This window comes from Rosenbergiella sp. YN46, assembly GCF_036620675.1.
Classification (GTDB): domain Bacteria; phylum Pseudomonadota; class Gammaproteobacteria; order Enterobacterales; family Enterobacteriaceae; genus Jejubacter.
In genome coordinates this window covers 229,124-342,835 of the sequence record NZ_JAZHEE010000001.1, presented here as the reverse complement: position 1 = coordinate 342,835, position 113,712 = coordinate 229,124, and the positions used below count along the sequence as shown (strand labels likewise).

Sequence of the window (113,712 nt, the reverse complement as noted above, 5' to 3'; positions counted from 1 at the left end):
GTACACCAGCGGCACGCCGGTCGGGATGTTCAGCTCCAGAATCTCATCTTCGCTCAGGTTATCCAGGTACTTCACCAGCGCGCGCAGCGAGTTACCGTGAGCGGCGATGATAATACGCTCACCGCTCTTAAGACGCGGCAGAATGGTCTGTTCCCAGTAGGGAACCACGCGGTCGATGGTCAGCGCCAGGCTTTCGGTCAGCGGCAGCTCCTGCTCGCTCAGCTTCGCGTAGCGCGGGTCATGGCCCGGATAGCGCTCGTCGTCTTTGGTCAGTTCCGGCGGGGTGACCGCAAAGCCGCGGCGCCACTGTTTAACCTGCTCGTCGCCGTACTTCTCGGCGGTTTCTGCTTTGTTCAGACCCTGCAGGGCGCCGTAGTGACGCTCGTTCAGTTTCCAGGACTTCTCCACCGGCAGCCAGTCCTGATCCAGCTGATCCAGGATGCTCCACAGCGTGTGGATGGCACGTTTCAGCACAGAGGTATAAGCGAAGTCGAAGCTGTAGCCTTCCTTCTTCAGCAGCTCGCCAGCGGCTTTGGCTTCACCTTTGCCTTTCTCGGACAGATCCACGTCGTACCATCCGGTAAAGCGGTTTTCCTGGTTCCACTGACTTTCACCGTGACGAACCAGAACCAGCTTAGTAACAGCCATAGTTTTACTCCTTCGTAAACCTGGTAGATTCAGATTAATTGATAACAATTCTCATTATATTGCCAGCAGGGCAATAACAGCAATGCCTGCCTTTAACATAGCGAAACCCGGCCGTGAATGTAAGGCAGATGTGACGGAGGCGTTGGTTTTTTAGTTGAATTGGCGTAAAACCAGGCGGAAATGCCCCCCGGATGGAGGGCATACAGAAATCAGCAGGGACTGAATTGATAAACGGTCAGGCTGTGATAAGTCTGGCCCGGGCGCAGTATCACTTCCGGCTGCGGCCATTCCGGGTGGTTGGGGCTGTCCGGCAGGAACTCGCTTTCCAGCGCCACGCCCTGGTAGTTGGCGTACTCTCCCTGCTCGCGGGCAGGGGTGCCGGCCAGGAAGTTGCCGGTATAGAGCTGAAGCGCAGGCGCGCTGGTGTAGACCGTCATCTGTAGCCTGCCGTCGGAAGACCAGAGGTGCGCCGCGGGCTGTGTGGCATCGCCCCGGGCATTGAGCAGGAAGGCGTGATCGTAGCCGCCCACCTTTTGCTGATCCTCATCATTCAGGAAGTCCTGGCCAATGGCTTTGCGGCTGCGGAAGTCGAATCCGGTACCGGTTACCGCGTGCAGTGCCTGGCCCGGAATACCGGCCGCATTGACCGGCAGGTACTGGTCGGCCAGCAGTTGCAGCTCATGGTGGCGGATATCGTTCTGTTCGCCGTCGAGGTTGAAGTAGGCGTGGTTGGTCAGGTTTACCGGGCAGGGTTTATCCACCTCTGCGCGATAGGTGATCTCCAGTCGGTTATCCCCGGTGAGCTGATAGAGCACCGTGGCGCACAGTTTACCGGGGAATCCCTGGTCGCCGTCCGGCGACGTCAGGCTGTAGAGCACTTCATGCTCGTTCTGGCGCTCGATCATCCAGCGCTGCTTGTCGAAGCCCTGAGGCCCGCCATGGAGCTGGTGTTCACCCTGACTGGGCGTCAGACTGACTTCGCTGCCGTTAAGCACGAAACGGCTGTTAGCGATACGGTTAGCATAACGACCAATGCTGGCGCCCAGGAAGGCGCTCTGCTGCAGATAGTCTTCCGGGCTGGCGCAGCCCAGCAGGGTTTCACGCACGCTGCCGTCCGGCATCGGCACCCGGCAGGAGAGCAGCGTCGCGCCCCAGTCGGTGACGGTGACGACCATACCCGCGCTGTTACGCAGGGTGGAGATGCGCCAGGGCTGTCCGTCCGGCGCCAGTTGAGGGGTTTCCTTTAGCATAATCCTGCTCCTTCTGACGCTTTACAGACATAGAATGTCTCTTTGATGCCGGTACGGGCGTGATAGCTGTCGGCCACCGCCTTCTTAACTTCGGGAACCAGAGCCTCCGGCACCAGGGCCACCACGCAGCCGCCGAAGCCGCCGCCGGTCATACGCACGCCGCCGCGCTCGCCGATCGTCTGTTTGACTATCTCCACCAGGGTGTCGATTTGCGGTACGGTGATTTCAAAGTCGTCGCGCATCGAGGCGTGGGACTGCGCCATCAGCTCGCCCATGCGCTTAAGATCGCCACGCGCCAGCGCCTCGGCCGCCTCAAGGGTGCGGGCGTTTTCGGTCAGGACGTGACGTACCCGTTTGGCGACCAGCGGGTCCAGTTCGCTGGCCACCGCATTAAACTGCTCCAGCGAGACATCGCGCAGCGCCTTCTGCTGGAAGAAACGGGCGCCGGTTTCGCACTGTTCGCGGCGGGTGTTGTATTCGCTGCCCACCAGCGTGCGCTTAAAGTTACTGTTGATAATTACCACCGCTACGCCCTGGGGCATCGGCACCGCTTTGCTGCCAAGGGAACGGCAGTCGATCAGCAGTGCATGGTCTTTCTTACCCAGTGCTGAGATCAGCTGATCCATAATGCCGCAGTTACAGCCGACAAACTGGTTTTCCGCCTCCTGACCGTTCAGCGCCAGCTGGGCGCCATCCAGCGCCAGATGGTACAACTGCTGGAACACCTTGCCGACCGCCACTTCCAGCGACGCCGAAGAGCTCAGGCCCGCCCCCTGGGGGACGTTGCCGCTAATGACCAGATCGGCGCCGCCGAAGCTGGCGTCGCGTTTTTGAAGATGTTTCACCACGCCGCGCACGTAGTTAGACCACTGCTGGCTGTCGTGGGCGAGAATAGGGACGTCCAGCGAAAACTCATCGCGCTGGTTATCATAATCAGCGGCAATCACGCGCACCAGACGGTCGTCGCGCGGTGCGCAACCGATCACCGTCTGGTAATCGATGGCGCAGGGCAGTACGAAGCCGTCGTTGTAGTCGGTATGTTCGCCAATCAGGTTGACGCGGCCCGGAGCCTGGATGATATGGGTGGCCGGGTAGCCAAACTGTTCGGCAAACAGGGTACGGGTTTTCTCTTTCAGATCCATTATTGTTCTCCCGATTCACGGAAATGCACATCGCTGACCGCGCGCAGTTTTTCTGCGGCCTGTTCGGCGGTTAAATCACGCTGGGTTTCCGCCAGCATCTCGTAGCCCACCATAAACTTACGCACCGTGGCGGAGCGCAGCAGGGGCGGATAAAAATGGGCATGCAGCTGCCAGTGGACGTTCTCCTCGCCGTTAAAGGGGGCGCCGTGCCAGCCCATAGAGTAGGGGAACGAGCACTGGAACAGGTTATCGTAGCGGCTGGTTAACTTTTTCAGCGCCAGAGCAAGACTCTGGCGTTGGGCCAGCGTGAGGTCGGTTATGCGCCGGACGTGCGTCTTTGGCAGTAGCAGGGTTTCGAATGGCCAGGCCGCCCACCAGGGCACCACCGCCAGCCAGTGTTCGGTTTCGACCACCGTGCGTTTGCCGTCCGCCAGTTCGCGCCGGGCATAGTCGAGGAGCATCGGCGAGCCGTGTTCGGCGTAGTATGCGCGCTGGTTGTCATCTTCCCGGGCCGCCTCGTTAGGCAGGAAGCTGTTGGCCCATACCTGACCGTGGGGGTGCGGGTTAGAGCAGCCCATGGCCGCGCCTTTATTTTCAAAGACCTGCACCCAGGGGTAGCGCTGGCCCAGCTCGGCGGTCTGCGCCTGCCAGGTTTTTACCACCTCTTCCAGCGCCGCCAGCGGCAGTTCGGGCAGGGTTTTGCTGTGATCCGGTGAAAAGCAGATCACCCGGCTGGTGCCCCGGGCGCTCTGCAGGCGCATCAGAGGATCGCTGTCCGCCGGAGCGTCAGGCGTATCGGTCATCAGTGCCGCAAAGTCGTTAGTGAAAACGTAAGTCCCGGTGTAGTCTGGATTTTTGTCGCCGGTGACCCGCGTATTACCCGGGCACAGGTAACAGTCGGGATCGTGCTGCGGCAGCGTCTGGCTGGCGGGGGTTTCCTGCGCCCCCTGCCAGGGACGCTTAGCGCGATGGGGCGAAACCAGGATCCACTGCCCCGTCAGGGGGTTGTAGCGGCGATGTGGATGATCGACCGGGTTAAATTGCGGCATGATGATGTCCTTAGAGCCTACTCCAGTTAGGCGTTATTGTTGCAGTCAGTCTGGACACGGACAGCGCGCAGGAACTGAAGCGCACATGTAGTACGCGAGGATGATTCGCTACGCTCACCCCTTCGGGGCCGTGCCTTTCGGCACGTTAAAGGCTAACGCCTTTTTTCGGGCACTGCCCGGGGCCAGAATGGCAAATAAAATAGCCCTAATGGTATGGGCTCTTAGTCCGGGTAACCCTGAGGGTGGCGTGACTGCCAGCGCCAGGTGTCCTGCGCCATCTCGTCCAGAGAGCGAGTGACGCGCCAGTTGAGTTCTTTATCGGCTTTGGTGGCGTCGGCCCAGTAAGCGGGCAGATCGCCGTCGCGGCGCGGTGCGAAGTGATAGTTCACCGGTTTCCCGCAGGCGCTGCTGAAGGCGTTGACCACATCCAGTACGCTGCTGCCGACGCCGGCGCCGAGGTTATAGATATGGACCCCCGCTTTGCCTGCCAGTTTCTCCATAGCCGCGACGTGGCCGTCGGCCAGATCCATCACGTGGATGTAATCGCGTACGCCGGTACCGTCTTCGGTGGGGTAATCGTTACCGAAAATCGCCAGAGATTCGCGACGTCCTACCGCCACCTGAGCGATGTAGGGCATCAGGTTGTTGGGGATCCCCTGCGGATCTTCGCCCATATCGCCTGACGGATGGGCGCCGACCGGGTTGAAGTAACGCAGCAGGGCGACGCTCATTTCAGGAACGGCCTTCTGCACGTCGGTCAGAATCTGTTCGACCATCAGCTTGCTACGGCCGTACGGGCTGGCCGGATGGCCGGTGGGGAAGCTTTCCACGTAGGGGATCTTTGGCTGATCGCCGTAGACGGTGGCAGAGGAGCTGAAAATGAAGTTGGTGACGCCAGCGGCTCGCATGGCGCTGACCAGTTTCAGAGTGCCGGTAACATTGTTGTCGTAGTACTCCAGCGGCTTCTGGACCGATTCGCCCACCGCCTTCAGACCGGCGAAGTGGATGACGGAATCGATACTATGATCGCGAAAGACTGTGGTCAGCAACGCTTCGTCACGGATGTCGCCGTCGATAAACAGCGGCTTTTTTCCACCCAGGCGTTCGATGACCGGCAGTACGCTGCGTTTGCTGTTGCAGAGGTTATCCAGAATCACCACATCGTGACCCTGCAGCAGCAGCTGTACGCAGGTATGGCTGCCAATGTAACCGCTACCACCTGTTACCAGAACTCTCATTATTTGCTCCATTAGGCTTGGGTTATGAACTAACCATAGCATACCAGAAGGGGTAAAAGTGTGACATGGGCTAAATTAGTGGAATCGTTTACACCACGGATAACCCGTCGAAGACCAGAAAAAAAAGCATTATAAATCAATAGTGGGAAGCGGGGATTGCGGCAAGTCTTAAATGTTGCGAGCGGTGCAGCGGGGCGCGCCGCTCTGTAGCGGTTACAGCGCCTGAAGCTGATAGCGATAGCCGTCGCCGTCGGGCACAAAACTCAGGCGGTGGGTGATACAGGCCGGCGCGTCTTCGGCGTGATGCGAGACGAACAGCAGCTGGGTTTCCCCTTCGCCAATCAGAATATCGACAAAGCGGCGCACCAGCTGGCGGTTAAGGGGATCCAGCCCCTGTAGCGGCTCGTCCAGAATCAGCAGCGTGGGGTGTTTGACCAGGGCTCTTGCAATGAGCACCAGCCGTTGCTGGCCCCAGGAGAGGCTATGGAACGGCGCATTGGCCGTGTCGTTATCCATGCCCAGCAGGGCCAGCCACGCCCGGGCCAGTTTGTGCTGGCGATCCGATGCCGCCTGGTAAAGACCAATGGAATCATACCAGCCGGAAAGCACCACGGTCAGTACCGAAGCGCTGACCCGGTATTCCAGATGCAGGCTGCTGCTGACGTAGCCGATATGCTGTTTGATGTCCCAGATGGTTTCGCCGCTGCCGCGCCGGCGGCCGAACAGCGTCAGATCGTTACTGTAACCCTGGGGGTGATCGCCGGTAATCAGGCTAAGCAGCGTGGATTTTCCGGCGCCGTTCGGGCCGATGATTTGCCAGTGTTCACGCGGGTTCACCGTCCAGTCCAGGTGGTTGATAATCGGGCGATCGTTATATGACACCACCCCATCGCGCAGGACGATCCGCGGCGTATCATCAGAGAGGACGGGGCGATCGCCGGGATCGTCCATCTCCGGCAGTTGGGTCGCGCCCAGCTTCTCGCTCCAGGCCAGTTGGGCGATCAGCGCCTGTTCCAGCAATTGGGCCCGGGGGCCGACGTCGTTCAGGGTACAGTCGGCCAGTACCCCGGCGTGCTCCACGAACGGCGGAATATCGTCGAAACGATTGAGGATCAGTACCAGGGTGTAGCCATGGCTGTTTAGCTCGGCCAGCAGCTCTGCCAGTTGCTGACGCGAAGCGACATCCAGACCGTCGAACGGCTCATCGAACACCAGTAGATCCGGCTGAGCCATCAGCGCCCGGCACAGCAGGGTTTTGCGGGTTTCGCCGGTGGAAAGGTACTTAAAACGCCGGCCCAGCAGATGTTCGATTCCAAAGCGCCCGGCCAGCTCCCGGGCGCGGGCCTCGTCGTGAACCTCGTCCTGGATAATCTCCAGAGTTGTGCGGCCGGTATCGTCTTCGTCCGGCCCCAGCAGATCGGTGTTATTGCGCTGCCACTCATCGCTGACCAGCTTTTGCAGCTGTTCGAAAGAGAGACGCACGGTGCGGGTGAAATCCGACTGATAGCGGCCGGAAAGCAGCGGTAGTTCGCCGGAGAGCGCCCGGGCGAGGGAAGATTTGCCGCTACCGTTGGTGCCGACGAACGCCCAGCTTTCGCCAGCATGCAGGCGGAGATCGGCAATGGACAGGGTACGGGTATCGCTAAGGTGAAACGTGCCTTGCAAAATTTGCAACACAGACATCTTACATCCCATTTTTTGCAGTGATTAACGACAGGGATACGTGTTGCGGCGCTTAAAGTCAATGGTGCCGTTGGATTTCGTTAAGAGGACGGGGTATGCCGCTATCATTGGTAACCTGTGACACTCTTAAGCTCAGGCGACTTGTTATCTGGGAAATGACGCCAGAATGGATTATTTCATGACAATGAGTCATGAGCTTCAGGAGTCGTTATCTGATTATTAAAAAAGGGGATGGATTTTTCCTGCTGGTATAACGTGGATCGGCTTTTCAGACACCGGGTCTGTTATGGGTGAGGGGCGGACGCTACCGGGGGGGCAGTCCAATGTGCTAAAAACAGAGTGGATTTGTCCCTTATGAGCGATCAGCGGACGTCCGGATCAGAATACTAAGAAGCTGAACGCAGGTCTTCTGACGAGGCTCTGGTATCCTCCACCATTACTCGTCTGCTCATATATCTTACAGGCGTCCCGACAGATCGTGATTTCAGCCCTATTTAGCAAAACGGCAGAGCTGATAGGCTCTGCCGAACCGTCAGGGGCGGTGTTCTGAGCCTGTGGCTGGAGCCAATGACAAGACTGCATCTACAACCGGCCCTGACTTGTTATGTTTTACTGCATATGAATATCTTCATCAGTAAGTTCTATCCATCTTTAATAGCATTCAGACAATCCCTGATGGGTTTGAAATGCGTATCCGCCAGCCCTTGTCCGCACCCTGCTCCATAACCTGCGTGGCGATACCGTGCTCAACGCGTTGAGTGCCGTCATCTGAAGTCGTCGTCAGCGACCAGTCGATGAGAGCGAGAACGAGATCACCAGCAGAGATGAGAGTACGTATCTGGTTCCTGATAACCGGCCGTGATGCTGTGAGCGTGATTAAAGCCATCCGTAGTGCTTCAGGATTACTTTCAATGACAGCACCATCAGTCATTTTCATGGTGGCGCGGTTACTGAAAACAGACATTAAGTTATCAATTTTTCCCTCATTAAATGCTTCATCAAAGGCGGCGATGGTTTCACCAGGTGAGTGATAAACCGCGGCACTCTTTTCAATCGATGCAGCGAAGGCAGATATGCAACTGGCGATCTCACCGGGTGATTCAAGCGGTGAAAGGTGTCCCGTACCGGGAATAATATACATCGCTGCGTGAGGAATACGGGGTAGCAACTCTCTTTGCAAAGTTTGCGGGGTATCGACCCGGTCCAGTTCTCCTGAGATGACTCTGACCGGAACATTAATGGAGGCGACTTCCCGGGTGATGTCTTCGCTGATCGCTACACCGGGCCAGCCTGCTTTGGCTCCGGCTGACGCTCTTAAACTGTCCTCGATGACCTGCTCTCGAAGCGCGGGTCTGAGCGGCCGCGCCGTCAGGACATTGTCGATGACAAACCCGACTGATTCGCGGCTGTTATAGGCGCTGGATAGTCTGTCGCGCTCCTCTGAGGAAAGCAGCATGGGGGAAGGTGGGGAGGGTGCAATGAGAACCAGACCCTCAAGCCCTTCGGGCTGGCGCGATGCCATCAATTGGGCGACCTTTCCCCCCATCGAATGGCCTACCAGAATGTAGCGTTTAAGCTCAAGCGCCGAAATAACGCCTTCGGCATCCCGTGCAAGGTCTTCAATCCTGTATCCGGATTCGGGAGCATCTGACAAGCCCCAGCCACGATGATCGATGGCAACCGTGCGGTAGCGGTCTGGTAAATGACCTGTCACGCTCTCCCATGTACGGGATGAGCCGCCATAATAGTGTAAAAAAACCAGCGCAAGTTCACCGCTGCCCTGTAGCTGTACATTGATACCCGTATTGTTCACGTTAATTTTCATCGTTTCACACCTCCTGAGGAATGAAAACAATGTTAATTACAGCCTCAATTAATGATAATCCGTGAAATTATATCGATAGACGATACTCAAATTATCGAATGGCGGGATTTAATGGACAGATTTATCAGCATGCAGATTTTCATGGCGGCAGTGGAAGAGGGAAGTTTTGCGGCGGCCGCAAGACGTTTTAAGCTTTCAGCGGCAATGGCAGGAAAACATGTCAGTGCTATCGAATCCGATTTAAATGCCCGGCTTATTCAGCGTTCAACGCGCCGTCTGAGCCTGACGGATGTGGGGCAGCGATATTATGAACGTTGCAAAGTTATTCTTGAGGCTGTGGAAGATGCGAACAGAGAAGCGAGAGATGTCCAGGCGACACCGCGAGGGTTACTTCGCATTGCTGCGCCGGTCGCCTTCGGTGCAATGCATCTTGGAGCGATCGTGTCACGCTATCTGGAACAATTTCCGGAGGTCAGTCTGGATGTTGTGCTTGAAGATAAATTCGCAGACCTGCTTGAAAATCGAATTGATGTTGCCATCAGGGTTGGGAGACTTGACGATCCGTCGCTGGTTACCCGGCGGCTGGCGCCCTGCAAGATGGTTTTATGTGCATCACCAGAGTATCTGAAAAAACATGGCACACCAGAGACGCCGGAAGATATTTCCCACGCGCCGCGTCTGGCGTTCAGCCAGGCGGTTTCAGCGGGAGACTGGACAATTTGCGACCCTGCGGGCAGTTTGCACCGTATCGAAAGTGCATGCCGAATCACGTCCAATAATATTCAGTTGCTTCTGGAATCCGCCCTGGCCGGAACAGGCATAGCATATGGTCCCAGTTTTGTTTTTTGTGAGCATATAAAACAGGGCAGACTAATTGAGCTGCTGCCAGGGTACAAGACAACGGAACTTACCATTCAGGCAGTGTATCCCAGTGCGATCCGCATTCCTTTCAAGGTTCGTAGCTTTGTAGATTTCATTGCCGAAGCTTTAAGAGATACACAGCTGTAAAGAGAGAAAAAATGAAATATACGTTCAGTAATGTCAGCTATTGGCACAGAGCAGAACCCAGCCTTCCCCCAATTAATAGCGCTTTTAGCAGCCCGGCAAGCCAGCACCAGTATAAAGCGGTGCGCGCGCCGGGCTTCCCTGATACGCGTGCAGAGATTCAGCAGAGAGTGGCGATAATCACCTTATCGGCGTTAAAAAAGGCGGTGACCTCTTCTCCTTCCTGAAGCTGCTCCTGGGCCACCCGGTCGTTGGGCAGGGTGGCGCACAGCGTCTGGCCGTCGGGCAGGGCGATCAGCGCTTCGGTCTGCTGGGGGCCCTGTTCCATACTGGCCAGGGTGCCGGTCAGGCAGTTATCGGCAGAGGCTGCCTCCTGCGGGTGGCGGGTGACGTCGATCCACGGCGCTTTAATCAACACCAGCACCTCTTTGCCCGCTTCCAGCCCCAGCCGTTCGCCGCTGCGGTGAGTCACGGCGGCGTTGATGCGGGTTTTGCCATCGGCCAGCAGAATGGCGACATGCTGCTGAACCTGTTGATGGTCGCGGTGTAGCACGGTGCCGAACAGCTGGTTACGGGCGCTGGTTTGCAGTGAAAAACGTGAAATGGCGGCCAGCAGGCTGTCCAGCGGCAGGGCGTCGTCACGCAATGCGTCAAACGCTTTCTGCTGAATCTGGGCCAGTAGATCGTACAGCTGCAACAGGCGCTTTCCGCGGGAGGTCAGCAGCGCGCCGCCGCCTCCGCGCCCGCCGGTGGCGCGTTCAACCAGCAGCTCGTCGCTAAGCTGATTCATTTCGTTAATGGCATCCCAGGCGCTTTTGTAGCTGATACCGGCGAGTTTAGCCCCCTGGCTGATTGAACCGGTGTTGTCTATCTGCTTGAGCAACGCAATGCGCCGCGGGTCGGCGAACAGCCGCTGCTGGAGTTTCAGCGTTAACAGAATTTCAGCCTGCATAACCTCGATCCCGATAGGTAAAAGGCCATTGTCGCCGATTGCGCGCGGTGGGGCAATTCGCACAAAAGGCAATACCTTTTCGCTAAATGCCGTTAGAATGGCCCTTCACGATATGCTGGAGGCAACCATGTTTGAATTGATTAAAAGCCTGGCGTTCGCTGTTATCATGGTGCCCGTGGTGATGGCTGTCATTCTGGGTCTGATCTACGGTCTTGGCGAAGTGTTTAACATCCTTTCCGCCGTAGGGCACCGCGACGGCTCTTCAAAGCGCAACAACGCCTGATTTCCCTCAACGCCCGGCGCAGCCGGGCGTTTTGCCATCCAAAACTTATTCTTGCTCAAGTAAAGATGAAAAGCGCCGATAACTCCTCTATGAAAAGCATAGCGCTGTCGTTATATTGACTCCTACATAACGAAACAGTGGAGAATAGTATGTCAATTTCATGGGGACGTCTGGCGCTGGGCGCGGCATTAACTTTCAGCGTGGCAGGGCAGAGCGTGGCCGCTGAAAAAGTCACGGTCTTTGCGGCGGCGTCGCTGACTAACGCCCTGCAGGATATCGCCGCGCAGTATAAAAAAGAGAAGCAGGTGGATGTTGTCGCCTCTTTTGCCTCTTCTTCTACCCTGGCGCGCCAGATTGAAGCCGGGGCGCCGGCGGATCTCTTCATCTCCGCCGATCAGAAATGGATGGGCTATGCGGCAGACAAAGGCGCTATCGATACCGCAACCCGTAGTACGCTGCTCGGCAACAGCCTGGTGGTGGTGGCGCCGAAGGCGAGCCCCCAGACGTCATTTTCGGTGAATGAAAAGACCGACTGGATTAAGCTGCTGGATGGCGGTCGTCTGGCGACTGGTAATCCGGATCACGTACCGGCGGGTATTTACGCCAAAGAGGCGCTGACCAGACTGGGCGCCTGGAAGACTCTGGCGCCGAAGCTGGCCCCGGCCGAAGACGTGCGCGGCGCGCTGGCGCTGGTGGAACGCCGCGAAGCGCCGCTTGGTATCGTCTACGGCTCCGATGCGGTGGCCAGCAAAGGGGTTAAAGTGGTGGCGACTTTCCCGGAAGATAGCCATAAAAAGGTCGAGTACCCCATGGCCGACGTGAAGGGACACAAAAACGCCAGCGTTGAGGGCTTTCGCGAATACCTTAAGGGGCCCGAGGCATCGGCAATCTTTAAACGTTATGGATTTACGACGCGTTGATGATTTTAAGCGATCCCGAATGGCAGGCGCTGCTGTTAAGCCTGCGAGTTTCTTCTCTGGCGGTGCTATTCAGCCTCCCGTTCGGGATTCTGTTCGCCTGGGTTCTGGTGCGCTGCCGCTTTCCGGGCAAGGCGCTGCTCGACGGCATTATTCATCTGCCGCTGGTATTGCCGCCGGTCGTGGTGGGCTATCTGCTGCTGGTGGTGATGGGGCGCCATGGCCCGGTGGGCAGCTTTCTCTGGCAATGGTTCGGCATCAGCTTCGCCTTTAGCTGGCGCGGCGCCGTACTGGCCGCGGCGGTAATGTCGTTTCCGCTAATGGTGCGGGCTATCCGACTGGCGCTGGAAGGGGTGGATATACGTCTTGAACAGGCGGCGCGCACCCTGGGCGCCGGGCGCTGGCGGGTATTCTGCACCATTACGCTGCCGCTGACCCTGCCGGGCATTATCGTTGGCACCGTGCTGGCCTTCGCCCGCTCGCTGGGGGAGTTCGGCGCCACCATTACCTTCGTCTCCAATATTCCGGGGGAAACCCGAACTTTGCCCTCAGCCATGTATACCCTGATTCAGACTCCGGGCGGGGAGGGCGCCGCCGCGCGCCTGTGCGTGATTTCCATCGTGCTGGCGCTGGTTTCGCTGCTGGTTTCTGAATGGCTGGCGCGTCGCAGCCGACAGCGGATGGGAGGATAACCGTGCTGGAACTCGATTTTGTGCAAACCCTGGGCAGCCACCGGTTACAGGTGAAGGAAAGCCTGCCCGGAGAAGGGATTACCGCGGTTTTCGGGGTGTCCGGCGCTGGTAAAACGTCGCTTATTAATGCCATCAGCGGTCTGACGCGCCCCCAGCAGGGGCGCATCGTGCTGAATGGACGGGTACTGAGCGATAGTGATAGCGATACCTTCCTGGCGCCGGAAAAGCGGCGCATCGGCTACGTTTTTCAGGACGCCCGGCTGTTTCCCCACTACCGGGTGCGGGGCAATCTGCGCTATGGCATGGCGAAGAGTATGGCCGGACAGTTCGATAAACTGGTGGCGCTGTTGGGCATCGGGCCGCTGCTTGAACGCTTCCCCTGGTCGCTGTCGGGCGGCGAGAAACAGCGGGTCGCCATTGGGCGTGCGCTGCTGACGGCGCCGGAACTGCTGCTGCTGGATGAACCTCTGGCGTCGCTGGATCTTCCGCGTAAGCGTGAGCTATTGCCGTATTTGCAGCGCCTGGCCCGGGAGATCCATATTCCGATGCTCTATGTCAGCCATTCGCTGGAAGAGATTCTGCATCTGGCCGATAAGGTGCTGGTGCTGGATAACGGTGAAGTCAGGGCCTTCGGTACGCTGGAAGAGGTGTGGAGCAGCCCGGTGATGCACCCCTGGCTACCCAGAGAGCAGCAGAGCAGCGTGCTGAATGTGAAGGTGCTGGAACATCATGCGCATTACGCCATGACCGCGCTGGCGCTGGGCGATCGTCCGCTATGGGTAAATCGCCTGGATCTGCCGCCGGGCAGCCCGTTGCGCATTCGTATTAACGCTCAGGATGTATCGCTGGCGCTGCGTCATCCGGAAGCCAGCAGCATTCGTAACGTGCTGGCGGCGCGGGTGGAGGAGTGTTACGAAGAAGAGGGCCAGGTAGAGGTGATGCTGAGCGTTGGCACCCACCGTCTGTGGGCGCGCATCAGCCCCTGGGCCAGAGATGAGCTGGATATCCAGCCGGGGCTGTGGCTCCACGCTCAGATCAAGAGCGTTTCGATTACAGCAGGTGGCGGCGGATAGCGTCAGCGATGCTGTTCTCTTCATTAGTGCCGATAGTGATATCGGCACGTGCCTTAATGGCGTCATCGGCATTGCCCATGGCGAAGCCGATACCGGCAGGCTCAAGCATACTCAAATCGTTATAGTTATCCCCGAAGGCCACCACCTGGCTCATGGTCATTCCCTGTGATTCCACCCACTGCGCCAGACGCCTGCCTTTGCTGTTGCCTGACTGAGCGACGTCGACCTGATCGTGCCATGACCATTCGCAGGCAAGGTTCAGTTCGCCTTCCAGCAGCGCAGTGGTTTCCTGCAACCGGGAAATGCTCTCGCCGGTCAGGGCGAATTTCCAGATAGCCCGTGCAGAACGGGCGGCATCGCGCAGCGAATCTACCTGGCGAAAGGTGGGGCGCTGATCTTCCGGCAGCGACAGCGCCCAGTTGCGGGTGCGCTCCACGTGGCCGGTGGGGGTTTCATACAGCATCTCGTCGTCCACGTACATCAGGCCGTGGATCTGCCGGGACTCCAGCAGATCCAGGGTGGCCAGCGCCTGACTGGCGCTGAGTGGATCGGCAGCCAGCACCCGCTTAGCCGGGTAGTCGTACAGATAAGTGCCGTTGCAGCAGATGGCCGGAGTGGTCAACGCCAGCGCCCGGTAAAAGGGGTGAATGGCGACGTGGTGACGACCGGTGACGATCAGCACCTGATAACCCGCTTCCCGGGCCTGTTGCAGCGCTTCCAGCGAAGCGGGCAGAATGGTTTTTTGCGGCGTCAGTAGGGTGCCGTCAAGATCGAGCGCAATAACGCGATAAGTCATAGGAGTCCTGAAGTCTCGGTAACCAGAAGCCGCCAGTATGACATACCCTGGCGCCGCTGTGTTAGATGGCGCACTGACGGAAAAACGGGCCTGTATCTGCCATTCTTCAAGCGCCAGGAGATATCTACCCGCAACGCGAATTATTCAGGATAGCGACGTTTGTGGCAGCGCACCCCGCGTCAGGATATGCTAATTTGTTGATTTGCTATCGCGTAATTCCTGTAGAAGGTGCCCGTTATGAAACAAACTGTCTATATCGCCAGCCCTGAAAGCCATCAGATCCACGTCTGGCGCCTGGAGGAGGGCGGCAGTCTGAAACTGCTGCAGGTGGTGGATGCGCCGGGGCAGGTTCAGCCTATGGTGGTCAGCCCGGATAAAGGCTGGCTCTATGTCGGAGTACGTCCGGAGTTTCGGGTCGTCGCTTACCGAATTGCGCCGGATGACGGAACCCTGAATGAAGCCGGGGAAGCGCTGCTGCCGGGTAGTCCGACCCATCTTTCCACCGACCATGAAGGTCGATTCCTGTTCTGCGCCTCATACAATGCGGGCTGTGTCAGCGTCACGCCCCTGAAAGATGGCCGCCCTCAGCCGGTTATCGATAAAGTGGAAGGTCTGGACGGCTGCCATTCCGCCAATATTTCACCGGATAACCGCACCCTGTGGGCGCCGGCGCTGAAGCAGGATCGCATCTGCCTGTTTACCCTGAGTGATGATGGCTACCTGGCGCCCCAGGAGCCTGCCGAAGTCATGACAGTGGAAGGCGCCGGGCCGCGCCATATGGCATTCCACCCTAACCGTCAGTACGCTTACTGCGTAAACGAACTGAATGGTACTGTGGATGTGTGGGAATTACGCGATCCCCGTGGCGAGATCGCGTGCGTACAGAGCCTGGATATGATGCCGCCGGATTTCGCCGATACCCGCTGGGCGGCGGACATTCATATTACGCCGGATGGCCGCCATCTGTACGCCTGCGATCGTACCGCCAGTATCATCACGGTATTCAAAGTATCGGAAGACGGCAGCGTGCTGTCGGTTGCAGGCTATCAGCCCACCGAAACCCAGCCGCGCGGCTTTAATATCGATCACAGCGGCAAATATGTGATTGCCGCGGGTCAGAAGTCGCACCATATTGCCGTGTATGAAATCGAAGGCGAGCAGGGGCTGCTGAAAGAGAAGGGGCGCTATGCGGTAGGTCAGGGGCCGATGTGGGTCACGATTAACGCGTTTTAAGTGATGGCATGGTACGAGCATCGGATCGTACCATGCTTCTCAGCGGCAGGGTGGAGAATGTATTCACATAACAGAGATAAAGATGAGTTTGAACGTAAGAGCAACGAGCTGACAAGGCTTGCACTTGATGTAAAATCAAGACATCTTCTTTATTTGTCTTCTGATTTTATTCTGAAATTCAAAGAATGATAGATAGAGTGAAGCGCGATATTGAGATGAACTGCCTGACTTATAAAGGTGGGGTTGAGCTCATCATTATGAAAATAGAGCATTTAAAAGAGCAGGATTCGTTGCTTACTCTGGATAGAGTCAATGCTTATTTTATTGTAAAAAAGAATCGCAACAAAGAGCTATAAATCTTTCTCTGGCTCAGGCTGGCTTTGTTTCTGGTGGTCAGGCTGTTGGTGGCTGTTGCAACTCCTGGTATCGCATGTGCGGCATATGGTGTCCCAATGATGCTTCATGGAGCTAATAATACATATGAGAGTGGTTATTATCTTCTGTATCGTAAGAGCAAATCTGGAACTGTAAGAGATGCCTATCGCTATGCGGTAGCGCAACTGGGATACGGTAATAGAGAGGCCGACCTGGTTTATGGCACAGTTGATATGGCGTTAACAGGTTATGGTTCTTTTCGTAATGTGTTGCTGCCTAGGGAAAAGTCGTGGAGTTTATTTAGAAACATTAAGTCTGATTATATTCGTGGCTGGCAGGATGCGCCTAAAGTTTCTATTATCGTTGATGGGGCCAGTACCTTATTAACCGGATGGAAAATGTATTCTTTAGCTGGAGATAATCAGTAATGGAGTATAAAGATATTGTTATATCGCAGCCGATATGGCCTGAGTTATGGTATCACTTTTTTTTATAGTTGTATTTATCTTTCTGCCTGGTGGTCGAAAATTAGCTATGGCGATAATAGAAAAAAAGAAAAGCAGATTGATGCTGATTTTTTACACGCTGTTTGTTGTTTTTATTGCCGGCATACAGCTAGCGCTATTCGTCTATGGTGAGGCTTTTGCACGCAGTTTCTTGCATGTCAATTTTAACCCACATTCATATGACACTGTTTTTTATGGCTCTTTTATCTACTTTATTATTTACTCATTCACTATGCCTCGAAATATATTCGTTAAATATGTTTGATTATTCTAAAAAAAGGCGCCAAATCCGGCGCCTCTGCTATTTTAGCGATTACTCGCTACCTTCACCGATGTTCTGGTATTCCCACAGGCGGTTAAAGCCAGGATCGTTCAGATCGCGTTTGATATTGCCATCGTCGTCTTTACCGTCGCCGACGTTACCGGCATAGGCGCGGCCGGATTCGGCGGCGTCGCCCCAGGGCTGGTCGCGGTTAAAACCGGCATTGATGGTGCTGTTGCGGATAACCACCTGGCCGTTGGAGTGGCCGCCCAGATCCCAGGCGCGGCCCAGCTGCGCCACGCCTTCGCCATCGGCGGTGAGGCGGCTGTTTTCCACCAGGAAGCCGTAGTACATATTGGAAGCCGTCGCTGGCGCAAAGACCCACCCCTGCTTCTGGGTACGGGAGTTGACCAGCCGGAAATCGGTGTTATCGAACACCACCGCGCCGCGACCGGCGACCATATCGACATCCCCTTCAATATAGCTGTTGGTGACCAGAGTGCGGGTCAGTCGGTTATCCATCATCCGGTTATTCAGGTCGCTGTTGGTGACCAGCAAGGTATTCTGGCGACCAAGGATATTGACGTGGTCGATCTGCACCTTATCACCGTCGCTGCGCAGCGCCACTGCCCGGTGATCGCCTTCGCCCACGGCATCACCCAGGGTGTTCTGGATGGTCAGGTTTTTCAGCTGTAGCCCGCTATTCTGGGACCAGAATACGGCGGAACACATAATGCCGACATTGCCTTCACGGCGGTTCTGACAGTTATCAAACATATACCAGGCCGGTTTACCGGGCATATATTTGCCGCCGGGGTTAACGGCATGTCGCCAGGTGTTGGCGTCCACTTCAGAATCCAGTGCCATGCCTATCTTCACATCACCGGGGTTGTTGCCGGTACCGTAAAGAGTCAGGCTGTCGGAGCCCGCCGGAATATAGACGGTACCGCTGTATTCGCCGGGCTGAATGGCGATGTACTGACGGCGGCTGGAATGTTTCGCCATCGCGGCATCGACCGCAGCCTGAATGGTCGTATGGGTCACGCCTTCGCCGTTTGCCGGGCCGACCACAAAGTCAGGCGACTGGGGGACAGTAATGTCCGACGGGGACCAGGGGGCTGCATCAGGAGCGATATCAGAGAAGTAGCGCTGCTGGGTAAAGTTTTTGGCTTCACCGGCGGAAAGAATGGGGCGCGACTGGCTGCCTGGCGCTTCCTGGTCAGAACGGCTGCCGGAAGAGCTGCATGCGCTCAGCGTCACGCCAACGGCCAGTGCCAGGGCCAGGCGGGATAGCGAAAAAGTTTTCAAGGGTTGCTCCTTGGCTATAACGGATGACGAATAACAGTCCTGCCTGAGTATTTGGCCCGAAGCCCCATGAGCGGCAGGATTCATTATCAGAAACCTGCCTTTTTATACTAACTTGAGCGAAACGGGAAGCCGATTTTAACCCAGGCCTCCCGCGATGGCGTTAAATATACCAGGCGGTCAGACTGGCCTGGCCCAGCGAGTGGAAGTGAACGTTAAAGCCCACCATGGCGCCGCTGGCGTTCTCGTCCACCTCTATGGCCGGAACGTCCAGCGCGTGAACGGTAAAAATGTAGCGATGGCTTTCGCCCTGCGGCGGCGCGGCACCACCGTATCCGGCCGTGCCGAAGTCAGTACGGGTCTGGATGGCTCCCCCGGGCAGCGGCGCCGCGCCAGAACCCGCACCGGGCGGCAGTTCGCGAGTATCTTCAGGCAGATTCGCGACTACCCAGTGCCACCAGCCGGATCCGGTAGGGGCGTCGGGATCGAAGCAGGTCACCACAAAGCTTTTCGTACCGTCTGGCACCTCGTCCCACGCCAGGTGGGGGGAGAGGTTCTCGCCGCTGTAGCCCATACCATTGAATACCTGGCGTTCCGGCAGCTTTGCGCCGTCAGTGATATCTTCACTAAAGAGTTTCATTCTGACTCCTTGTTACTTTAGCGCTTTAATAATTTTAACAACTCTTGTGCGGCAACAACCGAAGAGGCCGGGTTCTGCCCGGTGACCAGATGGCCGTCGGTGATGGCGAAAGCCCCCCAGTCGTCGGTGCGTTCAAACAGGCCGCCTGCCTGTTTTAACGCATTTTCCACCAGGAAGGGAACCACCCGGGTCAGTCCGACTGCCTCTTCTTCACTGTTGGTAAAGCCGGTAACCCGCTTGCCAGCCACCAGCGGCGAGCCGTCAGGCTTGCGGGCCTTGTACAGCACGCCGGGAGCGTGGCAGACCGCGCCCACCGGTTTGCCCGCCGCCCAGAACTGCTCGATCAGAGCCAGGGAGTCGGGATCCTGCGCCAGATCCCAGAGCGGGCCGTGGCCGCCGGGGTAAAACAGGGCATCGTAGTCCCGGGAGCGGATGTCGCCAAGCTTGCGGGTCGCGGCCAGCGCCGCTTTCGCCTCCGGGTCGGCGCGGAAGCGGCGGGTATCTTCGGTCCTGGCGTCCGGCTGGTCGCTTTTGGGATCGAGCGGCGGCTGGCCGCCAGCGGGAGAGGCCAGGGTAATGGCCAGACCGGCGTCGAGAAAAACATAGAACGGGGCGGCGAACTCTTCGAGCCAGAAGCCGGTTTTTTTGCCGGTATCCCCCAGTTTATCGTGCGAGGTCAGCACCATAAGTATTTTCATCGTTTTCTCCCGGTTGAGGACGACTGCCTGAAGTGTAGTGCATCCACCGGGAGTGATGGTCTCAGCGCTGGAAAAGTGTCGGTTGACGCAGCGCGGCAGCAACGGCGCTGGTCAGCCGGTTTAGCTGCTCTGGCGTGATAACGTAGGGGGGCATCAGATAGATCAGGCGACCGAAGGGGCGGATCCAGACTCCGGCTTCGACGAAGAAGCGCTGGATAGCCGCCATATCTACCGGCGTATGGGTTTCCACTACGCCGATGGCGCCAAGCACCCTCACGTCGGCGACTTCCGGTTCATCGATTAGCGGCAGCAGGGTCTGACGCAGCTGGCTTTCAATGGCCGCCACCTGGCTCTGCCAGTCTTCCTGCTCCAGCAGCGCCAGACTTTCGCAGGCCACCGCGCAGGCCAGCGGGTTGCCCATAAAGGTGGGGCCGTGCATAAAGCAGCCCGCCTCGCCGTTACTGATCGTCTCCGCCACGTGGCGGGTGGTCAGGGTGGCGGAGAGCGTCATGGTACCGCCGGTCAGCGCCTTACCCAGACACAGAATATCCGCGCTGATATCGGCATGTTCACAGGCGAACAGCTTACCGGTACGCCCGAAGCCGGTGGCGATTTCGTCGGCAATCAGCAGTATTCCTTCGCGGTCACACAGGCGGCGAATCTGGCGCAGCAGCTCGGGATGCCACATCCGCATACCCCCCGCGCCCTGAACTACCGGCTCCAGAATCACTGCGGCAATCTCACGGCGATGGGCGGCCATCAGACGGGCGAAACCCACCAGGTCGCGCTCATCCCATTCGCCGTCAAAACGGCTTTGGGGCGCCGGGGCAAACAGATTTTCCGGCAGATAGCCGCGCCACAGGCTGTGCATTGAGTTATCAGGATCGCAAACCGACATCGCTCCAAAGGTGTCGCCGTGGTAGCCATTGCGCAGGGTGAGAAAACGCTGACGCGGTTCGCCCTTCGCCTGCCAGTACTGCAGCGCCATTTTCATCGCCACTTCCACCGCCACTGAACCGGAATCCGCCAGGAATACGCACTCCAGCGCGGCGGGCGTCATCGCTACCAGACGCCGACACAGTTCCACCGCCGCCGGGTGGGTAATGCCGCCGAACATCACGTGGGACATCTGCGCCATCTGGCGTGTGAGAGCGGCGTTGAGCTGCGGGTGATTGTAGCCGTGAATCGCGGCCCACCAGGAAGACATGCCGTCGACCAGCCGCTCGCCGCTGGAAAGCTCCAGCTCGCAGCCCCGGGCGGCGACAACGGGCCAGGTGGGCAGTGGCTGGCTCATGGAGGTGTAAGGATGCCAGATATGCTGGCGGTCGAATTCGAGATCGGCAGGGGTCATAAGCGAACTTGTAAACCATTTTAAAAAGATTTAGGTTTACAAGAATAACCAAAAACCGAAAGAAACAACACCCCCTGGAGAGGCTCATGACCCATCCCACTCGCTGGACAATGGAGCAGGTTAACGCCCTGTTCGAAAAACCGTTTCTGGATCTGCTGTTCGAAGCGCAGCAGGTGCACCGCCAGCATTTCGATCCGCGTCAGGTGCAGGTGAGCACGCTGCTGTCAATCAAGACCGGCGCCTGCCCTGAAGACTGCAAATATTGTCCCCAGAGCGCACGCTATAAGACGGGGCTTGAGGCGGAAAAGCTGATGGAGGTCGAACAGGTGCTGACTTCCGCCCGTCAGGCCCGGGATGCCGGATCGACCCGTTTTTGTATGGGGGCCGCCTGGAAGAACCCCAGCGACCGCGATATGCCTTACCTTGAGCAGATGGTTCAGGGGGTGAAGGCGCTGGGCCTTGAAACCTGTATGACCCTGGGGACGCTCAGCGACGAGCAGGCCCGGCGTCTGGCGGGTTCCGGCCTGGATTACTACAACCACAACCTGGATACCTCGCCGGAGTTCTACGGCAATATCATCACCACCCGCAGCTACCAGGAGCGGCTCGATACCCTTGACCGGGTGCGCGATGCCGGTATTAAGGTCTGCTCCGGCGGTATCGTTGGTCTGGGGGAGACGGTGAAAGACAGAGCCGGTCTGCTGCTACAGCTGGCGAATCTGCCCACCCCTCCGGAAAGCGTGCCGATCAACATGCTGGTGAAAGTGAAAGGGACGCCGCTGGCGGAAAATGACGATGTCGATCCTTTCGATTTCATCCGTACCATCGCCGTGGCGCGCATTATGATGCCGCGCTCTTATGTGCGCCTGTCCGCCGGGCGCGAGCAGATGAACGAACAGACCCAGGCCATGTGCTTTATGGCCGGGGCCAACTCGATTTTCTACGGCTGCAAGCTGCTGACCACGCCGAACCCGGAAGAGGACAAAGACCTGCAGCTGTTCCGTAAGCTGGGGCTGAATCCCCAGTCTCGCGCCGTCGAGGCGGGCGATAACGAACAGCAGGAACGACTGACCCGCCAGATCGAACGCGCCGATGCCAGCGCCCCCTGGTACGACGCGGCAGCGCTATGAGCTGGTCGCAGCGTATTGATGCGGCGCTGAACGAGCGACGCGCCACTGATGGTATGCGGGTTCGGCAGCCTCTGGCCTGCGGTAACGGCCGTCTGTTGCAGAGGGGCGATCGCCAGTGGCGCAACTTTTCCAGCAATGACTATCTGGGGCTGAGCCGCCATCCGCAGATTATTGCCGCCTGGCAGGATGGGGCGGCGCGCTACGGCGTGGGGAGCGGCGGCTCCGGCCATGTTACCGGCTACAGCGAAGCGCATCAGACGCTGGAGCAGAGCCTTGCCGACTGGCTGGGGTATCCGCGCGCGCTGCTGTTTATCTCTGGCTTTGCGGCCAATCAGGCGGTGATCCACGCGCTGGCCCGTAAGGGGGATCGGCTGGTGGCCGATCGTCTGAGCCACGCTTCGTTGCTGGAAGCGGCCAGTCTGAGCCCGGCGCAGCTGCGGCGCTTTCCCCACAACGATGTCGCGGCGTTAAGCCGTCTGCTGGCCGCCCCCTGCGAGGGCCAGCAGCTGGTGATAACCGAAGGTGTCTTTAGTATGGACGGCGATCGCGCGCCGCTGGCACAGGTCTCTGCCGCCACTCGCGCCGCCGGAGGCTGGCTGATGGTGGATGACGCCCACGGTATCGGCGTTACCGGTGAACAGGGGCGCGGCAGCTGCCACCGGGCCGGTATCCGGCCCGAGCTGCTGGTGGTGACCTTTGGTAAAGCCTTTGGCGTCAGCGGCGCGGCGGTGTTGTGCAGCGAACCGCTCGCCGATTATCTGCTGCAGTTCGCCCGCCACCTGATTTACAGCACCGCCATGCCGCCCGCTCAGGCCCGGGCGCTGTCGGCGGCGCTGGCGGTGATTCGCGCCCCCGAAGGCGAGGCGCTGCGCCAGCATTTACAGGGGCTGATCGCCCGTTTTCGGGGCGGGGCGGCACAGCTTCCGTTTCAGCTGGCGGAGTCGCAGACGGCCATTCAGCCGCTGATTGTCGGTGATAACCTTCGGGCATTGCGGCTGGCGGAGCGCTTGCTGGCGCGTGGACTCTGGTGCTGCGCCATTCGCCCGCCGACGGTGCCGGCCGGTAGCGCGCGGCTGCGGCTAACCCTGAGCGCGGCCCATCGGGAACAGGATATCGATGCACTACTGGAGGCGCTGCATGACTGCCGTGAATAAGCAGGCCGTGGCCGGCGCCTTCGGGCGGGCTGCCGCTACCTATGATCGTTTCGCCGAACTGCAGCGCATGAGCGGTCAGCGCCTGATGCAGCAGGCCGGAGACGGAGTACCGGACACTGTACTCGATGCTGGCTGCGGCACCGGCTTTTTCAGCCGCCTTTGGCGCCAGCGCGGCAGTCAGGTGATTGCTCTGGATCTGGCTCCGGCCATGCTGGAGCAGGTCAGGGACAGCCAGGCGGCTCACCACTGCGTGCAGGGCGATATTGAAGCGCTGCCGCTGGCGGACGACAGCGTCGCGCTCGCCTGGAGTAATCTGGCGGTACAGTGGTGCGGCTCTTTGTCCCGCGGGCTGGCGGAGCTCAAGCGCGTGGTTCGCCCTGGCGGTCGGGTGCTGTTCAGCACCCTGTGCGAGGGGTCGCTGCCGGAACTGCATCAGGCGTGGCGCGCGGTGGACAGCCAGCGCCACGCTAACCGGTTTTTGAGCGCAGAGCAGATTATGGCGGCGGCCGGTACCCAGGGTATGCGCGGGCACAGCGCAATGGTCACGCTCTGGTTCGACTCTCCGCTGAGCGCCATGCGTTCACTGAAGGGCATCGGCGCCACCCATCTGCACGACGGGCGCGCCGCCAGAACCCTGACCCGCGGCCAGCTTAACGCGCTGGCCCTGGCCTGGCCGCAACATGAGGGGAAGTTCCCCCTGAGCTATCAACTGTTTTATGGAGCGATTGAGAAGTGACTAAACGTTGGTTTGTAACCGGAACCGATACCGAAGTGGGAAAAACCGTCGCCAGTTGTGCACTGTTGCAGGCCGCCGCTCTGGCGGGCTGGCGTACCGCGGGCTATAAGCCGGTGGCCTCCGGCAGCGAGATGACCGATGAGGGCGTGCGTAATGGCGATGCCCTGGCGTTGCAGCGTCACAGCACCCAGGCGCTGGACTATGCCCAGGTGAATCCGCTGACGTTTCTGGAGCCAACGTCGCCGCACATTGTCAGCCGGGAAGAGGGCAGACCCATCACGTTCGGCGCGCTGTCCGCCGGGCTGCGCGACCTGGAGCGTCAGGCCGACTGGGTGCTGGTGGAAGGCGCTGGCGGCTGGTTTACACCGCTGTCCGACACGACCTTTTTTTCCGACTGGGTGGTGGAAGAGCAGCTACCGGTGATTCTGGTGGTGGGCGTTAAACTTGGCTGCATCAATCATGCGCTGCTGACCGCCGCCGCGGTGCAGAGCGCCGGGCTGCGGCTGGCGGGCTGGGTCGCCAATGATGTGCAGCCGCCCGGGCGCCGCCATGCGGAATATCTGGCTACGCTGCGTGCGCAGCTACCGGCGCCGATGCTCGGCGAGATCCCCTGGCTTGCGGAGCCCGCGGCACCCGGCGGCCAGTGGCTCGATTTAACGCAGCTCGACGGTTAAGGCGCCATCCAGCCCAGCAGCCGTTCATCCAGTTGACCTGGCCCACCCTGGGCCAGGTTACGTCCGCGGTGCAGTAAGCAGAAACGATCCGCCACTCTGCGGATTAGCGACAGGCTGCGTTCCGCCAGCAGAACCGTCATTCCGAACTCCTGAACCAGCCGTTTCACCAGCAGTGCCATCTCTTCGAGCGGCGTCTGAGGATGCGCGCGTAATGGTTCGTCCAGAATCAACAACCGGGGGCCGGTGACCAGCGCCAACGCCAGCGCCAGCGGCTGGCGTAGCTGTATGGGCAGTGCGCCTGCCGGCAGGTGACGGACGGCGTAGAGCGCCGGAAACAGGGCGTCTATTAGCGGCGGAATCGCCCGGGGAGTGGCGTTAACGGCCCGTAGAGCGATATGCAGATTCTGCTCCACCGAAAGCCGGGTAAACAGCCGCTGGCCCTGAGGCAGATAACCAATACCCAGCGCGGCTCTGCGCGCGACCGACATATTACGCAAATCTTCCGGCGGCCCGCCGGGCGTTTGCCAGAGCAGGGCACCGCTCTGCACCGGCAGGTGGCCGGTAATGCAGTTAGCCAGGGTTGTTTTTCCGGCTCCTGGCTCGCCCAGCAGGCAGGTACACTCTCCCGGCGCCAGTTCCAGATCCACATTCCATAATACGTGGCGATCGCCGTAAAACTGATTCACTGCGCGTACACTCAACATGGCTGCTCTCCTCTGCCAGGGCCTGGTCGCCGCATGCGCGGCTACCCGGAGGCGGTGCAAATCGCTTGCCAGCTATTCCAGTTAACAAAAAGCGCAACAACACGCTAAAAAAACGGACAAGACGCCACAATGCAGAGTTTTACGCTGTTCTATGGAGGGGATGGCTGCACTTCGACGGTGCTGACAGCTTCGCCTTTTTGGTGCAGATGCGGTTATTTATGGTGTCGGACTGGGATACGTCGCGAGCGCTTAAAGAGACAAAAAAAAGCATAAAACTTTTTTTTGCGGCCCGACACACACAAACCAGGGTTTTCGGGCAGGCGGCATGGTTTGTGGCCCCGGAGCAGTTATCCACTATTCCTGTGGATAACCTTGTGTATTAGAGTTAGAAAACGTGCGGTAAGCAAGAAAAGACGCGGGTCGCGCCTGAATTGGCGTCAAAGCCGCCTTTATTTAAATTTATATTTGTATCAATGAGTTAAATAAAATCAATCCTTGTCATAAAACCGCCATACTCAGAAATAAAACTTTCATCACCTGACTTGACAAATGTTAAATCTTACCTCCGTTCTGGGGATAACCAGAGGCGCAGGGGTGAAAAATCCAGCGCGGCGGCAAAACGGCGAATATTTGCCGGTGAATTCGCTTTACGGCACAAGGTTAAGCGATGAATTACTGTGTTTCCATCCAGCTATTGTGATTGGCAAAAACGCCCGCGGCGAGTAAAATTACTCTCCGGCTTGCACACTTCTTCACCATCAGGTAGCCCGCCATGAGCAAAGCGTTAAAACTCCACTCCGCCTTTCAACCTTCCGGCGATCAGCCCGAAGCGATTCGACGCCTCTGCGAGGGGCTGGACGACGGGCTGGCTCATCAGACCCTGCTGGGGGTGACCGGCTCGGGGAAAACCTTCACCATCGCCAACGTCATCGCGAATTTGCAGCGCCCCACCATGGTGCTGGCGCCTAATAAGACCCTGGCGGCTCAGCTATATGGCGAAATGAAGGAGTTCTTCCCGGAAAACGCGGTGGAGTATTTCGTCTCTTACTACGATTACTACCAGCCCGAAGCCTATGTTCCCAGCTCCGACACCTTTATCGAAAAAGACGCCTCGGTGAACGAGCATATCGAACAGATGCGGCTGTCGGCCACCAAGGCGCTGCTGGAGCGACGCGATGTGGTGGTGGTGGCGTCGGTTTCGGCCATCTACGGCCTGGGCGATCCCGATCTTTACCTGAAGATGATGCTGCACCTGACCGTTGGCATGCTGGTGGATCAGCGTTCGATTCTGCGCCGCCTGGCGGAGCTACAGTACACCCGTAACGACCAGGCGTTCCAGCGCGGTACCTTCCGGGTGCGCGGCGAGGTTATCGATATCTTCCCGGCGGAATCAGACGAGGTGGCGCTGCGGGTGGAGTTGTTCGACGACGAAGTGGAACGGCTGTCATTGTTCGATCCGCTGACCGGCCACGTGGAGTCTACGGTGCAGCGCTATACCATCTACCCAAAAACCCACTACGTGACGCCGCGCGAGCGCATCGTTCAGGCGATGGAAGAGATCAAAGAGGAGCTGGCGGAACGCCGCAGGGTACTGCTGGCCAATGACAAGCTGCTGGAAGAGCAGCGCCTGAGCCAGCGTACTCAGTTCGATCTGGAGATGATGAACGAACTGGGCTACTGCTCGGGCATCGAGAACTATTCGCGCTATCTTTCCGGGCGCGGCCCGGGCGAGCCGCCGCCGACCCTGTTCGACTACCTGCCCGCCGACGGGCTGCTGGTGGTGGATGAATCCCACGTGACCATTCCCCAGATAGGCGGCATGTTCCGCGGCGATCGGGCGCGCAAGGAGACTCTGGTGGAGTATGGCTTCCGGCTGCCTTCGGCGCTGGATAACCGCCCGCTGAAGTTCGAAGAGTTCGAAGCGCTGGCCCCACAGACCATCTACGTTTCTGCTACGCCGGGCAATTACGAGATGGAAAAATCCGGCGGCGATGTTATCGATCAGGTAGTGCGGCCAACCGGGCTGCTGGATCCGATGATCGAAGTCCGACCGGTGGCGACTCAGGTGGACGATCTGCTGTCGGAGATCCGTCAACGCGCCGCCCGCAACGAACGGGTGCTGGTGACCACCCTGACCAAACGTATGGCGGAAGACCTGACCGAATATCTGGAAGAGCACGGAGAGCGGGTACGCTATCTGCATTCGGATATCGATACCGTGGAGCGCATGGAGATTATTCGCGATTTGCGCCTTGGCGAGTTCGACGTGCTGGTGGGGATAAACCTGCTGCGAGAAGGGCTGGATATGCCGGAGGTGTCGCTGGTGGCGATTCTTGATGCCGATAAAGAGGGCTTCCTGCGTTCAGAGCGCTCCCTGATTCAGACCATCGGTCGCGCCGCGCGTAACGTTAACGGCCAGGCGATTCTGTACGGCGATAAGATCACGCCTTCTATGGCGAAGGCGATTGGCGAAACCGAACGCCGTCGCGAGAAGCAGCAGCGCTATAATGAAGAGCACGGCATTGTGCCTCAGGGACTTAACAAGAAGGTGGTGGATATTCTGGCGCTGGGCGAAGGGCTGGCTCGTACCAGGGCGAAGGGCCGCGGTCGCGGCCGGGCGGTAGCCGCAACGGCGGAAGCGGCAGAGATGACGCCGAAAGCGCTGCAGCAGAAAATTCAGCAGCTGGAAGAGCAGATGATGCAGCACGCCAGGGATCTGGAATTCGAACAGGCGGCGGCACTGCGCGATCAGATTCACCAGCTGCGCGAGCTGTTTATCGCGGCTTCCTGATGTTTCCCCGCAATAATTGAAGCCGCAGGCAGAGATGCCCCGCGGCTTGAGGTATGACGGGAAAGTTAGCCGAGGGCCTGGAGCGCTTTTTCCAGCGCCAGGCGCAGCAGATGGCGATCGTGGCGGTAGGGGATGTCGCTGGCTTCCAGCGGCTCTTCGATGATGGCCCGGTCGCCGCAGCCACGGATGCTGACGCCGGGGCGCGCTACCACCGCATCCACAAAGTGTTTCCCCACGTGGCGCTCCATCAGCGCCAGTCGCTGGCCGAGATCCAGATCGGCGGCGGGGCTATGTTCCGCCCCCAGGTTATCAATGAATACCACCGGCGCTGGCGTACGGCGCAGGGCCTGGGCCATATCTTCCAGCAGCAGAATCGGCATCAGGCTGGTGTAAAAGCTGCCGGGCCCCATAATAATCAGATCGGCATCGGCGATGGATTGCAGCGCTTCACGGGTGGCGTGGCCCTTCGGCGAAAGCATCAGATCGGCGGGGGGCGCGCTGAGCTGGTCGATGTCTACTTCGCCGTACACCATATTGCCTTCGCGGTCGGTGGCGGCAAGATCCAGCGGCTGTTCGGACATGGGGATCAGAAACGCGTCTACCTTCAGCAGATTGCGAATCAGGTTAATGGCCTCCAGCGGCCGCACGCTAAGATGATCCAGCGCCTTAAGCATCAGGTTTCCGAGGTTATGGCCCGCCAGTTCGCCGTTACCGCCAAAACGGTATTCAAACATCGCCGAGGCCACGCTGGGCTCGGTAATTAACTGATTCAGGCAGTTGCGGGTATCCCCCCAGGCGATCCCTCCTTCAGAGCGACGGATACGGCCGGTGGAGCCACCGTTATCAGTGGTGGTGACAATACCGGTCAGACGCGAACCCAGCGAAGAGAGGGCGGACATCACGCGCCCCAGACCGTGACCACCGCCCAGGGCAACCACCCGGTCAAGATCGGCAAAAGTGCGACTACGCATAGCGATTCCTTCAGGATAACGTTCCGCCCTTAAGGTAGCGCAAAGCGGCGGAAAAGACGAACAGCGCTGTGGGGGAGAGCGGCCAGACTGTAATGCCTTCTCTGAACACTTCTAAAATATCCTCTGAGTCTCCAGGTCGACTTTGAGTCCTCCCTGACGTTGTGACGACATGACAATGACTTTGGCCTCTTCTATTTTACCCGGATATCCATTGTTTTTTTATTCATCCGGGTTTATCTCCATCACACCTTTTCAGCGACAAGCTGCATATGAGTTTTATTCAGAATATTCTTAATTTATTGCTGTCATAGGACCTTTACTCTTGATATCTCAACAATATAGGAATTTACGCACGCGGAGAGACAGAATGACATTCCCGGCACAGTTCTCAAAAAACCTTCCGGATTACAGCTTTGCACGAAGTTTGGGTCTTGCCTCCGGCGGCGATATTGATTTTACGGCTCTTGCCAATCAGTTGGACTGCAGCCGAAACTTCAGTCAGGTCGGAATTATTTATTCAGACGGTGCACGTCAGTGGTTAGTAAGACCATCAAGGCGGATCGCGACACCAAATGAGAGTTCGGTAAGTCATGTAGTAGTAACAAAAGTCAACGCGTCATCTAATAATCCCGTTCAGGCAACGACTAATACGATTCAGTCGCCTTCACTGGCGACTGAAATTGGTTCGACGGCGATTTCATGTGGGGCCGCAATTCTCACAGTCGTGCTTGTAGCGGGCGCAGGTATGGCCATTCCTTTCTCTGGGGGGACCTCCACAGCAGTTGCCGCTGTGATTACCGCTGGTGGTGTAGCGACAGGGATTCAATGCGCAAATGGGCTTGGTCGGCTTTCATTAATTGCCATGAATCATGATAACTATGTTGCATGGTTGGATTCTCAGGAGTGGTATACGGCAACCAATACTGCTCTCGATATGATTTCTCTTGCCGGGGCTGCTGCGGGTTTAAAAAGTGCCGCATTAACCTACCGCCTGCTTAATCGTTCGACGACGGAAAGTTTACTCTCATTATTGCAAAAAATGGGCCGAGCCGACCGCGCACGATTGACAGAGGAAATTATTCGTATCCGAAATCCCGGTATCTCTAATTCAGGCATTAAAGCGGCAATGAAAGCTGGGGTCTACCCTAAGCGTTATCCTACGGAAGCATTGCAGTTACTCTTGCAACGTGAGTTGATGAATGCCGTTGCAAACTCTTCAGCATTTGTCGGTAGTGCAATTTCGGGTACCATCAGAAATCCTCAGAATATTGCGCAATCCGGAAAATACATTTTTGGTTTAATTCAGTCGTTCTCATTTACAGGAAGTCATTGACCCGGCGATGATCAAATATATTAGAAAGAGCCTTGCGTTAAGCTCTGTCACTACAAAGAAAATGGCGACTGATGATCCGCAACGACTTGAGTTGTTAAAAGATCGGTTAAAAAGCCGATTCGGCGTGCCTGTCGGCATACATATGACAGGAATTCCCTTAGCTATCAGCATGATACTTGCCATTTTTTGCTACGCTATGCCACAGGTTTCTGTCTGGATGATGCTGTTTCGCTGGTTAGGATTACCTGAATATAAAGTACTGATGGGGGTTTTCTTTGCGGCAGTCGTTTATTGTGTGATTATTATGACCACTATGCTACTGACTTCGCGTGGTTCTTTTACGGGATATAAATTACATCTTGTGGTTATTGTGCTGACAGGAATGATAGCCGGTATCTATTTTATCTCTTCCTGGTTTTCATTTTTATTCGGTGTTGTTGACAATTACACGCCGCAGATAACGTCTGTTTTAGGGCTGATATTTTTTGGTCTGAATATTATGTGGATGAATTCGTCGATGTTCTATCGGTCAATAGCCCTGATGTTGCATAACCGGGTATGGCGTAAGCAACTAAAAATAGAGGCACGGCATATGGCAGGGATCAGGCGTTAAATGCACTCATTGATGTTATTGACAGAGGCCATATGCCGGAGGCTCTCTAAATGTGAATGGCACGATTATACGGGATACTTACAGAAGTATGACTGTACTTATTCGGAAGCTGTTGAATTTATAGAAAACAATTGTGTAAACTTGTCATCTGTAAAATTACTGCAAGAGCTATATGATCGTTCCATGATTGGTTGCATTAATGGCACTAATGGTTATGCGCACTTTAAACATCGGACAAGTAAAAAAGATGCTCATGAGTATAGACTTGATCCTACAGGGCTAGTTATAGTGCATTCAGGAATAAGTATAAACCTGCGCAACCGGTAGCTTATAGTTTCCGATATCTTTACTGTAGGTTCAGACTGAATTAAGCCACTCATTGTTAGTTAATCCTGACTTTTAACAGGCTTAACTATAAAACTAGAGATATGCTGTATAGACCATACAGAAAAGAATGTAAGCGAGTACAAGCCAAATATACAAATGCCAATATTGAAAACAATCTTTTGAATATTTTAGTTCTTATTAGTTTATATGTAAATAATTTCGATATACGAACTTTTAGATGTCGTAATGTAATTTTAAACAAGTATTGCATTCATACTTTCTTTCATAAATGTAGGTACTCATAATGCCAGTAACGCCCACTCTTGGCACAAAGCAGCCATTGCACATAGCGGTAAAATAAAGCAGGCAAAGGAGTAGTGATTTCGTGAGTTTTTGTTCGGACTATATCTGACCTGTAGAGGGAGAGGCATAGCCACCTGGGGCAATGGCATGGGTGGCATAGCCGGTGACTAAAAACTGCTCGTCCGGGAAGAACGCTCTCTGCACACGCCAAACGCCGGTGGCACTTTGCGTTGACCGGGCGCTGCAGGAGATAATGATGTATATCAAGGCAAAAGCGTGATTTTGACGTATCCTGTCGTCAACGTGTTGAATATTAACGCTATATATAAAACTATATAGCGAAAGAGGCAGTTGGCGAAAAGCGAAAATTACCGCTACTATCGCTTCTGTAACGACACAGCATCCTCAATGAGGAACACACTCAAGCCTTTGCCGCCTAAGTCACAAGGATACGGCGCTCAGGCCGTGGCTCCGGGCCACCAGGGTGCAGGAAGAAATGACTGCATCTCCCGATATCTGGAAAGGTGTACATGGTCACTCAACTTACCGACGCGTTTGAGCGTAAATTTTACTATCTGCGCCTCTCAATTACCGATGTCTGCAACTTCCGCTGCACTTACTGCCTGCCGGACGGATATCGCCCCCATGGCGTCACCAATAAGGGCTTTCTGAGCCTCGACGAGATTCGCCGCGTCACCCGCGCTTTTGCCGCGCTGGGCACCGAAAAAGTACGCCTGACCGGCGGGGAGCCGACCCTGCGCCGCGACTTTACCGATATTGTGGCCGCCGTCGCGGAAAATCCGGCAGTGCGTCAGATAGCTGTTACCACCAACGGCTATCGCATGGCGCGCGACGTCTGCGCCTGGCGCGATGCGGGACTGACCGCCATCAACGTCAGCCTGGACAGCCTGGACGCCCGTCAGTTTCACGCCATTACCGGCCAGGATAAGTTCGACCAGGTGATGGCCGGTATCGATGCCGCCTTCGACGCGGGCTTCGAGCGGGTGAAGGTCAACACCGTACTGATGCGCGACGTTAATCATCATCAGCTCGACACCTTCCTGGACTGGATTCAGTCGCGGCCGATCCAACTGCGCTTTATTGAACTGATGGAAACCGGCGAAGGGGGGGAGCTGTTCCGCAAGCACCATATCTCCGGCTCGGTGCTGCGCGACGAACTGTTAAGACGCGGCTGGATCCATCAGATTCGCAGCCGCAGCGATGGCCCGGCCCAGGTCTTCTGCCACCCTGACTACGCCGGACAGATCGGCCTGATCATGCCCTACGAGAAGGACTTTTGCGCCAGCTGCAACCGGCTGCGCGTGTCATCCATCGGAAATCTGCATCTGTGCCTGTTCGGCGATGGCGGCATTGCGCTGCGCGATCTGCTGGCCGACGACCGCCATCAGGACGAGCTGCGCTCGCGTATCGAACGCGCGCTGGCCCATAAAAAGCAGACCCATTTCCTGCATGACGGTCATACCGGCATAACGAATAATCTTTCATATATCGGCGGCTGAACCGCGGGCAGTGTCGTACCGAACAGCCGGAGCCTGACGGGGCGGGCGTACAGCTCCGTAATTAAGGAGAATAAAAATGAGTAAGGTAAGCGCAGAGTTTATTGCGGCGCGCATCGCCGTATTAACCATTTCCAGCCGACGCGGCGAAGATGATGATACCTCCGGCCACTATCTGCGCGATGCGGCCCTGGAGGCCGGCCATCAGGTGGTGGCGAAAGCCATCGTTAAAGAGAACCGCTACGCCATTCGCGCTCAGGTGTCCGCCTGGATTGCCGACGAAAACATTCAGGTCGTGCTGATTAACGGCGGAACCGGTTTTACCGACGGCGATCAGGCGCCGGAAGCGCTGCTGCCGCTGTTCGACCGTGAAGTGACCGGGTTTGGCGAACTGTTCCGGATGCTCTCTTTTGAAGAGATCGGCACCGCGACGCTGCAGTCGCGCGCCATTGCCGGTATCGCCAACCGGACGCTTCTCTTCGCAATGCCGGGTTCGACCAGGGCCTGCCGCACCGCCTGGGAAAAAATTATCGCGGCCCAGCTTGATGCCCGTAACCGCCCCTGTAATTTCCATCCGCACCTTAAGAGCTAACGATGTCGCAACTGACCCATATTAATCAGTCCGGCGAAGCGCATATGGTGGACGTCTCCGCAAAGGCGGAAACCACCCGTGAAGCGCGCGCCGAAGCCTTTGTCACCATGCGCCCGGAAACCCTGGCGATGATAGTCGACGGACAGCACCATAAAGGCGACGTGTTCGCTACCGCGCGTATCGCCGGGATCCAGGCCGCCAAGCGTACCTGGGAGCTGATTCCGCTGTGCCACCCGCTGCTGCTGAGCAAAGTGGAAGTGGCTCTCTGCGCCGAACCGGAACATAACCGGGTACGTATCGAAGCCCTGTGTCGCCTGAGCGGCAAAACCGGCGTAGAGATGGAGGCTCTGACCGCCGCGTCGGTGGCGGCGCTGACCATCTACGATATGTGTAAAGCGGTGCAGAAAGATATGGTTATTGGCCCGGTGCGCCTGCTGGCCAAAAGCGGCGGAAAATCCGGTGATTTTAGGGTGGAACAACATGATTAACGTACTCTTTTTTGCCCAGGTGCGCGAACTGGTGAACTGCGACAGCCTGAATCTGGAGGGGGAGTTCGCCGATGTGGAATCCCTGCGTCGTGTCCTTGTCGAACGCGGCGACCGCTGGGCGCTGGCGCTGGAATCCGGCAAGCTGCTCTGCGCGGTTAACCAGACTCTGGTGCCTGTTACCCATCCGCTGCGCGACGGCGATGAAGTCGCCTTCTTTCCGCCGGTGACAGGGGGTTAAGGCGATGCAGAATACCCGAATTCGCGTGGGCCGCGACGGCTTCAACGTTGGCGAAGAGTATCAGTGGCTGGCGGGCTGCGACACCGATGGCGCCGTCGTGACCTTTACCGGCAAGGTGCGTAACCATAACCTGGGCGACAGCGTCAGCGCGCTGACCCTGGAGCATTACCCCGGAATGACCGAAAAGGCGCTGGCGGAGATCGTGGTTGAAGCGCGCGAACGCTGGCCGCTGCAGCGGGTGACGGTGATTCACCGCATCGGCGAACTGTGGCCCGGCGACGAGATAGTCTTTGTCGGCGTGACCGGCGCTCATCGCAGCCAGGCCTTTGAGGCCGCTGAATTTATTATGGATTACCTGAAAACCCGGGCGCCGTTCTGGAAACGGGAAGCCACGCCGGAAGGGGAGCGTTGGGTCGAAGCCAAAGGCAGCGACCAGCAGGCCGCCGAACGTTGGTGATCCTCTGCCTGGCGGATGTGTTAATCTTAAGATCCCAAGGGTAATTTTATAGAGTGAGGAACCATCATGGATCGATATCCACGTTCTGATTCGACCATCGTTCAACAGGGCAGCCGCCTGCAAACCTATATGGCGCAGGTCTATGGCTGGATGACCTGTGGCCTGCTGCTGACCGGCTTTGTCGCCTGGTATGCCGCTAATACGCCGGAACTGATGATGTATATCTTTTCCGGCAAGTTTATCTTCTTCGGGCTGATTATCGCTCAGCTGGCGCTGGTGTTTGTGCTTTCCGGGCTGGTGCATAAGCTCAGTCCCGGCGTCGCTACCGCTCTGTTTATGCTCTATTCGGCGCTTACCGGGCTGACCTTCTCCAGCATCTTCCTGGTCTACACTTATTCGTCCATCGCCAGTACCTTTATGGTGACCGGCGGTATGTTCGGCGCCATGAGCCTCTACGGTTACACCACCCAGCGCGATCTGAGCAAAATGGGCAGCCTGCTGTTTATGGGGCTGATTGGCCTGATTCTGGCGTCGCTGGTGAATCTGTGGCTTAAAAGCACGCCGCTGATGTGGGCCATTACCTATATCGGGGTGCTGATCTTCGTGGGGCTGACGGCCTATGATACCCAGAAGCTGAAGAACCTTGGCGAGCAGATCGATACCCGGGATAAGGCCCAGATGCGCAGATACTCCATTCTGGGGGCGCTGACCCTCTATCTGGACTTTATCAACCTGTTCCTGATGCTGCTGCGTATTTTCGGCAACCGTCGCTAACCGCGTATCATCGCGCCGGGCTTTGAGGTCTGGCGCGACTTTCCATCCACAGGTAGCCCAGGGTCGCCAGCAGCAGTGGAATAAAGAAGTAGAGCAGCCGGTATGTAAGCAGGGCGGCGAGCAGCGTGCCCTGATTCACGTGGCTGCCCGCCAGCAGTGCGATAAATACCCCCTCCAGTACGCCGATTCCCGCCGGAATATGCACGATCACCCCGGCGATACTGCTGACCAGCAACACCCCCAATACCAGCAGATAAGCCGGCTGAGTGCCCATCAGCACCCAGATAATCGCCGCCATGGTCAGCCAGTTAGCGCCGGACAGGAACAACTGAACCAGCGCAAACTTGCCGTCAGGCAGCACCAGCGTGATACCGCGCAGGGTAAAGCGGCGCCTTCGCAGGCGGACGCAGCACCACAGCCATCCCGCCACCAGCGCCAGCAGCAGCCCCCCCAGCCACTGGAGGGTACGCGGCGCGATATACCAGTGTTCCGGCAGGGGAACCGCCTTCAGGCTGAACAGCACGCCTCCCAGCAGCAGGTAGCCGAGCCAGTTGGTGGTCAGGCTGAGTGAAAAAATGCGGGTGATGGTAGCGCCGGACAGTCCCTGACGGGAATAGAGGCGATAGCGCATGGCGATGCCGCCGACCCAGGTGCTCAGCGTCAGATTAAAGGCGTAGCAGGTAGCCGCGATCGCCACCACCTTGCCTGCCCCCAGATGGTGTCCGCACCAGGCCCGGGCCAGCAGATCGTAGCCGCCGTACAGCAGATAGCTGAACGCTGCCAGCCCTGCGGCGGCCAGCAGCGACGAAGCAGGCAGCCTGAGAAATGCCTGCCACACTTCCGGCCAGTGAACCTGACGCGCCCACAAGACAAGCAGCGTCAGCACCCCCAGTACAAACAGCCAGTTCAGCAGACGGGTAACGCGCCGCCAGCGGGGATGAGCGGCGGCCATCAGGGTTTTACTTCCGGTCTGTCATTCTGAGCCGAAGATTTGCCGCTGCGGCGCGTTACCCGCATCACCCGCGGTAGGTGAGCCGGCAGCCAGCCCACCATAGCGGGGAAGTGGCGCAGGAAGTGAAAGGCCAGCACGCTGAAGGTCAGGTTCCACCAGTTTCGGCGCGGCAGCATATTCTCATCCACTCGCTTGCTCTGGTGTTCGATCAGGGCGTCCAGATTATCGCGCAGCCTCCGATTAAAATTGCTGTCGTGGATAACCAGGTTGGCCTCCAGGTTAAGCGAAAGGCTGAGCGGATCCAAATTACTGGAGCCGACGGTGGCCCAGCGTTGGTCCATCACGGCCACTTTGCCGTGCAGGGCCCGGGTCTGATATTCGAAGATTTGTACCCCAGCCTTGAGCAGGTAGCGATACAGCAGGCGCGACCCCACCTGGACGATGGGCATATCGGGCTGCCCCTGAACCAGCAGTCGCACCTGCACGCCGCGCCGGGCCGCGTTACGCATCGCATGCAGCAGGCGGTAGCCCGGGAAAAAGTAAGCGTTGGCGATGGTGACGTCGCGGCGGGCGGCGGCCAGCATTTTCAGGTAGTAGCGTTCGATATCGTCGCGATGCTGGCCGTTATCGCGCCAGATAAACAGCGCCTGCGCCTCGCCGGCATGAGGCTCGTGCGAAGGGCCGTGGCCATGCCAGCCGTAAAAGGGGCGTTCTGGCTCCGGCAGGGCGCTTTCCACATAGCTACGGATGTCCTCCACCACCGGGCCGGTGACCATAACGGCATAGTCCTGTTTGGCGTCAGTGCCGTAGCTGGCCATATGCTCGTCGCTGAAGTTAATTCCACCGACAAAGGCTATCTGTTCATCCACGACCACGGTTTTGCGGTGCATGCGGCGGAACATATTGGTTCGCATACCGAACAGCCTGGGGCGCGGATCGTAATAGCGAATGATGACGCCAGCGGTCACCAGGTCGTCGATAAAGTGTGCGGAAAGTTCCGGCGTACCGTAGCCATCCAGCAGGCATTCGACCCGAACGCCGCGTCTGGCGGCTTCCAGCAGGGCGTGGCGTAGCCGCCAGCCTACGCTGTCCTCGAACCAGATAAAGGTTTCCAGCAGCACCTGAGTGCGGGCGGCGGCGATGGCGTCGAACACCGCCGGAAAGAACGCTTCGCCGTTTTCCAGCAACTGAATGCGGTTTCCCTGGCGCCAGCGGTTTCTCACAGGTGAATCTCCACGGCCAGCGGTGCGTGATCGGAAAGATGACGCCAGTCGCGCAGCGTCAGCGCCCAGGGGGCGCTGGCGGCAGCGTATTTCACATAGATGCGATCCAGACGCAGCAGCGGGAAGCGCACCGGAAAGGTGCGCGCCGGGCGCCCTCTGGCGCGGGTAAAGACCTCGTCCAGCCCGGCCAGCTCCCGCAGCGGCCGGTTCGCTTTCTGGCGCCAGTCGTTAAAGTCCCCGGCCACCACCACCGGCTGTTCGGCGGGCAGGTCGTTAACCAGGCTCGCCAGCTGCCGCAGCTGAATGGCGCGATGGCTGTCGTGCAGTCCCAGGTGCACGCAGATAATATGGATATGCTGGCCGCTTTCCGGTAGCAGAATGCGGCAGCGCAGCAGGCCGCGCTTTTCGTGGCCGGGAATGGAGACATCGTGATTTTCAAACTGCTCGATAGGGAAACGGGAGAGAATGGCGTTGCCGTGGTGTCCCTCAGGATAGACGGCGTTGCGACCGTAGGCGTAGTCGCGCCACATGGTATCAGCCAGGAATTCATAGTGGGGCGCGTCCGGCCAGCCCGCCACCCTTAAGGCGTGGATCTCATGCTCCCCCAGCACTTCCTGCAGACAGACGATATCCGCCGAAACGCTGCGCACCGCTTCGCGCAGCTCCGGCAGGATAAAGCGCCGGTTCAGGGCGGTGAACCCTTTGTGGGTGTTGATGGTCAGCACCCGCAGCGAAAAATGCGCCGTGTTATCGGTCATGAGCCTCCCACAAATGCCTCTCCGTAGACGATAAAGTGTAGTCTTTGTCACAAAAAGTTGGCGGGATACGGAATTTTCCTTAAAGTACTGTACTCTGAAAGAACAGAAAAAAAGACTAAATGGAGACGAGCCATGAAGTGGCAACAACGTATTCGTGTGGCAACTGGCCTAAGTTGCCTGCAGATTATGCTGCATTTACTGGTAGTGGCCTTACTGGTGATGGGCTGGTTGAGCAATACGATGGTGCGCGTTGGGCTGGGGCTCTGCACGCTGTACGCGGTCACGCTGATGCTGATGCTGGTGTTCCAGCGCCACGCGGAAGGCTGGCGCCGGGAGTTTGCTGATTTGCTGGAAGAGCTGACCACCGCCTGGTACTTCGGGGCGGCGCTGATCGCCATCTGGCTGCTTTCCCGGGTAGTGCATAACAATTTGCTGCTGGCGATTGCCGGACTGGCGCTGCTGGCCGGGCCGGCGCTGGTTTCGCTACTGATTAAAGACCGTCGTCGCTCAGGCGATCTTCCGCCGAAACATAGCGTACGCCGCTAATCCCGTTGTGGCCGCTATCACCAGCAGCGGCCATAAACTCTGCCAGATAATGTGAAAGCTGGCGTCCTTCAGATAGATCTGTTTGGTGATGTCGGTAAAGTGACGGATGGGGTTTATCCAGGTCAGGTTTTGCAGCCAGACCGGCATATTCTCGACCGGAGAGACGTACCCCGACAGTAGAATCGCTGGCATCATAAAGACAAATACCCCGATAAACGCCTGCTGCTGAGTGGCGCACAGCGACGAAATTAGCAGCCCGAATCCCACCAGCGACAGTCCGTACACCACCATGGTGAAGTAGAACAGCAGTAGCGAACCGGCGAAGGGGATCTGATAGATAAGAATCCCGGCCAGCAGAACGATGGTGGCCTGGAAGATGGCGACGATAAGCGCCGGAATGGCTTTACCGGCAAAAATCTGCCAGGTGGTGAGCGGCGAGACCAGAAGCTGATCGAGGGTGCCCTGTTCGCGTTCGCGCGCCACGGAAAGCGAGGTGACTATCATAATCCCGACGGTGGTGATCATCGCCACCAGCGACGGTACCACGAACCAGTCATAGTCCAGATTGGGGTTGTACCAGTTGCGCACCACCAGCTCGCTGTTGCCGCTACGCGCCTGCCCCCGGGTCAGCTCCTTCTGGTAATCCATCACTATCTGTTGCAGATAGCGGGCCGCTATCTGCGCGCTGTTGGAGTTGCGTCCGTCGAGAATCAACTGAAGCTGAGTGGGACTGCTCTGGTCAAGATTCCGGGAAAAGCTCGCCGGAAAGCGAGCCACCAGCAGCGCCTTCTGGGTATCGATGGTCGGCTGGATTTCGTTGGGGCCGTGCAGGCGCAGCACGTGGCTGAAGGCGTTGGCCTGAGCAAAACGCTGGGTCAGTTCTACCGAGTGTTTCCCGCTGTCTTCGCTGTAGATGGCGATGGTGGCGTTGGTCACCTCCAGGGTCGCCGCCAGCGGGAACAGCACCACCTGGATAATCACCGGCAGCACCAGAATGGCGCGGGTCTGTGGCTCCCGCAGCAGCGCCTGGAGCTCTTTACGAATCAGTGTCCATAAGCGATGTAGCATCAGAGGCTTCCTTAATCGAGACGGCGTTTGGTGTTAAGCCAGGTCAGACCGATAAACATCACCGCCGAGCCAATCAAAAACAGCACGTTTATCAGCAGCACAATGGGGATATTGCCCGCCAGAAAAAGGCTTTGCAGGGTGCTGACGAAGTAACGCGCCGGGATTACCCAGGTCACCGCCCGGATGGCGGCAGGCATACTGTCTATCTGGAAAATAAAGCCGGATAGCATTACCGATGGCAGAAACGCGGCGTTCAGCGCCACCTGGGCGGCGTTAAACTGGTTGCGGGTCAGGGTGGAGATTAACAGCCCCATGCCGAGGGTGCTCAGTAAAAACAGGCTGGTAATGATAAACAGCAGCAGCAGAGAACCGCGGTACGGCACCCCCAACACAAAAACCGTCATCAGCATACAGATAAGCATCGCCAGCATGCCCAGAAAATAGTAGGGAATAAGCTTGCACAGCAGCAGCTCGGTGCGGGTTACCTCGGTGGAGAGCAGCGCCTCCATGGTGCCGCGCTCCCACTCGCGGGCCACCACCAGTGAGGTCAGAATGGCGCCGATCACCGTCATGATAATGGTGATGGCGCCGGGGATTATAAAGTGGCGGCTGATGGCGGCCGGATTAAACCAGTAGCGGCTCTGCACGTCGATCAGCGGCTGTAGACTTTCACCCCGGGCCAGCGCGCGCTGCTGCTGCCAGACCTGCCAGCTTCCCTGGACGTAGCCCTGCACGAAGTTGGCGGTATTGGGTTCGCTGCCGTCGGTTATTACCTGAATCGGTGCGCTGTCGCCGGGGCTTGCCTGGCGCTCGGCGAAATTCACCGGCAATACCACCAGCCCGCGAATCCGTCCGCCCTGCATCATTTCGATCAACTGCTGGCGATTATTGCTGACGGTCGCATCGATAAAGGGAGAGGCGCTCAGGGTACGGGTAAAGTCCACCGCCTCTTCGCTGCGCTGTTCCAGCAGAACCCCGACCCGTAACTGGCTGGAATCCAGGTTAATGCCGTAGCCGAAGATAAACAGCAGCAGCAGGGGAATGACCACCGCAATCAGCCAGCTACTGGGATCGCGCAGAATCTGGCGGGTCTCTTTCAGACACAGGGCGCGCACCCGACGCCCCGAGAAACGTTGATTATTGGCCATGGCTGTACTCCTTGTCCCACTGGTGAATCAGGGCGATAAAGGCCTGCTCCATGGTGGGATCCGGATGTTCGGCGTCTGCGGCCTGTTGTTTCAGGTCGTCCGGCGTACCGCTGGCGATGATTTTGCCGTGGTACACCAGCCCGATACGGTCGCAATATTCCGCCTCGTCCATAAAGTGGGTGGTCACCATAACGGTCACGCCGCGCTCTACCATGCTGTTGATATGCAACCAGAATTCGCGGCGGGTGAGGGGGTCGACGCCGGAGGTGGGTTCGTCAAGGAACAGAATATCCGGCTCGTGCATCAGCGAGCAGGCCAGCGCCAGGCGCTGCTTAAAGCCCAGCGGCAGAGAATCGGTGCTCTGGCGGGCGATGGGCGTCAGGTTAAAAGCCGTGCTCATCCGCTCAATGCGCTCTTGCTGGCGTTTCCCCTTCAGGCCGTAGATACCGGAGAAAAAGCGCAGGTTCTGATTAACCGTCAGGTTGCCGTACAGCGAAAACTTCTGGGCCATATAACCCAGGTGCTGGCGCGCCTGGCCGGAATTGGTCTTCAGATCCATATCCAGCACCAGCGCCTGACCCGAGGTGGGCGTCAGCAGGCCGCACATCATCTTGAAGGTGGTGGATTTACCCGCGCCGTTGGGGCCGAGCAGCCCGAATATCTCGCCGCGGGTCACTTTGAAGTCGACACTATCGGTGGCCGCGAAGTCGCCGAATTTTTTGGTCAGCTGGCGCGCTTCGATCACCGTTTCGCCTGGCTTGCCTTCCACATCGTGCAGAATGGCGCCCAGCGGCGATTCGACGGCGCTGGTGCCGCCCAGTAAATCGATAAAGGCATCCTCAAAGCGCGGCGCCGTCTCTTCGATGCGTTCGGGCGGCAGCGCCAGCGCCCGGCTCAGGTGGTCGATCTGAGCCTCTTTTTTCAGAATCACCCGCACCGATTTTCCCTGGATGACGCCGTCGCTGACCGTCGGCTGGCGCAGCGCTTGCTGTAACAGCTGACGGCTGTTGAGACGGGGGCTGGTCATCAGCCAACTGCGTCCGGTCATCTGGCGGGTCAGCGCTTTTGGTTCGCCCTGGTAGAGTATTTCCCCTTCGTTCATCAACAGGATAGTGCGGCACTGCTCGGCTTCGTCCAGATAAGAGGTGCTCCACAGAATCAGCATGCCTTCGTTTGATAGCGTGTGCACCATCTGCCACAGCTCGCGGCGCGAGATGGGATCGACGCCGACGCCCGGCTCATCCAGCAGCAGTACCTGAGGCTGACCCACCAGGGTGCAGGCCAGCCCGAGCTTCTGCTTCATTCCACCGGAAAGCTTGCCCGCCAGCCGCCCGGTGAAAGGGGCGAGGGCGGTAAAGGCCAGCAGCTTTTCGAAGGTCTGGCGGCGCTGTTCGCCGGTCACGCTGCGCAGGTCGGCATACAGATTCAGGTTTTCCTGGACCGTTAAATCTTCATAAAGACCGAACTTCTGGGGCATATAGCCCAACAGCGAGTGAAGCTCGCCGGAATCCTGGATGGGATCGAGTTCGGCCACCCGGACTTCGCCCTCGCTGGGGCGCAGCAGGCCCGCCAGCATGCGCATCAGCGTGGTTTTACCGGCGCCGTCCGGCCCTGCCAGGCCAATAACGCCGCCAGCGTTAAGCGTTACCGTCAGGCTGGCGACCGCCGGTTTTTCCATATCGGGGAAGCGTTTGACCACCCCGCGTAGTTCAATGGCGCGTTCAGCGTGGCTCATCGCTGCTTGCCTTCGCGTCGCTAAAGCGCAGGGTAACCGGCATTCCCTGGCGCAGGGTATCGTCCGGGTCGGTTACGATAATGCGCAGGCGATAGACCAGGTCGGTACGCAGATCCGGCGTTTCGACGCTTTTAGGCGTGAATTCGGCGGTCGGCGAGACAAAGCCTATCTTCCCGTGCCAGGGAGTGTTCGGGCGGCCATCCGTGTAAATCAGTACCTCACGACCCGGCCGGGCCTGGTTAAGGTTTGGCTCATCGATATAAGCGCGGATCCAGACCGGGCGGGTCAGCGACAGCGTCAGAACGTTGCTGCCGGCGCTGAGCATGGTGCCTGGCTCTATGGAGCGGGTCAGCAGGGTGCCGTCGGAAGGGGCGATAAGCGTGGCGTCCTGAAGATCCAGTTGCGCCTGGGCCAGTGCGGCCTGGGCCTGTTCCAGACTGGCTTTGGCCTCGGCGATTTCCTGCGGTCGGTTCCCGGTCTGGTACTGGGCCAGCTTATCGCGGGCCGCTTTCAGGTTGGCCGCGGCCTGATCGCGCGATGAACGGGCGTTGGACAACGCGTCGGCGGAGACGGAGCGACTGTTCCACAGCCCAAGCTGACGCTGATAAAACTTGTCCGCATATTCCCAGGAGGCGCGCGCCTGACGTTCGGCGGCGGCGGCCTGAGCTATCTCTTCGCTGCGGTAGCCGGCCATCATCAGAGAGTATTTGGCCTGGGCGGCGGCGACGTTGGCCTGTGATTGTCGCAGGGCGTTATCCAGAGGCGCTTTATCCAGTTCGCCCAGCACGTCGCCGCGCTTAATGGTATCCCCTTCATCCACGTTAAGGGTCGCCAGACGCCCTCCAACCCGGAAGCTGATATTCACCGTGCGGATATCCACGTTGCCATATAGCGTCAGGGGCTGGTTATGCTGGCTGCGATACCACCACCAGCCGCCGAGGGTGGCGGCCAGCAGCGCCACAACGATCAGCGCCGCCACAACAGACTTGCTACTTTTCATTTTCGTCGGCTCCTCGCTGGACGGAAAGTCCCTGTAGAATGAGATCGATATGTTGGGTTACCACCCAAATAATTTGCTGAACCCCCGCCGCATCGAAGTGCTGCCAACCGGCGCGCAGCAGTATGGTTTCGCGCCCTAACCGGAAGGCGAGTATCTCCCCCAGCAGGGCATGGGTATGGAGAATGGTTTCGGTATCTCCGGGGTCGCGCCCGCAGTAGCGGGCGATCAAACGGGTAAGAAGTTCATGCATCGGCGCGGTCACCCGTTGGTGAATTAACTGATAAGCCTCGGTTGGGGCCAACTGCTCGCGGGAGATAAACTTGCTGATATTCAGCGTTTCATCGGCGGTGAGCAGGGTGATAAGGTGACGGCTGGCTTCAACGATAAGCTGGCGCACGGCTTGTCGTTCAGCACCGCTTTTCAGCAGCTTTTCGGCGGTGGCGGCATGCTGCTGGAAGTTATTCTCTATAAAATCGGCAATCCAGTGCGCGCAGGCCAGATAAAGCGCCTCTTTTGATCCGAAGTAATAGGTAATGGCGGCGATATTCTGCTGCGCCTGGGCAGCGATATCGCGGGTGGTGGCATGCAGGCCGTATTCGCCAAACTGGGCGATGGCGGCGTGGATGAGTTGCTGTCTGGCCTGCTCCCCTCTGGCGGTAGGGGGTGTGGTTCGGTTGCTCATCAGGCAGGAGTTCCTGAAAAGTTAATCAATCGATTGATTAAGAGTAAGCAGGTTTTGCCATTGTGTCCAGAAACGTCAATTGGTTCTGCTAATGTTTCCGCCTGTGGAGAATTTATGCGCCAGGTCGCAAAAACTGATACACTCCGCCCCCTGTAACGGCACTGTGGTTTGTGCCTTTGAGTAACCGGCCGGTTCCCGGCTTGCACACTCCCCCTGGAAACGACACCGGTTGCCCGGTCAGGGCGGGTCTGGAGTAGTTATGTCTTTTGATTCTCTTGGGCTGAGCCCCGATATTCTGCGCGCCGTTGCCGAACAGGGCTATCGCGAACCCACCCCTATCCAGCGCCAGGCGATCCCCGTGGTGCTCAGCGGTCGCGATCTGATGGCCAGCGCCCAGACGGGCACCGGTAAAACCGCCGGCTTTACGCTGCCGCTGCTGGAGCTGTTGACGCAGCGCGAGCCGCACAGCAAAGGGCGCCGTCCGGTGCGCGCCCTGATTCTGACCCCAACCCGCGAACTGGCCGCGCAGATCGGCGAAAACGTGCGCGACTACAGCAAATACCTGAATATCCGTTCGCTGGTGGTGTTTGGCGGCGTGAGCATCAACCCGCAGATGATGAAGCTGCGCGGCGGGGTTGACGTACTGGTGGCGACGCCGGGCCGTTTGCTCGATCTGGAACATCAGAACGCGGTGAAGCTGGATCAGGTGGAAATTCTGGTACTGGACGAAGCCGACCGCATGCTGGATATGGGCTTTATCCACGATATCCGTCGGGTGCTGGCAAAACTGCCGCCGCGCCGCCAGAATCTGCTGTTTTCCGCGACTTTTTCTGACGAGATCAAGGGGCTGGCGGAAAAACTGCTGCATAACCCGGAAGAGGTGGAAGTGGCGCGCCGTAATACTGCCTCGGAGCAGGTGACCCAGCACGTTCACTTTGTGGATAAAAAGCGCAAGCGTGAACTGCTGTCGCTGCTGATTGGCAAGGGCGACTGGCGCCAGGTGCTGGTCTTTACCCGCACCAAGCACGGCGCCAACCATCTGGCGGAACAGCTGAATAAAGACGGCATCACCGCTGCCGCCATTCACGGCAATAAGAGCCAGGGCGCGCGTACCCGGGCGCTGGCCAACTTTAAGTCGGGCGATATTCGGGTGCTGGTGGCGACCGATATCGCCGCACGCGGTCTGGATATTGAAGAGCTGCCGCACGTGGTCAACTATGAGCTGCCCAACGTGCCGGAAGATTACGTGCACCGTATTGGCCGTACCGGTCGTGCCGCCGCCACCGGTGAAGCGCTGTCGCTGGTCTGCGTGGATGAGCATAAACTGCTGCGCGATATTGAACGCCTGCTGAAGCGCGAAATTCCGCGTATCGCCGAGCCGGGTTTCGAGCCGGACCCCTCTATTAAGGCAGAGCCGATTCAGAATGGGCGTCAGGGGCGTGGTAACGGAGGTGGCCGCGGCAATGGCGGTGGTCGGGGAAATGCTGGCGGTGGGCGCGGGCAGGGTCAGCCGCGTAAGCGCGCCGAAAGCGGCCAGGCGCCTAAGCCTGCCGGTGAAGGTTCCGGTCGCCGACGTCGTCGCGGTGGTCAGGGCGGCGGCGAAGGTAACCGCTAAGGTCTTTCTGTACCCCATGCCTTAAACATGGGAGAATAGTGGCGGTTTTTCGCAGTAAAACGGTTCTCCCATGGCATTGTCCGCGGCGCATAAGGCGCAAATCAGCGCCTGGTACAAGGCGCTTTCTCAGCAAATTCCGGACTTTATTCCCCGCGCTCCTCAGCGTCAGATGATCGCCGAAGTGGCGAAAACCCTGGCGGATGAAGAGGGGCGCCATCTCGCCATTGAAGCGCCGACCGGCGTCGGCAAGACGCTCTCCTACCTGATTCCCGGCATCGCGCTGGCCCGCGCCGAGCAGAAAACCCTGGTGATCAGCACCGCCAATGTGGCGCTGCAGGATCAGATCTTCAGTAAAGACCTGCCTTTGCTTGCCAAAATCATCCCCGGTTTAAAGTTTACCGCCGCCTTCGGGCGCGGGCGCTACGTTTGTCCGCGCAATCTTGCCATGCTGGCCAGTGATGAACCGCAGCAGCAGGGCGATTTGCTGGCGATGCTTGACGACGCCCTGACCGCCACCAGCAAGGAAGAGCGCAAGCTGTGTGTCGATCTGAAGCAAACCCTGGACAGCTACAGCTGGGACGGGGTGCGCGATCACAGTAAGAAAAACATTGCCGATGACCTGTGGCGGCGGCTGAGTACCGACAAAGTCGGCTGTCTGGGCACTAACTGTCAGTGGTATCGCGAATGCCCGTTTTTCGTGGCGCGCCGCGAGATAGCCGAAGCGGAAGTGGTGGTGGCCAATCACGCTCTGGTGATGGCGGCGCTGGAAAATGAAAGCGTGCTGCCGCCGGCGAAACATCTGCTGCTGGTGCTGGACGAAGGGCACCATCTGCCGGATGTGGCGCGCGATGCCCTGGAAACCAGTGCTGAAATCACCCCCGGCTGGCTGAGGCTGCAACTGGATCTGTTCAGCAAGCTTATCGCCACCAGTCTTGAACAGTTCCGCCCGAAAAGCGTTCCGCCGCTTGCGACTCCGGAACGCCTTAGCAACCACTGTGAAGAGCTGGACGAGCTGGCTATCACGCTTGCGGGGATCTTCAGTCTGTATCTGCCGGGAGAAAGCGAAGGTATATATCGGTTCGCCATGGGCGAACTGCCGGAAGAGGTGCTGCCGATGGTGCAGCGTATGGCGAAGCTTTCCGACGCGCTGCGCGGTCTGGCGGAAGCCTTCCTGAATGACCTGAGCGAACGTACCGGCCAACACGATATCGTGCGCCTGCATCGGCTGCTTTTGCAGATGAACCGCGCGCTGGGGCACTTTGAGGCCCAGAGTAAACTGTGGAAACTGGCGGCCATGGCTAACAGTTCGAACGCGCCGGTGTGCAAGTGGATAGCCCGGGAAGTGCGCGACGGGCAGCCGAAGCTGCTGCTGCACTGCGCGGCGATTCGGGTCAGCGATCAGCTGGAAAAGCTGCTGTGGCGCAGCGTGCCCCACGTGGTGGTGACCTCGGCGACCCTGCGTTCGCTGAACAGCTTCTCGCGACTTCAGGAGCTGAGCGGCCTTAAAGAAAAGGCCGGGGATCGATTTGTGGCGCTGGATTCCCCGTTCGATCACGCGCATCAGGGGCGACTGGTGATTCCGAGGATGCGCTACGCGCCGCTGATGGAACATGAACGGCTACATATCGCCGAGATGGCGGGCTTCTTTCGCGCTGAACTGGAAAAGGGCGAACACCGGGGGATGCTGGTACTGTTTGCAAGCTTAAGGGCCATGACCACTTTTCTGGAGTGCGTTCCCGATCTGCGTCTGCAACTGCTGGTACAGGGCGATCTGCCACGCTATCGGCTGGTGGAACTGCATCGTCAGCGGGTCGCGGAAGGCCAGACCAGCGTGCTGGTGGGGCTGCAATCGTTTGCCGAGGGGCTGGATTTAAAAGGCGAGCTGCTAAGCCAGGTGCACATTCATAAGATAGCCTTCCCGCCGGTGGACAGCCCGGTGGTGGAGACCGAAGGCGAATGGCTGAAGGCGCATAACCGCTATCCGTTCGAGGTGCAGAGCCTGCCCAGCGCCTCTTTTAATCTGATCCAGCAGGTTGGCCGGCTGATTCGCAGCCATGACTGCTGGGGTGACGTGGTCATTTACGATAAGCGCCTGCTGACCAAAAGTTACGGCCAGCGGCTGCTGGCGGCGTTACCGGTTTTTCCGGTGCTTCAGCCGCCCGCGCCGGAGCCAGACAGTAAGCTGCTGGAAAAACCGACAACTACCGGGGCCGGAGGGCGAAAGCGTCGCTCAGGGCGAAGCGGACGGGTTACACTTAATGGCATGACCCGAAAGAGGAGATAGTTGGTGGATTACCGCAAAATGATTAAAGAGATTGGGCGCGGTAAGAATCACGCCCGGGATCTCGACTTTGACAGCGCGCGCGGACTCTACAGCCATATGCTGGATGGCAAGGTGCCGGATCTGGAGTTGGGCGGCATACTGATGGCGCTGCGAATTAAAGGCGAAGGCGAGGCGGAACTGCGCGGCTTTTACGATGCGGTGCGCCAGCGAACCCTGACGCTGACCCCGCCTGCGGGAAAACCGATGCCGGTAGTGATTCCAACCTATAACGGCGCCCGGCGTCAGGCGAACCTGACGCCGCTGCTGGCGCTGTTACTGAGCCGGATGGGGTTTCCGGTGGTGGTGCATGGCGTCAGCGAAGATCCGACCCGGGTTATCTCGGCCACTATCTTTGCGCTGCTGGGTATGGCGCCGACGCTGCATGGCGGTCAGGCCCAGGCGAAGCTGGAATCCGGCGAACCCTTGTTTATGCCGGTGGATGCCCTGTGCCCGCCGCTGGCCCGGCAGCTCCAGCTACGCTGGCGGCTGGGGGTGCGCAGCAGCGCTCATACTCTGGCGAAGCTCATCTCGCCGTTCGGTGAAGATCACGCCTTGCGTTTGTCCAGCGTTTCGCATCCGGAATATGTTTCCCGGGTGGCGCAGTTCTTTAACCAGACCGGCGGTCGGGCGCTGCTGATGCACGGTACTGAAGGCGAAGTGTACGCGAATCCGCTGCGCTGCCCGCAAATCAGTCTGGTGGCGAATCAGCGGGTACAGGTGCTGTGCGAACGTCAGGATGAGGCGGTTAGCCAGCCGATCGCGCTGCCGGGCGATAAAGATGCGGAAATTACCGCCCGCTGGATCCAGCGCTGCGTGGCGGGCGAAGAGCCGGTACCAGCCTCGATTAAGCAGCAGCTGGCCTGCTGTCTGGTAGCCAGCGGCGAGCAGCCTGATATGACTGCGGCGCTGGCGCAGGTGAACCGGCTGTTTGGGTGAGAATTGTCCGTAATCTATTCGGTAATTTACCGGGTATGATGATGCGGAGGGCAGGGGAAAGCTCCCTCGTCCTTCAGGGAGAGGGCCAGGGCGAGGGGGACAGACAGCTCCGGCGCCCGGTTTCAGAATAAAAGCGGCGGAATATGATGATACGGCGAGTGTTCCGTTCACTTCAGGCAACTGCTTCTCTGTTAATCCACTGCGGGTGAACGGGCCAGGGAGCTCAGTCGCCGCTCCCCTGGCGACCCGGGCTCCCCGGCGGTAAAAAACGCCGCTGACGCGGGCCCCTTCGCTTATCACGCCGGGCTTTTCGGAACGGGCAAGAGTCGCCATCCATGGCGACCTTGCCCTGTCGCGACATCCTGTCGCTCCTCCGGCCCTGCGTGAACGCTGCGGCGTTTTTTAAGCCGGGTGACAAAACCCTTATCGCTTCAGTCTGTCTTTTCTAAATGACACCAGCAGCACCTTTCGGATGAGTTCAGGCTGAAGATTCAGGGCGGTGACACTCCCCGGCCTGAAAATCGCCGGAGTATTCCCGGCGGCCAGGGTCAGCCCGACAGGACGTCGGGCTGAGGGTGTGCGGCCCAAGGAGGTGCCGTCACGCCCGACCCGTCCGGCTGGCGGGAATACGCAGGGGCCCGCGACAGCGGCGATTTTCACGCCGGAAAGCCAGGTTGTCAGGAGGTGGCGTTTGAGCCTCCTGACCCGTTCACCGGTTCCGCAACCGACATATAAAAATACCCTTAAAGTGAACGGAACCTTCGCCAGCGTGACATATTCTCCCCAGAACACAGCATTGTCGCAGAAATAGCGCAACCGACATGACCACGTACAACACCGCTGCCCCGGCCTGCATCTGAAAGGCAACTGGGCAGAATATGATGATACGGCGGGCTGTTCCGCTCACTTTGCGTCACTGCTTCTCTGTTAATCCACAGCAGGTAGAACGGGCCAGGGGGCTCAGTCGCCGCCTCCCTGGTGACCCGTGCTCCCCGGCGGTAAAAAACGCCCTTCGGGGCCCCTTCGCTTATCACGCCGGGCTTTGCGGAACGGGCAAGAGTCGCCATCCATGGCGGCCTTACCCTGTCGCGACATCCTGTCGCTCCTCCGGCCCTGCGTGAACGCTATGGCGTTTTTTAAGCCGGGGCATAATCCCCCTCATCGATTCAGACGGAGTGCTCAAATACAACCAGCAATATCTTTACGGATAAGTTTGGGCTGAAGATTCAGGGCGGTGACACCCCGGCCTGAAAATCGCCGGAGTATTCCCGGTGGCCAGGGTCAGCCCGACAGGGCGTCAGGCTGAGGGCGTGCGGCATAGTCGCAAAAAAAAGCCCGCCAGTGGCCGGCGGGCAAGGGATAACATCAGGGTTTCCGTCATATTTCGACTTGCTGCTTTGTTGGCTGCAGTACCCGGCCCATCCCAGGGCTTCGCCCCTTTGGGGCCGGCAGATTTGTCACTCACCTCAGTCGCATCGTTATCTATGCTCCCGGGGATTCGCTCAGTAGCCGCCGCGATGCAACCCGAAATATTTAGGGGCAGAGCAAGGGGCCGGGAGAGGGATCCCGGCTGAGGGTTATTTGTAGATTACCGCGGTGCCGTGCAGCAGGTTTTCGCCAGAGGCAGAGGTGATTTTATAGGCGCTGGCGCCCTGGGCATCAGCTTTCGCCGCCAGCTGGTCTTCTAACTGGCTCAGCGTGTAGGCGCCGGAGGCGGAGATAACGCCAATCTTCTGGCCGTGCTGGTCATTATCGGTGACCTGCTGAGCGGCGAAGGCGCCAAAGGACAGGGTGGATAGCACAATTGCAGCAACAGTATATTTAATGTTTTTCATGGTGATATCTCGCAGGTTATTCTGTAAAAATCATTTCGTTCCGTTTATGTGATAATTATCACGGTATTTTTGCAGAGAGAAAACCTGGAAGAATTGAAGGTGTTGTTCTAAAAAATTGACTATTCAGTAATATATTGATTTTTATGTGTTATTAATTGTTTTTCTCGGCGATTTGGCTGATGTCTGCATTAAGAGTGTGGAAAAGGCACATTTAGTCACGCTGAATTTGCCAGAGCAGTGGTGGCGATAGCGCCCCGGCCGGAGAAGGCTGGGGACGCTGCCAGGCGTACCGGTGATGACGCTTTATTTATAAATGGTGGCGGTGCCGTGCATCTGATTATTGCCGCCGGCCGAGGTGATAACATAGCCGGTCGCCCCCTCTTCGCGCGCCTTCTCAGCGAGCTTGTCTTCCAGATCGCCAAGGTGGGTGGCGCCGCTGGCGGAAACCGTGCCGGCAGGGCGGAGCTGGCTGGTTTCCGGGTTGGTGAGTGGCGATGCCGCAAAGCTTGCGGGAACACAGACAATGAAGGTGATAATGGCAGAAAAGAGCGACAGTTTTTTCATGATCACATCCTCACGACAGGTCTCAGGGGTGATTAAAAATTAACCACCCTGTGATATAGTGTAGTTCGCTTCAGAGTGTGATACAGCGCAAAAAATAGCTTTTCACGGGTCGACATTTACTGACAAAAGTTGACCGATGAAAATTGGTTAACGCTATGATTTTTCAGGCCTTGCATCAGGGCGTACCAGATCGAAACGCTGGGCTTCACTAATGCTGTAGTAGGCGGTCGGCCCGCCGGCGCGTAGCACCGGCTGTGCCTTTGCCGTCTGATAAACTCCCTGTTCCAGAAGTCGGGAGTCGATATGAACGGCGACCACTTCCCCCAGTACCAGCCAGGTATCGATGGGATCGCCGCTGGCGGAGGTTAACTGCCAGTGCTGAGAAAGGCGGCACTCAAAGTTAACCGGGCTTTCCGCTACCCGAGGCGCCTTGACCCGACGTCCCGCCAGCGGCGTCAGCCCCGCCCGTACAAATTCATCTTCACCGTGCGGCAGCGTGGCGGACGTTTCGTTCATCTGCTCCGCCAGAGCGCGAGTCGTCAGGTTCCAGACAAATTCACCGGTTTCCAGAATATTGCGCAGGCTGTCTTTGCAGCCGCTACTGGCAAAGCCGATAATCGGCGGCCGGTAGTTAAAGCAGTTAAAAAAACTATAGGGGGCGAGATTACGCTGCCCTTTCGCGTTCTGAGTCGCGATCCAGCCGATAGGCCGCGGGCCGATAATAGCGTTGAGCGGATCGTGAGGCAGGCCGTGGCCCGCTTCCGGCTCGTAATAGTAGTAGTCGTTGTTGTGCTCTGTGGACATCAGTTTTTCCGTTTATGGTGGTTGCTGTTACCTGATAGTGTACCTTACCCGGGCTGGCGTTATTTACCTGTGAGCCGACAACGGGTATCTTACGCGCCCACACAGGAGAATGCCCATGACCAGCCAGCCCGCCAGACGCGCCGGGTTACACCCGCGTAATCGTCATCAGTCACGCTATGATTTTCCCGCTCTCGTGGCGGCCAGCCCGGCGCTTGAGGCCTTTGTGCATACCAGTCCCCGCGGTGAAGCGACCATTGATTTCGCCGATCCCGTGGCGGTCAGAGCGCTGAATCAGGCGCTGCTGGCCTGCTTTTATCAGGTCAGCCACTGGGAGATTCCTGAAGGTTTTCTGTGTCCGCCAGTGCCGGGGCGCGCCGACTACCTGCACCATCTGGCGGATCTGCTGGCCGAGGATAACCAGGGCGTGATTCCGGCCCAGGCCGACATTCTGGATATCGGTACCGGCGCCAACTGTATCTATCCGCTGATCGGCCAGTATGAATACGGCTGGCGCTTTACCGGCAGCGAAGTTAATCCGCACGCGCTACGCAGCGCTGCCGCTATTGTGGCCGCCAATCCGGGCCTGAATCGTCGCATCCGGCTACGTCGCCAGAAGCAGGAGGAGGCCATTTTCCGGGGGATTATCCACGTGAATGAGCGCTACGCGGCGACAATGTGTAATCCGCCGTTTCATGATTCAGCGGCCTCAGCCCGGGCGGGCAGCGAACGCAAGCGGCGTAACCTGGGGCTGAGCGATAAAGGAAATGCCCTGAACTTTGGCGGCCAGCCGAAGGAGCTATGGTGTGACGGCGGCGAAGTGCGCTTCATTCAGCAGATGATTGAAGAGAGCAGAGCCTTTGCCCGCCAGGTAGGCTGGTTCACCACCCTGGTGTCACGCGGCGAGCACCTGCCTGAGATCTACCGGGCGCTTCAGGGGGCTGGCGCGGTGCGGGTGGTGAAAAAGAACATGGCCCAGGGCCAGAAGCAGAGCCGCTTTATCGGCTGGAGCTTTAGCGAAAAGCAGCCCCGTTAACGGGGCCGCAGACCATGGTCAGGAGACGTGTTGCAGGAACTCCTGCAACCGCTGGCCGGGCGGGTTTTCAATCAGCTCACGCGGATTGCCGTCGGCGGCTATCCGCCCCTTATCGATAAATATCAGCCGCGATGCCACCTGGCGTGCAAAGCCAATCTCATGGGTGACGATCGCCATGGTCATTCCTTCTTCGGCCAGATCCCGCATCACCTTCAGTACCTCGTGGCGTAGCTCCGGATCCAGTGCCGATGTCGGTTCGTCAAACAGCATCATTTTGGGTTTCACCGCCAGCGCTCTGGCAATGGCGACCCGCTGCTGCTGGCCGCCTGACAGTTCGGAAGGATAGTGCCCGGCGCGATCCGCCAGCCCGACTTTCTCCAGTAAGGCTCTGGCCTGCTGTTCGGCATCGGTTTTGCGGGCGCCGCGCACCCGAAGGGGGCCAAACATCACGTTTTCCAGCGCCGTCATCTGGGGGAACAGATAGAACTGCTGGAATACCATGCCCGCCTCCTGGCGAATCAGGCGCTCATCCACTTTCGGATCGTTAACCTTCATTCCATCGACAATCAGGTCGCCTGCGGTTATTTCCTCCAGCTTATTGATGCAGCGCAGCAGCGTTGATTTCCCGGAGCCGGAAGGGCCGATAATCACCACCACCTCACCCTGATGAATGTGCAGATCGATATTGTGCAGCACCTGGGTCGGGCCGAAGTGCTTGGAGACGTTTTTAAACTCAATCACAGGATCTTCATCCTTCTTTCGATTCGACGCAGAACAAAGCTCAGCACCAGGGTGATAATCAGATAGATAACCGCTACGGCGCTCCAGATTTCCAGCGCCCGAAAGTTACCGGCGATAATTTCCTGCCCCTGGCGGGTCAGTTCGGCCACGCCTATTACAATAAACAGCGAGGTGTCTTTGATACTGATAATCCACTGGTTGCCCAGCGGCGGCAGCATGCGGCGCAGGGCCAGCGGCAGAATCACGTAGCGAATGGTATCGCGCCGGGAAAGGCCCAGTGCCAGGCCGGCTTCGCGAAAGCCTTTATGGATAGAGAGCACGGCGCCGCGGGTAATTTCGGCAATATAGGCGCCGGAGTTAATCATGATGGTGACCACCGCGGCGCTAAAGGGATCGATCCGCAGATCGGGAAACGCCATCGGCAGGGCAAAGTAGATAAACATGACCTGCACCACAATGGGGGTGCCGCGAATAATTTCGATAAACGCCAGGGCGAGGTGGTTCAGTATCCAACCGCCAAAGCTGCGGGCGAACCCGGCGATAAGGCCGATAACCAGGCCGCCCAGCAGGCCGAGTACCGATATCCAAAGCGTCATTTTTGCGCCTTCCAGCAGCAGCGGGACAGCCGGCCAGATGGCGCTCCAGTCAAACTCCATGGTGATTTCCTGTCGCAAGAAAGCAGAAGAGGCGGGGCGTTTATCCCCGCACGGTTTGGATTATTCCGGCGCCTTGCCGAACCATTTTTTGTAGATTTGCGCGTAGGTTCCGTTTTCACGCAGGGTTTTCAGCGCGCCGTTCACTTTGTCACGCAGGTCGCTGCCTTTCGGGAAGGCGATGCCGTACTGTTGGGCTTCCAGCGAATTGCCCACCGCTTTGAACTTGCCCTGGCCTGCGGTCTTAATGAAGTAGAGTATATTCGGCGTGTCGTGCAGCACCGCGTCGGCGCGGTTGGTGCCCAGCTCCATATAGGCGTTGTCGATATTCGGGAACTGATGCAACTCTTTGGCTTTGATGTGTTCCTTCGCGTAATCCACCGAGCCGGTACCGCTTTTCACCGCCAGGACTTTGCCGTCGAGATCCTTAACGCTTTTGACTTCGTCGTTATTGGCCCTGACCATCACCATCAGGCCGCTTTTGTAATAGCCGTCGGAGAAGTCGATGGCGCGTTTACGTTCATCGGTAATGGTAATGCCTGCCAGCGCCAGATCGACATTTCGGGTCTGTAATGCAGGGATAATGCCGCTGAAATCCATGGGTTTCAGGGTGTAGTCGAGCTTGAGCTCTTTAGCGATGGCGGCCCAGAGGTCAATATCAAAGCCGACGTACTGATTGCCCTGCTTAAATTCGAAGGGAACAAAGGCAGTATCGGTTGCTACGATCAGCTTCTTTTCCGCGGCCTGGGAGGAAACGGCGAATGCCAGGGCGAGTGCAGCCAGAGAACATTTCAAAACAGACTTCATAGCTCTTCCTTTTGTTATGCCCGGGGAACGTGCCGGGCCAGACTAAACGCAGTATGAAAAATTCATGCCATGGTTTCTAACTGACTGAATTTATTGATTGTTAAAAGCGGGTCGTGCACCTGCATACAGACAATAGTCGCCTGTTGCACCGGACTGGGGCGCGATGCCGAGGCGCGGTTTCCCTGCCGGTCGGTACTACTCTATTTAGCGTAAAATCCACAGGAGGAACAATTGATTGATAACAATTGTGTGAAGTGTTTATTGCAATTTTTTAACTTTTTGCCGGGGAGAGCGGACAGGAATGCACATTAATGGTGCGCCCCCTCGGGGAGGAGGCGCGACAGGGGACTTATCCGAGGTGGGCTTCGATGAACCACAGGAATTTATCCAGATCGCGGGAAGCCGCGGTGAAGATATCTGCGGTGTCTTCATCTTTGGCTTCGCTAATGGCTTTGCGTACGTCGTTCGCGACGACGGCATAGCGGTCGGCCAGTTCTTTCAGGTGATCCTGAACGGTATGAATATCCAGCGGGTAGCTTTTCAGCGGGGTGTTGCTGTTGATCACCTGCGTGGTGCCCAGCGCAACGCCGCCTAACTGCACGGCACGTTCTGCCATGGTGTCCATATGCTCGTTCAGTGAATCGCGGAAACCATCCAACATTTCGTGAACGGCAATGAAGTTAGCACCGCGCATATTCCAGTGAGCCTGTTTGGTAATGAGCGCCAGATCGATGAACTGAACAACCTGACGGTTCAGTTGTGCAACGGTCTCTTTTTTCTCGCTCTCAGCCACATCATTGCGGGTGTACAGCAGCTCAGAAGATTTTGTTTTCACCAGTTTAGCGGTACTCATGATTTCATGTCCTCTTGATGTTATGTCCCAAAAAACTTCGCCAGTAAGTATAGCACCGCTTTTTTACCCTGCTGGTTGAGATATTACCTATCGGTTAAATAGTAATGATGAAATTGTTTTTATAAATATGTTGTTAATCAATTTGTTATATTAAAACGCCAACATTTCTTGCGAAATGCCGGCGGGAATTGGCTAATGATGATTTGTTATTATTTTGTAAAGTTTGAATCGGCTAATTAATATCGATACTTTCGATTTTTGGTTCGCGTTTTAGCGTCAGGGTTGAGCCTACCGAAGCCAGAATAATAGATAGCAGCCCCAGCAACTGAATAGCGCTCAAACGTTCCCCCAGGAAGATCATGCCGGAAAGCGCCGCCATGCCGGGCTCCATGCTCATAAGGGTACCGAAGGTGCGGGTAGGCAGACGGGTCAGGGCCACCATCTCCAGAGAATAGGGCAACGCGGTGGAAAGCACGGCAATGGCCAGCCCCAGCGGCAGCAGCGACCACTGCCACAGCGCGGGGCCTGCCTGCCAGGCACCGACGGGAATAAAGATCAGCGCGGCTATCACCGAGCCCATTGCGACAGTGGCCGGGCCGTGGCCGTCGCCGGCGCGGCTACCCGTCAGGATATAGACCGCCCAGCAGGCGCCCGCCAGCAACGCCCAGGCAGCGCCCATGGGATCGATGCCAGAAATTCCGGAGCCCAGCGGTAGCAGCATCCACAGACCAGCGATAGCAAGCGCCACCCACAGAAAATCGATGGGGCGGCGGGAAGAGAACAGCGCCACCGCCAGCGGGCCGGTGAACTCCAGCGCTACGGCAATACCCAGCGGGATGCTGTGCAAGGAGAGGTAAAAGAAGTAGTTCATACCGCCCAATGCCAGCCCATAAAGCAGCAGCGGGATCCGCTGTTCAGGCCGAAACCGCAGGCGCCAGGGTTTAAATACCGCCACCAGAATAAGCGTGCCCAGCGCAAGGCGCAGCGCGGCGACGCCGGGAGCGCCAACCAGTGGAAACAGCGATTTGGCGAGAGAAGCGCCGCTCTGAATAGAAGTCATGGCGACCAGCAGCAGTACGACTGGCAACCAGGCGGGCGATTTACGGGACAACGTTGGCATCCTGCATCCTGTCAGTTTTTGTCAATGAAACGTTAATAAAAGAAAATCCCGCTCAGTGTAATGGAAGAGTTGTTTCTGGTTTAGCATCCGTTGAAAAAAAAGTTTCTGCCGGCCGTTATGATGCGCGGCATCAGAAGTTCCCCATGAAGAGTGATTTTAGGATTAATCCGAATGGAAGCTTGCAGGAATGAGGACCATAATAGCATTCCGCCTGCAAAATTACGTGTCTTATGAAAGGGATAGTCAGTTCTGGAAACGTTCTGTTACATGAAATGGCGCCTTAGACAACGCAAATCCCGCAGAGTTTCTTAAAGTAGTTTGATATATTTATAACTTAGGACTTACTTGAAGCACATTTGAGGTGGTTATGAAAAAAATTGCATGTCTTTCAGCTCTGGCCTGTGTTCTGGCCGTTTCCGCCGGTTCTGCAGTAGCCGGTACCGCAACTGTTTCTGGTGGCTACGCGCAGAGCGATATGCAGGGCGTTGCCAGCAAAGCTAACGGTTTCAACCTGAAGTACCGTTACGAGTTCGACAACAGCCCGCTGGGCGTTATCGGCTCTTTCACCTACACTGAGCACGATCGTACCGCTACTCACGGCGAATATGACAAAGGCCAGTATTACGGCTTCACCGCGGGTCCGGCTTACCGCCTCGCTGACTGGGTGAGCGTATATGGTGTTATCGGTCTGGGCTACGGTAAATTCCAGACCACTAACTATCCGGAACACCACGGCGACACCAGCGATGTTGGTTTCTCCTATGGTGCGGGCGTTCAGTTCAACCCGATCGAAAACGTTGCTCTGGACTTCTCTTATGAGCAGAGCCGTATTCGTAGCGTTGACGTTGGCACTTGGATTGCCGGTGTTGGTTACCGCTTCTAATCCTTCCCCTACCGGGAAAGAGAAAAATCCGCCTTTATGGCGGATTTTTTTTGCCTGAGTTTTGAGTATAGCCAGGTTTTATCCGTCCGCGGGGGCGATACAGTACAGTGAATCGCAAAAACAGGGCAGAGAACGAAAGACAGCGTAACGGGCTGTCAATTGAGGAAGGGGCGTTTAGCGGGTCTGGTTCTTTGAACGCGGTTTGCCGTTAATAATGTTGCACAGCATGGCCAGCAGCATCAGCCGTACCTGAAAGGGGGAGTGGGTAAACACCAGCATACACCTCTTAAATTCAGTCATCAGTCCCTCCTTACTTCACCCAGTGCCGCAATCCCTTTGCGTTAGTCTGTATTCTATACAGATATAGCACAAGCTATATTACATAGCTATGGCTATTTAGTTAATTTTTTGTAGTTGCGGCATGCTGGTTTACAATGAGGGCCGTTAAATTTCATATGCAGCACCCGGGAGAAGTTGAATGAGCCGTCGCGCAGGTAAGCCAGAAAGCCGCAAAGAAGGAAAACTGGTCGATGTGGAAGCCCACGTCGAAGGTTTTCGCCAGGTACGCGAGGCCCACCGCCGGGAGCTGATCGATGATTATGTCGAGCTGATTGACGATCTGATCCGCGAAGTGGGCGAGGCGCGCCAGGTGGATATGGCGGCGCGACTCGGCGTTTCACAGCCGACGGTGGCGAAAATGCTCAAGCGCCTGGCTTCGGTGGGATTAATAGAGCAGATCCCCTGGCGTGGCGTATTTCTGACCGCCGAAGGGGCGAAGCTGGCGCAGGAGAGTCGGGAACGTCACCAGATTGTGGAAAACTTTCTGCTGGCGCTGGGCGTGAGCCCGGACACCGCCCGCCGCGATGCGGAAGGCATGGAACACCACGTCAGCGAGGAGACGCTGGCGCTGTTTCGTCGCTTTAGCGAGGCGGGTCAGGAATAACCCGCGTTCCATAGAAAAAAAGCCCGCATAGCGGGCTTTTTGCTGGCAAAACTGCTATCAGTTAATGCGCACAGGCATACCGGAGCGGTTCTCAACAGCCTGCTGTACCACGCTCTGATCGACATCAGCCTGATCGGTCACTTCACGCAGTTTCTGAGTCAACACAATCGGTACCTCTTCTTTACCGGCCATCTGGGCTTCGGTGGTGGAGAGCGGATTATGGACTTCGATATAGCGACTGCCGTCCGGCTCGGTGGTGGTCTTCACCGGCTCGTCGATAAACTGCACCCGGGTGCCGACCGGCACGTTCTCGAACAGGAACTTAATATCGTCTTTACGCAGACGTACGCAGCCGTGGCTTACCCGCAGCCCAATACCGAAGTTGGCGTTGGTACCGTGGATGGCGTACAGGCGACCGATATACAGGGCGTATAACCCCATCGGATTATCCGGGCCGGCCGGGAACACGGCGGGCAGATATTCGCCGCGCGCCTTATATTCGGCGTGCATCTTGGCGGTTGGCGTCCAGGTCGGGTTAGCGCGTTTACGCTCTACCTTGGTGGTCCAGTTAATCGGCGTATCTTTACCCAACTCGCCGATCCCGATAGGTAGCACCACTACGGTGCCGCTGTCTTTCGGATAGTAGTAAAGGCGCATTTCAGCACTGTTGATGATAATGCCCTTACGCGGCGCATCCGGCAGGATGAGCTGCTGGGGAATGGTCAGCACCGTGCCGGACTTCGGCAGATAGGGATCTACGCCGTGGTTGGCTTCCATCATGTTGGATAGCCCCATCTGGTACTTCGCTGCAAAGTATTCCAGAGGCTGTTTGTTATCCTCAGGAACGGTGACAACCTGATTCTGGCCGACGAGACGGCTACCCTCAGGAGGCAGCGGATAGGTTACCGCGGAGGCGGTTTTACAAAAACCGACGAGGGTAAATGCTGCCAGTAAAAGCGTACGTAATTTCATAGTTGAGTCGCGCAGTTGTTATCGGTGCCACAGAGGCTATTGGTTAAGATACGGTAAAAGTGCCGCCAGCGCATTATAGGAGCATTGTGCGTTTGAGGAAATTCGGATGTGGATGAAATCACACTTTTCACCTGAATTTGTGTATTAGTCTAGGTTATTTTGTCACGGATTTGGATCCGGGCGATCCCTGAACGCACTTATGGCATAATGTCGTGTTTATCACACTTTCAACCCGGGGAAGACGATTGTTAGTTTCCAGTAATGTCACCATGCAGTTCGGCAGTAAGCCGTTGTTCGAAAATATCTCCGTTAAGTTTGGCGGCGGTAACCGCTACGGCCTGATCGGCGCCAACGGTAGCGGAAAATCCACCTTTATGAAGATTCTGGGGGGCGATTTGCAGCCGAGCGGCGGCAACGTGTCGCACGATCCTGACGAGCGTATCGGTAAGCTGCGTCAGGATCAGTTCGCCTTCGAACAGTTCACGGTGCTGGATACGGTCATCATGGGGCATTCGGAGCTGTGGGAAGTGAAGCAGGAGCGCGACCGCATTTATGCTCTGCCGGAAATGAGCGAAGAAGAAGGCTATAAGGTTGCCGATCTGGAAGTGAAATACGGCGAGATGGACGGCTATTCCGCCGAAGCGCGGGCCGGTGAACTGCTGCTGGGCGTAGGCATTCCCCAGGAGCAGCATTACGGCCCGATGAGCGAAGTGGCGCCTGGCTGGAAGCTGCGCGTGCTGCTGGCTCAGGCGCTGTTCTCCAACCCGGATATCCTGCTGCTTGACGAACCGACCAACAACCTGGATATCGATACCATTCGCTGGCTGGAGCAGGTGCTTAACGAGCGCGACAGCACTATGATCATCATTTCCCACGATCGCCACTTTCTGAATATGGTCTGCACCCATATGGCGGATCTCGATTACGGCGACCTGCGGGTGTATCCGGGCAACTACGATGAGTATATGACTGCGGCCACCCAGGCCCGTGAGCGCCTGCTGGCGGACAACGCCAAAAAGAAGGCGCAGATCGCCGAGCTTCAGTCCTTCGTCAGTCGCTTTAGCGCTAACGCCTCCAAGTCGCGCCAGGCCACCTCCCGCGCCCGTCAAATCGACAAGATCAAGCTGGAAGAGGTGAAAGCCTCCAGCCGTCAGAATCCGTTCATCCGTTTCGAGCAGAACAAAAAATTGTTCCGTAACGCGCTGGAGGTTAAAGATCTCAGTAAGGGATTCGATAACGGCCCGCTGTTCAGCGGCTTCGGCATGCTGATGGAGGTGGGCGAAAAGCTGGCGGTACTGGGCACCAACGGCGTGGGTAAATCGACCCTGCTGAAAACCCTGGTGGGGGAGCTGACGCCGGATAGCGGTACGGTAAAGTGGTCTGAAAACGCGAGTATTGGTTACTACGCGCAGGATCACGCCGCGGACTTTGACTGCGATCTTAACGTATTCGACTGGATGAGCCAGTGGAAACAGGAAGGGGATGACGAGCAGGCGGTGCGCAGCGTTCTGGGCCGTTTGCTGTTCAGCCAGGACGATATTCGCAAACCGGTGAAGGTGCTGTCCGGCGGCGAGAAAGGGCGGATGCTGTTCGGCAAGCTGATGATGCAGCGCCCCAATATTCTGGTGATGGATGAACCGACCAACCACCTGGATATGGAGTCTATTGAATCACTGAATAGCGCGCTGGAGCTTTATGAAGGCACGCTGGTCTTCGTTTCCCACGACCGTGAGTTCGTGAGCTCGCTGGCGACCCGCATCGTGGAAATCACCCCACAGGGCGTGGTCGACTTCGGCGGCGGTTACGAAGAGTACCTGCGCAGCAAAGGTATCGAATAACGCAGCCGGTCATGCCCTCTCCCCGGCGGGAGAGGGCATGACAGCACCTTTATTTAAGCGCCCAGCAATTACCTTCCACGCCGTCGATAATCAGACGTCGCGTTTCGCCTTCCGGCAGCGTTAGCTGCAGTTCCGACCAGGCCGGGCGCCAGTCGCCGCGCACGTTAAACCTCAGATTGATGGAGTCGGCATCACAGGTCATCTCCCAATTGAGCCACAGCGCTTTGCCCTCTTTATAACCCCAGCTTTCGCCATCGTCTTCGAACAGTTCGCCCCGGGAGTGCCCGTTCCCTTTCAGCGGAAACAGCCGCAGTTCGCGGCGGTCATCGGCCCGGGCGTCGCTATGGGCCAGGCGCTGGCTTAACGGCAGTCCGGCTCCAGCGCGTACCAGCATGGGCTGCTGTTCCAGTGGGGCGGGCAGAGTGATTTGCTGACCGCCCGCGTACCAGGTGTGGCTTGCGAAGTCGTACCAGCCGCTGCCGTTGTCCGGCAGCCACAGGGTGCGTTCGCGCTGACCCGCTTCCACGACGCTTGCCACCAGCAGATCGCGACCCAGCATAAACTCGTCGCACTCCTGGAAGGTTTTAGGGTCCTGCTCATGGTCGAGGAACGTGGGGCGCAGCATTGGTTCATCGTCGGCGTGGGCCTGCCACAGCAGCGTATACAGATAGGGCATCAGGCGATAGCGCAGCTCAATGGCGGCACGCACCGCCGGGGTGACCGCCGGATACATCCAGGGTTCGTTGACGGTACCGTCGTCGTTCCACGAGTGGATGGTAAAGCGCGGATGCATCACACCGTTTTGTACCCAGCGTACGAACAGTTCGGCGTCTGGCTTATCGCCAGAGAAACCACCGACGTCATGGCCCACGTTATAGAGTCCGGACAGGCTCATCCCCAGCCCCATGCGGATGTTATAGCGTAGCGTCTGCCAGCTGGTGCGGTTATCGCCGCTCCAGGTCTGAACGTAGCGCTGCATACCGGCGCAGCCGGAGCGGGAGATCAGATAGGGGCGCAACTCTGGCGCAAACCGCTGCTGCGCTTCCATTGAGGCGCGCATCATCAGCAGCGGCATCACCGGGCGGATATGCTTAATGGCGATAGGGTCGCCGAAACCGTGGCAGCGCGCTTCGCCGTCCCAGACCTCATATTCGTTATTGTCGTTCCAGGTGGCGTCGATTCCCATTTCCAGCAGTTGGGTGGTCACCCCCTCCTGCCACCAGGCGATGGCGGCCGGGTGGGTGAAGTCCAGGTGAGAGCCTTCGTCGTCCCAGAAGCTGGAACGTTCCGGGGTTTCGCTTTGCGAATCCTGAATAAACAGTCCCTGGCGGGCCACCTCCTGATAGCGGGGATGATCCTGCAACAGGCAGGGTTTGATATTGGCGGCAAGCTTAAGCCCGGCGTCGTGAAAGGCCTGGCTCATCACTTTCGGTTCGGGCACTTTGTCGTGGTTCCAGTTAAAGACGTAGCGCTTGTCGTTAATTGAGGTATAGCCGGATGAAAGCTGGAAGGAATCGCACGGAATGGCGTGCTGCTGGCACAGGCGAATAAAGTTCATCAGCTGATTCTGGGCGTCCGGCGCGTCGGTATAGTGCATCGTGGAGCCGCTATAACCCAGGCTCCAGCGCGGGCCAAACAGCGTTTTGCCGGTCAGACGCACAAAGGTTTTGGTGATATCCAGAATTCGGTCGCCCACGAACAGGTAGTAGTCGATGTCGCCGGATTCCGCCTGCCAGCGGCGGTAGGGAGCGTGGTAGTTATCCAGCTCATTGCCCAGATCGAACCAGCTGCTGCTCAGGTTATCGTAAAACAGCCCGAAGCTGACCTCATCACGCCGGGTAATGGTGAAGGGGATATGCTTGTAGAGCGGATCGGTGCTGGCAGCGTTATAGCCCATGGCGTCCAGATTGCGCATTTCGTAGCGTTTCCCGTTACGCGCCAGCGGCCCGGCCTTTTCGCCCAGTCCGTAGTAACAGTCTTCCTTAAAGCGCCGCTGATAGTGGGCGACGCCGTCGCCGTGCGCATTAAGCAGATAGGCGCTGGTGGGGCGATCGCTGGCAAGAAAACGCCACTGGCCGCAGGCGTCGCGGTAGTGCCACTCCAGCCATAGCGGCCGGTGAACCGTGACCCGCAGCCTTTCGCTTGCGATCTCCAGCGTATCGTCGCGTTCGGTTAGCGTATATCCAGGCAGAGAGAAGCCGTCGAGATCGTCCCGGGAACGCCCCTCCCAGGGAACGTCCCGATTCGGCGCGATACTCCAGGTACGGTTCAGCGCCCAGTCGCCGCCGCGCTGTATTGATACGCGAAACAGCCCCTGTTCCAGCACGTACAGGGTCAGCCGGTGCTGGTTTTCCACGCAAAGGGTCACATGGCTGGCATCGGAATGGGCCAGGCTCCAGTGTTTCAGGGTTTTCATCGGTAATACCTCATCAGATGCGACGCCCGCGGCGTTCGGCAATAAAAGCGATCAGGAAACAGGCGCCAATCAGATCGAACATCCCCATGGCGATAAATAGTGGATTAAAGCCGATGGTGTCGGCGGTAACGCCGATAATCAGCGAAAAGGCGAAGCTGGCTATCCAGGCCGCGGAGCCGCGCATTCCGTTGACGGTGGCCATCTGGCCTTTGTCGAAGGACTCCACCACCAGTGCGCTCAGCATGCAGGAGATAATCTGGTGGCCGAAGCCGCCGATGGAGATCAGCACAATGGTGACGTACGGATCGCGGGTGAAGGCCACCACCGCCAGCGAGATCATTAAAAAGGCGCCGGTGACCGAACTGGCCACTACCGAATTGACCCGGGTAAAGCCGAACCAGCGGGTATACAGGCGGGTGATATAGCCGCTGGCCACGCTGCCGAGATCGGCGGCCAGGAACGGTAACCAGGCGAACATCGCTATCTGCTTGAGGTCCATACCGTGCTCCCGGGCGAGGTAGAGCGGTACCCAGAAGCTCATCACCGCCCAGGCGGGCTCCGCCATAAAAGCGGGAATAGCGATGCCGTAAAAGCGGCGGTTCTTTGCCACGACCTTCAGGGTGGTAAAAAAGGGCTGGGTCACCGCGGGGGCTTCGTTATCCTGGCGGATAAACGCCAGCTCTTCTTTGCTCAGCCGCGGATGCTGTTCCGGGTTGTGATAGAACAACCACCACAGCACCACCCACAGTAGCGCCAGAATACCGGTGAACATAAAGGCGCCCTGCCAGCCGAACGAGGCGTGAGCGAAGTAGATAATCGGCGGCGCCAGCATGGCGCCTACCGAAAAGCCTACCCCGGCCCAGCCGGCAGCGATGGGACGTTCCTGCTTAGGAAACCATTCGCCGATGGTCTTGGCGTTGGCCGGTGTGGCCGCCGCTTCGGCGCCGCCCATCACGAAACGCAGAAAGGCAAGATGCAGCCAGCTGCCCGCGCCGGCGTGAAACAGACAGGCCAGCGCCCAGATAGCGGCGCAGATCAGGAAGCCAAGCTTCAGACCGATAACGTCAATCAGCCAGCCGCACAGGGGCTGAAACAGGGTATACGCCAGCTGGAAGGCGCCGACAATCCAGGAGTACTGTTCGGTGGTAATCCCCAGGCTGCTTTTCAGCTCCGGCGCCAGAATACCCAGCGAATTGCGGGTGATGTAGTTGACGGTGACGCCCAGCAGGAACAGAACTAACACCCACCAGCGTAAGTTTTTGATTGTCCGCCGTACGTTGCTCGCTGCGACGGTTGAGTTGACTCCCTGACTCATTACGTTCTCCGCATTATTTGGTTTTGTTAAACCGCCTGCATCCCCACTCTGGTAGGGAACGACAACAGGGAAGCTATTGAATAAAGGGGTAATTACCGGAGATATGGCTCCCGGTGCGCCAATAACCGGAGACTAAAGGAGTCGGTGAAGAGCCTGTAGCAAAAATTGTGAAAAAATTCTCATAAATTTATTGATTACGCAGGCATTCTGGCCGGGTTGCCCGTTTTTTTGACAGGTATGGCGGGTGAAAATTTTTTCATTTCACATTTGGGCATGGATCACAGAATGACAAAAAGGCTCAAAATCACCGAGATCGCGGCGCTCACCGGGCTGTCGATCAGCACCGTTTCCCGGGTGCTGGCGGGAAAGGCCAACACCAGCGAACGAGCGCGGGAACAGGTACGCCAGTGCGCCGAACGCCTGGGCGTGATGGAGGGAATGGCGGCAGGGCGCCTGCTGCTCAATGAACTGGTGGTGTTTGCGCCGCAGCGGGCCTTTGATGAACGCTCCGATATTTTCTATTACCGGGTGATTCAAAGCATCAGTCGGGCGCTGGCGCCGCACGATGTCCGACTGCGCTACTGCGCGCTGGAAGAGCAGGACAGCGACGCCAATCTGTTTCTGAGCCGTATCAATGAACCTGGCACCGAAGCCGCTATGCTGCTGGGCATTGACGATCCGCATATTCACGAGCTGGCGGTCGATGTGGGGAAACCCTGCCTGTTAATTAACTGCCGCACTCAGGATATGCGGCTGCCCGCGGTGGCGCCCGATCATCGCGCCACCGGCGAGTGCGCCGCCCGCTATCTGTTCGCAATGGGACACCGTTCGGTGCTTAACCTGCTGTGCCTGCGGCGTTACACCATGGAGCTGCGACTGGCGGGGATCCTGGACGCCTGGCGCGGCGCTAATCTGCCCTTTGACGAGAGCTGCCACCTGCTGGTGGCCGACAGCTTTGCCGCCAGCGAAAGCGAGGCTTTGATTAGCGACTGGCTGGCGCGCACGCCGCGCAAATCGTTGTCGACGGCGATTCTGGCCGGCGGCGACTTTATGGCCGCGGGAGTGGTGCGGGCGCTGACCCGGGCCGGGCTGCGGGTGCCCCAGGATATTTCGGTGATGAGCATCGACGGCGCTAACCTGTCGGCGCTGGGCGATACGCCGCTGACCGCGCTCCAGGTTCCCCGGGATGAACTGGGTGAAGAAGCGGTGCATATGCTGCAGCAGCGCCTGATTCGACCAAAGGCGCCGGTCAGTACGCTATTACTGCACGGAAAACTGGCGTTGTACGATTCGGTACGGCGCATCCGTGGGGGCAGGGCACCCCACGGCGTACGGGCGGAAGGGCTTTACGACTGAGGCGCGCCGCATGTTTCGCAGTGCGGGTCGCGCGCCAGTTTCATTTCCCGGAACTGGCCGCGCATGGCGTCGTACATCAGGATTTTGCCGACGATCGGCGTTCCGTAATGGGCGAGCAGCTTAATGGCCTCCATGGCCTGAAGCGTACCGATAACGCCCACCAGCGGCGCCATCACCCCCGCTTCGACGCAGCTAAGGGCCTCTGCGCCGAACAGCCGGCTCAGGCAGCGGTAGCAGGGCTCATCGGGCTGCCAGGTGAAGACCGAAATCTGTCCCTCCATGCGGATGGCGGCGCCGGAAACCAGCGGCACTTTGGTGGCAAAGCCGCAGCGGTTAAGCTGATTACGCACCTCCACATTATCGGTACAGTCCAGCACCAGGTCATGACGCGCCACCAGCGCCCGTAGCTCAGGCTCTTCCAGCAGAGCGTCAACTGTTTCAACGGCGATATGCGGATTGATGGCGCGCAGCGCGGCGGCGGCGGAAGTGACCTTGGGCTGACCAATCGTGGCGTCGTGATGCAGCGTCTGGCGCTGCAGGTTAGAGAGCGCCACGGTATCAAAGTCGAGCAGCGTCAGCAGACCGACGCCCGCCGCCGCCAGATACTGGCTGGCGGCGCAGCCCAGTCCGCCGAGTCCGACGATCAAAACGCGACTGCCCTTCAGGCGCTCCTGGCCGTCGAAGTCAAAACCGCGCAGGACTATCTGGCGGTTGTAGCGCAGCATCTCCTGGTCGCTCAGCTCCACCGACATCTCAGCCTCCGAACAGGTGATTAAACGGCTGAACCTCGACCATTTCGCCCGGTGCCACATTGCCGCGCTCGCGCTCCAGAATAATGAAGCAGTTCCCCTGGCTGAACGAGCTGAAGATATGAGAACCCTGATGGCCGGTGCTGGTCACTTCCGGCAGGCCGTCGGTACCGGTACTCAGTATGCCGCGCTGGAAGTCCAGGCGCCCCGGACTTTTCTTTAGCGGCTGCGCCGCCCGTACTTTCAGACACGGCGGCAGGGCCGGGGTACGCTGCCCGCTGAGCTTCGCCAGCAGTGGAATCACCAGTTGATAGAAGGTGACGGCGGCGGACACCGGATTGCCCGGCAGGCCGCAGAACCAGCTGTTGCGCAGGCGGCCAAAGGCGAAAGGTTTGCCGGGTTTGATTGCCAGCTTCCAGAAGCCTATTTCGCCCAGCTCGTCGAGTATCTGTTTGGTGTAGTCGGCTTCACCCACGGAAACGCCCCCGGAACTGAGGGTGACATCGGCCCGGGAATCCGCCTCCAGAAAAGCGGCGCGCAGCGCCTCGGGGGAGTCGCGGACGATACCTAAGTTAATGACCTCGCAGCCCAGCTGTTCCAGCATCAGGTGCACCGTCAGGCGGTTGCTGTCATAAATCTGGCCGGGCTGAAGCGGCGTGCCGGGCAATTGCAGTTCATCGCCGGTGGAAAACAGCGCCACCCGCAGGCGGCGTACTACCGGGACTTCGCCGATGCCCAGCGAGGCCAGCAGCGGCAGCTCGGAGGCGCTCAGGCGCACGCCGGCGTCAATGGCGGCAGCTCCCTGACGGATATCCTCGCCGCGGCGGCGAATATTCTGCCCTGCTTGCACGGGCGCGCTGAACAGAACGCCGTCATCACGAACTTCACACTGTTCCTGCATAATCACCGCGTCGCACTGCGGCGGCACCGGCGCGCCGGTCATAATGCGCACGCAGGTACCGACCGGCCATTCGCCCTGTAGCGGCTGGCCGGCGAAGATTTTACCGGCCACCGGCAGCGGCTTACCGCTTTCCAGATCCGCCATGCGCACGCCGTAGCCGTCCATTGCCGAATTATCGAAACCCGGTACCTCGATGGGGGAGGCGATTGCCTGGGCGGTAACGCGGCCAAAGGCCTGCTGCAGCGCCAGCGTTTCTATGTCGGCGACGGGCGTCAGGCGGTCGAGCATCTGCTTAAGGGCGTGATCCAGAGGAATCAGTCCGGCGGTAAAATCCATGAATAGCTCCTGGGCGGGAAAATCTGACAGAGGCCTATTATGGCAGAGAAAACCCCATGGCTAAACGCCTGCTTTCGGGGTAGCCCCGGCTTCCTGGTCTTTACAACACATTTACATCTTTCTATATTCAGAAATCGTATTAACCGGCGCCAAAAAACAATGATATCAATATCAAAGCGTCGCAGGTTCCTTCTCTGATTGAGTGATGTTGTTATGGGAAACGCGGTAATTGCCATTCACGGCGGCGCGGGAGCGCTCTCCCGGCTGCAAATGAGCGCACAGCAGGAACAGCGCTATATCCAGGCCCTTTCGGAAATTGTCGACGTCGGACAGCAGATGCTGGCGCAGGGGAAAAGCGCCCTGGACGCGGTCTGCGAAGCGGTGCGGCTGCTGGAAGAGTGCCCGCTGTTTAACGCCGGGATCGGCTCAGTTTATACCCGGGACGAAACCCACGAGCTGGATGCCTGCGTGATGGACGGCGTCACGCTTAAAGCCGGGGCGGTGGCCGGCGTCAGCCAGTTGCGCAACCCGGTTCTGGCCGCGCGTCTGGTGATGGAGCAAAGCCCGCACGTGCTGATGGTGGGCCAGGGCGCGGAACGCTTCGTGCAGCAGCAGGGGATGGAACTGGTCGACCCGGCAGTTTTCGATACGCCGGAGCGTCTGGCGCAGCTACACAGCGCCAGAAATGCCATTCTGCTGGATCACGATGCGCCGGTTACCCCGGATACTAAATTCGGCACCGTCGGCGCCGTGGCCCTTGACCTTGACGGTAATCTGGCGGCGGCCACCTCGACCGGTGGCATGACCAATAAGCTGCCGGGGCGGGTGGGCGATTCGCCGCTGGTGGGGGCAGGGTGCTATGCCAATAACGCCAATGTCGCGGTTTCCTGTACCGGCAACGGCGAACTCTTTATCCGTACTCTGGCGGCTTACGATATCGCCGCGCTGATGGAGTACCGGGGGCTTAGCCTGCAGCAGGCCACAGAGCGGGTGATTATGGAAAAACTGCCGGCGCTGGGCGGCAGCGGCGGCGCGATAGCCGTGGATAACCAGGGAAATGTGGCGCTGCCGTTTAACTGCGAAGGCATGTATCGCGCCTGGGCTTTTGTGGGCGATTCGCCAAGCGTAGGTATTTATTAAAAGGAGGGCGGATGCCTCATAGCCATGAACTGTCGGCCGATCGTGTGTTGTCGGTTCGGGATCTGAACGTGGGGTTCCGTCATGAGGGGCAGCAGACCCGCGTGGTTCGCGATCTCTCTTTCACCCTGGCCAGGGGCGAAACCCTGGCCATTGTTGGCGAATCCGGCTCCGGTAAATCGGTGACCGCGCTGGCGCTGATGCGTTTGCTATCCGCACAGAGTGCCGAAGTAAAGAGCGGCCCGCTATTGCTGCGCCGCCGTAACCGACAGGTGGTCGATCTGCGGGAGCTAAGCGACGCCCGGATGCGCGGCGTGCGCGGCGCTGATGTGGCGATGATCTTTCAGGAGCCGATGACCTCCCTGAACCCGGTTTTTACCGTAGGGGAGCAGATCGCCGAATCGATCCGTCTGCATCAGGGCATGAGCCATAAAGAGGCGATGGATGACGCCAAACGGATGCTGGATCTGGTGCGTATTCCCGATTCGAAGGCGATGCTGCGCCGCTATCCGCATCAGCTTTCCGGCGGCATGCGCCAGCGAGTGATGATTGCCATGGCGCTCTCCTGCCGCCCGGCGGTGCTGATCGCCGACGAACCCACCACGGCCCTGGATGTCACCATTCAGGCCCAGATTCTACAGCTGATTAACGTCCTGCAGCGCGAAATGGCGATGGGGGTTATCTTTATTACTCACGATATGGGCGTGGTGGCGGATATCGCCGATCGGGTGCTGGTGATGTACCGCGGCGAGGCGGTGGAAAGCGGCGAAGTGCGCCAGATTTTTTCAGCACCGCAGCACCCCTATACCCGTTCGCTGCTGGCGGCGGTGCCGAAGCTCGGGTCGATGAACGGTCATTCGCTGCCGCGTGAATTTCCGCTGATTGACCCGAATCAGCCTGACGCGCCGCTGGATGAGCGGGAACAGGATACGGTCGCGCCTGATGCTCAACCGGTGCTGGAAGTCCGCGATCTGGTTACTCGCTTTGCGCTGCGCGGCGGTATTTTTAACCGGGTGCAGAGTGTGGTGCACGCGGTAGAAAAGATCAGTTTCGATCTGCGGCCCGGCGAGACCCTGGGGCTGGTGGGGGAGTCGGGCTGCGGTAAGTCCACTACCGGGCGTTCGCTGCTGCGTCTGGTGGAAACCCAGGGCGGCACCATTACCTTTGAAGGACGGCGCATCGACACCATGAGCCCCCGGGAAATGCGCAGCCTGCGCCAGGATATCCAGGCGATATTTCAGGACCCCTATGCCTCCCTCGATCCCCGCTGTACCGTGGGCGACGCAATTATGGAGCCGATGCTGCTGCACGGCGCTTCCCGTAAAGCGGCCAGGGAGCGGGCCGCGTGGCTGCTGGAGCGCGTTGGGCTGAGTCCTGAGCACGCGGTTCGCTACCCCCATGAATTCTCTGGCGGCCAGCGCCAGCGTATCTGCATCGCCCGGGCGCTGGCCCTGAAGCCGAAGGTGGTGATCGCCGACGAAGCGGTCTCGGCGCTGGATGTGTCGATCCGCGCCCAGATAGTCAACCTGATGCTCAGTCTGCAGCGTGAACTGGGTATCGCCTTTTTGTTTATCTCCCACGATATGGCGGTGGTTGAGCGCATTTGCCACCGGGTGGCGGTGATGTATATGGGGCGGATTGTCGAGATAGGCCCGCGGCGCGCGGTATTCGAGAATCCGCGCCACCCTTATACCCGGCGCCTGATGGCGGCGGTTCCGGTGGCCGATCCCGGCTATCGGCGCCCCCAGGGCATCCTGCTTTCCGATGAGGTCGCGGGCGTCGCCCGACGCCCGGGCGACGAGCCAGAGGCGCTTGCGCTCATCGAAGTAGGCCCCGGCCACTACGTTGCCGGTATAGAGCCAGAACAGACAACACGCAACGACGATAACAGGCCGGCGCAGTAACCGGCGCAAGACAGGGAAATGACAGGAGAAGACAAGCATGAAAAGACAAACCGCAGGACGCCTGATCGCAACGGCGCTGGCCCTGGCTGCCGCCACGCCAGCCCTGGCCGCCAAAGATGTGGTGGTCGCCGTTGGGTCGAACTTCACTACCCTCGACCCGTACGACGCTAACGATACGCTGTCGCAGGCGGTAGCGAAATCTTTCTATCAGGGGCTGTTCGGCCTGGATAAAGAGATGAAGGTGCAGAAGGTGCTGGCGAAGGACTACAGCGTATCAAAAGACGGCAGGGTGTATACCATCCAGTTGCGTGACGGCGTGAAGTTCCAGGACGGCAGCGACTTCAACGCCCAGGCGGTAAAGGAGAATCTCGATCGCGCCAGCAACCCGGATAACCACCTGAAGCGCTATAACCTGTACCGCAATATCGCCAGTACCGAAGTGGTGGATCCGCTGACGGTGAAAATCACCCTTAAACAGCCGTTCTCGGCGTTTATTAATATTCTGGCGCATCCGGCAACGGCGATGATCTCGCCGGCGGCGCTGAAGAAGTACGGTAAAGACATTGGCTTTCATCCGGTGGGCACCGGGCCTTATCAGCTCGACACCTGGAATCAGACCGATTTTGTGAAGGTGAAGAAGTTCCCGGGTTACTGGCAGAAGGGGTTACCGAAGCTCGATACCATTACCTGGCGCCCGGTGGTGGATAACAATACCCGGGCCGCTATGTTGCAGACCGGTGAAGCGAATCTGGCCTTCCCGATTCCGTTCGAGCAGGCGGCACGGCTGAAAAATAACCCGAAGCTGGAGCTGGTGACCACGCCTTCCATTATGCAGCGTTACATCAGTATGAACGTGACCCGCAAGCCGTTCGATAATCTGAAGGTGCGCCAGGCCATCAACTATGCCATTAACCGCCAGGCGCTGGTGAAGGTGGCCTTTTCCGGCTATGCCGATCCTGCCACCGGCGTAGTGCCGCCCGCGATTGCGTACGCTCAGTCTTATCAGCCCTGGCCGTACGATCCGGCCAAAGCGCGCCAGTTGCTGAAAGAGGCTGGCTATCCCAACGGCTTTACCACCACGCTCTGGTCGTCCCACAATCACAGCACCGCCCGTAAGGTGCTGCAATTTACCCAGCAGCAGCTGGCTCAGGTGGGCATTAAGGCGAAGGTGACGGCGATGGATGCCGGCCAGCGCGCCGCCCAGGTGGAAGGGAAGAGCCAGGAAGAGAGTGGGGTGCGGATGTTCTATACCGGCTGGAGCGCCTCCACCGGCGAAGCGGACTGGGCGCTGTCGCCGCTGTTCGCCAGCCGCAACTGGCCGCCGACGCTGTTCAATACCGCTTTCTACAGCAATCCGCAGGTGGATAAAGCGCTGGAGCAGGCGCTGCAGACATCCGATGATGCGCAGAAGGGCAAACTCTACAAAGAGGCGCAGGATACCATCTGGAAAGAGGCCCCCTGGGTGCCGCTGGTGGTGGAAAAGCTGGTATCGGCTCACGATAAGACGCTGACCGGTTTCTATGTGATGCCGGACACTGGCTTCAGCTTTGAAAACGCCGATCTTAACGAGTCTACAAAGTGACTCCTGCGGGACAGGCTTAATCCATGCTGAATTACATCATTAAACGCCTGCTGGGGCTGATTCCCACGCTGTTGATCGTGGCTGTGCTGGTCTTCCTGTTCGTCCATATGCTGCCGGGGGATCCGGCGCGGCTCGTTGCCGGGCCGGAAGCGGATGCCGAAGTGGTGGCGCTGGTGCGCAGCCAACTGGGGCTGGATCTGCCGCTGTGGCAGCAGTTTCTGACCTGGTGTGGCAACGTACTGCGTGGAGATTTTGGTATCTCAATGGCGTCGCATCGCCCGGTAGCGGAAGAGATAGCCAGTCGCTTTCTACCCACGCTCTGGCTGACGCTGACCAGCATGATCTGGGCCACGCTGTTCGGCCTGTGTACCGGCGTGATTTCCGCGGTGTGGCGTAACCGCTGGCCGGACAGGCTGAGCATGACGCTGGCGGTTTCCGGGATCTCCTTTCCTGCTTTTGCGCTGGGGATGCTGCTGATGCAGATCTTTTCGGTGGAGCTGGGTTGGCTACCGACGGTGGGGGCCGAGAGCTGGCGCCACTATATTCTGCCGTCGATTACCCTGGGAGCCGCGGTGGCGGCGGTGATGGCCCGTTTCACCCGGGCCTCCTTCGTGGAGGTATTGCAGGAAGATTATATGCGTACCGCCCGGGCCAAGGGGGTGAGCGAACGTCTGGTGGTGATAAAGCATGGCCTGCGTAACGCCATGATCCCGGTGGTGACTATGATGGGGCTGCAGTTCGGTTTTTTGCTGGGCGGTTCGATCGTGGTGGAAAAGGTGTTTAACTGGCCGGGACTGGGGCGACTGCTGGTGGATTCGGTGGAGATGCGCGATTACCCGGTGATTCAGGCCGAGGTGCTGCTGTTTTCGCTGGAGTTTATCCTGATCAATCTGGCGGTGGACGTTCTCTACGCCGCCATTAACCCAACCATCAGGTACCGATAAGGATGCGACTGATTAACTGGCGCCGTCAGGCGCTCGTCAATGCGATGCCGGCGTTGCGTGAACCGCCGGTGCGAACTCCTGTGGCGCAGTTCTGGCGCCGTTTTTCTCGCCAGCCGGTGGCGATGATCGCCGGTATCGTTGTACTGCTGTTGTTGGCCGCGGCGCTGCTGGCGCCGTGGCTGGCCCCGTTCGATGCGGAAAATTATTTTGACTATGACCGGCTGAATGAAGGCCCGTCGGCCATGCACTGGTTCGGCGTGGATTCTCTGGGGAGGGATATCTTTAGCCGGGTACTGGTCGGCGCCCGTATTTCGCTGGCGGCCGGGCTGTTTTCGGTACTGATTGGTGGTGTGATAGGTACGTTACTGGGGCTGGTGGCGGGCTATTACGAAGGCTGGTGGGATCGGATCATTATGCGCATTTGTGATGTGTTGTTCGCTTTTCCGGGGATCCTGCTGGCGATTGCGGTGGTGGCTATCATGGGCAGCGGCATGGCGAATGTGGTCATCGCGGTGGCGATTTTTAGCGTTCCCGCCTTTGCCCGGCTGGTGCGCGGCAACACCCTGGTGTTGAAGCACCAGACCTTTATCGAGGCGGCGCGCAGTATCGGCGCTCCGGACCGGGTGATTGTGCTGCGGCATATCCTGCCCGGGACTTTCTCTTCTATCGTGGTCTTTTTCACTATGCGCATCGGCACCGCGATTATCTCTGCCGCCAGCCTGTCGTTTCTGGGGCTGGGGGCGCAGCCGCCCACGCCGGAGTGGGGCGCGATGCTTAACGAAGCGCAGTCGGATATGGTGATGTCACCGCACGTGGCGCTGTTTCCGAGCCTGGCGATTTTTGTGACCGTGCTGGCCTTTAATCTGCTGGGCGATGGGTTGCGCGATGCGCTGGATCCGAAGATTAAGGAGTGAAAAGGTTTGTTGCGCAGCCGGTTCCTTTCACTTCAGGTTTCTGCTTTTCTGCTGATTCACCGCCGGTGGGTCGGGAAAACGCCCTTTCCCTTCAGGGAGAGGGCCGGGGTGAGGGTGACAGGCAGCTCCGGCGCCCGGTTTCAGAATAAAAGTGGCAGAATATGATGATGCGGCGGGTGTTCCGTTCATTGGCGGGAAACTCCTTCTCCCGTTTCGGAAGAAGGCCGGGGTGAGGGTGACAGGCGGCTCCGGCGCCCGGTTTCAGAATAAAAGCGGCAGAATATGACGATGCGGCGAGCTGTTCCGTTCATTGCCGGGAAACTCCCTCTCCCGTTTCGGGAGAGGGCCGGGGTGAGGGTGACAAGTGGCTCTGGCGCCTGGTTTCAGAATAAAAGCGGCAGAATATAATGATGTGGTGGGCTGTTCCGTTCACTTCAGGCAACTGCTTCTCTGTTAATCCACCGCGGGTGAACGGGCCAGGGGGCTCAGTCGCCGCCTCCCTGGCGACCCGGGCTCCCCGGCGGTAAAAAACGCCGCTGACGCGGGCCCCTTCGCTTATCACGCCGGGCTTTTCGGAACGGGCAAGAGTCGCCTTCCCTGGCGACCTTGCCCTGTCGCGACATCCTGTCGCTCCTCCGGCCCTGCGTGAACGCTACGGCGTTTTTTAAGCCGGGATATAAGCCCCTCGTCGCTTCAGTCTGTTTTTTCAAATGACACCAGCAATACCTTTACGGATAAGTTTGGGCAGAAGATTCAGGGCAGTGATACTCCGGCCTGAAAATCGGCGGAGTATTCACAGCGGCCAGGGTCAGCCCGACAGGACGTCGGGCTGAGGGCGTGCGGCACAAGGAGGTGCCGTCACGCCCGACCCGTCCGGTTGGCGGGAATACGCAGGGGCCCGCGCAAGCGGCGATTTTCACGCCGGAAAGCGGGGTTGTCAGGGGCGGCATTTGAGCCCCTGGCCCGTTCACCGGTTCCGCAACCGACAGATAAAAATACCCTTAAGGTGAACGGAACCTTCACCAGCGCGACATATTCTTTTAGAACACGGCATAGCCGTAAAACAGCGTCACTGGCATGACCACGTACTGCAATCGCCTCAGTCTGCATCAGAAAGACCACTGGCTGGGCGAGGCCGGATTTAAAACAGGCTGTTCGGTAAGGGTCATCATTGAGTCCGGAAAAGTCATTATTTGTCCGGGGTAAATGTGATATCCCGAATTCACGGGGGGTAAACAGCGCTTTCTTCACCGCAATATATTCAGCCAAACGTCTACCGCCCCGATGGACTCCGCTTTCACGCGAATCCGTGATCAACCATAAAAAAGGCCGGTCAACTGACCGACCTTGTTCTGATCATTGGGATCAGACCCGACTGCCCCACAGATCGTATTCGTCGGCGTGCTCAACCTTCACCCGTACCACATCGCCAGGCTTCAGATTGCGTTCGCCGTTCAGCCACACCACGCCGTCGATCTCCGGCGCATCCGCCTGACTTCGACCGGTGGCGCCTTCTTCATCCACTTCGTCGATCATCACGAGAATTTCACGGCCCACTTTTTCCTGTAAGCGCTCGGCGGAGATCTGCTGTTGAAGCTGCATAAAGCGGTGCCAGCGCTCTTCCTTCACCTCTTCCGGCACCTGGTCCGGTAGTGAGTTAGCGCCAGCGCCTTCCACCGGGCTGTATTTGAAGCAGCCCACACGATCCAGACGCGCTTCCTTCAGGAAGTCGAGCAGCATCTGGAAATCCTCTTCGGTTTCGCCAGGGAAGCCGACGATAAAGGTGGAACGCAGGGTCAGTTCCGGGCAGATCTCGCGCCAGCGGCGGATACGCTCCAGGGTTCGCTCCACGGCACCCGGGCGCTTCATCAGCTTCAGAATACGCGGGCTGGCATGCTGGAGCGGAATATCCAGATAGGGCAGTAGCTTGCCTTCGGCCATCAGCGGAATTACCTCATCGACGTGAGGATAGGGGTATACGTAGTGCAGGCGGATCCAGACCCCGAGTTTGGATAGCTGCTCGCACAGGTTGACCATGCTGGTTTTAACCGGCTGGCCGTTCCAGAAACCGGTACGGTGCTTCACATCCACGCCGTAGGCTGAGGTATCCTGAGAGATCACCAGCAGCTCCTTGACGCCCGCTTCCACCAGTCGCTGGGCTTCGGCCAGTACGTCGCCGATGGCCCGGCTTTCCAGGTCGCCGCGCATTGAAGGGATAATGCAGAAGGTGCAGCGATGGTTACAGCCTTCGGAAATCTTCAGATAGGCGTAATGGCGCGGCGTCAGTTTAACGCCCTGTTCCGGCACCAGGCTCAGGTACGGGTTGTGCTGCGGTTTGGGCACGTAGCGATGAACGTGTTCCAGTACCTGCTCATAGCTGTGAGGGCCGGTTATCTCCAGCACTTTGGGATGCACCTCGCGGATCTGATCCTCTTTGGCACCCAGACAACCGGTGACGATCACCTTACCGTTCTCATTTAACGCCTCGCCAATGGCTTCCAGCGATTCCTGCACCGCGCTGTCGATAAAGCCGCAGGTGTTAACGATTACCAGATCGGCGTTGTCGTAACTGGGCACCACGTCGTAGCCTTCGGTACGCAGTTCGGTCAGGATACGTTCTGAATCCACCAGATTCTTCGGGCAGCCTAAAGATATAAATCCTACTTTTGGTTGATGAGTAGGTGTTTTAGTATGGGGCATTTGAATTTACTCACATTGCATCAATGGCGCGGGATTTTAATGTTATCGAAGCGGAAATTATACCGCTATGTGCGCTGGTCAAGCGAGAAGCAATCTGCTGGCACGTTCATTTGAACGGCAAACCTCCAAAGCAAGGCCGCTGGCCCAAGAGCATGACCTCGAGTATGAAGAGATCACAGACACAGGAGGTTGGACTGCCTCTATGCCGGTAGACGATCCTGCCGTATATTTTGAGATACAAGGAGGAGCGGATTCGAGTTTGAATTCAGGACTGAAATTTCTTCTTTTTCATTGGAGCATCTGTGTTCTGAGGTGAGCATAGCACCTCTGTTCCGGTGACCAAATTCAGTAAACCATTTCATTTTAACTTTTTGGCGGCGGAGAGAGGCAAAAACGATTTTCGTTGCCGGAGACTCATTACTCATGAGTTCAAAAACTAAACGCTTGTGAAATTATCAGGACAGGGTGTTTACAGTCTTCAGACGGGGCCGTTAGCAGAGGAAGGGGATATCCAATGGCGGGGCTGTGTTGGCCCCTCAATCGTAAAGCCATCGGCCTGCTCTGGCAGATTCTATCAGCATCGCAACGGTAAGTGGCTCCGGCTTATGCTTATCGGTCCTCATATATTTAGGGAGAATGGCATTAGGCAGAAACCAAACCCCTTCATTAGGGAAGTAACGGTGGAATTTAAATCCTGTCACATCAATCTTGAATGTTTTAAAGTATTCTTCTAAAAAGTTCTCTGCATCTTCTGGTAACACAACCTTTTTGCCTGTGTTTAAAGAGGCATCATCAGGCATATCCCAAAAGTGTTTTTTTATGAGGATTCTTACCTCGTCTTCCTTACTCATTCGTTGCCCCTGTTATCAGTTTATAGCGGTTGACTGTTTTCACTGTTATTACTGAAGCATCATACGCCGTGATTAAAGCGCCAAGCCAGGGAATCCAACGCCCCATATATGCCGCCACGTTTGTAGTATAGGCCCATCGACCATTTATTATTGATTGAAATGTGAGAGTCCTCCGGGCTACCCTAAAACGCTGTTTAATCAGCATTCTTAAACCGTAGGATAAAGGGCTGGTTCCTTTTGTCGTCTTCCCTGCATCCAGCTTCCCGCGTACAGGAATAACAGGAAAACTCAGAAGCATAGATGAAAAGGCGAAGATATCTAAAGCGCCGCCAAACTGTTTATCTGCTTCATCCAACAGAATCCAAAATAGTAATTCATGCTTATCCAAACCAAACATACCATTAAAAAAGTATGTTCCGTTAAGCTGTTCTATCGTATCCATCCATATTATCTCACCTGTTGGCACTGTTAAGGTTAACTATACCGATGATTTTTTATACATTCCATATTCAGTCTTGCTGCCATATTCTGAAAAATACAAGGGGAGCAGCCTACTGTCGTTCCTGATACTGCGCTGCGTACTGCCGTGTCGTGGTCCCTACGGGGCGGCTACCCCTTGTGTCCGCTTTCTTTCCCTGGCTTAGGTTCCAGCCCAGGGAAGCAACTTGGTTAAGCAGGAATAATAACGAAGTATTATTTTTGACTTTTGGGCAACCGAGAGAGACAAAACCGATTTTCGGCGCCGGGTTCACATTGCTCATAAGCTCAAAAATTCATCGTTTATGGAATTATCAGGGCTGGGATTTTACAGGGTTCCTGTTCGGATGGGTACTGCAAACCGGTGAGGGTTGTTCGGGCTTTGTTTGTTGTGAGTCGCCAGGCCGTGAGTTTATTCACTCAGGCATATACCCGCTTTTGTGAGTAAGCCAATGAATCTGCCGGTACCGGGCGTCAATGGCTCAATCGTTGAGCGGCCTTCCAGCGTTGGCTGCGATCGGTAAAAGCATCTTGTCAGGGGGGATTTCGCTGTGAAAAATGGCTCTTATTTCCACAGGAAGTAATCATCAATCCGAAAGCATTCAACGTTAGGTTTGTTGATAATTCTGCTACCCCTTTAACATTGCTTATTAGATTCTATGTCCCGGTCGGACTATTGTATTGAATTATGGTTGCCAATCATTAAGGCATCATACGCCAGAATAACCCACATCTAAAACGGGTAACGCTCTTCCTGCGGATGCCCGGATTATTAACACGAAAGATTTTACCCCTTTTAATGTGAATGCTCTTTTCGTTAATAGCGAAAGGAGCCTCTTTTGCAATATAGACGTGAGATGCTTCCTGAAAAAAGATGTGAGAGGAGTGCCGGGAATGACGTTATTAAATAGTGCTGTGGTGTTCATCGGTACTTCCGTACGCGTTGAGTTTGCCTGTGCTTGAGATTATGGCCTGAACCATATTCTTAAAATATAAGGGCTGCTGGGTTTGTCATCCTACTTTACCGGGTTTAACTGCGAATGAAGCCGCGGCGGATGGCTAAGATTAGATGCCTGAGAAGAAGGAGTGAGTTCATTGATGATTTGTACCCGGTGGAAAAACACTATTTAATAAGTGGGTAATTTCAGGGAGGACGCTATGTTTCTTATCTCATACCAGGGTAATTATGCCGTCAAGGACGTGTTTATAAAACAGCTCGTTGCTGGATTCTTTCTTGCTCTGTCATTGCTTATCCTTTCCTTTCAGTCCGTTGCCGCCAGGCTTGAATCCGGCGTAACAAAAAACAATGTGCCTTATGTAAAAATGACCGGCGAAATTGTTCGTGGCGATGCGCAGCAGTTTCGCTATCTGCTGGAAAAATGGAGAGCTAAAAATGTACCGATACAGGTTCTGGATTTAAACTCCCCGGGGGGTAATGTTTATGAAGCCTATCTTATGTTGCAGTCGGTGCTTAGCTATAAAGTGAGTACAATAGTGCTGACGGGCAACCAGTGTATTAGCGCCTGCGTACTTATTTTCGCCTCCGGCAAAGAGCGTTTTGCCTCTCCCCGCAGTGTTATTGGCGTTCATCGGGTGAATATCGATGGCGTGGACTCCGATCTTGCCAGGTCGGTATCGGTGAAAATAATGGAACTGTATGAGTATCTGGGCATTCCCGGTAATATCCAGCTTCATATGATCAAAACGCCACCGTCTGACGTTTACTATCTTACTCAGCAGGATAAGCGACAGTTTAACAAAATCAGGCCAGATACCGCGATGGCAATGAAAAAGTTACGAAAATCTAATGTCGGGCGCTAAACGTTTCGTGAAATACGGGCTGGTTCGATAATAAAAAGTGGCAATCGTTATAAAGATAACGGCGGTTCGCCTGCGCTTCGGCGGGGTAATATTATGTAAATTCAGCTTCTTTTGAGCCATGACTGTCTAGTCTTATGGGAGCGAGAATAAAGGAGACCGCCATGGCATTTTTCCCCCGCGTGCTAATTGCCGGACTGGCGCTGTTGATTGCAGACGGCGCACTGGCCGCCCGGACTCAGGTCGACGTGCTGCAAAGTAAGTTGGATCACCCCTGGTCGCTGGCTTTCCTGCCGGATAATCAAGGCATTTTAATCACCCTGAAAGATGGACAGTTAAAACGCTGGCAGCCAGGTACTGGGCTTTCCGATCCTATCATCGGCGTTCCCGAAGTCTGGGCCAACGGTCAGGGAGGACTACTGGATGTGCTGCTTGCGCCCGATTTCAACACCAGCCGTCGGGTGTGGCTGAGCTATGCCGAAGGCGACGGAAACGGCAAAGCGGGAACGGCGGTGGGCTATGGCAAGCTGAATCAGGCCATGAATCGGCTCGAGGATTTTCGGGTGGTGCTGCGTCAGCAGCCGAAGCTTTCCACCGGCAACCACTTCGGCGGTAGCATGGCCTTTGACGATAAAGGCTACCTCTATGTGGCGTTGGGGGAAAATAATCAGCGTAACACCGCTCAGGATCTGACTAAGCTACAAGGGAAGGTGGTTCGTCTGACGGCGGAAGGCGCGGTTCCGGAAGATAACCCGTATGTGGGGCGTAAAGACGCGCGTCCGGAGATCTGGTCTTACGGCATTCGTAATCCCCAGGGGCTGGCGCTGAATCCCTGGAGCCATCAGATCTGGCTGCATGAACATGGCCCGCGCGGCGGGGATGAAATTAACATTCCCCGTCCGGGCGCCAACTACGGCTGGCCTGTTGCCACCTGGGGCATCGACTATGGCGGCGATGCTTACCCGGAAACCCGGGGCGGTGACGTGCCGGGTATGGAACAACCCATCTGGCACTGGAAAGTGTCTCCGGCTATTAGCGGCATGGCGTTTTATCACAGCGATAAATTCCCGCAGTGGCGCCAGAAGCTGTTTATCGGCGCCCTGAAAGAGAAGGCGCTGATCGCCCTGACCGTAGACGGCGATACGGTGAAGGATGAACAGCGCCTGCTGACCGGGCGCAACCAGCGGATCCGTAACGTGAAGCTGGGGCCGGACGGCTACCTGTACGTACTGACCGATGAATCGGACGGCCAGTTGCTGAAGGTGAGCCCGGCGCGGGATTAACTGAGCGGCAGCATCACGATTTTACGGAATGCCGGGCGGTCGCACAGTTGCTGATACCAACGCTGTAGCCCGGGTCGCGGCGCCCAGTCGATATCCAGATTAAACAGCCCGTAAATAAAGGGCCCGAGGGCGATATCACCGGGCCCGAACGTCTCTCCTCCCAGCCAGCGGCTTTTTGCCAGCGCCGCATCCAGAATGGCGAACGCCGCTTCACTGGCCTGTTTACCGCGCTCAATCACGGCCGGATCGCGCTGCTCCGGCGCGGTGCGTATCAGGCTGATATAGACATCGCGATAGGGGCCCGCCAGGGTGGCGATAGACCAGTCCATCCACTTTTCGCCCTGCGCGCGCAGGGCGGGCGACGACGGCCACAGAACGCCTTCGCCATACTGAGCCGCCAGATAGCGCACGATGGTGTTGGACTCCCAGAGCGTCAGATCGGTGGCTTCGTCGCGCAGGCACGGCACCAGAGCGTTGGGATTCATGGCCAGATAATCCGGATCCTGCGTCAGACCATACTGGCCGCCGGCCGGGATGGAATGGTGGCTTACCCCCAGTTCCTCCAGACACCACAATACTTTTTTTACATTGGTGGAATTTTCTCTGCCCCAGACTGTGATCATTAAAGCTCCCGTAACATGGTGGAATGGCGATTATCAGTATGCTTTGCCGCCAGCGAGTGCGCCAGATCTCATAAAAAATTGCCCAGGCTAAGGCATGAGTCGGCGATATCGAATAAACTTAACAAACTTTACCAACCCGCTGTTTCTTTAAGATGATTTGTGGGGTTTACTCTCGGTTTCTCCCGGGCCGCCCGGCTCGCGGGGAGTTTGATCGAATGGATTTCCGGGGCTTATATGACGAGTAGAACGATTTCTGTGTTGCGCGGATTGGCAGCAGGCGCCACGCTGCTGCTGGTTATCTCCCCTGCTGTGCAGGCTGAACAGGCGCCGGGCGCGCCGCAGGTGGATGCCAAAGCCTGGTTCCTGATGGATTACGACAGCGGCAAAGTACTGGCAGAAGGGAATGCGGATGAGAAGCTGGATCCCGCCAGTCTGACTAAGATCATGACCAGCTACGTGGTCGGTCAGGCCCTGAAGGCTGGCAAAATACACCTTGATGATAAAGTGACCATAGGCAGGGACGCATGGGCGACCGGCAACCCGGCGCTGCGCGGCTCGTCGGTCATGTTTCTGAAACCTGGTATGCAGGTTTCAGTGGAGGATCTCAATAAAGGGGTTATCATCCAGTCCGGCAATGACGCCTGTATCGCACTGGCGGACTATGTGGCAGGCAGTCAGGATGCGTTTATCGGGCTGATGAACAGCTATGCCCAGCGCATGAAGCTGACCAATACCACCTTTAAAACCGTCCACGGCCTGGATGCGCCAGGGCAGTTTAGCACCGCCCGCGATATGGCGTTGTTAACCCAGGCGCTGATCCGCGATGTGCCGGACGAGTACGCCATCAATAAAGAGAAAGCTTTTACCTTTAACAACATCCGCCAGCCGAACCGCAACCGGCTGCTGTGGAGCACCAGCCTGAACGTGGATGGCGTTAAGACCGGAACCACCGCCGGAGCGGGGTATAATCTGGTCTCTTCCGCCACCCAGGGCGATATGCGTCTGATTTCCGTGGTGCTGGGAGCCAAAACCGACGGTATCCGCTTTCGGGAATCGCAGAAGCTGCTGACCTGGGGTTTTCGCTTCTTTGAAACCGTCACCCCCATTAAGCCGGATACGCCTTTTGTCACCCAGCGGGTCTGGTTCGGCAATAGCAAAGAGGCGAAGCTGGGCGCAGGTGACAGCGGATCGATCACGATTCCCAAGGGGCAGCTGAAAAATTTGAAGGCCAGCTATACCCTTAACGACAAGCAGCTGACTGCGCCTTTGAAGAAAGGGCAGGTGGTGGGTACCATCGATTTTCAGCTTAACGGTAAGTCTATCGAACAGCGCCCGCTGGTGGTGATGGAGCCGGTGGAAGAGGGGGGCTTCTTCCGACGCATCCTGGACTTCATTCTGATGAAGGTGGATCAGTGGACCGGCGGCTGGTTTGAACGCTTCTTTTCCTGAACGCGATAGCGAATAAGGGCCGTCAGGCCCTTATTCGTGACGCAGCGTGATGCCCTGGCTTCGGGCCTGGTCGATAAGGGACTCCGGCGGCTGCGTATTACTGATGAGCATATCAAACGCCGACAGCGGCCCCATGCAGGCCGGACGTACCTTGCCGAATTTGCTTTCATCCACCACCAGTACCCGCTGTTGAGCCATTTCCAGCGCCCACTGCTTTACCGGTAGCTCTTCAAGGTTAAAACAGGTCACCCCTGTCTGGGGATGAATGCCTGCCGCAGATAAAAAGGCGATATCGGGACACAGATTGCCGAGAATCTCGCGGAAATTAAGCGGCCGGAAGATGGCGTTGCCGGGCTGGAATTCGCCGCCGCACAGGATCACCCGGCACGCCGGCTTTTCGCTCAGGGCCAGAAAGGTGTTCAGCGAATAGCAGATGCCGGTAAAGGGAAGATCCTGGGGCAGCGCCTCGATAATAAACGGCGTGGTGGTGCCGCAGTCGAAGAACAGCGTCTGGTGAGCCTGAACCAGCTCCGCCGCCAGTCGGGCCGCCTGACGCTTCTGCCGGACGTGACGCCCTTTCTGATCGCTAAGCAGATAGTGGCTGCCCGCCGTGCTGCCGGGCGCCAGCACCACATAGCCGCCGAGTAGCACCACCGGCTGGCGTTCGTCGTGAAGGTCGCGACGCACCGTCATTTCCGATACGCCCAGCAGCGCGGCGGCCTCTTTCAGACGCAGTTTGTCGCTGCGTTTTAGTGCCTGAACCAGGCGATCAATACGCGCTTCCCGGCGTGTTTCCATAGCTTCTCCACGGCATAAAAGAAAACCCCTCCGCAGGGGAGGGGAGGCGAGGTTCTATCTTAACGGCGCCGGAGCGGCTAGTCACGCACCCAGCCTTTGCGAATCGGCACGGCGAAGCAGTAGCGGTAGAGCTGAGAGATGCGCTGATAAAGCTGAGGCCCCCAGTGGTTCCAGATGAGCTGAGCTATCAGGCAGCCGCACAGACTGGTGAACAGTGCGCCCACCATATCCATCGGCCAGTGGACGCCAAGGTAAACCCGGGACCAGGCGATAGCGACGGCTGCCGCCATCAGCAGTGCGCCGGACCACAGGCGATGCCAGAACAGGAAAGCCAGCGCGAAGGTGAAGCTGGTGGTGCCATGATCGCTCGGGAAGGAGTTATCCGGCGCGTGATACAGGAAGTTATGGCCCAGACCGATAGCAAAAGGACGGGCATGAGGAAACAGATGCCCCATACACCAGGAAATGCCCAGGCTGGCTACCAGCGCAATGGCGGTTTTAAGAACCATCCGGCGCTGGGCGGTGACTTCGCGCTTACGGCCCCATAGCCAGAGAATAACCACCAGCGCCGGCATAATCAGGATAAGATCGCGCGCAATATACTGGGCGCTGTCCAGCATCCATCCGGTGCTGTCGGGCGTTGCGTTAATCAGTAAAAACCAGCTTCGATTGAGCTCTTCTAACATCTTATACAGATTCCTTTTTACGTAATGTGGTCACGGCCCACCAGAGCGTGACCTGGGTCAACCAGACCCACCATCCAGCCCACAAATTGTGGGAAAAAAAGTGCGCGCCGCGCATGACCTGGCCATAGCCCATGATCAATCCCAGCGCAATTCCCCCCAGAAAGCAGCCCCAGGCCAGCCGGGGGCGCTCGGGATAAAACAGAAAAAATAACCCCATCGCCATAAAGCCGCTGGAGGCGTGCCCACCGGGAAAACAGCGCCCGGAGCCGCTGTCGGCCGGAATCTGACCAAACAGCGGATAACCCACGGCCTGACCGCCATATTCCACCAGATCCCAGGGACAGCTGTGATAGCTGGTGGCCTTCAGAATTCCCACGCTTAACGCGCCCAGCCCCATTAACAGCGCGACTACCGCCGGGCGCGACTGGCGGCGGAAAACGCCACGCAGCAACAGAAGAACGGCGGCGGCGATGATGGCATCCTTCAGCAACTGATGATTCAACAGCTCCAGCCAGCGGCTATGACGCCAGGGAAAGCGATGGCGCGCTGCATCGTACCAGTAACCGGTCAGCAGACGATCCAGCGTTTCGCTGCGCGACAGCCAGATAAAGATGGCGCCACAGATCGTAAGCCCGAAAGCCTGGTAAAGGTAGAAGCTACGCGGCAGGGCGTAAAGCAGGTTTTTCTTATTTATCCGCACATCGGACGTGGCGCGCCCGGTCTGAATCAATGACATAAACAAATTCGCAGCAAACGGGAGTGGCGTCAGGATAGTGGTGCTGAATGAAGAAAACCTTAAACGACAGAGGGAAATCCTGAACAAAGGTATATTTTGCTTTGCTGAAAACCGGAATTTCATTACACTCTGCGCGCCTTTTCCTTTCGTGGCTATTTTTTATGCAATCCCCGGCGGCAAAACCTCTCGGACGCAGCGCGCTGCTGTTTCCGCTCTGCCTGGTGCTCTACGAATTTTCTACCTATATTGCGAACGACATGATCCAGCCGGGAATGCTGGCGGTGGTTGAGCAGTATCAGGCGGGAAGCGAGTGGGTGCCGACCTCGATGGCCGCCTATCTGGCGGGCGGTATGGTACTACAGTGGCTGCTGGGGCCGCTTTCCGATCGGGTCGGTCGCCGTCCGGTGATGCTGGTCGGGGTGCTGTGGTTTATCCTGACCTGTCTTGGCACTCTGCTGGCGCAGAATATCGAGCAGTTCACGCTGCTGCGCTTTTTACAGGGCGTGAGTCTGTGCTTTATCGGCGCGGTGGGCTATGCGGCGGTTCAGGAATCTTTTGAAGAGTCGGTGTGCATTAAAATCACCGCGCTGATGGCCAATGTGGCGCTGATCGCCCCGCTGCTGGGGCCGCTGGTGGGGGCAGTCTGGATTCACGTTGCGCCATGGCAGATGATGTTCGTTCTGTTTGCGCTGCTGGCCACTGTTGCACTGGCCGGTCTGTGGCGCGCCATGCCGGAAACCGCGACCCGTATCGGCGAGCCGCTCTCTGTGTCCCGCCTGGGTCAGGATTACCGGGAGGTTCTGCGCAATGGCCGCTTTGTGGCGGGCGCGCTGGCAACCGGCTTCGCGGCGTTGCCGCTTCTGACCTGGATAGCTCAGTCGCCGGTCATGCTGATGCAGGGCGAACATCTGAGCAGCTACCAGTACGGTCTGTTGCAGGTGCCGGTATTCGGCGGCCTGATTGTCGGCAACCTGACCCTGGCGCGCCTGACGGCTCGCCATAGCGTGCGGAGCCTGATTCTGGCGGGTGTACTACCCATTGTCGGCGGACTGGCGCTGGCGGCGGCTGCGACTCAGGTGGCAGCCCATGCCTGGCTGTGGATGGTCGCCGGGCTGAGCCTGTACGCTTTTGGCATCGGTTTATCCAATGCCGGTCTGGTACGCCTGACGCTGTTTGCCAGTGCGATGAGCAAAGGCACCGTGGCGGCGGTGATGGGGATGATGCAGATGCTTATCTTCACCTTTGGCATCGAACTGAGTAAACAGGCCTGGCTGAGCGGTGGCAATGGGCTATTTAACCTGGTGAACCTGGCGAGCGGGCTGCTGTGGTTGGGGCTGGTGATGCTGTTTCTGCGCGATCGCAGCGCCGGTGCGGCGCTGCAGCCCTGAGCGGCAGGATTAATCGAATGGCGGTTCGTGGTTAAGGGCCCGCTCGATAATTTCCAGAACCCCTTCCTGATTATTGCCTGGCGCCCGGTGGGGCGTTAGCGCCTGTACGGCGCCGGGAGCGTTGGCCATGGCAAAGCCGAAATCCGCCTGTTGCAGCATTTCGGTATCATTGCCGCCATCGCCAAAGGCCAGCACCTTGCCGTCATCGATATTCCAGTGACGGCGTAGCAGATTCAGCCCGTTGGCTTTATGCAGGCCGGGAATAATCAAATCGATGGCGCCATGGCCGCTGGTGACCGGTGTCGCGATATCGCCCAGGGTTTCGCGCAACTGCGCCATGGTCGGCTCCAGTTCTGCCCCCGGCAGGTTAAGGGCGAATTTAAAGAAGGTATCCCGGCTTTCGACGCCGGTGAAATCATCGACCTGCTCCAGACGGGGATAGTAATGCGCGGCGGCCTGTTTTACCTCATCGCGATAGCGGGAAAGCGTCCAGGCGCAGCGCTTGCCGCAGGCGACGATCTCCACATCCGATAAGGCGAGCAGTACGGCGATTATACGCCGGAACTGCGGATGGCTAAAGACACCGTTAAACAGCTCCTGCCCACCGCACAATACCCAGGCGCCGTTTTCGGCCACAAAACCGATTTCGTGGGCGATTTCGGGAAAAAAGCTGCGCAATTGCCAGTACTGGTTGCCGCTGGCGACCGCGAAGTGAATGCCCTGCTGCTTCATACGCTGATACAGCGCCATAAACCGCGGCTGGTTATAGCATTTGGCATCGTCAAGAAAGGTGCCGTCCATATCGACGGCGATCAGTTTAAGCATCACGATGCCTCCGCCAATCGCTGTCAGGCCAGTCGGGTGCCGTTGGGCACCGGCAGGGTGAATTCGGCCAGTACCACCGAGCCGTCGGCGTCGTGGGCGCCGGTCACCAGCACTTCGGACTTTACGCCAGCGATACGGCGTGGCGCGAAGTTACAGACGCACAGAACCTGACGGTCGGGCAGCGATTCCAGCGGATAGTGCTGGGTTATCTGAGCGCTCGAACGCTTTATTCCCAGTTCGCCGAGGTCGATATCCATCACCCAGGCGGGTTTATGCGCTTTCACGTTGGGTTCGGCATGAATAATGGTGCCGACCCGCAGCTCCACCCGCTCAAAATCCTGCCATTCGATGGTTTCCATGCGTTCTCCTTTTATGACGGTTGCGATGGTGCGGCGGGTTTCGCCACCGCACGGGCAAGGGTTGCCGCAATCGCCACCAGCCCCAGCACCAGCAGCATGGCGCTGCGCAGACCGTAGTGCTGCCCCAGAAAGCCCAGCAGCGGCGGCCCCACCAGGAAGGCGATATAACCGGTAGTGGCAACCACGCTGACGCGGGTGGCGGCATCCGGGCCGGTATCGCTGGCGGCAGAGATGGCGAGCGGGAAGCCCAGTGAGGCGCCCAGCCCCCAGAATAGCACCGACAGCCCGGCGATAAAGGGGCTGTCGACGAAGATCACCAGCCCGATGCCCAGCGCCCCCAGCAGAGCGCTGGCGCGCACCACCGCTACCCGGTTGAAGCGATCGATAAACCAGCCGCCGCAGCAGCGACCCAGCGCCATGCCCAGGGTAAATCCGGCGTAGATCAGGGAGCCGGAAGTGGGGCTAAAACCGTGCTCATCCACCATCAGTAGCGGCAGCCAGTCGTTGGCAGAGCCTTCGGCGAAGGCCATAGCCAGCACGATAACGCCAATCAGCATCAGGGTGCCGTCTTTCCAGAACGGGCGGTGAGGCGAAGACGCGGCCTGCTCGCTCTGTTCGGCAGTCTGCTGGCCGGTACCATCGGGGATGGCACCAAGGGCGATAATAATCGGGACGATGGCGATAAGGCCCGCCAGTAGCAGATGGTGATCTGCCCGCAGGCTTAAGCCGGTAAGCGCCATACCGGCGACGGCGCCCGCCAGGGTGCCCAGGCTGTAGAATCCGTGCATCATCGGTAGCACCGTTTTATTCATCAGACGCTCCACAACGGCGCCTTCCACATTGACCGCCACTTCGGCGCTACCCAGTCCGCCGCCCAGCATGGCCAGTCCGGCGGCAAACAGCCAGGGAGAAGCCAGCTTTAGTGCCAGGCTCATCAACAGCATGCCGCCAGTGACCAGCGCCATACCAACCCGAATTACCCGGCGGGCGCCGAAGCGCTTAACCAGCCATCCGGAACACAGAATACCGCTCATCGAGCCGACCGAGATGCCGAACAGCACCATCCCCATTTCCGAAATGGAAACGCCCAGGGTATCGCGAATATCCGGGGTTCGGGTGGCCCAGGAGGCCATAAGCAGGCCGGGGAGGAAGAAAAGCGCAAACAGCGCCCAACAGCGCTGGCGCAGGGCCCTGCGGGAGGAAACAGCCGTCATGAGTATCCAGAGTAAGAAAATAAGGAAGACACTAGCAACTCTCTATCCACTTGTACACTAACGGCTTTTGATTCGGTGAAGCGGTTTCATCGCCCGGGGAAAAGACGGCACAAAATGTCAAATGAATCCTGCTAATTAATAGTGGGGAGTCATATTCGGTGATGAAACTGGCGGAAAACGGCACGAAAAGTCGCCAGGATAAGGATGAAAAAAGTGGGCTATCTGTCGCGAAGATAATAAAAAACCCATCAATCTTGAACCGAAATCGGCGGGATTGATGGGCTCCTCAAATTGGGGACATCAAAGAAAAGCAGTGGCACTTAATATGACTGGCGTCGCCCTAAAAAGTTCACGGGTTTTGCAAAAAACTTAACTTTTTCTGTATCTGGCTAAAAACTGAGCCCCGGCCAGATTATCACGATCAGAGTACCGGCCAGCGTCAGCAGGACGTTGGCAATGGCATAGGTACCGGCGTAGCCCAGCGCCGGAATATTGCTGCGCGACACGTCGCTGATGATCTCCATGGCAGGAGCGCTGGTTCTGGCTCCCATAATGGCGCCAAACAGCAGCGCCCGGTTCATGCGCAGCACCCAGGCGCCGAACAGGAAGCAGATGGCTACCGGCAGCAGGCTGACCAGCAGCCCGGCCACCAGCATCTGCCAGCCCACATCGCCCAGGCTATGGTTGATGCCGCTACCGGCGCTCAGGCCAACGCCGGCCATAAAGACCATCAGCCCGAACTCCTTCACCATATTCAGCGCTCCCTGAGGGATGTAGCCGAAGGTCGGGTGGTTGGCGCGCAGAAAGCCTAGCATAATGCCAGCGAACAGCAGCCCGGCGGCGTTACCGATACCAAAGCTGAAGGTGCTGAACTGGAAGCTTATCATCCCGATCATCAGACCGATGATAAAGAAGGAGCAGAAGGCCAGCAGGTCGGTTACCTGGCTGTGAATGGAGACGAAGCCGATACGGTCGGCCACGGTCTTCACGCGTCGGGCGTCGCCGCTGACCTGGAGCACGTCGCCTTTGTTCAGCAGAATATTGTCGTCGATGGGCATCTCTATCTGGCTGCGAATCACGCGGTTCAGGAAGCAGCCCTGATCGGTGAGCTTAAGCTGTCCCAGGCGACGGCCTACGGCATTGTGATTTTTAACCACGATCTCTTCAGTCACGATACGCATATCCAGCAGATCGCGATCGAACACCTCTTTACCGTTACGGAAGCTGGGATCGAGTCGGGCATGGGCATCGGGATAGCCCACCAGCGCGATCTCATCGCCGGGTTGCAGCACCGCATCGCCGTCCGGCGTAGCCAGAATGCCGTTACGGCGAATGCGTTCGATATAGCAACCCGTCTGGCGATAGATACCCAGTTCGCGCAAATTTTTGCCGTCGGCCCAGGCGACCAGCTCAGGGCCAACCCGGTAGGCGCGAATCACCGGCAGAAAGACCTTGCGGGTGGCATCGGTGTCCAGCCCGCGCTCGCGGGCGATCTGCTGGGCGCTGGTTTGTAGATCCTGGTGCTGCAGGCGCGGCATATAGCGGGCGGCCAGAATCAGGCTGACCAGACCGATCAGGTAGGTCAGGGCGTAGCCCAGACTGAGCTGATCGAGGGCGGTGGCCAGTTCGCCATCGCTGATGCCCGCATGGCGCAGAGTATCGCCGGCGCCGACCAGCACCGGCGTCGAGGTCATGGAGCCCGCCAGCATGCCGGAAGTCAGACCGATGCCCCAGCCGAAGGCTTTGCCCAGCAAGATGGCGATAATCAGAGCGCTGCCCACCATTACCAGCGCCAGCATCAGGTAATTTTTGCCGTCGCGAAAGAAAATAGAAAAAAAGTTGGGGCCGGCTTCTACACCGACGCAAAAAATGAACAGCATAAAGCCCAGATTCAGTGCGTCTGTGTTAATCGAAAAATGCTGCTGACCCAGTAATAAAGAGACGACTAAAACACCAATGGAATTACCCAGTTGAATAGAACCCAGCCGTAATTTACCGAGACACAGGCCTAAAGCCAGTACCACAAATAATAACAGGACGTAATTCCCGTTTAACAAATCTGCGACGTTTATATTCACGTAGGCTAACTTCTTGTTTACAGTAAGCTGTTGAATGGAATGGTTTTTTCGGTTAATGTCCCTTTCCAGAGACAGTGGCGCGCGGGCAGGGTAACGGCCTAAAATAATAATCGCCCACGCTCTTTAAGAGCCGATGCTAGTTTAATCTTAATAATAATCAACGGCCAGCACGAACATACAATTGTACAGATCTTTTCGGACCCAGGGAGCGTCATAGGGTGTTGTCGGTGCGCAGGCTTATTCTGGCCTGCGTGCGGTTTGGCGAACAGATTCAGGAGGATTTGGATAATGCGCCAGGAGCGGTGGGCCGGGATTATCTGTGCTTTTGTGCTTTTTATTGTTGTTTTCGTGTACCAGAAAGCCGGGCTGCCCGCGGCGACCTGCGCTCGCGCCGAGCCGGAGCCGGAGCTGCTGCTGTTTATGCTGCCAGGGTTTATCGCTGGCTTTCTCTCTTTACGCGGCGATCTTATCAGGCCGCTTATCGGTATCGCGCTTGCGCTACCGTTCTGCTTCCTTATCATGCATTTGTGGCTGACGCCCCAGCGTCCTCCGGTTCAGGAGGTTGCCTGGCTGTTCAGCGGCGCTTTCTGGTGCGCTATCGGCGTACTCTGCGCGCTCTGCGTGCGGTCGCTGCGCTATCGCCAGCGTCGCCGCTGCCGCCACTGAGCGTTTACGCTATATTCCGGTAAACCGTCATCTTTCCGCCAGGTTATACTGGCGGGCCGTCGCCGTGGGAGAAGTACCGATGAGAACGCTGAACGACCTGCCAAAGCCCATTATCCTGCTGGAACTGGCTGGTATGATCCTGCTGGGGTTGGCCTGGCTGTCGATTAACGGTCATGTGGCGCTGCCGGCGCCGCTTGATGGCACCGTGGCTGCCGTGGCCATGGTCTGCCTTGGCGTAGCATTGATGCTTCCCGCGGCGTTTATGTTGTTGTGGGCCGTAGCCCACAACGTGGCGCCGCTGTTGCTAAAGTCGCGCCAATCACAACCGACACCATCAAGTAAGGAAAAACGAGATGACGCCGACCATTGATTTGATCCGCTCCCACCGCTCTATTCGCCATTTTACCGAACAGGGCATCAGCGACGAGCAGCGCGAGGCCATTATTGCCAGCGCTCAGGCGGCTTCAAGCTCCAGTTTCCTGCAGTGCAGTTCGATAATCCGCATTACTGACCCGAGGATGCGCGAGCAGTTGGTCACCCTGACCGGCGGCCAGAAGCACGTAGCCCAGGCTCCGGAGTTTTGGGTGTTTTGCGCCGACTTTAACCGTCACCTGCAAATTTGTCCCGAGGCCCAGCTGGGGCTGGCCGAGCAGCTGCTGCTGGGCGTGGTGGATACCGCGATGATGGGGCAGAACGCGATGCTGGCCGCGGAATCCCTGGGGATGGGCGGCGTCTATATCGGCGGGATCCGCAACAGCATTGAACAAGTCACCGAACTGCTGGCGCTGCCCGAACATGTCCTGCCGCTGTTTGGTCTGTGCCTGGGCTGGCCTGCGGATAATCCGGATCTGAAACCACGCCTGCCGGCTTCCCTGGTGGTGCACGAAAATCGCTATCAGCCGATGGATCAGCAGGAGCTGGCGCGCTATGACGAAACGCTGGCGCAGTATTATCTGTCGCGCGGTAGCAATAACCGGCGCGATACCTGGAGCGATCACATTCGCCGTACCATTATTAAAGAAAGTCGCCCGTTTATTCTGGACTATCTGCATAAGCAGGGTTGGGCGACCCGTTAACCCGCCAGCTGCGGGCCGATGATCTTCGACCATTAGTGAGGTGAAGGGTGAATATCGCCATTTTATCCAGGGATGGTACGCTCTGGTCCTGTCGACGCCTGCGGGAGGCGGCCCAGCGCCGCGGCCATCGGGTTGAGGTTATCGATCCGCTCTCCTGTTATATGAGCATTAATCCCCGGGCCTCTTCGGTGCACTACAAAGGGCGGCGTCTGCCGCATTATGATGCGGTGATTCCGCGCATCGGCTCGGCGATTACCTTCTACGGCACCGCCGTACTGCGCCAGTTCGAAATGCTGGGTAGCTATCCTTTGAATGAGTCGGTGGCAATTACCCGGGCCAGGGATAAGCTGCGTTCGCTGCAGCTGCTGGCGCGTCGGGGTATCGATCTGCCGGTGACGGGTTTCGCCCATTCGCCGGACGACACCCACGATCTGATCGAAATGGTTGGGGGGGCGCCGCTGGTGGTGAAGCTGGTGGAGGGTACTCAGGGCATCGGCGTGGTGCTGGCGGAAACCCGCCAGGCCGCGGAAAGCGTTATTGATGCCTTCCGCGGCCTGAACGCGCATATCCTGGTTCAGGAGTATATTAAAGAGGCCAGAGGCAGGGACATTCGCTGCCTGGTGGTGGGGGACAGGGTTGTCGCCGCTATCGAACGTCAGGCCAAAGAGGGGGATTTTCGCTCTAACCTGCATCGCGGTGGCGTGGCCCGGCGGGTTGAGATCACCCCCCGTGAGCGTGATATCGCGCTGGGAGCGGCGGCCACTCTGGGGCTGGACGTAGCCGGGGTCGATATTCTGCGCGCCGATCGCGGGCCGCTGGTTATGGAGGTGAATGCCTCTCCGGGCCTGGAAGGGATAGAGAAGACCAGCGGGGTGGATATCGCCTCTTTGATGATAGCCTGGGTCGAGCGCCACGCTCGCCCTGGCTTTTCCCTGAAAACTGGTGGCTAGCGCGATTTTTGGCCGTTACTCATGGTATCAGCGCGGCTTTTTGCGTAAGCTATGCGCGTTTACCGGTTATCAAAAGAGGTGTCACCATCTATGGATTCACTCGTTGTCCCTTCACTGGACACACTGCGCCGCTGGCTGGATGAGCTGGGGGTAAACTTCTTCGAGTGTGATACCTGCCAGGCGCTTCATCTGCCGCATATGCAAAACTTCAATGGTATCTTTGACGCCAAGATCGATCTGGTGGACGATGTCGTGTTGTTTTCCGCGCTGGCCGAGGTGAAGCCTTCTGCCCTGCTGGCGCTGGCATCCGATCTTTCCGCGATTAACGCCGGCTCCCTGACGATAAAAGCGTTCCTCGATGTGCAGGATGATAATCTGCCGAAGCTGGTCGTCTGTCAGTCGCTCTCTGCCGGCGCTGGTGTGAACCGCGCCCAGTTCGCCTGGTTTATGCAGCAGAGCGAGCAGCAGATCTCGATGGTGATTCTGGAAGCGGGCGCGAATCAACTGCTCTACAGCGGCGAAGAGGAAGAACAGCTGTTTAATCTGCAGCAGGCGCCCCTTCTGCATTAACCTTTCTGCGCGACGGTCAGCGTCGCGCAATATGCTTTTCCGAGTATTCTCTTAGAATTCCCTAAGCAAACGACGTGCCCGATATAGCTGAATTCCTGTAAATCTGCCATGATAAAGTCAGGCGCCGCTTCCGGTCGTAGCGGCCCGATGCTACAGGGAAATGCGAAGTTGGATATGTCGAGCAAGCATCGTTCATCTCATGCCTCACTCAATGCGCCCACGCTGGTTTTGGTGGCGGGCACGGCCATTATTGCCGTACGCTGTCTGGATCTTTTGATGCTGTTTGGCGTGCTGGGGCCGCAGGGTATTCTGGATTTTTTGTATCGCAGCGCCCAGACCTGGAGTCTGACCGCAGTGTTTCTGGGCAGCCTTTTACTGCTGTTTGTCGAGCTACGCTGCGCCTTCGCTATTATGCGTGGCCGCAACTGGGGGCGTTGGGGCTATCTGATTACCCGGCTGATATCGCTGGGCTATTTGTGGGCAGCTTCGCTGGGCTGGGGTTACCCGGAACTATTCAGTATCGTTGGTGAGTCGCCGGGGGAGATCCTGAATGCGCTGCTGATTCAAAAGTTGCCGGATCTGCTGGTGTTATTGCTGATCTTTGTTCCAGCCAAAAGCCGGCGCTATTTTCGGCTGGGATAGTGCCAGAACGGTGGTACAATCAGCCGCCGTTTTTTCACAGGGTTTTGTTATGCAATGCGCTCTCTATGACGCCGAACGCTGTCGTTCCTGTTTGTTGATCGAACAGCCGGTATCCCGGCAGCTTTCCGGGAAAATGACCGATCTTCGACAACGGCTTGCGGGGATGACGGTAGAGGCGTGGCACGAGCCAGTCAGCGGGCCGGAAGCGGGATTTCGCAACAAAGCCAAGATGGTGGTCAGCGGCAGCGTAGAGCGCCCGATATTCGGTACCGCACAGGCTCAGGATCTGACCGATTGCCCTCTTTATCCCGCCAGTTTCCCACCGGTATTCAACATACTGAAGCCCTTTATCGCCCGGGCGGGATTAACGCCCTATAACGTGGCGCGGCGGCGCGGCGAACTGAAGTACATCCTGCTGACTGAAAGCCAACTGGATGGCGCGATGATGCTGCGCTTCGTACTGCGTTCCGAAACCAAGCTGGAGCAGCTGCGGGCGGCGCTCCCCTGGCTACAGGCGCAGCTGCCACGGCTGCGGGTGATTTCCGTAAATATCCAGCCGGTGCATATGGCGATTATGGAAGGTGAGCGGGAGATCTTTCTGACCGACAGGCAGGCGCTGGCGGAAAAATTTAATGGCGTTCCGCTATGGATCCGCCCCCAGAGCTTTTTTCAGACCAACCCTACGGTCGCGGCCCGGCTCTATGGCTGCGCCCGGGAGTGGGTACAAGAGCTGCCGGTGAACCATATGTGGGATCTGTTCTGCGGCGTGGGCGGATTTGGCCTGCACTGTGCCACGCCGCAGATGAGCCTGACTGGAATCGAAATCGCGCCGGAGGCGATTGCCTGCGCCCGTCAGTCCGCCAGGGAACTGGGGCTTATCCGTCACGATTTTCAGGCTCTGGACTCAACGGACTTTGCCACGACCCAGGCTGCGGTGCCGGATTTGGTACTGGTCAATCCGCCACGTCGTGGTATTGGCGAGGCGTTATGCGACTATCTTGGCAGGATGGCGCCGCGCTGGATTATCTACTCCAGCTGCAATGCCGCGACGATGGCGAAGGATATCCGCCGTTTGAGCGATTATCGTATCCGCCGGGTTCAGCTGTTCGATATGTTTCCTCATACACCCCACTATGAAGTGCTGACGTTGCTGGAAAAGTCGGCCTGAGAAGGAAGCGGGCGGCGGAGGGGGCCGCCGCGGGAAGGTGCGATTAGCCAGCCGGGAACCACTTATCGCTAATCTTTTGATAAGTGCCGTCGGCTTTAATCGCCGCAAGGGCGTTATTTAGCTTGTTCAGCAGTTCAGTATTGCCTGGGCGTACCGCAATACCAAGGCCGGTACCGAAGTACTGGGGATCGGTTACTTTTTCGGTTGCCGGGCCCAGCTGCGGGTTCTTTTTCAGCCACTCATTCACCACTGCGGTATCGCCGAATACCCCGTCCAGGCGGCCATTTTTCAGGTCGATAAACGCATTCTGGTAGCTGTCATAGGCGACGGTTTTCACTTCCGGGTGCTTGTCCTGCAGATATTTCTGGTGGGTAGTGCCATTCTCCATCCCGATCCGCTTGCCTTTCAGTTGAGCAAAGCTCTGGTACCTATCTTTTTGGGCGATCACCAGCGCGGAATTCGCATAGTAGGGATGAGTAAAAGCCACCTGCTTGCTACGCTGCGGGGTAATGTCCATACCTGAAATGACGGCATCATATTTGCGGAATTTCAGCGACGGGATCAGGCTGTCGAATGCCTGGTTGGTAAAGGTACATTCGCTCTTCATCTGCTGGCACAGCGCTTTTGCCAGATCGATATCGAAGCCGACGATCTGGTTACTGGCGTCCAGTGATTCGAAAGGTGGATAGGTGGCGGAAGAGGCGAAACGGATAGTCTCGGCGCTCCAGGTGCTGAATGCGGTTGTGGCAAGGGCTGCGGCCAGAAGTAACTTTTTCATATCAAGCTCCAGTCTTATTAATCTTGTTCTCCAGGCCTGACTTGCGGCCTGTGGATTACCCTGCCACAAAGTGAATTAATATTCAATTTAATTGCATTAAAATTGAAATGAGGAGATAAAAAAGTTTCATCGCGTATTAGCGTGGCATGTTCGAAAAGCGGAAGCCGCCGGTAACTTCAACTGCACGTCAATCCGCGATGAACCAAAAAAAAGCGGGCCTGATAGCCCGCTTTGCAGATTGGTTAACTGCGCCGTTCAAACGCCAGTGCGCGGCGCTCTATCAGGCGCATTAGCAGCGTCAGAATGCCGTTGACCACCAGATAAATTAGCCCGGCGGCGCCGAATACCATCACGTCGTAGGTGCGGCCGTAGAGTAACTGACCGTGGCCCATCACTTCCATCAGCGTAATGGTATAGGCCAGCGACGTGCTCTTGAACACCAGCACCACCTCGTTGGAATAAGAGGAGAGGGCGCGTTTAAAGGCGTAAGGCAGCAGAATTGCCAGGGTATCTTTACGGCTCATTCCCAGCGCCCCACAGGACTGCCACTGCCCCTGCGGAATAGCGCGAATCGCGCCATAAAATAGCTGGGTGGTGTAGGCGGCGCTGTTCAGAGAGAGCGCGATCAGCGCGCACAGCCAGGGTTCGGAAAGCAAATGCCACAGCCACGGATAATTCTGCAGGCCGGGGAACTGGCCTGGCCCGTAGTAGATCAGGAAGATCTGTACCAGCAGCGGCGTTCCGGTGAATAGCGTAATAAATACCCGCACCAGCTGTGACAGAATCGGGGTTTTCAGCGTCAGGAGTACGGTGAACAGCAGCGACAGCACCAGCGCCACGGCAATAGATGCTGCGGTCAGCGTCAGGCTGGTATGCAGCCCTTTCAGGAGTTCCGGTAAATATTCAAGCATCAGCCGGGTCTCCGTTCAAAACGCGTCGTACGCCGGTCAAGTGCTTTCAGGATGTACTGACTCACCAGGGTGATAACCAGATAGATAGCCGCTGCCACGATGTACCAGGTAAAAGGCTCCTGGGTTCGGGTGGCGATGCTTTTGGTTTGCAGCATCAGATCGTTGACGCTAATCAGCGATACCAGCGCGGTATCTTTTAATAACACCAGCCATTGATTACCCAGGCCGGGCAGGGCATGGCGCCACATCTGGGGTATTACCAGGCGGAAGAAGATAGCGCCTTTGCTCATACCCAACGCCATGCCGGATTCCCGCTGGCCTTCCGGCACTGCTTTCAGGGCGCCGCGCAGCGTCTGGGAAGCGTAAGCGGCGTAGAGCAGCGACAGGGCGATAACACCGCACAAGAACGGGCTGACATCGAAGTTTTCAATCTCCATCTGCACCGGGATCTGGATAAAGCCCAGATTGAGCGTGAAGCCGTCCGATAACGTCAGCAGTAGCTGGGAGGAGCCGAAATAGATAAACAGCACCACCAGGATCTCTGGCAGGCCGCGCAGAACGGTGACCAGCGCCGAGCCGAGCCAGGCGATAGGGCGCCACTTAACCGATTCGAGAACTGCGAATATCATCGCCAGCGCCAGACCGATAATCAGTGCGCAAACGGCAAGGCCGACGGTCATCCCGGCGGCGCTTGCAAGAGGAAGAAATTCGTTCATTAAGCCGATTACTTCTGGAACCATTTATTGTAGATGGCCTCATAGGTGCCGTTCTGCTTCACCTTCTCCAGCGCGCCGTTAAACTTCTGCTGCAGTTCGGTGTTGCCCTTACGCACCGCGATGCCAAGCCCGGTACCGAAGTAGGCTTTATCGGTGACTTTATCGCCTACGGCGGCCAGTTTCGGATTGACCTTCAGCCACTCGGTGACTACCGCGGTGTCGCCGAATACGGCGTCAATACGACCGTTTTGCAGATCCAGCTTCGCGTTCTGGTAGCTGTCGTAAGGAACGGTGGTGATTTCCGGATGCTTATCGTTGATAAACTTCTGGTGTGTGGTGCCGTTCTGAACGCCCACCTTCTTGCCTTTCAACTGGTCAATACTGGTGTACTTGCCCTGCAGGCTGATGAACAGCGCCGAATTGTCGTAGTAAGGGGTGCTGAACAGTACCTGCTTCTGGCGTTCCGGCGTAATGTCCATACCCGCCATAACCGCGTCGACGCGCTTAAATTTCAGGCTGGGGATCAGGCTATCGAACGACTGGTTGCTGAAGGTACAGGTGGCGTCCATCTCTTTACACAGCGCATTAGCGAGATCGACGTCGAAACCGACGATTTTATTGCTGGCGTCCATGGATTCAAACGGAGGGTAGGAGGCCTCCGTAGCAAAGCGGATGGTCTGCGCCGCCGCGGCAGAAAAGCTGAGGCTGGCGAACAGCGCGGCAAGAAGGACTTTTTTCATTGTAGTATTCCCAATCGTCTTCAGTGTGAAAGATAGGATCTGAAAGCATCGGTTTGCGGATGGCTGAAGCAGCCCGCATCGCCCTGCTCGACAATATGACCATTTTCCATATAGACCACGCGGCTGGCAGTTTTACGGGCCACTTCCACTTCGTGCGTCACTATCACCTGGGTGATGTTGGTCTGCGCCAGCTCGCGAATAATGCTGACTATCTGGGCGGTAACCTCGGGATCCAGCGCTGCGGTTGGTTCATCGAACAACAGCACTTCGGGTTCCATCATCAGCGCCCGGGCGATAGCCACGCGCTGCTGTTGACCCCCGGAAAGGTGCAGCGGATAGCGATCCGCATAAGGCGTCAGCCTCAGACGCTCCAGCAGCTTAGCGGCCCGCTCGCGGGCCTGTTCTTTACTCAGCCCCTGTACCCGACAGGGCGCTTCGATCAGATTCTGCATCACCGTCAGGTGCGGCCACAGATTGTACTGCTGGAAGACCATACCGACGTGCTGACGCAGCGCGCGAATGGCTTTATCGCCCGGGGCGCGGCTGAAGTCGAACTGATTACCGGCAATAGCAAGCGTACCGGAACGCGGCATCTCCAGCAGGTTAAGCACGCGCAGCAGAGAGCTCTTTCCCGCGCCGCTCGGGCCGAGCAGCACTAACGTCTCCCCCTGCGGGCAGTCGAGCGTGATATCGAACAGCGCCTGATGGGCGCCGTAAAAGCAGTTAATGCCGTTTAGTTGAATACTCATGCGCAGCAGTCGAATAGCAATTGAGGCTGCAAATAGTAACGTTGGCAGAATAGTTATGCAATATTTGTGCGTTAAAATCGCAAAAACGGAACGGATATGACTTAAACATAGCACAAAATATCGGGGCGGGCTGAGACTAAGAATAAAGACTGGCAATCATGTTAAATGCCAGATTTTTATTGTGGTTTTTACCTTTCAGCCCGCAGGAAATGGTGCGTTAGCGATGTTCCAGCGCCTGGCTTAACGTGCCGGTGGGGGCGCTGCTGTTTTCGCTGGTGTAACGAATATCGTCCACGGTCCAGCACTGGCCTTCGCGTACCATCAGAATCTCATCCTGCCACTGCTGGCTGCCTTTGGTCAGATTCACGCGCAGCGGTATATTGCGCGCATCGGTATTCTGGATGGTGGAAGCGCTGGCGACATCGGCGCTGTCGATGCCGTTGGCGTTGCTGGAGAACAGATCGCCGCTGGCCGACTGGCCGGTACGGCTCTTCGCCTGAAGCTGCTGCCACAGGGCGTCGCTCAGATAAGGGCGCAGGCCCGCCAGATCGGTCGCGGTCTGGCCCGGATGCGCGATACGATAATCATAGAACTGCTGAGCAACGCTGTCCGGGCCGCCATCGATACAGGTGCCGCTACGGGTGCCGATATCCTTGTAGGCCGGCGTGACAGTGGTACAGGCGCTAAGCAGCAGCGCACAGGGCGCAATGAGAGTCAGAACTGAGCTACGCATTATGATTTCCTTATATTTCTCAGGAGAGCTACATTACAGTTGATAATAATGGGCTTTAGCATAGCGTATTACGGGCTAAAATGCGCCAGCAGGCAAGGGCTAAGGCATTGATCGCCAAACACAGAGGAGTATATCTATGCAGTTTTCCACCACCCCGGCCCTGGAAGGGCAGGCCATTGTTGAGTATTGCGGTGTGGTTACCGGTGAGGCCATCCTGGGGGCTAATGTGTTCCGCGACTTTTTCGCCGGCATCCGCGATATCGTCGGCGGACGTTCCGGCGCCTATGAAAAAGAGCTGCGTAAGGCGCGTGAGATTGCCTTTAAGGAGCTGGAAGAGCAGGCTGAACAGCTTGGCGCCGATGCGGTAGTTGGTATTGATATCGATTATGAAACCGTGGGTAAAGACAGCAGTATGCTGATGGTGAGCGTAAGCGGCACGGCGGTGAAGACCCGGCGATGAGGCGTATTTTTTGGCTGGCGCTGGTTCTGCTGCTGGCAGGCTGCGCCAGTGATGAAGGGATTATCGACCACAGTGGATACCGGGTGGATACCCGCTATCCGGCACTGAACGCCTGGCCGCGGGTACGGGTGCTGGTGATTCACTACACCGCCGGTGATTTTGAACGTTCTCTGACCACCCTGCGTGGCAAAAACGTCAGCGCCCACTATTTGATCGCGCGCAAGCCCTGGATGCGCCACGGTAAGCCGCTGGTCTATCAGCTGGTGCCGGAAGAGAAGCTTGCCTGGCATGCCGGACAGAGCTACTGGCGCGGCGCGACCCGTATTAACGATACTTCCGTCGGCATCGAGCTGGAAAACAGCGGCTGGCATCGTACCGCTACCGGTCGCCATTTCGAACCGTTCGATAAGGCGCAGATCGCCACCTTGATTCCGCTGGCCCGGGATATTATTCAACGTCACGGCATCGCGCCGGAAAATGTGGTGGCCCATTCCGATGTGGCGCCCCAGCGTAAAGACGATCCCGGGCCGCTGTTCCCGTGGCGCGAGCTGGCGCAGGCAGGCATCGGCGCCTGGCCGGATGCCGAGCGGGTGGCTTTCTACCTGGGGGAGCGTCACCCAACCCAGCCGGTGAATCAGACAGCGTTACTGAATCTGCTCGCCCGCTATGGCTATGAGGTGGACAGCGATATGACTCCGGCCGAGCAGCGGCGGGTGATTATGGCGTTTCAGATGCATTTCCGTCCCGCACGCTACGACGGTTATGCCGATGCCGAAACCCAGGCCATCGCTGAAGCGTTACTGGAGAAGTACGGGATGGGATATTCTCACTAAACCTCAGGGATGATGCAGCGTACCGTGATCCCGTAGCCAGGCCGCGGTGCGCTCGATACCTTCATCCAGCGTGATGATGGGTTTATAGCCCAGCTCATCTCTGGCGCGCTGGGTATCCAGCGTGAAATCGAAATTCAGTTTGGCGACGCCGTAGTGGGTAAGGGAGGGTTCGGCCTCTTTATGACCAAAGCGTTCCATACTGCGCGCCACCATATCCAGCATCAGCCAGGGAACAGAGCGAATTTTACAGCGCAGCCCCAGTTCGTCGATTAGCTTCTGCACCGTGATGCGCAGCGGGCGCGGCTCCAGATTAGTGATATTCCATGCCCGGCCGGAAGGCAGGCTATCGCTTTCAGGCTGGCTGGCCAGCCACATGGCATGTACCGCGTTTTCCTGGTAGGTCATATCCACCAGCGCTTCGCCGCCGCGTGGCAGCAATATGCAGCCGTAGTGGCGCACCATCTGGATAAGGCGCGGGAAGAAGACTGTATCATGAGGCCCGAACAGGCTCTGAGGGCGCAGGATAGCAAAGCGGGTCTGAGGATTGGCCCGGGCCAGTTGCTGAATCACCTCTTCGCCTTCCGCCTTGCTACGGGCCAGATCGTTGGCGTAGCGGCGTGGGCGATACGCTTCTGCAATATCGCGATGGTGGTGATAGTCGAAGTAGAGCGATGGCGAAGAGATATGAACGAAGGTACGTACGCCCCATGCCACCGCCCACTCGCCCAGACGGCGAGTGGCGCGGACGTTAGCCAGATCGAACTCCTGGCGCGAACCCCAGGGTGAAACAAAATCGGAGCAGTGCCACAGCACGTCAATGCCCGCCAGCATCGCTTTAGCCTGGGAGGAGACCAGTTCGGTCATATCCGCATGGATAAATTCCGCGCCCATTTTCTGCAGCAGTTTACCCATGGCCGCATTGTGTCCGGTGGCCGTCACGCTGACGCCGCGCCGGCGTAAATATTCGACCGCGTTACGCCCCAGTCCGCTGGTGGCGCCCGTGACCAGTACCTTCATGTTCATTCACTGTCGCGTTTGCTGTTATCGCCGGGCATTCTTTCGTGATTCCTCTCTGGTTGCAATGGTAAAGCGCTAATATTCAGCCTTCTCCCCGGCGATTGCTCAGGCTCTGCTCAGCCAGCCGCGCAATGCGGCGCGCCATGCCGCGAAAGATAAACAGATGCGCTGGAATCATCAACAGCCAGTAGAGCAGGCCCGGCGTACCGTGGGGGTGCCAGAAGGCGCGAACGTCCAGAGTGCGGAATTCCCCTCTGTCGCGCAGGGTGAAGCGCAGTCGCCCCAGCCCCGGCGCTTTCATGCCGAACAGCAGCGTCAGCTCCTTTTCCGGCTCAACGACGATAACCCGCCAGCTATCCACTTTATCCCCCGGGCGTAGCCAGTGGCGCTCCGGACGGCCTTTGTCCAGACGATGGCCGACCAGCAGATCCAGCGCGCCACGGGTCTGCCACAGAATATTAGCGAAGAAATAGCGATGCTGGCCGCCGATGCCGTTGACCACGTCCCATAAGGCGCTGAGTGGGGCGGGCGTTTTAACGGTATGGCCCGCCTGTTTGGGATAGTAGCCGTATTCCGGCCGCCAGCGAGCAAACGCCTGGGGAGCGTGGCCCCAGTCCGGGGAACCGACCAGTTTTTTTTCTTCCTCCAGGGTCCGGCGCACCGCCTCGTCAAAGCCGATAAGCGGCTGGGGAATCAGCGTGCGTAGCGCGCGATCGTCGGCCAGCAGATCGTGACGCAGTCCCTGGATCAGCGCCCGGGCGATGGAGGGGGGAACCGAGGTGATCATGCTCAGAAACCAGACTGAAACCCAACGGGTGGGGAAGGGGATCGGGATCAAGGGGCGGCGATGTCCGCTGATCGCCATAAAGCGTTCGAACTGCTGCTGATAGCTCATCACTTCCGGGCCGGCAGCCTCAAACAGGCGGTGTTCCTGCGCCGGGCATTCCAGAAACCCCTGTAGATAGACCAGCAAATTTTCCAGCGCGATGGGCGAGGTGCGGGAGCGCACCCAGCGCGGCGGCGTTAGCACAGGCAGGTTGTAGATCATGTCGCGCATCACTTCAAAGGCAGCGGATCCGGCGCCGATAATGATCCCGGCGCGTAATTCGGTGACCGGCACTTCTGATTCGCGCAGAATATCTGCGGTGATTTGTCGGGCCCGCAGATGGGCTGAACTGAGGGCGCCGTCGGGGGCCTGTAGCGAACTGAGATAGATGACCTGGCGCACCGGCTTGCCGCGCAGCGCATCGCGCAGATTCAGCGCTGCCCAGCGTTCGCGGGCGATAAAATCTGAACCGTCGCCCATGCTGTGCACCAGGTAATAGACGGTTTCCACGCCGTCCAGCAGCCCACGCAGCGTTTCCGGACGCAGTAAATCCACGGCCTGGCATTCAACGCCGAACCAGGACTGTTTTTCCAGCCAGTCCAGGCGGCGGGCGGCGGCAATAACCGGATAACCGGCCTCTGCCAGCCGGGGGGCCAGGCGCTGACCGATATAGCCGCTGGCGCCGAGTATCAGGATTTTGCCTGGGGTTTTCATCCCTGATTTTTCCTTAGCCCTGCAGGAAGGCGCGCCAGTGGCTGACAACGGTTTCCAGCTGCTGGCGATTCACGTCCAGGTGAGTCACCAGACGGGTAACCGGCGCGGCGTTGATAAGTACGTCCCGATGGGCCATAAATTCGCCCAGCCGTGGCGCGGCGCCTTCCGGCAGTCGGATAAACAACATGTTGGTCTCCTGGCGGGTGACATCGGCACCGATTTCGCGCAGTGCTTCGGCCAGCCAGGCGGCGTTGGCGTGGTCGTCCGCCAGTCGCGCCACATTGTTTTGCAACGCCCACAGGCCGCCCGCCGCCAGAATGCCGGCCTGACGCAGCCCGCCACCGGCCATCTTGCGCCAGCGCAGGGCGCGGTTGATAAAATCGCGGCTGCCCAGCAGCAGCGAGCCTACCGGCGCTCCCAGCCCTTTGGACAGGCAAAGGGTGAAGCTGTCGCAGTAGCGCGCCACTTGCTCCAGTTCGCAGCCGTATTCCACCAGGGCGTTAAACAGCCTGGCGCCGTCGATATGCAACCCCAGCCCGCGCTCGCGGGTAAACTGCCAGGCGTCGTGCAGATATTCCAGCGGCAGCACTTTACCGTTGTGGGTGTTTTCCAGACAGAGCAGGCGGGTGCGGGCAAAATGAACGTCGTCGGCTTTAATCACCGAGGCGACTTTGTCCAGCGGCAGGGTGCCGTCGCGAGCGGCGTCGATGGGCTGGGGCTGAATACTGCCCAGCACCGCGGCGCCGCCCGCCTCGAAAAGATAGTTGTGGGCCTGCTGGCCCACAATATATTCGTCGCCGCGCTGACAGTGACTGAGCAGCGCCACCAGGTTCGCCTGGGTGCCGGAAGGCAGAAACAGAGCGGCTTCTTTACCGGCCAGGCGCGCCGCATACTCCTGCAACTGATTGACCGTCGGGTCGTCGCCGTAGACGTCGTCTCCGACGGCGGCGTTGATCATTTGTTCCAGCATGGCGCGCCCCGGGCGCGTCACGGTATCACTGCGTAGGTCTATCACGGCGACTCCTGAGTCTGTACTGTTGACGATAAAAGGGTGTTTTACCTGAACCAGTTGGTTTTCGCCAGTTCGACTACTTCGTCGCCGCGGCCGCTGATAATGGCGCGCAGCATGTACAGACTGAAGCCCTTCGCCTGTTCCAGTTTTATCTGGGGCGGAATCGCCAGTTCCTCTTTGGCGACGGTAACGTCCACCAGCACCGGGCCGTCGGTATTAAAAGCCTTCGTCAGCGCGGCATCCACTTCGCTGGCCTTTTCCACCCGGATGCCGGTAATGCCGCAGGCTTCGGCGATGCGGGCAAAGTTGGTGCTGTTGAGTTCGGTGCCATCGGTCAGATAGCCTCCGGCCTTCATCTCCATTGCCACAAAGCCCAGCACGCTGTTGTTGAACACCACGATTTTGATCGGTAGCTTCATCTGGATAACCGACAGGAAATCCCCCATCAGCATGCTAAAACCGCCGTCGCCGCACATCGCCACCACCTGACGATCAGGCGCTGTCGCCTTCGCGCCCAGCGCCTGAGGCATGGCGTTAGCCATCGAACCATGGTTAAAGGAGCCGAGCAGTCGGCGTTTGCCGTTCATCTCCAGGTAGCGTGCCGCCCAGACGGTGGGGGTGCCGACATCGCAGGTGAAAATCGCATCCTGGCTGGCCAACTGGCTGATGCGCTGGGCCAGATACTGGGGATGGATCGCCTTATCGCTGGGGTTTGCGAGGTCATCGAGCCCCTTGCGGGCCTCTTTATAGTCCGCCAGCGCTTTATCGAGGAACGCACGATCCTGCTTTTCGTTCAGCAGCGGCAGCAGGGATTGTAGGGTCGATTTCACATCGCCCACCAGCGCCATATCCACCTTACTGTGGGCGCCGATGCTGGCCGGGTTGATATCTATCTGAATGATTCGCGCATTACTGGGGTAGAAGGCCCGGTAGGGAAACTGGGTGCCGAGCAGAATCAGGGTATCGGCGTTCATCATGGTGTGAAAGCCGGAAGAAAAGCCGATAAGGCCGGTCATTCCGACATCGTAGGGGTTATCGTACTCCACATGCTCTTTACCGCGCAGGGCGTGGACGATGGGTGACTTCAGCTTATCGGCGAAGGCCAGCAGTTCGTCGTGAGCGCCCGCGCAGCCGCTGCCGCACATCAATGCGATGTTGCTGGCGCCGTTTAGCGCTTCGGCCAGTTTTTGCAGCTCGCAGGCGCGGGGCACCACATGGGGAAGCGGCGCAGGATACCAGTGGGTGCTGGCGCCTTCCGGCGCTGCTTGCAGCGCGACATCGCCTGGCAGCACTATCACCGCCACGCCGCGCTTAAGCGTGGCTTCGCGCAGGGCGATAGCCATCACCTGGGGGATCTGTTCCGGGCTGGACACCAGCTCGCAGTAGTGGCTGCATTCCCGGAACAGCTCCTGGGGATGGGTTTCCTGGAAGTAGCCGCTGCCAATCTCGCTGGACGGGATGTGGGCCGCGATAGCCAGTACCGGCACGTGGTTGCGCTGGCAGTCGAACAGGCCGTTAATCAGGTGCAGGTTGCCCGGGCCGCAGGAGCCTGCGCAGACCGCCAGCTCCCCGGTCAACTGGGCTTCGGCACCTGCGGCAAAGGCGGCCACCTCTTCGTGGCGGGTGGGCATCCATTCAATAGTTCCCATGCGGTTAAGGCTGTCGCTCAGCCCGTTAAGGGAGTCTCCGGTTACGCCCCAGATGCGCTTTACCCCCGCTTGTTCCAGCGTTTTGGCAATATATGCGGCAACGGTCTGTTTCATCACATCTCCTTTGTTTTATTTCGGCAAGATGCGATCAAGCTTAGTCGATCCGTGAAGAAGAAGACTGTTCAGAAAGTGCCGCCTCCGGGCGGAGGCGGCGGGGAAGGTGAAAATCAGGCGAGAACCAGATCACCCTGCGGATGGCAGGAGCAGGCCAGAACGTAACCGTCCGCAATCTCCTGTTCGCTCAGGGTCATGGTGCTGGTGACGCTGTAGTCGCCGGAAACCACTTTGGTTTTACAGCATCCGCACACGCCGGCGCGGCAGGCGGCATTGACCGGCACTTTATTGCTCTCCAGCGCGTCAAGCAGCGTGGTGCCCACCGGCGCGTAGAATTCGCGTGCCGGCTGGAGGGTGGAGATTTTCAGGCCGCTGGTCGCCGGGGCCGCCACGGGGGTGAAGAACTTCTCTTTCCAGAAGCGGGTTACGCCCAGCGCTTTCACTTCCTGTTCCACGAAGTCCATATAGGGCGCCGGGCCGCAGGTCATCACGGTGCGACTGGCGATATCCGGCACGCTTGCCAGCAGCTCGCGGGTCAGACGACCGGATATGAAACCGTGGGTTGCGTCCTGTTCCGCGACCAGCGTCACCGGATACTGGCGCCACTCTTGCGCAAAGATCACATCCTGGGGAGAGCGTACGCAGTAGATCACCTGAACGTCGGCCATCGGGCTGTATTTGGCCAGCCAGCGGCGCATCGACATAATCGGCGTCACGCCACAACCGCCGGCCAGTAACAGATAACGGCCCGCCGGATGGTTCTGACAGGTGAACTCGCCCTGGGCTTCGGAAAGCCACAGATAGTCGCCGCGCTTAACCTCGCGGGTCAGCCAGCCGGAGCCTTCACCGCCGTCGATATGGCGGATGGTCAGAGTGATAAAGGGGCTGACCCCCGGCGTTGACGAGAGGGTATAGGCGCGCAGGGTATCGGCCGAGTTGCGGATACTGACCAGCGCATACTGCCCCGCCTTATAGAGGTAGTCGTCGTGGCAGAACAGCGACAGGGTCCAGACGTCCGGCGTCTCCTGCTTAATGTGGTGTACCTGCATGCGGTACGGGCACTGGGGGGTTGGCATCGTCATCTTGTTACTCCTTCTTATGCCGCGCCCAGCATCTGCTGCATATCCTGCTCAACGGTGGTGACGGAACGCATGCCGAATTTCTCGTTGAGGATAGCCAGCAGATTCGGGGTCAGGAAGCCCGGCGCGGTAGGCCCGGTCAGGATGTTCTTCACGCCCAGCGACAGCAGCGTTAACAGAACCACGATAGCTTTCTGTTCGAACCAGGAGAGCACCAGACTCAACGGCAAATCGTTAACGCCACAGCCCAGTTTTTCAGCCAGGGTGACGGCCAGCATAATGGCGGAGTAGGAGTCATTGCACTGACCGGCGTCCAGTAGACGCGGCAGACCTTCGATATTGCCGAAGTCCAGTTTGTTGAAGCGGTATTTGCCGCAGGCCAGGGTCAGAATCAGGCAGTCGTCCGGGACGCTGGTGGCGAAGTCGGTGTAGTAGCTACGCTCGCCGCGGCTGCCGTCGCAGCCGCCGACCAGGAAGACGTGGCGCAGCGCCTTACGGCCCACCATATCGATCAGAGTATCGGCGGCGCTGAGCAGCGTCTGGCGACCAAAGCCGACGGTGATCATGTGTTCAATTTCGGTGTACGGGAAGCCAGACATCTGCTGGGCCTGGGCGATAACCGGGGTAAAGTCGTCGCCTTCCAGGTGGTTAACGCCCGGCCAGCCCACAATGCTACGAGTCCAGATGCGATCGTCATAGCTGCCCACCGTCGGGTCGATGATGCAGTTGGAGGTCATCACGATAGGCCCAGGGAAGCGGGCGAATTCGGTCTGCTGGTTCTGCCAGCCGCTGCCGTAGTTACCGACCAGATGTTTGAATTTACGTAGTTCCGGATAACCGTGGGCTGGCAGCATTTCGCCGTGGGTGTAGACGTTTACGCCAGTCCCTTCGGTCTGCTCCAGCAGATTGTAAAGATCGAACAGATCGTGTCCGGAGATCAGGATGCACTTACCAGCGACCGGTTTCACGTTAACCTGGGTCGGGGTCGGATGACCGTATTTACCGGTTTCACCGGCGTCCAGAATGCTCATGACCTGGAAGTTTATTTGACCGATTTCCATGGAGCATTCCAGCAGCGCGTTCATGTCGGACGGCCAGGTTCCGAGCCAGGACATGATTTTGTGATACCGGGCGTAGATGTCGTTGTCGTACTGCCCCAGTACGTGGGCGTGTTCCATATAGGCAGCGGCCCCTTTCAGGCCGTAAAGGCACAGCAGACGCAGACCAAGAATATCTTCGCCGATCTCCGCTTTGTCGCGATTCGGGGTAAAGTCGGCGGCCTGGCGCTGCAGCATGCCCAGGTCATCGCTGGCAAGCTGCAGGTCGGCCAGCGGATGTTCTACGCTGGCTGACGCATCGACGGCACGAGAGCGCGCTTTCAGATCCTCGCGCATGGCGATGGCCTGACGGGCATAGCCGACGATACGAATGGAGTCGAAGTTTACGTTGGTCAGGGTGGCGAAGAACGCGCGTGGCGCGAAGCTATCCACCTCATGGTCGATAATGCCCAGCTCACGCGCTTTCAGCGCCCAGGCTGAGAGCCCCTGCAGCGCGGCGATCAGCAGGTCCTGAAGATCTGACGTTTCAGCGGTTTTCCCGCACATCCCCTGCGCATAAGAGCAGCCATCACCTGCCGGAGTGCGGATTGTTTGTTCACATTGCACGCAAAACATGTTCACACCTTAAAGTTATATTTGATATGCATGTTTAAGATTATGCTCAGTGACTAAGGGTGGAAAGCGCTTTTTCCGGCAATTTGCAGGTAAGTTGATTTAGCGCAAATTTAGTTCCCGGGAAAGGGGAGTCAGGCGGCGAATAGCGCCATCATCAGCGGCACCAGCAGGCTGAGTAGAAAGCCGTGGACAATGGCGGCAGGCACCAGCTCCACGCCGCCGCTGCGTTGCAGCACCGGCAGGGTAAAGTCCATTGAGGTGGCGCCGCACAGTCCCAGCGCCGTTGAACGGCTACGACCCACCAGCGCCGGAATCAGGATGATAGCGATAAGCTCGCGCCCCAGATCGTTAAAGAAGGTGGCGCTGCCGATAACCGGGCCGTATGACTCGGTCATCAGGATGCCGGACAGCGAGTACCAGCCATAGCCGGAGGCCATCGCCAGCCCGGTTTTCAACGGCAGGCCAAGCAGCAGGGCGTTAACGGCACCGGCCAGCAGCGAACTGATCACCACTACCAGAGCCACCAGCGTGCCCCGGCGATTAAGCAGAATCTGGCGCAGCGTCATACCACTGGCGCGTAGCTGTACCCCAACAAGGAGCAGCAGCAGAATCAGGGTATATTCGCTGGCTTCGGTGGCGTGAGTCAGCCATTGCCAGCCGCTGAGTCCCAGAAGGAATCCCGCCACTACCACGCCGCAAAGCTGCAACGACTCCAGCGCCATTTTCAGACGTGACGGCAGTTTCTGCTGACGGTGCTGGTGATGCCAGGGCCGGAAACGCTCCAGCATCAGTAAACCGGCGCAGTTACACAGCAGGATCACGGTAATACTGACCGCAGAATAATGCAGAATCGCCAGCAGATTAGTGGCCAGATTATCCAGAAAGGCAAGGCTAATCCCCATAAGGAAAAGGATGATATAGACAATCCAGCCCAGCAGCCGGTTAATCCAGACCATAAGCGCGCGCTGGCGCAGAGGAATAAGGTAGCCTGCCAGCAACGGTACCAGGATAATGAGCAACCCGGACAGCATGATAGCCGA

General features: G+C 57.9%; 111 protein-coding genes and 1 riboswitch (1 of these 112 running past the window's edge). Of the genes, 49 read left to right on the top strand and 62 right to left on the bottom strand.

Going from position 1 to position 113,712, the window contains the following annotated elements; all coding sequences use genetic code 11:
- The 7 genes from gpmA to V3W49_RS01570 form a co-directional block, all read right to left on the bottom strand.
- A protein-coding gene (gene gpmA / locus V3W49_RS01600; protein WP_500143241.1) for a 2,3-diphosphoglycerate-dependent phosphoglycerate mutase crosses the window boundary here: on the bottom strand, positions 1-648 show its 5' portion. 105 nt of this gene lie to the left of the window's left edge; 648 of the gene's 753 nt are visible here — the first part of the coding sequence; its start codon is at positions 646-648; the stop codon falls past the left edge of the window.
- A 209-nt stretch (positions 649-857) separates the two neighbouring features.
- Positions 858-1,898 carry a galactose-1-epimerase gene (gene galM, locus V3W49_RS01595; RefSeq protein WP_500143239.1) on the bottom strand — a complete coding sequence of 347 codons (1,041 nt, stop codon included), beginning with the start codon at positions 1,896-1,898 and terminating at the stop codon, positions 858-860.
- Positions 1,892-3,040, bottom strand: a complete 1,149-nt coding sequence (gene galK / locus V3W49_RS01590; RefSeq protein ID WP_500143237.1) for a galactokinase — start codon at positions 3,038-3,040, stop codon at positions 1,892-1,894. The genes galM and galK overlap by 7 nt, the downstream gene beginning before the upstream one ends.
- Positions 3,040-4,089, bottom strand: coding sequence for a galactose-1-phosphate uridylyltransferase (gene galT / locus V3W49_RS01585; protein WP_500143236.1), 1,050 nt, complete (start codon positions 4,087-4,089; stop codon positions 3,040-3,042). Before galT ends, galK begins: the two co-directional genes overlap by 1 nt.
- A gap of 221 nt (positions 4,090-4,310) precedes the next feature.
- Positions 4,311-5,327, bottom strand: a complete 1,017-nt coding sequence (gene galE, locus V3W49_RS01580) for a UDP-glucose 4-epimerase GalE (RefSeq protein ID WP_500143234.1) — start codon at positions 5,325-5,327, stop codon at positions 4,311-4,313.
- A gap of 213 nt (positions 5,328-5,540) precedes the next feature.
- Positions 5,541-7,010 carry a molybdate ABC transporter ATP-binding protein ModF gene (gene modF / locus V3W49_RS01575; RefSeq protein WP_500143232.1) on the bottom strand — a complete coding sequence of 490 codons (1,470 nt, stop codon included), beginning with the start codon at positions 7,008-7,010 and terminating at the stop codon, positions 5,541-5,543.
- Between the two features lie 661 nt (positions 7,011-7,671).
- Positions 7,672-8,835, bottom strand: a complete 1,164-nt coding sequence (locus tag V3W49_RS01570; protein ID WP_324019896.1) for an alpha/beta fold hydrolase — start codon at positions 8,833-8,835, stop codon at positions 7,672-7,674.
- Between the two features lie 111 nt (positions 8,836-8,946).
- Between V3W49_RS01570 and V3W49_RS01565 the strand changes: the two genes are divergently transcribed.
- Positions 8,947-9,843 (top strand): LysR family transcriptional regulator, encoded by an 897-nt coding sequence (locus V3W49_RS01565; protein ID WP_373964026.1) that lies wholly within the window; start codon positions 8,947-8,949, stop codon positions 9,841-9,843.
- 157 nt (positions 9,844-10,000) lie between these two features.
- Here the strand turns inward: V3W49_RS01565 and modE are convergent, their stop codons facing one another.
- Complete coding sequence (modE, locus tag V3W49_RS01560; protein WP_500143231.1) at positions 10,001-10,792, bottom strand: molybdenum-dependent transcriptional regulator; 792 nt, start codon at positions 10,790-10,792, stop codon at positions 10,001-10,003.
- A 127-nt stretch (positions 10,793-10,919) separates the two neighbouring features.
- Here modE and V3W49_RS01555 point away from each other — a divergent pair, with 127 nt between their 5' ends.
- From V3W49_RS01555 to modC, 4 genes are all read left to right on the top strand, one after another.
- Positions 10,920-11,075: an AcrZ family multidrug efflux pump-associated protein gene (locus V3W49_RS01555; RefSeq protein ID WP_500143229.1), complete on the top strand. Its 156-nt coding sequence runs from the start codon at positions 10,920-10,922 to the stop codon at positions 11,073-11,075.
- Between the two features lie 149 nt (positions 11,076-11,224).
- Positions 11,225-11,995 carry a molybdate ABC transporter substrate-binding protein gene (gene modA / locus V3W49_RS01550; RefSeq protein WP_500143228.1) on the top strand — a complete coding sequence of 257 codons (771 nt, stop codon included), beginning with the start codon at positions 11,225-11,227 and terminating at the stop codon, positions 11,993-11,995.
- The gene (gene modB, locus V3W49_RS01545; RefSeq protein ID WP_500143226.1) at positions 11,995-12,684 is read left to right on the top strand and encodes a molybdate ABC transporter permease subunit; all 690 of its coding nucleotides are present in this window, start codon (positions 11,995-11,997) and stop codon (positions 12,682-12,684) included. The genes modA and modB overlap by 1 nt, the downstream gene beginning before the upstream one ends.
- 2 nt (positions 12,685-12,686) lie before the next feature.
- Positions 12,687-13,757 (top strand): molybdenum ABC transporter ATP-binding protein ModC, encoded by a 1,071-nt coding sequence (gene modC / locus V3W49_RS01540; protein ID WP_500143224.1) that lies wholly within the window; start codon positions 12,687-12,689, stop codon positions 13,755-13,757.
- On the opposite strand, the gene V3W49_RS01535 is transcribed toward modC, so the two are convergent.
- A complete protein-coding gene (locus V3W49_RS01535) occupies positions 13,735-14,553 on the bottom strand; it encodes a pyridoxal phosphatase (protein ID WP_500143223.1) in 819 nt (272 codons plus the stop codon). The genes modC and V3W49_RS01535 overlap by 23 nt on opposite strands.
- Before the next feature lie 237 nt (positions 14,554-14,790).
- Here V3W49_RS01535 and pgl point away from each other — a divergent pair, with 237 nt between their 5' ends.
- The 3 genes from pgl (at position 14,791) to V3W49_RS01520 (ending at position 16,589) form a co-directional block, all read left to right on the top strand.
- Complete coding sequence (gene pgl, locus V3W49_RS01530) at positions 14,791-15,786, top strand: 6-phosphogluconolactonase (protein WP_500143222.1); 996 nt, start codon at positions 14,791-14,793, stop codon at positions 15,784-15,786.
- Between the two features lie 197 nt (positions 15,787-15,983).
- On the top strand, positions 15,984-16,142 hold the full coding sequence (locus V3W49_RS01525) for a hypothetical protein (RefSeq protein WP_500143220.1): 159 nt from the start codon (positions 15,984-15,986) through the stop codon (positions 16,140-16,142).
- Between the two features lie 48 nt (positions 16,143-16,190).
- Complete coding sequence (locus V3W49_RS01520; RefSeq protein WP_500143218.1) at positions 16,191-16,589, top strand: DUF4225 domain-containing protein; 399 nt, start codon at positions 16,191-16,193, stop codon at positions 16,587-16,589.
- 391 nt (positions 16,590-16,980) lie between these two features.
- On the opposite strand, the gene V3W49_RS01515 is transcribed toward V3W49_RS01520, so the two are convergent.
- The 4 genes from V3W49_RS01515 to bioA all read right to left on the bottom strand — a co-directional run bounded on the left by V3W49_RS01515 (position 16,981) and on the right by bioA (position 20,923).
- Entirely contained in the window at positions 16,981-18,237 is a 1,257-nt protein-coding gene (locus tag V3W49_RS01515) for a putative acyl-CoA thioester hydrolase (protein WP_500143216.1), read from the bottom strand.
- A gap of 160 nt (positions 18,238-18,397) precedes the next feature.
- Entirely contained in the window at positions 18,398-18,874 is a 477-nt protein-coding gene (locus tag V3W49_RS01510; RefSeq protein ID WP_500143215.1) for a kinase inhibitor, read from the bottom strand.
- 17 nt (positions 18,875-18,891) lie between these two features.
- A complete protein-coding gene (locus V3W49_RS01505) occupies positions 18,892-19,572 on the bottom strand; it encodes a type 1 glutamine amidotransferase domain-containing protein (protein ID WP_500143214.1) in 681 nt (226 codons plus the stop codon).
- Between the two features lie 61 nt (positions 19,573-19,633).
- A complete protein-coding gene (gene bioA, locus V3W49_RS01500) occupies positions 19,634-20,923 on the bottom strand; it encodes an adenosylmethionine--8-amino-7-oxononanoate transaminase (protein ID WP_500143212.1) in 1,290 nt (429 codons plus the stop codon).
- A gap of 86 nt (positions 20,924-21,009) precedes the next feature.
- Here bioA and bioB point away from each other — a divergent pair, with 86 nt between their 5' ends.
- Genes bioB through bioD form a run of 4 tightly spaced genes read left to right on the top strand, consistent with a single transcriptional unit; the run spans position 21,010 to position 24,617 of the window.
- Positions 21,010-22,053 carry a biotin synthase BioB gene (gene bioB / locus V3W49_RS01495; protein ID WP_500143210.1) on the top strand — a complete coding sequence of 348 codons (1,044 nt, stop codon included), beginning with the start codon at positions 21,010-21,012 and terminating at the stop codon, positions 22,051-22,053.
- Positions 22,050-23,207: an 8-amino-7-oxononanoate synthase gene (bioF, locus tag V3W49_RS01490; RefSeq protein WP_500143209.1), complete on the top strand. Its 1,158-nt coding sequence runs from the start codon at positions 22,050-22,052 to the stop codon at positions 23,205-23,207. The genes bioB and bioF overlap by 4 nt, the downstream gene beginning before the upstream one ends.
- Positions 23,191-23,943 carry a malonyl-ACP O-methyltransferase BioC gene (gene bioC / locus V3W49_RS01485; protein ID WP_500143208.1) on the top strand — a complete coding sequence of 251 codons (753 nt, stop codon included), beginning with the start codon at positions 23,191-23,193 and terminating at the stop codon, positions 23,941-23,943. The genes bioF and bioC overlap by 17 nt, the downstream gene beginning before the upstream one ends.
- Positions 23,940-24,617, top strand: a complete 678-nt coding sequence (bioD, locus tag V3W49_RS01480) for a dethiobiotin synthase (RefSeq protein WP_500143207.1) — start codon at positions 23,940-23,942, stop codon at positions 24,615-24,617. Before bioC ends, bioD begins: the two co-directional genes overlap by 4 nt.
- Here the strand turns inward: bioD and V3W49_RS01475 are convergent.
- Positions 24,614-25,321, bottom strand: coding sequence for an ATP-binding cassette domain-containing protein (locus V3W49_RS01475; RefSeq protein ID WP_500143205.1), 708 nt, complete (start codon positions 25,319-25,321; stop codon positions 24,614-24,616). The genes bioD and V3W49_RS01475 overlap by 4 nt on opposite strands.
- Before the next feature lie 772 nt (positions 25,322-26,093).
- On the opposite strand from V3W49_RS01475, the gene uvrB reads away from it, so the two are divergent.
- Entirely contained in the window at positions 26,094-28,112 is a 2,019-nt protein-coding gene (gene uvrB / locus V3W49_RS01470) for an excinuclease ABC subunit UvrB (protein ID WP_500143204.1), read from the top strand.
- A gap of 65 nt (positions 28,113-28,177) precedes the next feature.
- On the opposite strand, the gene V3W49_RS01465 is transcribed toward uvrB, so the two are convergent.
- Complete coding sequence (locus V3W49_RS01465) at positions 28,178-29,083, bottom strand: gluconeogenesis factor YvcK family protein (RefSeq protein ID WP_500143202.1); 906 nt, start codon at positions 29,081-29,083, stop codon at positions 28,178-28,180.
- Between the two features lie 367 nt (positions 29,084-29,450).
- On the opposite strand from V3W49_RS01465, the gene ssp4 reads away from it, so the two are divergent.
- The 8 genes from ssp4 (at position 29,451) to V3W49_RS01425 (ending at position 35,725) form a co-directional block, all read left to right on the top strand.
- Positions 29,451-30,416 (top strand): Ssp4 family T6SS effector, encoded by a 966-nt coding sequence (gene ssp4, locus V3W49_RS01460; protein ID WP_500143201.1) that lies wholly within the window; start codon positions 29,451-29,453, stop codon positions 30,414-30,416.
- Positions 30,417-30,423: 7 nt separating this feature from the next.
- On the top strand, positions 30,424-31,029 hold the full coding sequence (locus V3W49_RS01455; RefSeq protein WP_500143200.1) for a hypothetical protein: 606 nt from the start codon (positions 30,424-30,426) through the stop codon (positions 31,027-31,029).
- Positions 31,030-32,066: 1,037 nt separating this feature from the next.
- Positions 32,067-32,202: riboswitch (molybdenum cofactor riboswitch) on the top strand.
- On the top strand, positions 32,190-33,179 hold the full coding sequence (moaA, locus tag V3W49_RS01450; RefSeq protein ID WP_500143198.1) for a GTP 3',8-cyclase MoaA: 990 nt from the start codon (positions 32,190-32,192) through the stop codon (positions 33,177-33,179). Its footprint overlaps the riboswitch before it by 13 nt.
- A 76-nt stretch (positions 33,180-33,255) precedes the next feature.
- On the top strand, positions 33,256-33,768 hold the full coding sequence (moaB, locus tag V3W49_RS01445) for a molybdenum cofactor biosynthesis protein B (protein WP_500143197.1): 513 nt from the start codon (positions 33,256-33,258) through the stop codon (positions 33,766-33,768).
- Positions 33,769-33,770: 2 nt separating this feature from the next.
- Positions 33,771-34,256: a cyclic pyranopterin monophosphate synthase MoaC gene (gene moaC, locus V3W49_RS01440; RefSeq protein WP_500143196.1), complete on the top strand. Its 486-nt coding sequence runs from the start codon at positions 33,771-33,773 to the stop codon at positions 34,254-34,256.
- A complete protein-coding gene (gene moaD / locus V3W49_RS01435) occupies positions 34,249-34,494 on the top strand; it encodes a molybdopterin synthase sulfur carrier subunit (protein ID WP_500143195.1) in 246 nt (81 codons plus the stop codon). The genes moaC and moaD overlap by 8 nt, the downstream gene beginning before the upstream one ends.
- A gap of 4 nt (positions 34,495-34,498) precedes the next feature.
- Positions 34,499-34,951 carry a molybdopterin synthase catalytic subunit MoaE gene (moaE, locus tag V3W49_RS01430; RefSeq protein ID WP_500143194.1) on the top strand — a complete coding sequence of 151 codons (453 nt, stop codon included), beginning with the start codon at positions 34,499-34,501 and terminating at the stop codon, positions 34,949-34,951.
- A gap of 66 nt (positions 34,952-35,017) precedes the next feature.
- On the top strand, positions 35,018-35,725 hold the full coding sequence (locus V3W49_RS01425; RefSeq protein WP_500143193.1) for a Bax inhibitor-1/YccA family protein: 708 nt from the start codon (positions 35,018-35,020) through the stop codon (positions 35,723-35,725).
- 7 nt (positions 35,726-35,732) lie between these two features.
- On the opposite strand, the gene V3W49_RS01420 is transcribed toward V3W49_RS01425, so the two are convergent.
- From V3W49_RS01420 to V3W49_RS01410, 3 genes are read right to left on the bottom strand one after another with little or no spacing between them, the layout of a single operon-like run.
- Positions 35,733-36,677: a lysylphosphatidylglycerol synthase domain-containing protein gene (locus V3W49_RS01420; RefSeq protein ID WP_500143191.1), complete on the bottom strand. Its 945-nt coding sequence runs from the start codon at positions 36,675-36,677 to the stop codon at positions 35,733-35,735.
- Positions 36,677-37,900 (bottom strand): cardiolipin synthase ClsB, encoded by a 1,224-nt coding sequence (gene clsB, locus V3W49_RS01415; protein WP_500143189.1) that lies wholly within the window; start codon positions 37,898-37,900, stop codon positions 36,677-36,679. Before clsB ends, V3W49_RS01420 begins: the two co-directional genes overlap by 1 nt.
- Positions 37,897-38,658 carry an endonuclease/exonuclease/phosphatase family protein gene (locus V3W49_RS01410; RefSeq protein ID WP_500143187.1) on the bottom strand — a complete coding sequence of 254 codons (762 nt, stop codon included), beginning with the start codon at positions 38,656-38,658 and terminating at the stop codon, positions 37,897-37,899. Before V3W49_RS01410 ends, clsB begins: the two co-directional genes overlap by 4 nt.
- Positions 38,659-38,790: 132 nt before the next feature.
- Between V3W49_RS01410 and V3W49_RS01405 the strand changes: the two genes are divergently transcribed.
- Complete coding sequence (locus V3W49_RS01405) at positions 38,791-39,204, top strand: YbhQ family protein (protein ID WP_500143186.1); 414 nt, start codon at positions 38,791-38,793, stop codon at positions 39,202-39,204.
- On the opposite strand, the gene V3W49_RS01400 is transcribed toward V3W49_RS01405, so the two are convergent.
- Genes V3W49_RS01400 through cecR form a run of 5 tightly spaced genes read right to left on the bottom strand, consistent with a single transcriptional unit; the run spans position 39,166 to position 44,837 of the window.
- Positions 39,166-40,272, bottom strand: coding sequence for an ABC transporter permease (locus V3W49_RS01400; protein WP_500143184.1), 1,107 nt, complete (start codon positions 40,270-40,272; stop codon positions 39,166-39,168). The two genes, V3W49_RS01405 and V3W49_RS01400, sit on opposite strands and share 39 nt — an antisense overlap.
- 11 nt (positions 40,273-40,283) lie before the next feature.
- Entirely contained in the window at positions 40,284-41,420 is a 1,137-nt protein-coding gene (locus V3W49_RS01395; RefSeq protein WP_500143183.1) for an ABC transporter permease, read from the bottom strand.
- Complete coding sequence (locus tag V3W49_RS01390; RefSeq protein WP_500143181.1) at positions 41,410-43,155, bottom strand: ATP-binding cassette domain-containing protein; 1,746 nt, start codon at positions 43,153-43,155, stop codon at positions 41,410-41,412. The genes V3W49_RS01395 and V3W49_RS01390 overlap by 11 nt, the downstream gene beginning before the upstream one ends.
- Positions 43,142-44,155 (bottom strand): secretion protein HlyD, encoded by a 1,014-nt coding sequence (hlyD, locus tag V3W49_RS01385; RefSeq protein ID WP_500143180.1) that lies wholly within the window; start codon positions 44,153-44,155, stop codon positions 43,142-43,144. The genes V3W49_RS01390 and hlyD overlap by 14 nt, the downstream gene beginning before the upstream one ends.
- Positions 44,145-44,837, bottom strand: coding sequence for a transcriptional regulator CecR (cecR, locus tag V3W49_RS01380; RefSeq protein WP_500143178.1), 693 nt, complete (start codon positions 44,835-44,837; stop codon positions 44,145-44,147). Before cecR ends, hlyD begins: the two co-directional genes overlap by 11 nt.
- 259 nt (positions 44,838-45,096) lie before the next feature.
- Here cecR and rhlE point away from each other — a divergent pair, with 259 nt between their 5' ends.
- From rhlE to ybiB, 3 genes are all read left to right on the top strand, one after another.
- Positions 45,097-46,452: an ATP-dependent RNA helicase RhlE gene (rhlE, locus tag V3W49_RS01375; RefSeq protein ID WP_500143177.1), complete on the top strand. Its 1,356-nt coding sequence runs from the start codon at positions 45,097-45,099 to the stop codon at positions 46,450-46,452.
- A 70-nt stretch (positions 46,453-46,522) separates the two neighbouring features.
- On the top strand, positions 46,523-48,736 hold the full coding sequence (gene dinG, locus V3W49_RS01370; RefSeq protein ID WP_500143175.1) for an ATP-dependent DNA helicase DinG: 2,214 nt from the start codon (positions 46,523-46,525) through the stop codon (positions 48,734-48,736).
- Between the two features lie 3 nt (positions 48,737-48,739).
- Positions 48,740-49,711, top strand: a complete 972-nt coding sequence (gene ybiB / locus V3W49_RS01365) for a DNA-binding protein YbiB (RefSeq protein ID WP_500143174.1) — start codon at positions 48,740-48,742, stop codon at positions 49,709-49,711.
- Between the two features lie 1,577 nt (positions 49,712-51,288).
- On the opposite strand, the gene bhsA is transcribed toward ybiB, so the two are convergent.
- The 3 genes from bhsA to V3W49_RS01350 form a co-directional block, all read right to left on the bottom strand.
- Positions 51,289-51,546 carry a multiple stress resistance protein BhsA gene (gene bhsA / locus V3W49_RS01360; RefSeq protein ID WP_500143172.1) on the bottom strand — a complete coding sequence of 86 codons (258 nt, stop codon included), beginning with the start codon at positions 51,544-51,546 and terminating at the stop codon, positions 51,289-51,291.
- 303 nt (positions 51,547-51,849) lie between these two features.
- Positions 51,850-52,110: a DUF1471 family periplasmic protein McbA gene (gene mcbA / locus V3W49_RS01355; protein ID WP_500143171.1), complete on the bottom strand. Its 261-nt coding sequence runs from the start codon at positions 52,108-52,110 to the stop codon at positions 51,850-51,852.
- Between the two features lie 153 nt (positions 52,111-52,263).
- A complete protein-coding gene (locus tag V3W49_RS01350) occupies positions 52,264-52,914 on the bottom strand; it encodes a flavin reductase family protein (RefSeq protein WP_500143169.1) in 651 nt (216 codons plus the stop codon).
- Positions 52,915-53,029: 115 nt separating this feature from the next.
- On the opposite strand from V3W49_RS01350, the gene rlmF reads away from it, so the two are divergent.
- Entirely contained in the window at positions 53,030-53,947 is a 918-nt protein-coding gene (gene rlmF, locus V3W49_RS01345; RefSeq protein ID WP_500143167.1) for a 23S rRNA (adenine(1618)-N(6))-methyltransferase RlmF, read from the top strand.
- Between the two features lie 18 nt (positions 53,948-53,965).
- Here rlmF and glnQ read toward each other — a convergent pair whose 3' ends face one another.
- The 5 genes from glnQ to rhtA all read right to left on the bottom strand — a co-directional run bounded on the left by glnQ (position 53,966) and on the right by rhtA (position 58,121).
- Complete coding sequence (gene glnQ, locus V3W49_RS01340) at positions 53,966-54,688, bottom strand: glutamine ABC transporter ATP-binding protein GlnQ (protein WP_500143165.1); 723 nt, start codon at positions 54,686-54,688, stop codon at positions 53,966-53,968.
- Positions 54,685-55,344 (bottom strand): glutamine ABC transporter permease GlnP, encoded by a 660-nt coding sequence (gene glnP, locus V3W49_RS01335; protein ID WP_500143164.1) that lies wholly within the window; start codon positions 55,342-55,344, stop codon positions 54,685-54,687. Before glnP ends, glnQ begins: the two co-directional genes overlap by 4 nt.
- 60 nt (positions 55,345-55,404) lie before the next feature.
- Positions 55,405-56,148, bottom strand: coding sequence for a glutamine ABC transporter substrate-binding protein (glnH, locus tag V3W49_RS01330; RefSeq protein ID WP_500143163.1), 744 nt, complete (start codon positions 56,146-56,148; stop codon positions 55,405-55,407).
- A gap of 349 nt (positions 56,149-56,497) precedes the next feature.
- Complete coding sequence (gene dps / locus V3W49_RS01325) at positions 56,498-57,001, bottom strand: DNA starvation/stationary phase protection protein Dps (protein ID WP_500143161.1); 504 nt, start codon at positions 56,999-57,001, stop codon at positions 56,498-56,500.
- A gap of 232 nt (positions 57,002-57,233) precedes the next feature.
- On the bottom strand, positions 57,234-58,121 hold the full coding sequence (gene rhtA, locus V3W49_RS01320; RefSeq protein ID WP_500143160.1) for a threonine/homoserine exporter RhtA: 888 nt from the start codon (positions 58,119-58,121) through the stop codon (positions 57,234-57,236).
- Positions 58,122-58,370: 249 nt separating this feature from the next.
- On the opposite strand from rhtA, the gene V3W49_RS01315 reads away from it, so the two are divergent.
- Together V3W49_RS01315 and ompX are read left to right on the top strand one after the other, a co-directional pair.
- Positions 58,371-58,433, top strand: coding sequence for a hypothetical protein (locus tag V3W49_RS01315; RefSeq protein ID WP_138099203.1), 63 nt, complete (start codon positions 58,371-58,373; stop codon positions 58,431-58,433).
- Between the two features lie 55 nt (positions 58,434-58,488).
- Positions 58,489-59,004 (top strand): outer membrane protein OmpX, encoded by a 516-nt coding sequence (ompX, locus tag V3W49_RS01310; RefSeq protein ID WP_500143159.1) that lies wholly within the window; start codon positions 58,489-58,491, stop codon positions 59,002-59,004.
- Positions 59,005-59,178: 174 nt separating this feature from the next.
- Here ompX and mntS read toward each other — a convergent pair whose 3' ends face one another.
- On the bottom strand, positions 59,179-59,304 hold the full coding sequence (gene mntS / locus V3W49_RS01305) for a manganase accumulation protein MntS (RefSeq protein WP_500143157.1): 126 nt from the start codon (positions 59,302-59,304) through the stop codon (positions 59,179-59,181).
- Between the two features lie 178 nt (positions 59,305-59,482).
- Between mntS and mntR the strand changes: the two genes are divergently transcribed.
- Positions 59,483-59,947: a manganese-binding transcriptional regulator MntR gene (mntR, locus tag V3W49_RS01300; RefSeq protein ID WP_500143156.1), complete on the top strand. Its 465-nt coding sequence runs from the start codon at positions 59,483-59,485 to the stop codon at positions 59,945-59,947.
- A 57-nt stretch (positions 59,948-60,004) separates the two neighbouring features.
- Here the strand turns inward: mntR and ldtB are convergent, their stop codons facing one another.
- Complete coding sequence (gene ldtB, locus V3W49_RS01295) at positions 60,005-60,919, bottom strand: L,D-transpeptidase (protein WP_500143154.1); 915 nt, start codon at positions 60,917-60,919, stop codon at positions 60,005-60,007.
- A 245-nt stretch (positions 60,920-61,164) separates the two neighbouring features.
- Between ldtB and V3W49_RS01290 the strand changes: the two genes are divergently transcribed.
- Complete coding sequence (locus V3W49_RS01290) at positions 61,165-62,757, top strand: ABC-F family ATPase (protein ID WP_500143153.1); 1,593 nt, start codon at positions 61,165-61,167, stop codon at positions 62,755-62,757.
- 49 nt (positions 62,758-62,806) lie between these two features.
- Here the strand turns inward: V3W49_RS01290 and V3W49_RS01285 are convergent, their stop codons facing one another.
- Both V3W49_RS01285 and V3W49_RS01280 read right to left on the bottom strand, forming a co-directional pair.
- Complete coding sequence (locus V3W49_RS01285; protein ID WP_500143152.1) at positions 62,807-65,173, bottom strand: glycoside hydrolase family 31 protein; 2,367 nt, start codon at positions 65,171-65,173, stop codon at positions 62,807-62,809.
- Positions 65,174-65,186: 13 nt separating this feature from the next.
- Complete coding sequence (locus V3W49_RS01280; protein ID WP_500143150.1) at positions 65,187-66,488, bottom strand: MFS transporter; 1,302 nt, start codon at positions 66,486-66,488, stop codon at positions 65,187-65,189.
- A gap of 285 nt (positions 66,489-66,773) precedes the next feature.
- On the opposite strand from V3W49_RS01280, the gene V3W49_RS01275 reads away from it, so the two are divergent.
- Complete coding sequence (locus V3W49_RS01275) at positions 66,774-67,844, top strand: LacI family DNA-binding transcriptional regulator (protein ID WP_500143148.1); 1,071 nt, start codon at positions 66,774-66,776, stop codon at positions 67,842-67,844.
- Here V3W49_RS01275 and moeB read toward each other — a convergent pair.
- Together moeB and moeA are read right to left on the bottom strand one after the other, a co-directional pair.
- Positions 67,835-68,596, bottom strand: a complete 762-nt coding sequence (gene moeB / locus V3W49_RS01270) for a molybdopterin-synthase adenylyltransferase MoeB (protein WP_500143146.1) — start codon at positions 68,594-68,596, stop codon at positions 67,835-67,837. The two genes, V3W49_RS01275 and moeB, sit on opposite strands and share 10 nt — an antisense overlap.
- Before the next feature lies 1 nt (position 68,597).
- On the bottom strand, positions 68,598-69,830 hold the full coding sequence (gene moeA, locus V3W49_RS01265) for a molybdopterin molybdotransferase MoeA (RefSeq protein ID WP_500143145.1): 1,233 nt from the start codon (positions 69,828-69,830) through the stop codon (positions 68,598-68,600).
- A 213-nt stretch (positions 69,831-70,043) separates the two neighbouring features.
- Between moeA and V3W49_RS01260 the strand changes: the two genes are divergently transcribed.
- The 5 genes from V3W49_RS01260 to gsiD are packed head-to-tail and all read left to right on the top strand — an operon-like array spanning position 70,044 to position 76,311.
- Positions 70,044-70,970 carry an isoaspartyl peptidase/L-asparaginase gene (locus V3W49_RS01260; RefSeq protein WP_500143144.1) on the top strand — a complete coding sequence of 309 codons (927 nt, stop codon included), beginning with the start codon at positions 70,044-70,046 and terminating at the stop codon, positions 70,968-70,970.
- 11 nt (positions 70,971-70,981) lie between these two features.
- Complete coding sequence (gsiA, locus tag V3W49_RS01255) at positions 70,982-72,871, top strand: glutathione ABC transporter ATP-binding protein GsiA (RefSeq protein ID WP_500143143.1); 1,890 nt, start codon at positions 70,982-70,984, stop codon at positions 72,869-72,871.
- Positions 72,872-72,908: 37 nt separating this feature from the next.
- The gene (gene gsiB, locus V3W49_RS01250; RefSeq protein WP_500143141.1) at positions 72,909-74,453 is read left to right on the top strand and encodes a glutathione ABC transporter substrate-binding protein GsiB; all 1,545 of its coding nucleotides are present in this window, start codon (positions 72,909-72,911) and stop codon (positions 74,451-74,453) included.
- A 23-nt stretch (positions 74,454-74,476) separates the two neighbouring features.
- Positions 74,477-75,397: a glutathione ABC transporter permease GsiC gene (gene gsiC / locus V3W49_RS01245; protein WP_500143139.1), complete on the top strand. Its 921-nt coding sequence runs from the start codon at positions 74,477-74,479 to the stop codon at positions 75,395-75,397.
- 2 nt (positions 75,398-75,399) lie between these two features.
- Positions 75,400-76,311: a glutathione ABC transporter permease GsiD gene (gene gsiD / locus V3W49_RS01240; protein WP_500143138.1), complete on the top strand. Its 912-nt coding sequence runs from the start codon at positions 75,400-75,402 to the stop codon at positions 76,309-76,311.
- Between the two features lie 858 nt (positions 76,312-77,169).
- On the opposite strand, the gene V3W49_RS01235 is transcribed toward gsiD, so the two are convergent.
- From V3W49_RS01235 to V3W49_RS01220, 4 genes are all read right to left on the bottom strand, one after another.
- A complete protein-coding gene (locus V3W49_RS01235; protein WP_500143136.1) occupies positions 77,170-77,580 on the bottom strand; it encodes a hypothetical protein in 411 nt (136 codons plus the stop codon).
- A gap of 96 nt (positions 77,581-77,676) precedes the next feature.
- A complete protein-coding gene (gene rimO, locus V3W49_RS01230) occupies positions 77,677-79,011 on the bottom strand; it encodes a 30S ribosomal protein S12 methylthiotransferase RimO (protein WP_500143134.1) in 1,335 nt (444 codons plus the stop codon).
- Positions 79,012-79,547: 536 nt separating this feature from the next.
- A complete protein-coding gene (locus V3W49_RS01225) occupies positions 79,548-79,862 on the bottom strand; it encodes a DUF1493 family protein (protein WP_500143132.1) in 315 nt (104 codons plus the stop codon).
- A complete protein-coding gene (locus V3W49_RS01220) occupies positions 79,855-80,304 on the bottom strand; it encodes an STM2901 family protein (protein WP_500143130.1) in 450 nt (149 codons plus the stop codon). Before V3W49_RS01220 ends, V3W49_RS01225 begins: the two co-directional genes overlap by 8 nt.
- Positions 80,305-81,497: 1,193 nt before the next feature.
- Here V3W49_RS01220 and V3W49_RS01215 point away from each other — a divergent pair.
- Positions 81,498-82,160 (top strand): COG3904 family protein, encoded by a 663-nt coding sequence (locus V3W49_RS01215; RefSeq protein ID WP_500143129.1) that lies wholly within the window; start codon positions 81,498-81,500, stop codon positions 82,158-82,160.
- 161 nt (positions 82,161-82,321) lie between these two features.
- Positions 82,322-83,440: a PQQ-dependent sugar dehydrogenase gene (locus tag V3W49_RS01210; protein WP_500143127.1), complete on the top strand. Its 1,119-nt coding sequence runs from the start codon at positions 82,322-82,324 to the stop codon at positions 83,438-83,440.
- On the opposite strand, the gene V3W49_RS01205 is transcribed toward V3W49_RS01210, so the two are convergent.
- Positions 83,437-84,063 (bottom strand): glutathione S-transferase family protein, encoded by a 627-nt coding sequence (locus V3W49_RS01205; RefSeq protein WP_500143126.1) that lies wholly within the window; start codon positions 84,061-84,063, stop codon positions 83,437-83,439. The two genes, V3W49_RS01210 and V3W49_RS01205, sit on opposite strands and share 4 nt — an antisense overlap.
- Positions 84,064-84,297: 234 nt before the next feature.
- Between V3W49_RS01205 and dacC the strand changes: the two genes are divergently transcribed.
- Complete coding sequence (dacC, locus tag V3W49_RS01200; RefSeq protein WP_500143124.1) at positions 84,298-85,512, top strand: serine-type D-Ala-D-Ala carboxypeptidase; 1,215 nt, start codon at positions 84,298-84,300, stop codon at positions 85,510-85,512.
- Positions 85,513-85,542: 30 nt separating this feature from the next.
- Here the strand turns inward: dacC and deoR are convergent, their stop codons facing one another.
- The 3 genes from deoR to V3W49_RS01185 all read right to left on the bottom strand — a co-directional run bounded on the left by deoR (position 85,543) and on the right by V3W49_RS01185 (position 87,732).
- Positions 85,543-86,310: a DNA-binding transcriptional repressor DeoR gene (gene deoR / locus V3W49_RS01195; RefSeq protein ID WP_500143123.1), complete on the bottom strand. Its 768-nt coding sequence runs from the start codon at positions 86,308-86,310 to the stop codon at positions 85,543-85,545.
- 77 nt (positions 86,311-86,387) lie between these two features.
- Positions 86,388-86,996 carry an undecaprenyl-diphosphate phosphatase gene (ybjG, locus tag V3W49_RS01190; RefSeq protein ID WP_500143122.1) on the bottom strand — a complete coding sequence of 203 codons (609 nt, stop codon included), beginning with the start codon at positions 86,994-86,996 and terminating at the stop codon, positions 86,388-86,390.
- 1 nt (position 86,997) lies between these two features.
- Positions 86,998-87,732 carry a phosphatase PAP2 family protein gene (locus V3W49_RS01185; RefSeq protein WP_500143121.1) on the bottom strand — a complete coding sequence of 245 codons (735 nt, stop codon included), beginning with the start codon at positions 87,730-87,732 and terminating at the stop codon, positions 86,998-87,000.
- Positions 87,733-87,893: 161 nt separating this feature from the next.
- On the opposite strand from V3W49_RS01185, the gene V3W49_RS01180 reads away from it, so the two are divergent.
- Positions 87,894-89,120 carry an MFS transporter gene (locus V3W49_RS01180; RefSeq protein ID WP_500143120.1) on the top strand — a complete coding sequence of 409 codons (1,227 nt, stop codon included), beginning with the start codon at positions 87,894-87,896 and terminating at the stop codon, positions 89,118-89,120.
- Between the two features lie 9 nt (positions 89,121-89,129).
- On the opposite strand, the gene V3W49_RS01175 is transcribed toward V3W49_RS01180, so the two are convergent.
- The 4 genes from V3W49_RS01175 to V3W49_RS01160 all read right to left on the bottom strand — a co-directional run bounded on the left by V3W49_RS01175 (position 89,130) and on the right by V3W49_RS01160 (position 93,596).
- Positions 89,130-89,948, bottom strand: a complete 819-nt coding sequence (locus V3W49_RS01175; protein ID WP_500143119.1) for a Cof-type HAD-IIB family hydrolase — start codon at positions 89,946-89,948, stop codon at positions 89,130-89,132.
- A 20-nt stretch (positions 89,949-89,968) separates the two neighbouring features.
- Positions 89,969-90,304 (bottom strand): tRNA-binding protein, encoded by a 336-nt coding sequence (locus tag V3W49_RS01170; protein WP_500143117.1) that lies wholly within the window; start codon positions 90,302-90,304, stop codon positions 89,969-89,971.
- Positions 90,305-90,315: 11 nt separating this feature from the next.
- On the bottom strand, positions 90,316-91,518 hold the full coding sequence (locus V3W49_RS01165) for an MFS transporter (protein ID WP_500143116.1): 1,203 nt from the start codon (positions 91,516-91,518) through the stop codon (positions 90,316-90,318).
- Positions 91,519-91,907: 389 nt separating this feature from the next.
- Entirely contained in the window at positions 91,908-93,596 is a 1,689-nt protein-coding gene (locus V3W49_RS01160; protein ID WP_500143115.1) for an aspartate:alanine antiporter, read from the bottom strand.
- A gap of 288 nt (positions 93,597-93,884) precedes the next feature.
- Here V3W49_RS01160 and ybjM point away from each other — a divergent pair, with 288 nt between their 5' ends.
- The 7 genes from ybjM (at position 93,885) to rlmC (ending at position 98,668) form a co-directional block, all read left to right on the top strand.
- Entirely contained in the window at positions 93,885-94,262 is a 378-nt protein-coding gene (gene ybjM, locus V3W49_RS01155) for an inner membrane protein YbjM (protein ID WP_500143114.1), read from the top strand.
- Positions 94,263-94,341: 79 nt separating this feature from the next.
- Positions 94,342-94,632: a YbjC family protein gene (locus V3W49_RS01150; RefSeq protein WP_500143113.1), complete on the top strand. Its 291-nt coding sequence runs from the start codon at positions 94,342-94,344 to the stop codon at positions 94,630-94,632.
- On the top strand, positions 94,616-95,338 hold the full coding sequence (nfsA, locus tag V3W49_RS01145; RefSeq protein ID WP_500143111.1) for an oxygen-insensitive NADPH nitroreductase: 723 nt from the start codon (positions 94,616-94,618) through the stop codon (positions 95,336-95,338). The genes V3W49_RS01150 and nfsA overlap by 17 nt, the downstream gene beginning before the upstream one ends.
- 47 nt (positions 95,339-95,385) lie before the next feature.
- Positions 95,386-96,288, top strand: coding sequence for a 30S ribosomal protein S6--L-glutamate ligase (gene rimK, locus V3W49_RS01140; protein ID WP_500143110.1), 903 nt, complete (start codon positions 95,386-95,388; stop codon positions 96,286-96,288).
- A 90-nt stretch (positions 96,289-96,378) separates the two neighbouring features.
- Positions 96,379-96,858, top strand: a complete 480-nt coding sequence (locus V3W49_RS01135; protein ID WP_500143109.1) for a type III secretion system chaperone family protein — start codon at positions 96,379-96,381, stop codon at positions 96,856-96,858.
- Positions 96,859-97,005: 147 nt separating this feature from the next.
- On the top strand, positions 97,006-97,500 hold the full coding sequence (locus V3W49_RS01130) for a YbjO family protein (RefSeq protein WP_500143260.1): 495 nt from the start codon (positions 97,006-97,008) through the stop codon (positions 97,498-97,500).
- Positions 97,501-97,549: 49 nt separating this feature from the next.
- The gene (rlmC, locus tag V3W49_RS01125; protein ID WP_500143108.1) at positions 97,550-98,668 is read left to right on the top strand and encodes a 23S rRNA (uracil(747)-C(5))-methyltransferase RlmC; all 1,119 of its coding nucleotides are present in this window, start codon (positions 97,550-97,552) and stop codon (positions 98,666-98,668) included.
- 43 nt (positions 98,669-98,711) lie between these two features.
- Here rlmC and V3W49_RS01120 read toward each other — a convergent pair whose 3' ends face one another.
- From V3W49_RS01120 to V3W49_RS01095, 6 genes are all read right to left on the bottom strand, one after another.
- A complete protein-coding gene (locus tag V3W49_RS01120) occupies positions 98,712-99,446 on the bottom strand; it encodes an arginine ABC transporter substrate-binding protein (protein ID WP_500143107.1) in 735 nt (244 codons plus the stop codon).
- Positions 99,447-99,688: 242 nt separating this feature from the next.
- Positions 99,689-100,357, bottom strand: coding sequence for an arginine ABC transporter permease ArtM (gene artM, locus V3W49_RS01115; protein ID WP_500143105.1), 669 nt, complete (start codon positions 100,355-100,357; stop codon positions 99,689-99,691).
- The gene (gene artQ, locus V3W49_RS01110) at positions 100,357-101,073 is read right to left on the bottom strand and encodes an arginine ABC transporter permease ArtQ (protein ID WP_500143104.1); all 717 of its coding nucleotides are present in this window, start codon (positions 101,071-101,073) and stop codon (positions 100,357-100,359) included. The genes artM and artQ overlap by 1 nt, the downstream gene beginning before the upstream one ends.
- An 8-nt stretch (positions 101,074-101,081) precedes the next feature.
- Positions 101,082-101,813: an arginine ABC transporter substrate-binding protein ArtI gene (artI, locus tag V3W49_RS01105; protein WP_500143103.1), complete on the bottom strand. Its 732-nt coding sequence runs from the start codon at positions 101,811-101,813 to the stop codon at positions 101,082-101,084.
- A gap of 20 nt (positions 101,814-101,833) precedes the next feature.
- Positions 101,834-102,562: an arginine ABC transporter ATP-binding protein ArtP gene (gene artP, locus V3W49_RS01100; protein ID WP_500143101.1), complete on the bottom strand. Its 729-nt coding sequence runs from the start codon at positions 102,560-102,562 to the stop codon at positions 101,834-101,836.
- Positions 102,563-102,779: 217 nt separating this feature from the next.
- On the bottom strand, positions 102,780-103,295 hold the full coding sequence (locus V3W49_RS01095; RefSeq protein WP_500143100.1) for a lipoprotein: 516 nt from the start codon (positions 103,293-103,295) through the stop codon (positions 102,780-102,782).
- Between the two features lie 136 nt (positions 103,296-103,431).
- Here V3W49_RS01095 and V3W49_RS01090 point away from each other — a divergent pair, with 136 nt between their 5' ends.
- The gene (locus tag V3W49_RS01090) at positions 103,432-103,755 is read left to right on the top strand and encodes a heavy metal-binding domain-containing protein (RefSeq protein WP_500143099.1); all 324 of its coding nucleotides are present in this window, start codon (positions 103,432-103,434) and stop codon (positions 103,753-103,755) included.
- Positions 103,752-104,588, top strand: coding sequence for an N-acetylmuramoyl-L-alanine amidase (locus V3W49_RS01085; RefSeq protein ID WP_500143097.1), 837 nt, complete (start codon positions 103,752-103,754; stop codon positions 104,586-104,588). Before V3W49_RS01090 ends, V3W49_RS01085 begins: the two co-directional genes overlap by 4 nt.
- A 3-nt stretch (positions 104,589-104,591) precedes the next feature.
- Here the strand turns inward: V3W49_RS01085 and V3W49_RS01080 are convergent, their stop codons facing one another.
- From V3W49_RS01080 to V3W49_RS01050, 7 genes are all read right to left on the bottom strand, one after another.
- Complete coding sequence (locus tag V3W49_RS01080) at positions 104,592-105,605, bottom strand: 3-beta-hydroxysteroid dehydrogenase (protein WP_500143096.1); 1,014 nt, start codon at positions 105,603-105,605, stop codon at positions 104,592-104,594.
- An 82-nt stretch (positions 105,606-105,687) separates the two neighbouring features.
- Entirely contained in the window at positions 105,688-107,145 is a 1,458-nt protein-coding gene (locus tag V3W49_RS01075; RefSeq protein ID WP_500143095.1) for a DUF2867 domain-containing protein, read from the bottom strand.
- A 13-nt stretch (positions 107,146-107,158) separates the two neighbouring features.
- Positions 107,159-108,160, bottom strand: coding sequence for a low-specificity L-threonine aldolase (gene ltaE / locus V3W49_RS01070; protein ID WP_500143094.1), 1,002 nt, complete (start codon positions 108,158-108,160; stop codon positions 107,159-107,161).
- Positions 108,161-108,201: 41 nt separating this feature from the next.
- A complete protein-coding gene (poxB, locus tag V3W49_RS01065; RefSeq protein ID WP_500143092.1) occupies positions 108,202-109,920 on the bottom strand; it encodes a ubiquinone-dependent pyruvate dehydrogenase in 1,719 nt (572 codons plus the stop codon).
- 113 nt (positions 109,921-110,033) lie between these two features.
- Positions 110,034-111,002 carry an NADH oxidoreductase gene (gene hcr, locus V3W49_RS01060; protein ID WP_500143090.1) on the bottom strand — a complete coding sequence of 323 codons (969 nt, stop codon included), beginning with the start codon at positions 111,000-111,002 and terminating at the stop codon, positions 110,034-110,036.
- 14 nt (positions 111,003-111,016) lie between these two features.
- A complete protein-coding gene (gene hcp, locus V3W49_RS01055; RefSeq protein ID WP_500143089.1) occupies positions 111,017-112,672 on the bottom strand; it encodes a hydroxylamine reductase in 1,656 nt (551 codons plus the stop codon).
- Positions 112,673-112,803: 131 nt separating this feature from the next.
- Complete coding sequence (locus V3W49_RS01050; RefSeq protein WP_500143087.1) at positions 112,804-113,703, bottom strand: LysO family transporter; 900 nt, start codon at positions 113,701-113,703, stop codon at positions 112,804-112,806.
- Between the last annotated feature and the right edge of the window lie 9 nt (positions 113,704-113,712).

Coding starts and splice junctions, on each gene's coding strand:
- glnP (WP_500143164.1), bottom strand. CDS start 55,344: ATGGAGTTTGACTGGAGCGCCATCTGGCCGGCTGTCCCGCTGCTGCTG.
- rlmC (WP_500143108.1), top strand. CDS start 97,550: ATGCAATGCGCTCTCTATGACGCCGAACGCTGTCGTTCCTGTTTGTTG.
- V3W49_RS01285 (WP_500143152.1), bottom strand. CDS start 65,173: ATGAAAACCCTGAAACACTGGAGCCTGGCCCATTCCGATGCCAGCCAT.
- V3W49_RS01130 (WP_500143260.1), top strand. CDS start 97,006: ATGCTACAGGGAAATGCGAAGTTGGATATGTCGAGCAAGCATCGTTCA.
- V3W49_RS01210 (WP_500143127.1), top strand. CDS start 82,322: ATGGCATTTTTCCCCCGCGTGCTAATTGCCGGACTGGCGCTGTTGATT.
- moeA (WP_500143145.1), bottom strand. CDS start 69,830: ATGGATTTTACCGCCGGACTGATTCCTCTGGATCACGCCCTTAAGCAG.
- V3W49_RS01565 (WP_373964026.1), top strand. CDS start 8,947: ATGGACAGATTTATCAGCATGCAGATTTTCATGGCGGCAGTGGAAGAG.
- uvrB (WP_500143204.1), top strand. CDS start 26,094: ATGAGCAAAGCGTTAAAACTCCACTCCGCCTTTCAACCTTCCGGCGAT.
- gsiD (WP_500143138.1), top strand. CDS start 75,400: ATGCGACTGATTAACTGGCGCCGTCAGGCGCTCGTCAATGCGATGCCG.
- V3W49_RS01410 (WP_500143187.1), bottom strand. CDS start 38,658: ATGACCGATAACACGGCGCATTTTTCGCTGCGGGTGCTGACCATCAAC.
- V3W49_RS01215 (WP_500143129.1), top strand. CDS start 81,498: ATGTTTCTTATCTCATACCAGGGTAATTATGCCGTCAAGGACGTGTTT.
- V3W49_RS01475 (WP_500143205.1), bottom strand. CDS start 25,321: ATGTTGAGTGTACGCGCAGTGAATCAGTTTTACGGCGATCGCCACGTA.
- rlmF (WP_500143167.1), top strand. CDS start 53,030: ATGACCAGCCAGCCCGCCAGACGCGCCGGGTTACACCCGCGTAATCGT.
- V3W49_RS01050 (WP_500143087.1), bottom strand. CDS start 113,703: ATGCTGTCCGGGTTGCTCATTATCCTGGTACCGTTGCTGGCAGGCTAC.
- moaB (WP_500143197.1), top strand. CDS start 33,256: ATGAGTAAGGTAAGCGCAGAGTTTATTGCGGCGCGCATCGCCGTATTA.
- galK (WP_500143237.1), bottom strand. CDS start 3,040: ATGGATCTGAAAGAGAAAACCCGTACCCTGTTTGCCGAACAGTTTGGC.
- V3W49_RS01075 (WP_500143095.1), bottom strand. CDS start 107,145: ATGAAAACCCCAGGCAAAATCCTGATACTCGGCGCCAGCGGCTATATC.
- V3W49_RS01220 (WP_500143130.1), bottom strand. CDS start 80,304: ATGGATACGATAGAACAGCTTAACGGAACATACTTTTTTAATGGTATG.
- V3W49_RS01400 (WP_500143184.1), bottom strand. CDS start 40,272: ATGCTACATCGCTTATGGACACTGATTCGTAAAGAGCTCCAGGCGCTG.
- rhtA (WP_500143160.1), bottom strand. CDS start 58,121: ATGCCAACGTTGTCCCGTAAATCGCCCGCCTGGTTGCCAGTCGTACTG.
- pgl (WP_500143222.1), top strand. CDS start 14,791: ATGAAACAAACTGTCTATATCGCCAGCCCTGAAAGCCATCAGATCCAC.
- galE (WP_500143234.1), bottom strand. CDS start 5,327: ATGAGAGTTCTGGTAACAGGTGGTAGCGGTTACATTGGCAGCCATACC.
- rimO (WP_500143134.1), bottom strand. CDS start 79,011: ATGCCCCATACTAAAACACCTACTCATCAACCAAAAGTAGGATTTATA.
- V3W49_RS01570 (WP_324019896.1), bottom strand. CDS start 8,835: ATGAAAATTAACGTGAACAATACGGGTATCAATGTACAGCTACAGGGC.
- V3W49_RS01180 (WP_500143120.1), top strand. CDS start 87,894: ATGCAATCCCCGGCGGCAAAACCTCTCGGACGCAGCGCGCTGCTGTTT.
- V3W49_RS01350 (WP_500143169.1), bottom strand. CDS start 52,914: ATGTCCACAGAGCACAACAACGACTACTACTATTACGAGCCGGAAGCG.
- V3W49_RS01120 (WP_500143107.1), bottom strand. CDS start 99,446: ATGAAAAAGTTACTTCTGGCCGCAGCCCTTGCCACAACCGCATTCAGC.
- glnH (WP_500143163.1), bottom strand. CDS start 56,148: ATGAAGTCTGTTTTGAAATGTTCTCTGGCTGCACTCGCCCTGGCATTC.
- bioA (WP_500143212.1), bottom strand. CDS start 20,923: ATGACCCCTGCCGATCTCGAATTCGACCGCCAGCATATCTGGCATCCT.
- rhlE (WP_500143177.1), top strand. CDS start 45,097: ATGTCTTTTGATTCTCTTGGGCTGAGCCCCGATATTCTGCGCGCCGTT.
- moaD (WP_500143195.1), top strand. CDS start 34,249: ATGATTAACGTACTCTTTTTTGCCCAGGTGCGCGAACTGGTGAACTGC.
- V3W49_RS01260 (WP_500143144.1), top strand. CDS start 70,044: ATGGGAAACGCGGTAATTGCCATTCACGGCGGCGCGGGAGCGCTCTCC.
- modB (WP_500143226.1), top strand. CDS start 11,995: ATGATTTTAAGCGATCCCGAATGGCAGGCGCTGCTGTTAAGCCTGCGA.
- ssp4 (WP_500143201.1), top strand. CDS start 29,451: ATGACATTCCCGGCACAGTTCTCAAAAAACCTTCCGGATTACAGCTTT.
- moaE (WP_500143194.1), top strand. CDS start 34,499: ATGCAGAATACCCGAATTCGCGTGGGCCGCGACGGCTTCAACGTTGGC.
- V3W49_RS01555 (WP_500143229.1), top strand. CDS start 10,920: ATGTTTGAATTGATTAAAAGCCTGGCGTTCGCTGTTATCATGGTGCCC.
- galT (WP_500143236.1), bottom strand. CDS start 4,089: ATGCCGCAATTTAACCCGGTCGATCATCCACATCGCCGCTACAACCCC.
- nfsA (WP_500143111.1), top strand. CDS start 94,616: ATGACGCCGACCATTGATTTGATCCGCTCCCACCGCTCTATTCGCCAT.
- gsiC (WP_500143139.1), top strand. CDS start 74,477: ATGCTGAATTACATCATTAAACGCCTGCTGGGGCTGATTCCCACGCTG.
- mntR (WP_500143156.1), top strand. CDS start 59,483: ATGAGCCGTCGCGCAGGTAAGCCAGAAAGCCGCAAAGAAGGAAAACTG.
- V3W49_RS01395 (WP_500143183.1), bottom strand. CDS start 41,420: ATGGCCAATAATCAACGTTTCTCGGGGCGTCGGGTGCGCGCCCTGTGT.
- V3W49_RS01510 (WP_500143215.1), bottom strand. CDS start 18,874: ATGAAACTCTTTAGTGAAGATATCACTGACGGCGCAAAGCTGCCGGAA.
- modF (WP_500143232.1), bottom strand. CDS start 7,010: ATGTCTGTGTTGCAAATTTTGCAAGGCACGTTTCACCTTAGCGATACC.
- bioC (WP_500143208.1), top strand. CDS start 23,191: ATGACTGCCGTGAATAAGCAGGCCGTGGCCGGCGCCTTCGGGCGGGCT.
- V3W49_RS01425 (WP_500143193.1), top strand. CDS start 35,018: ATGGATCGATATCCACGTTCTGATTCGACCATCGTTCAACAGGGCAGC.
- poxB (WP_500143092.1), bottom strand. CDS start 109,920: ATGAAACAGACCGTTGCCGCATATATTGCCAAAACGCTGGAACAAGCG.
- V3W49_RS01225 (WP_500143132.1), bottom strand. CDS start 79,862: ATGAGTAAGGAAGACGAGGTAAGAATCCTCATAAAAAAACACTTTTGG.
- hcp (WP_500143089.1), bottom strand. CDS start 112,672: ATGTTTTGCGTGCAATGTGAACAAACAATCCGCACTCCGGCAGGTGAT.
- cecR (WP_500143178.1), bottom strand. CDS start 44,837: ATGAGCAACCGAACCACACCCCCTACCGCCAGAGGGGAGCAGGCCAGA.
- V3W49_RS01085 (WP_500143097.1), top strand. CDS start 103,752: ATGAGGCGTATTTTTTGGCTGGCGCTGGTTCTGCTGCTGGCAGGCTGC.
- moeB (WP_500143146.1), bottom strand. CDS start 68,596: ATGTCGGTGGAGCTGAGCGACCAGGAGATGCTGCGCTACAACCGCCAG.
- V3W49_RS01280 (WP_500143150.1), bottom strand. CDS start 66,488: ATGAGTCAGGGAGTCAACTCAACCGTCGCAGCGAGCAACGTACGGCGG.
- V3W49_RS01420 (WP_500143191.1), bottom strand. CDS start 36,677: ATGGCCGCCGCTCATCCCCGCTGGCGGCGCGTTACCCGTCTGCTGAAC.
- modE (WP_500143231.1), bottom strand. CDS start 10,792: ATGCAGGCTGAAATTCTGTTAACGCTGAAACTCCAGCAGCGGCTGTTC.
- V3W49_RS01405 (WP_500143186.1), top strand. CDS start 38,791: ATGAAGTGGCAACAACGTATTCGTGTGGCAACTGGCCTAAGTTGCCTG.
- hcr (WP_500143090.1), bottom strand. CDS start 111,002: ATGACGATGCCAACCCCCCAGTGCCCGTACCGCATGCAGGTACACCAC.
- dinG (WP_500143175.1), top strand. CDS start 46,523: ATGGCATTGTCCGCGGCGCATAAGGCGCAAATCAGCGCCTGGTACAAG.
- V3W49_RS01465 (WP_500143202.1), bottom strand. CDS start 29,083: ATGCGTAGTCGCACTTTTGCCGATCTTGACCGGGTGGTTGCCCTGGGC.
- artM (WP_500143105.1), bottom strand. CDS start 100,357: ATGCTTGAATATTTACCGGAACTCCTGAAAGGGCTGCATACCAGCCTG.
- galM (WP_500143239.1), bottom strand. CDS start 1,898: ATGCTAAAGGAAACCCCTCAACTGGCGCCGGACGGACAGCCCTGGCGC.
- V3W49_RS01080 (WP_500143096.1), bottom strand. CDS start 105,605: ATGAAGGTACTGGTCACGGGCGCCACCAGCGGACTGGGGCGTAACGCG.
- V3W49_RS01165 (WP_500143116.1), bottom strand. CDS start 91,518: ATGACGGCTGTTTCCTCCCGCAGGGCCCTGCGCCAGCGCTGTTGGGCG.
- V3W49_RS01170 (WP_500143117.1), bottom strand. CDS start 90,304: ATGGAAACCATCGAATGGCAGGATTTTGAGCGGGTGGAGCTGCGGGTC.
- ybjG (WP_500143122.1), bottom strand. CDS start 86,996: ATGTTAGAAGAGCTCAATCGAAGCTGGTTTTTACTGATTAACGCAACG.
- V3W49_RS01505 (WP_500143214.1), bottom strand. CDS start 19,572: ATGAAAATACTTATGGTGCTGACCTCGCACGATAAACTGGGGGATACC.
- modA (WP_500143228.1), top strand. CDS start 11,225: ATGTCAATTTCATGGGGACGTCTGGCGCTGGGCGCGGCATTAACTTTC.
- V3W49_RS01535 (WP_500143223.1), bottom strand. CDS start 14,553: ATGACTTATCGCGTTATTGCGCTCGATCTTGACGGCACCCTACTGACG.
- V3W49_RS01095 (WP_500143100.1), bottom strand. CDS start 103,295: ATGCGTAGCTCAGTTCTGACTCTCATTGCGCCCTGTGCGCTGCTGCTT.
- ldtB (WP_500143154.1), bottom strand. CDS start 60,919: ATGAAATTACGTACGCTTTTACTGGCAGCATTTACCCTCGTCGGTTTT.
- hlyD (WP_500143180.1), bottom strand. CDS start 44,155: ATGAAAAGTAGCAAGTCTGTTGTGGCGGCGCTGATCGTTGTGGCGCTG.
- ompX (WP_500143159.1), top strand. CDS start 58,489: ATGAAAAAAATTGCATGTCTTTCAGCTCTGGCCTGTGTTCTGGCCGTT.
- gsiA (WP_500143143.1), top strand. CDS start 70,982: ATGCCTCATAGCCATGAACTGTCGGCCGATCGTGTGTTGTCGGTTCGG.
- gsiB (WP_500143141.1), top strand. CDS start 72,909: ATGAAAAGACAAACCGCAGGACGCCTGATCGCAACGGCGCTGGCCCTG.
- bioB (WP_500143210.1), top strand. CDS start 21,010: ATGACCCATCCCACTCGCTGGACAATGGAGCAGGTTAACGCCCTGTTC.
- bhsA (WP_500143172.1), bottom strand. CDS start 51,546: ATGAAAAACATTAAATATACTGTTGCTGCAATTGTGCTATCCACCCTG.
- moaC (WP_500143196.1), top strand. CDS start 33,771: ATGTCGCAACTGACCCATATTAATCAGTCCGGCGAAGCGCATATGGTG.
- moaA (WP_500143198.1), top strand. CDS start 32,190: ATGGTCACTCAACTTACCGACGCGTTTGAGCGTAAATTTTACTATCTG.
- ybjM (WP_500143114.1), top strand. CDS start 93,885: ATGCGCCAGGAGCGGTGGGCCGGGATTATCTGTGCTTTTGTGCTTTTT.
- dacC (WP_500143124.1), top strand. CDS start 84,298: ATGACGAGTAGAACGATTTCTGTGTTGCGCGGATTGGCAGCAGGCGCC.
- V3W49_RS01205 (WP_500143126.1), bottom strand. CDS start 84,063: ATGATCACAGTCTGGGGCAGAGAAAATTCCACCAATGTAAAAAAAGTA.
- mntS (WP_500143157.1), bottom strand. CDS start 59,304: ATGACTGAATTTAAGAGGTGTATGCTGGTGTTTACCCACTCCCCCTTT.
- V3W49_RS01275 (WP_500143148.1), top strand. CDS start 66,774: ATGACAAAAAGGCTCAAAATCACCGAGATCGCGGCGCTCACCGGGCTG.
- V3W49_RS01135 (WP_500143109.1), top strand. CDS start 96,379: ATGGATTCACTCGTTGTCCCTTCACTGGACACACTGCGCCGCTGGCTG.
- V3W49_RS01090 (WP_500143099.1), top strand. CDS start 103,432: ATGCAGTTTTCCACCACCCCGGCCCTGGAAGGGCAGGCCATTGTTGAG.
- artI (WP_500143103.1), bottom strand. CDS start 101,813: ATGAAAAAAGTCCTTCTTGCCGCGCTGTTCGCCAGCCTCAGCTTTTCT.
- V3W49_RS01390 (WP_500143181.1), bottom strand. CDS start 43,155: ATGAGCCACGCTGAACGCGCCATTGAACTACGCGGGGTGGTCAAACGC.
- V3W49_RS01185 (WP_500143121.1), bottom strand. CDS start 87,732: ATGTCATTGATTCAGACCGGGCGCGCCACGTCCGATGTGCGGATAAAT.
- V3W49_RS01455 (WP_500143200.1), top strand. CDS start 30,424: ATGATCAAATATATTAGAAAGAGCCTTGCGTTAAGCTCTGTCACTACA.
- artP (WP_500143101.1), bottom strand. CDS start 102,562: ATGAGTATTCAACTAAACGGCATTAACTGCTTTTACGGCGCCCATCAG.
- bioF (WP_500143209.1), top strand. CDS start 22,050: ATGAGCTGGTCGCAGCGTATTGATGCGGCGCTGAACGAGCGACGCGCC.
- mcbA (WP_500143171.1), bottom strand. CDS start 52,110: ATGAAAAAACTGTCGCTCTTTTCTGCCATTATCACCTTCATTGTCTGT.
- V3W49_RS01150 (WP_500143113.1), top strand. CDS start 94,342: ATGAGAACGCTGAACGACCTGCCAAAGCCCATTATCCTGCTGGAACTG.
- artQ (WP_500143104.1), bottom strand. CDS start 101,073: ATGAACGAATTTCTTCCTCTTGCAAGCGCCGCCGGGATGACCGTCGGC.
- dps (WP_500143161.1), bottom strand. CDS start 57,001: ATGAGTACCGCTAAACTGGTGAAAACAAAATCTTCTGAGCTGCTGTAC.
- deoR (WP_500143123.1), bottom strand. CDS start 86,310: ATGGAAACACGCCGGGAAGCGCGTATTGATCGCCTGGTTCAGGCACTA.